This window comes from Yoonia ponticola (assembly GCF_014199395.1).
Classification (GTDB): Bacteria; Pseudomonadota; Alphaproteobacteria; order Rhodobacterales; family Rhodobacteraceae; genus Yoonia; species Yoonia ponticola.
Window position 1 is genome coordinate 1 of sequence record NZ_JACIJM010000012.1, and the last position, 90,797, is coordinate 90,797.

The 90,797-nt window shown below is 55.9% G+C and carries 74 protein-coding genes and 2 pseudogenes; 45 read left to right on the forward strand and 31 right to left on the reverse strand.

The window, feature by feature from the left end; genetic code table 11:
- Positions 1 to 173 precede the first annotated feature (173 nt).
- A pseudogene (locus tag FHS72_RS15930) lies at positions 174 to 1,144 on the forward strand (IS30 family transposase).
- A gap of 48 nt (positions 1,145 to 1,192) precedes the next feature.
- On the opposite strand, the gene FHS72_RS15935 reads toward FHS72_RS15930, so the two are convergent.
- Complete coding sequence (locus FHS72_RS15935) at positions 1,193 to 2,272, reverse strand: polysaccharide pyruvyl transferase family protein (protein WP_183530656.1); 1,080 nt, start codon at positions 2,270 to 2,272, stop codon at positions 1,193 to 1,195.
- 351 nt (positions 2,273 to 2,623) lie between these two features.
- Here FHS72_RS15935 and FHS72_RS15940 point away from each other — a divergent pair.
- A pseudogene (locus tag FHS72_RS15940) lies at positions 2,624 to 3,194 on the forward strand (IS3 family transposase); the annotation flags it as partial.
- Positions 3,195 to 3,296: 102 nt separating this feature from the next.
- On the opposite strand, the gene FHS72_RS15945 reads toward FHS72_RS15940, so the two are convergent.
- Complete coding sequence (locus tag FHS72_RS15945; RefSeq protein ID WP_183530658.1) at positions 3,297 to 5,459, reverse strand: bifunctional glycosyltransferase/CDP-glycerol:glycerophosphate glycerophosphotransferase; 2,163 nt, start codon at positions 5,457 to 5,459, stop codon at positions 3,297 to 3,299.
- A gap of 220 nt (positions 5,460 to 5,679) precedes the next feature.
- Here FHS72_RS15945 and tagD point away from each other — a divergent pair, with 220 nt between their 5' ends.
- Positions 5,680 to 6,084 carry a glycerol-3-phosphate cytidylyltransferase gene (gene tagD, locus FHS72_RS15950; protein ID WP_183530660.1) on the forward strand — a complete coding sequence of 135 codons (405 nt, stop codon included), beginning with the start codon at positions 5,680 to 5,682 and terminating at the stop codon, positions 6,082 to 6,084.
- On the opposite strand, the gene FHS72_RS15955 is transcribed toward tagD, so the two are convergent.
- The gene (locus tag FHS72_RS15955) at positions 6,081 to 6,239 is read right to left on the reverse strand and encodes a hypothetical protein (protein WP_183530661.1); all 159 of its coding nucleotides are present in this window, start codon (positions 6,237 to 6,239) and stop codon (positions 6,081 to 6,083) included. The two genes, tagD and FHS72_RS15955, sit on opposite strands and share 4 nt — an antisense overlap.
- A gap of 209 nt (positions 6,240 to 6,448) precedes the next feature.
- Here FHS72_RS15955 and FHS72_RS15960 point away from each other — a divergent pair, with 209 nt between their 5' ends.
- The 4 genes from FHS72_RS15960 (at position 6,449) to FHS72_RS15975 (ending at position 10,441) form a co-directional block, all read left to right on the forward strand.
- Entirely contained in the window at positions 6,449 to 7,684 is a 1,236-nt protein-coding gene (locus tag FHS72_RS15960) for a LicD family protein (protein WP_183530662.1), read from the forward strand.
- A 13-nt stretch (positions 7,685 to 7,697) separates the two neighbouring features.
- Positions 7,698 to 8,495 (forward strand): ABC transporter permease, encoded by a 798-nt coding sequence (locus tag FHS72_RS15965; RefSeq protein WP_246414820.1) that lies wholly within the window; start codon positions 7,698 to 7,700, stop codon positions 8,493 to 8,495.
- A 147-nt stretch (positions 8,496 to 8,642) separates the two neighbouring features.
- Positions 8,643 to 9,779: a KpsE/RkpR family capsule polysaccharide export protein gene (locus FHS72_RS15970; protein ID WP_343042708.1), complete on the forward strand. Its 1,137-nt coding sequence runs from the start codon at positions 8,643 to 8,645 to the stop codon at positions 9,777 to 9,779.
- Positions 9,779 to 10,441 carry an ABC transporter ATP-binding protein gene (locus tag FHS72_RS15975; RefSeq protein WP_183530664.1) on the forward strand — a complete coding sequence of 221 codons (663 nt, stop codon included), beginning with the start codon at positions 9,779 to 9,781 and terminating at the stop codon, positions 10,439 to 10,441. The genes FHS72_RS15970 and FHS72_RS15975 overlap by 1 nt, the downstream gene beginning before the upstream one ends.
- Here FHS72_RS15975 and FHS72_RS15980 read toward each other — a convergent pair.
- The 4 genes from FHS72_RS15980 to FHS72_RS15995 form a co-directional block, all read right to left on the reverse strand.
- The gene (locus FHS72_RS15980; RefSeq protein ID WP_183530666.1) at positions 10,438 to 12,369 is read right to left on the reverse strand and encodes a polysaccharide biosynthesis protein; all 1,932 of its coding nucleotides are present in this window, start codon (positions 12,367 to 12,369) and stop codon (positions 10,438 to 10,440) included. The genes FHS72_RS15975 and FHS72_RS15980 overlap by 4 nt on opposite strands.
- Positions 12,370 to 12,482: 113 nt before the next feature.
- The gene (locus FHS72_RS15985; protein ID WP_183530668.1) at positions 12,483 to 13,094 is read right to left on the reverse strand and encodes a sugar transferase; all 612 of its coding nucleotides are present in this window, start codon (positions 13,092 to 13,094) and stop codon (positions 12,483 to 12,485) included.
- Positions 13,091 to 13,900 (reverse strand): NAD-dependent epimerase/dehydratase family protein, encoded by an 810-nt coding sequence (locus FHS72_RS15990; protein ID WP_183530670.1) that lies wholly within the window; start codon positions 13,898 to 13,900, stop codon positions 13,091 to 13,093. The genes FHS72_RS15985 and FHS72_RS15990 overlap by 4 nt, the downstream gene beginning before the upstream one ends.
- Positions 13,897 to 15,006 (reverse strand): polysaccharide biosynthesis/export family protein, encoded by a 1,110-nt coding sequence (locus tag FHS72_RS15995; RefSeq protein WP_183530672.1) that lies wholly within the window; start codon positions 15,004 to 15,006, stop codon positions 13,897 to 13,899. Before FHS72_RS15995 ends, FHS72_RS15990 begins: the two co-directional genes overlap by 4 nt.
- 131 nt (positions 15,007 to 15,137) lie before the next feature.
- Here FHS72_RS15995 and FHS72_RS16000 point away from each other — a divergent pair, with 131 nt between their 5' ends.
- Both FHS72_RS16000 and galE read left to right on the forward strand, forming a co-directional pair.
- Positions 15,138 to 15,890 carry a metallophosphoesterase gene (locus FHS72_RS16000; protein WP_183530674.1) on the forward strand — a complete coding sequence of 251 codons (753 nt, stop codon included), beginning with the start codon at positions 15,138 to 15,140 and terminating at the stop codon, positions 15,888 to 15,890.
- Positions 15,891 to 15,923: 33 nt separating this feature from the next.
- Entirely contained in the window at positions 15,924 to 16,940 is a 1,017-nt protein-coding gene (galE, locus tag FHS72_RS16005) for a UDP-glucose 4-epimerase GalE (RefSeq protein ID WP_183530676.1), read from the forward strand.
- A gap of 152 nt (positions 16,941 to 17,092) precedes the next feature.
- Here galE and FHS72_RS16010 read toward each other — a convergent pair whose 3' ends face one another.
- Complete coding sequence (locus FHS72_RS16010; RefSeq protein ID WP_221235453.1) at positions 17,093 to 17,740, reverse strand: hypothetical protein; 648 nt, start codon at positions 17,738 to 17,740, stop codon at positions 17,093 to 17,095.
- A gap of 203 nt (positions 17,741 to 17,943) precedes the next feature.
- Positions 17,944 to 19,053 (reverse strand): glycosyltransferase family 61 protein, encoded by a 1,110-nt coding sequence (locus FHS72_RS16015; protein WP_183530680.1) that lies wholly within the window; start codon positions 19,051 to 19,053, stop codon positions 17,944 to 17,946.
- A 188-nt stretch (positions 19,054 to 19,241) separates the two neighbouring features.
- On the opposite strand from FHS72_RS16015, the gene FHS72_RS16020 reads away from it, so the two are divergent.
- The 10 genes from FHS72_RS16020 to kdsA are packed head-to-tail and all read left to right on the forward strand — an operon-like array spanning position 19,242 to position 30,083.
- Positions 19,242 to 21,209, forward strand: a complete 1,968-nt coding sequence (locus tag FHS72_RS16020) for a glycosyltransferase family 2 protein (RefSeq protein WP_183530681.1) — start codon at positions 19,242 to 19,244, stop codon at positions 21,207 to 21,209.
- A complete protein-coding gene (locus FHS72_RS16025) occupies positions 21,206 to 22,543 on the forward strand; it encodes a GSCFA domain-containing protein (RefSeq protein WP_183530683.1) in 1,338 nt (445 codons plus the stop codon). Before FHS72_RS16020 ends, FHS72_RS16025 begins: the two co-directional genes overlap by 4 nt.
- A gap of 37 nt (positions 22,544 to 22,580) precedes the next feature.
- Complete coding sequence (locus FHS72_RS16030) at positions 22,581 to 24,128, forward strand: class I SAM-dependent methyltransferase (protein ID WP_221235454.1); 1,548 nt, start codon at positions 22,581 to 22,583, stop codon at positions 24,126 to 24,128.
- A gap of 51 nt (positions 24,129 to 24,179) precedes the next feature.
- On the forward strand, positions 24,180 to 24,749 hold the full coding sequence (gene rfbC, locus FHS72_RS16035; RefSeq protein ID WP_183530687.1) for a dTDP-4-dehydrorhamnose 3,5-epimerase: 570 nt from the start codon (positions 24,180 to 24,182) through the stop codon (positions 24,747 to 24,749).
- Entirely contained in the window at positions 24,746 to 25,786 is a 1,041-nt protein-coding gene (gene rfbB / locus FHS72_RS16040) for a dTDP-glucose 4,6-dehydratase (RefSeq protein ID WP_183530689.1), read from the forward strand. The genes rfbC and rfbB overlap by 4 nt, the downstream gene beginning before the upstream one ends.
- Positions 25,783 to 26,634, forward strand: a complete 852-nt coding sequence (gene rfbD / locus FHS72_RS16045) for a dTDP-4-dehydrorhamnose reductase (RefSeq protein WP_183530691.1) — start codon at positions 25,783 to 25,785, stop codon at positions 26,632 to 26,634. The genes rfbB and rfbD overlap by 4 nt, the downstream gene beginning before the upstream one ends.
- Positions 26,631 to 27,500 (forward strand): glucose-1-phosphate thymidylyltransferase RfbA, encoded by an 870-nt coding sequence (rfbA, locus tag FHS72_RS16050; RefSeq protein WP_183530693.1) that lies wholly within the window; start codon positions 26,631 to 26,633, stop codon positions 27,498 to 27,500. The genes rfbD and rfbA overlap by 4 nt, the downstream gene beginning before the upstream one ends.
- Positions 27,501 to 27,504: 4 nt before the next feature.
- Complete coding sequence (locus FHS72_RS16055) at positions 27,505 to 28,464, forward strand: KpsF/GutQ family sugar-phosphate isomerase (RefSeq protein ID WP_183530695.1); 960 nt, start codon at positions 27,505 to 27,507, stop codon at positions 28,462 to 28,464.
- Entirely contained in the window at positions 28,465 to 29,253 is a 789-nt protein-coding gene (locus FHS72_RS16060; RefSeq protein ID WP_183530697.1) for a 3-deoxy-manno-octulosonate cytidylyltransferase, read from the forward strand.
- Entirely contained in the window at positions 29,250 to 30,083 is an 834-nt protein-coding gene (gene kdsA / locus FHS72_RS16065; RefSeq protein WP_183530699.1) for a 3-deoxy-8-phosphooctulonate synthase, read from the forward strand. Before FHS72_RS16060 ends, kdsA begins: the two co-directional genes overlap by 4 nt.
- Positions 30,084 to 30,086: 3 nt before the next feature.
- Here kdsA and FHS72_RS16070 read toward each other — a convergent pair whose 3' ends face one another.
- Positions 30,087 to 32,702, reverse strand: coding sequence for a sialate O-acetylesterase (locus FHS72_RS16070; RefSeq protein ID WP_183530701.1), 2,616 nt, complete (start codon positions 32,700 to 32,702; stop codon positions 30,087 to 30,089).
- 206 nt (positions 32,703 to 32,908) lie between these two features.
- On the opposite strand from FHS72_RS16070, the gene FHS72_RS16075 reads away from it, so the two are divergent.
- Positions 32,909 to 33,658 carry a DUF2793 domain-containing protein gene (locus tag FHS72_RS16075; RefSeq protein WP_183530702.1) on the forward strand — a complete coding sequence of 250 codons (750 nt, stop codon included), beginning with the start codon at positions 32,909 to 32,911 and terminating at the stop codon, positions 33,656 to 33,658.
- Between the two features lie 16 nt (positions 33,659 to 33,674).
- On the opposite strand, the gene FHS72_RS16080 is transcribed toward FHS72_RS16075, so the two are convergent.
- Positions 33,675 to 34,016 carry a hypothetical protein gene (locus tag FHS72_RS16080; RefSeq protein WP_183530704.1) on the reverse strand — a complete coding sequence of 114 codons (342 nt, stop codon included), beginning with the start codon at positions 34,014 to 34,016 and terminating at the stop codon, positions 33,675 to 33,677.
- 134 nt (positions 34,017 to 34,150) lie between these two features.
- Between FHS72_RS16080 and FHS72_RS16085 the strand changes: the two genes are divergently transcribed.
- Positions 34,151 to 35,110: an acyltransferase family protein gene (locus FHS72_RS16085; RefSeq protein ID WP_183530706.1), complete on the forward strand. Its 960-nt coding sequence runs from the start codon at positions 34,151 to 34,153 to the stop codon at positions 35,108 to 35,110.
- A gap of 45 nt (positions 35,111 to 35,155) precedes the next feature.
- Entirely contained in the window at positions 35,156 to 36,748 is a 1,593-nt protein-coding gene (gene xrtD / locus FHS72_RS16090) for a VPLPA-CTERM-specific exosortase XrtD (RefSeq protein ID WP_183530708.1), read from the forward strand.
- 127 nt (positions 36,749 to 36,875) lie between these two features.
- On the opposite strand, the gene FHS72_RS16095 is transcribed toward xrtD, so the two are convergent.
- Complete coding sequence (locus tag FHS72_RS16095) at positions 36,876 to 38,093, reverse strand: glycosyltransferase family 4 protein (RefSeq protein ID WP_183530710.1); 1,218 nt, start codon at positions 38,091 to 38,093, stop codon at positions 36,876 to 36,878.
- Between the two features lie 215 nt (positions 38,094 to 38,308).
- Between FHS72_RS16095 and FHS72_RS16100 the strand changes: the two genes are divergently transcribed.
- Positions 38,309 to 40,411 carry a YjbH domain-containing protein gene (locus FHS72_RS16100; protein WP_183530711.1) on the forward strand — a complete coding sequence of 701 codons (2,103 nt, stop codon included), beginning with the start codon at positions 38,309 to 38,311 and terminating at the stop codon, positions 40,409 to 40,411.
- Positions 40,408 to 41,064 carry a YjbF family lipoprotein gene (locus FHS72_RS16105; RefSeq protein WP_183530713.1) on the forward strand — a complete coding sequence of 219 codons (657 nt, stop codon included), beginning with the start codon at positions 40,408 to 40,410 and terminating at the stop codon, positions 41,062 to 41,064. The genes FHS72_RS16100 and FHS72_RS16105 overlap by 4 nt, the downstream gene beginning before the upstream one ends.
- Positions 41,065 to 41,378: 314 nt before the next feature.
- Here FHS72_RS16105 and FHS72_RS16110 read toward each other — a convergent pair whose 3' ends face one another.
- Both FHS72_RS16110 and FHS72_RS16115 read right to left on the reverse strand, forming a co-directional pair.
- The gene (locus FHS72_RS16110) at positions 41,379 to 42,323 is read right to left on the reverse strand and encodes a glycosyltransferase family 2 protein (protein WP_183530715.1); all 945 of its coding nucleotides are present in this window, start codon (positions 42,321 to 42,323) and stop codon (positions 41,379 to 41,381) included.
- Between the two features lie 114 nt (positions 42,324 to 42,437).
- Positions 42,438 to 43,793 carry a phosphomannomutase gene (locus tag FHS72_RS16115; RefSeq protein ID WP_183530717.1) on the reverse strand — a complete coding sequence of 452 codons (1,356 nt, stop codon included), beginning with the start codon at positions 43,791 to 43,793 and terminating at the stop codon, positions 42,438 to 42,440.
- A 225-nt stretch (positions 43,794 to 44,018) separates the two neighbouring features.
- On the opposite strand from FHS72_RS16115, the gene FHS72_RS18630 reads away from it, so the two are divergent.
- Both FHS72_RS18630 and FHS72_RS16125 read left to right on the forward strand, forming a co-directional pair.
- A complete protein-coding gene (locus FHS72_RS18630) occupies positions 44,019 to 46,097 on the forward strand; it encodes a M10 family metallopeptidase C-terminal domain-containing protein (RefSeq protein WP_183530719.1) in 2,079 nt (692 codons plus the stop codon).
- A gap of 223 nt (positions 46,098 to 46,320) precedes the next feature.
- Positions 46,321 to 46,887 carry a GNAT family N-acetyltransferase gene (locus FHS72_RS16125; protein WP_183530721.1) on the forward strand — a complete coding sequence of 189 codons (567 nt, stop codon included), beginning with the start codon at positions 46,321 to 46,323 and terminating at the stop codon, positions 46,885 to 46,887.
- A gap of 101 nt (positions 46,888 to 46,988) precedes the next feature.
- Here FHS72_RS16125 and FHS72_RS16130 read toward each other — a convergent pair whose 3' ends face one another.
- The 3 genes from FHS72_RS16130 to FHS72_RS16140 all read right to left on the reverse strand — a co-directional run bounded on the left by FHS72_RS16130 (position 46,989) and on the right by FHS72_RS16140 (position 51,098).
- A complete protein-coding gene (locus FHS72_RS16130) occupies positions 46,989 to 48,401 on the reverse strand; it encodes a CAP domain-containing protein (protein ID WP_183530723.1) in 1,413 nt (470 codons plus the stop codon).
- A gap of 198 nt (positions 48,402 to 48,599) precedes the next feature.
- Positions 48,600 to 49,613, reverse strand: a complete 1,014-nt coding sequence (locus tag FHS72_RS16135; protein WP_183530725.1) for a ParB/RepB/Spo0J family partition protein — start codon at positions 49,611 to 49,613, stop codon at positions 48,600 to 48,602.
- Between the two features lie 102 nt (positions 49,614 to 49,715).
- Positions 49,716 to 51,098: an AAA family ATPase gene (locus FHS72_RS16140; protein ID WP_183530726.1), complete on the reverse strand. Its 1,383-nt coding sequence runs from the start codon at positions 51,096 to 51,098 to the stop codon at positions 49,716 to 49,718.
- Between the two features lie 424 nt (positions 51,099 to 51,522).
- Between FHS72_RS16140 and FHS72_RS16145 the strand changes: the two genes are divergently transcribed.
- Complete coding sequence (locus tag FHS72_RS16145) at positions 51,523 to 52,509, forward strand: replication initiator protein A (RefSeq protein ID WP_183530727.1); 987 nt, start codon at positions 51,523 to 51,525, stop codon at positions 52,507 to 52,509.
- Between the two features lie 166 nt (positions 52,510 to 52,675).
- Here FHS72_RS16145 and FHS72_RS16150 read toward each other — a convergent pair whose 3' ends face one another.
- From FHS72_RS16150 to FHS72_RS16170, 5 genes are all read right to left on the reverse strand, one after another.
- Complete coding sequence (locus FHS72_RS16150) at positions 52,676 to 53,971, reverse strand: hypothetical protein (RefSeq protein WP_183530729.1); 1,296 nt, start codon at positions 53,969 to 53,971, stop codon at positions 52,676 to 52,678.
- A gap of 145 nt (positions 53,972 to 54,116) precedes the next feature.
- Positions 54,117 to 54,731, reverse strand: a complete 615-nt coding sequence (locus FHS72_RS16155) for a polysaccharide biosynthesis/export family protein (RefSeq protein ID WP_183530731.1) — start codon at positions 54,729 to 54,731, stop codon at positions 54,117 to 54,119.
- 243 nt (positions 54,732 to 54,974) lie between these two features.
- The gene (locus FHS72_RS16160) at positions 54,975 to 57,416 is read right to left on the reverse strand and encodes a tetratricopeptide repeat protein (RefSeq protein WP_183530733.1); all 2,442 of its coding nucleotides are present in this window, start codon (positions 57,414 to 57,416) and stop codon (positions 54,975 to 54,977) included.
- Positions 57,417 to 57,575: 159 nt separating this feature from the next.
- Positions 57,576 to 58,580: a sterol desaturase family protein gene (locus FHS72_RS16165; protein ID WP_183530735.1), complete on the reverse strand. Its 1,005-nt coding sequence runs from the start codon at positions 58,578 to 58,580 to the stop codon at positions 57,576 to 57,578.
- Between the two features lie 253 nt (positions 58,581 to 58,833).
- Complete coding sequence (locus FHS72_RS16170) at positions 58,834 to 59,550, reverse strand: sugar transferase (protein WP_246414824.1); 717 nt, start codon at positions 59,548 to 59,550, stop codon at positions 58,834 to 58,836.
- Between the two features lie 427 nt (positions 59,551 to 59,977).
- On the opposite strand from FHS72_RS16170, the gene FHS72_RS16175 reads away from it, so the two are divergent.
- Genes FHS72_RS16175 through FHS72_RS16190 form a run of 4 tightly spaced genes read left to right on the forward strand, consistent with a single transcriptional unit; the run spans position 59,978 to position 64,101 of the window.
- Entirely contained in the window at positions 59,978 to 60,862 is an 885-nt protein-coding gene (locus tag FHS72_RS16175) for an ExeA family protein (RefSeq protein ID WP_246414826.1), read from the forward strand.
- On the forward strand, positions 60,859 to 62,433 hold the full coding sequence (locus FHS72_RS16180) for a GumC family protein (RefSeq protein WP_183530737.1): 1,575 nt from the start codon (positions 60,859 to 60,861) through the stop codon (positions 62,431 to 62,433). The genes FHS72_RS16175 and FHS72_RS16180 overlap by 4 nt, the downstream gene beginning before the upstream one ends.
- Entirely contained in the window at positions 62,430 to 63,227 is a 798-nt protein-coding gene (locus FHS72_RS16185) for a CpsD/CapB family tyrosine-protein kinase (protein ID WP_183530739.1), read from the forward strand. Before FHS72_RS16180 ends, FHS72_RS16185 begins: the two co-directional genes overlap by 4 nt.
- A complete protein-coding gene (locus FHS72_RS16190; RefSeq protein ID WP_183530787.1) occupies positions 63,220 to 64,101 on the forward strand; it encodes a glycosyltransferase family 2 protein in 882 nt (293 codons plus the stop codon). Before FHS72_RS16185 ends, FHS72_RS16190 begins: the two co-directional genes overlap by 8 nt.
- A 71-nt stretch (positions 64,102 to 64,172) precedes the next feature.
- Here FHS72_RS16190 and FHS72_RS16195 read toward each other — a convergent pair whose 3' ends face one another.
- Together FHS72_RS16195 and FHS72_RS16200 are read right to left on the reverse strand one after the other, a co-directional pair.
- Positions 64,173 to 65,636 carry a hypothetical protein gene (locus FHS72_RS16195; protein ID WP_183530741.1) on the reverse strand — a complete coding sequence of 488 codons (1,464 nt, stop codon included), beginning with the start codon at positions 65,634 to 65,636 and terminating at the stop codon, positions 64,173 to 64,175.
- Entirely contained in the window at positions 65,636 to 65,902 is a 267-nt protein-coding gene (locus FHS72_RS16200; RefSeq protein ID WP_183530743.1) for a spike base protein, RCAP_Rcc01079 family, read from the reverse strand. The genes FHS72_RS16195 and FHS72_RS16200 overlap by 1 nt, the downstream gene beginning before the upstream one ends.
- A 238-nt stretch (positions 65,903 to 66,140) precedes the next feature.
- Between FHS72_RS16200 and FHS72_RS16205 the strand changes: the two genes are divergently transcribed.
- From FHS72_RS16205 to FHS72_RS16215, 3 genes are read left to right on the forward strand one after another with little or no spacing between them, the layout of a single operon-like run.
- Positions 66,141 to 66,578, forward strand: a complete 438-nt coding sequence (locus FHS72_RS16205) for an acyltransferase (protein WP_183530744.1) — start codon at positions 66,141 to 66,143, stop codon at positions 66,576 to 66,578.
- Positions 66,565 to 67,908 (forward strand): hypothetical protein, encoded by a 1,344-nt coding sequence (locus FHS72_RS16210; protein WP_183530746.1) that lies wholly within the window; start codon positions 66,565 to 66,567, stop codon positions 67,906 to 67,908. Before FHS72_RS16205 ends, FHS72_RS16210 begins: the two co-directional genes overlap by 14 nt.
- A gap of 10 nt (positions 67,909 to 67,918) precedes the next feature.
- Positions 67,919 to 69,235, forward strand: coding sequence for a polysaccharide pyruvyl transferase family protein (locus FHS72_RS16215; protein WP_183530748.1), 1,317 nt, complete (start codon positions 67,919 to 67,921; stop codon positions 69,233 to 69,235).
- Here the strand turns inward: FHS72_RS16215 and FHS72_RS16220 are convergent.
- From FHS72_RS16220 to FHS72_RS16235, 4 genes are all read right to left on the reverse strand, one after another.
- On the reverse strand, positions 69,232 to 70,719 hold the full coding sequence (locus FHS72_RS16220) for an oligosaccharide flippase family protein (protein WP_183530750.1): 1,488 nt from the start codon (positions 70,717 to 70,719) through the stop codon (positions 69,232 to 69,234). The genes FHS72_RS16215 and FHS72_RS16220 overlap by 4 nt on opposite strands.
- Before the next feature lie 39 nt (positions 70,720 to 70,758).
- Positions 70,759 to 72,171 carry a mannose-1-phosphate guanylyltransferase/mannose-6-phosphate isomerase gene (locus FHS72_RS16225; protein ID WP_183530751.1) on the reverse strand — a complete coding sequence of 471 codons (1,413 nt, stop codon included), beginning with the start codon at positions 72,169 to 72,171 and terminating at the stop codon, positions 70,759 to 70,761.
- 365 nt (positions 72,172 to 72,536) lie between these two features.
- Positions 72,537 to 72,914: a hypothetical protein gene (locus FHS72_RS16230; RefSeq protein WP_183530753.1), complete on the reverse strand. Its 378-nt coding sequence runs from the start codon at positions 72,912 to 72,914 to the stop codon at positions 72,537 to 72,539.
- A gap of 232 nt (positions 72,915 to 73,146) precedes the next feature.
- Positions 73,147 to 73,926 (reverse strand): hypothetical protein, encoded by a 780-nt coding sequence (locus FHS72_RS16235; RefSeq protein WP_183530755.1) that lies wholly within the window; start codon positions 73,924 to 73,926, stop codon positions 73,147 to 73,149.
- A 661-nt stretch (positions 73,927 to 74,587) separates the two neighbouring features.
- Between FHS72_RS16235 and FHS72_RS16240 the strand changes: the two genes are divergently transcribed.
- From FHS72_RS16240 to FHS72_RS16250, 3 genes are all read left to right on the forward strand, one after another.
- Positions 74,588 to 75,085: a hypothetical protein gene (locus FHS72_RS16240; RefSeq protein ID WP_183530757.1), complete on the forward strand. Its 498-nt coding sequence runs from the start codon at positions 74,588 to 74,590 to the stop codon at positions 75,083 to 75,085.
- Positions 75,082 to 75,525: a hypothetical protein gene (locus FHS72_RS16245; protein WP_183530759.1), complete on the forward strand. Its 444-nt coding sequence runs from the start codon at positions 75,082 to 75,084 to the stop codon at positions 75,523 to 75,525. Before FHS72_RS16240 ends, FHS72_RS16245 begins: the two co-directional genes overlap by 4 nt.
- Positions 75,526 to 75,658: 133 nt before the next feature.
- The gene (locus FHS72_RS16250; RefSeq protein ID WP_183530761.1) at positions 75,659 to 76,273 is read left to right on the forward strand and encodes a hypothetical protein; all 615 of its coding nucleotides are present in this window, start codon (positions 75,659 to 75,661) and stop codon (positions 76,271 to 76,273) included.
- A gap of 230 nt (positions 76,274 to 76,503) precedes the next feature.
- On the opposite strand, the gene FHS72_RS16255 is transcribed toward FHS72_RS16250, so the two are convergent.
- Positions 76,504 to 78,012, reverse strand: a complete 1,509-nt coding sequence (locus FHS72_RS16255) for a Fic family protein (protein ID WP_183530763.1) — start codon at positions 78,010 to 78,012, stop codon at positions 76,504 to 76,506.
- A 420-nt stretch (positions 78,013 to 78,432) separates the two neighbouring features.
- On the opposite strand from FHS72_RS16255, the gene FHS72_RS16260 reads away from it, so the two are divergent.
- The 3 genes from FHS72_RS16260 (at position 78,433) to FHS72_RS16270 (ending at position 82,375) form a co-directional block, all read left to right on the forward strand.
- Positions 78,433 to 78,807, forward strand: a complete 375-nt coding sequence (locus FHS72_RS16260) for a helix-turn-helix domain-containing protein (protein WP_183530764.1) — start codon at positions 78,433 to 78,435, stop codon at positions 78,805 to 78,807.
- Positions 78,808 to 79,070: 263 nt separating this feature from the next.
- Complete coding sequence (locus FHS72_RS16265; RefSeq protein WP_183530766.1) at positions 79,071 to 81,011, forward strand: site-specific integrase; 1,941 nt, start codon at positions 79,071 to 79,073, stop codon at positions 81,009 to 81,011.
- A complete protein-coding gene (locus tag FHS72_RS16270; protein ID WP_183530768.1) occupies positions 81,008 to 82,375 on the forward strand; it encodes a hypothetical protein in 1,368 nt (455 codons plus the stop codon). Before FHS72_RS16265 ends, FHS72_RS16270 begins: the two co-directional genes overlap by 4 nt.
- A 187-nt stretch (positions 82,376 to 82,562) precedes the next feature.
- Here FHS72_RS16270 and FHS72_RS16275 read toward each other — a convergent pair whose 3' ends face one another.
- Positions 82,563 to 83,327: an inositol monophosphatase family protein gene (locus FHS72_RS16275; RefSeq protein WP_183530770.1), complete on the reverse strand. Its 765-nt coding sequence runs from the start codon at positions 83,325 to 83,327 to the stop codon at positions 82,563 to 82,565.
- On the reverse strand, positions 83,324 to 83,929 hold the full coding sequence (locus tag FHS72_RS16280) for an AAA family ATPase (RefSeq protein WP_183530771.1): 606 nt from the start codon (positions 83,927 to 83,929) through the stop codon (positions 83,324 to 83,326). The genes FHS72_RS16275 and FHS72_RS16280 overlap by 4 nt, the downstream gene beginning before the upstream one ends.
- Before the next feature lie 190 nt (positions 83,930 to 84,119).
- Here FHS72_RS16280 and FHS72_RS16285 point away from each other — a divergent pair, with 190 nt between their 5' ends.
- The 5 genes from FHS72_RS16285 to FHS72_RS16305 all read left to right on the forward strand — a co-directional run bounded on the left by FHS72_RS16285 (position 84,120) and on the right by FHS72_RS16305 (position 90,615).
- Positions 84,120 to 85,721: an ABC transporter substrate-binding protein gene (locus FHS72_RS16285; RefSeq protein WP_183530773.1), complete on the forward strand. Its 1,602-nt coding sequence runs from the start codon at positions 84,120 to 84,122 to the stop codon at positions 85,719 to 85,721.
- 73 nt (positions 85,722 to 85,794) lie between these two features.
- Positions 85,795 to 86,760 (forward strand): ABC transporter permease, encoded by a 966-nt coding sequence (locus tag FHS72_RS16290; protein ID WP_183530775.1) that lies wholly within the window; start codon positions 85,795 to 85,797, stop codon positions 86,758 to 86,760.
- Positions 86,761 to 86,764: 4 nt separating this feature from the next.
- Positions 86,765 to 87,694 (forward strand): ABC transporter permease, encoded by a 930-nt coding sequence (locus tag FHS72_RS16295; RefSeq protein WP_183530776.1) that lies wholly within the window; start codon positions 86,765 to 86,767, stop codon positions 87,692 to 87,694.
- A gap of 4 nt (positions 87,695 to 87,698) precedes the next feature.
- Positions 87,699 to 89,519 (forward strand): ABC transporter ATP-binding protein, encoded by a 1,821-nt coding sequence (locus FHS72_RS16300; RefSeq protein WP_183530777.1) that lies wholly within the window; start codon positions 87,699 to 87,701, stop codon positions 89,517 to 89,519.
- 64 nt (positions 89,520 to 89,583) lie between these two features.
- The gene (locus FHS72_RS16305; RefSeq protein ID WP_183530779.1) at positions 89,584 to 90,615 is read left to right on the forward strand and encodes a LacI family DNA-binding transcriptional regulator; all 1,032 of its coding nucleotides are present in this window, start codon (positions 89,584 to 89,586) and stop codon (positions 90,613 to 90,615) included.
- Positions 90,616 to 90,797 lie beyond the last annotated feature (182 nt).

The window sequence follows — 90,797 nt, forward strand, 5'->3', positions numbered from 1 at the left end:
TATGACGTCTACGCCCTGCCCAGCCATGCTCACGTCACGCCAAGTGAGACATTTCTACTTTGCGCAACCACGGACATTTCAACTTGGTTGCAACAGTCGATGTCGCCGCGGGTACATTCTAAACTGGGAAGCGACTTTTCCTCTATCCTACTGGAAAGTCAGGAGAACAGTTTATGAAACGCACCGAGTTAAATCTAGCTGAACGACGTACGATTGAGGACCTTTTGCACCGCAAGGTAAATGTGACTGAGATTGCGCGAAGGATCAATCGGCACCGCGCAACTATCTATCGCGAGATCAAACGCAACTTCTTTAAGGACGACGAGCTACCTCAACTGAGTGGTTATTATGGAATGACGGCACAGCGATGCACCGCTGAGCGTCGCGCAAGACGTAGAAAGCTGGTGCGCATTCCGACACTCCGTGAAGCTGTCATCGACCGGCTTCAGGAAGGTTGCTCACCCGAACAGATTGCTGGTCGCCTGAAGTTCGAAGGTCATACGACAACCGTCAGCCATGAGACGATCTATTCTTATGTCTACAGTTCAGATGGTCAGTCTCAGGAGCTCGCACGATATCTGCCAGATCGCCGTAAGAAGCGGAAACCGCGCCATGCGGCATAATGTTTCCGCTTGAACGCTCAATCCACAACAGGCCCGAGCACGTCAAGGACCGAGAGCATTTTGGCGCATGGGAAGGCGATCTGATGATCTTCCGGCGCGAACACGGCAAGACTAATGTCGCGTCATTGGTCGAACGGAAGACGCGGTACGCCGTGTTATTCCGCAACAACGATCGCAGTTCAAACCACTTCATGACGCGGCTGATGAATGTGATGGAGCCCCTGCCCCAAACCGCTCGCCAGTCGATAACCTTTGACCGCGGGATTGAGTTCTCGGGCTGGCGAAAGCTCAAACCCGGGATCGGAACTGAGGCCTGGTTCTGCGATCCGCAAGCGCCGTGGCAAAAAGGATCCGTCGAAAACCTAAACAAGCGTGCGCGGCGGTATCTGCCACGCGACACGCCGATCTCGGATCGCGATATGAAGGCAATTTGCGAGCGCATGAACGGAACCCCAAGGAAGTGCATGGGATGGCTTACGCCGGCAGAGGCATTTGCCGCAGAACTACGAAAACTTGGATAGAGAAATGTCGCAACCTAACTTGAGTTCACACCCCCTAATTATCTCAAATTAAAGATAATTTCCAACTTTCTCCCACCAGAACTCTTGTTTTTTTATAGTCCGGCCATGGTCCTCAAGATACATACGATATGACCCATCTGCATGACTTTCGGGTAGTGGAGAAAATCTAGACCCTAACGCGAGCACAGAAAAATGCTTCGTAGTAGAATAGCCAAACGGAGCAATGTATTGCCCGCGCAAGCCAGATCGAGCGGCTTGCATGTGAGGGTGGAAGCGTGAAGTAATCATAAAGTCCTCGGGCCCCATAGGAAGTGGTTCATGTGTCAACTCACTCACGTCAAGGCGCTGAAGGTTTGGTATTTTCTTTTCGAGCTCGTTATAGCGATCTACATCCTTATAATGACACTGCCAAAAAATCTTCCGTTCAAAAGAGTTTATATAGTCAAAATCAAGATTACTCACAGCAGCATCAGCCCAACTCTGTGAGTGAATAATAATATGAATTGTTTTCGGTCCTGCCTGCAAAGACGGCTGCATTAAAAATATATCATCAAGACCTAAAATAACGTTGGCTTGACCATTAGAAGCTTTTTGTATGTACTCAAAGGATGGATAATCTCGTACCTCAATGGCATCGAAAGCCATTAGAGCCTCCTTATATACAGCAGGAACACTTTCATCTAATTTTGGTGATGGCATTAGCCCCAGGCCAGTACCAACAACACGGCATCCAGTTTTTTCTTTAAGAGCGGCCCCTAAACCTATGTAAAAAGCATTATTTGGCCAAAGCTTATTAATGTATCCACCTCCGTGAAGATGGAAAACCTTTGATGAAAGAAGGCGATCTTTTTCTCCTTCTTCTAATTCTATACCATCATTGAAAAAATTTAGACCTGCTTTGAGAGAGGTCCAGAATCCAGAGGGAAGCTTACTTTGGTATGAATAGAGCGCTGACGAATAATGAACGTATGGGTATTTCTCTTGAAAGATATTGATGAGTGCTTTTTTCCGCATTCCTGACACAACAATTTTTTCATCTATTTTTCCAGCTAGAAAGTCGAGCCACTGCCGAACTATCAGTTCATCCCCAAAGTTTGGAACGCCTGCCCCCCCAATTAAATAATACATTTTTTACATACTTTCAAAGTGAAGCTCGTTTCGGAAAAGTTGAAATGACCCCAAATATATGGACAAATCTACGACCTGCCTTCAGAAGGTGTCCCACCTATAACGAGAATTTGCGGTTCTGGACTTCATAATCGGAGGCTTCGTGTTGGGCAAGTATATCATGCTCAAAGCGCCAAAATTTATCAAACGCTTTGAATATTGAGGATCTGGTGACAGTGTCGGATGTAATTTTGCCACCGAGAGGCTTTGTTGCAAAGATCTTCGATCTAATATTCTCCTTATGAAACCTGGACCAGTCGCCGTTTGATGCCGCTCCTTTGATAGTATTTACTGCAACAAAGAAGATTAACTATGGGACTGAAACGGACGGACGAATTTAGGCAAGATGCGGTGCGCATCGCACTGACCAGTGGGCTGACACGCTAGCAGGTCACTGGTGTTCTTCGCGAGCCAAAAGCCGTGAAGTTTAAGTTCATCGAAGAGCACCGATTTGCATTCTCTATTGGTCAGATGTGCCACGTGATGGACGTCGGTCTTTGTGGTTTGCGCGCGTTTCGCAACTGCCCTGCCAGCCGCTGGCAGCGATCTGATTTGTCGCCCTGGCGCATATCAATGAGCAGTCACATCTCAGCCTGGGCAGTTACGGTCGCCCACGAATGACTGAAGAGCTGAAAGAGATTTGCCTTAATATCGGCCACCGCCGTGTCGGGCGTTTGATGCGCCAGAACGGCATACACGCAAGCATAAGGTGACGACAGACAGCGATCATAAGTTCAATATCGTGCCAAACCCGCTGGATCGTAACTTCTCAGCAGATGCGCCCAATCAGAAGTGGGCAGGTGACATCACCTATATCTGGACGAAAAAAGAGGGTTGGGTTTATCTCGCTGTAATCCTGGATCTACATTCACCGCGCGTCCTCGCTTGTAACAGTTGCCGACGCTTGGCTACTTATAAGGCAGATGCTAGGAAATACTCTTGTGCGCCATCTCTCGCATCGGCCGTCATATTCTTGTTATGGGTCCTACACCTGACTTTGAGCGAAGACTATCTCGCAAACCCGCGCGGTGGCATAACCATCGTCCCATGCGCAAAATTTGGTATGAAAGGCATCCATGCTGGCTTTGGCCTCTGGGGATAGGGCATGATCGTCGCGCAAGGCAGTTTCAAGCTCTGAGAGAGTTTCGCAGTAAACACCTGGGTGTTCTTCACTGATGTCAAAGTAGGTACCGCGTGTGGCCTCATAATGTATTTTGTCATAGGCAAAAATGACAATTGGGCGTTTTTGAACGGCAAAGTCGAACATAATCGACGAATAATCCGTGATTAGCATATCTGTGGCTAACAAGACATCTGTGGAGCTGGCGTGTGCGCTGACGTCCATCACGCGCGAATTATTCAACCAACTGCTGTCAGGAGCCAAAAAGTAATGATCGCGAACTGCCAAAACACTGTCCTCGTCTAGCCCCGCCATGATGGTAGAGATGATTGTCTCTTTGTCTGGGTAATCTGTAGGGTTTTTCTGGTTTGAAGCTGAGCGAAATGTTGGCGCATAAAGCACAACTCGTTTGTCCGCAGGTAAGCCTAACGTTTCGCGCATTGCGGCGCGTTCGCTTGGGGTGGCTGTGACGAGGCGATCGTTGCGGGGATAACCTGTTTCTAAAATCTTAAAATTATAGGGAAAACCTTGCCGCCAGATACGAGAGGAATATTCATTGCTTGAAATGACATAGTCCCACCGCTTGCAGCGCTGAGCAAAAGCATTGGTATTACCGAGCCCTGACGGATTTTTCCGCAAGATATTCAGACCCATAAACTTGAGTGGCGTCCCATGTTTTGTCTGAACGTGGATCGTGCCCTTCCTTTTTATTACTTCAGTCGGAAAATTTGCGTTGGTGATCAGGATACGCGCTCGAGCTATATAGTAGAAATAGCGCAGGGTCTTTTCGCGCACATGCACAGCGTTGCCCGCAGTGCGACGCATCTCCACTCCGTCGCGAGCAACCCAGACATGTAGATATTTGCCCGGTGCAGTGTCTAAAAGGTGAGTAAAAATGTCATAGGGGTTACAATCAATTTTTTTGCCCCAATAAGATTCATAAATTACCATATCTTGTGCAACGGGCAAGCGGACTAATACATTGTTGTATATTGAAAGATTTAGACGCGCTCGTAGATTGCGGGCAGTCTTGCGAACATATTTAACGGCTTTACTCTCACGAACCGAGAGATACATTTCGCTCTTAAGCGCATTACGTAAGGTAAAACCTGGGCGTGATCCTAGCAGCATGCTAGAGCGCCCAACTACTGAAGCCCTGAAGTTTTTGCGAGGCTCACAAAGCGCCTCGATCTGTTGCGCAAAGTCATACCGTCTCTTAGGCGGCAGTCTATCCTTATTATCTAGCACTGTCAAAAGGCTATTAAAGCGACGCAATGCCAATGCCTGACCATATTGCTCATACCACTGTGGATTTCTTTCAAGTAACTTCCAAAGCTCAGCCCATCGGTCAAAAATATCAAAATGGGCATCGTCACGGCTACGCAGGATAGATCCCTGACGTTGCCGGTAAAGAATTGCGACATCGGGTATGGTGACAATGGTTTTTGCCATCATCAGCACAGCATAGTTCCATGCGATATCCTCGTATTTACCTGCCGGAAACGTCAGTTTAGACGACAATAGGAAATTGCGCCTGTAAACCTTATTCCACGCTACATTCAAGTTATTAAAAAGCTTAACTCTCTCATCGACTGTTTCATGAACGCGACTCGTAAGCAGTCGGCTGAGTACATTATCTACTACCTTGCCGTCCTCATAGAGTCGCGCATGATTGACGATAGCAACGTCGGGCGTTGTGATGATCGCCTCTTGCATTTTAGTATGCGCGTTTGGGGTGAACACATCATCGCCATCAAGATAGGCAATATAATCACCAGTAGCTTGTGCCGTCCCCAAATTACGGACAGGGCCAAGGCCGATGTTCCTGACATTAGTGACGACGCGAACGTTGGTGTGGTTTCCGACAGCTCGGTTAATAACCTCTAACGTCCGGTCGGTCGAAGCATCGTTAACTACGATCACCTCATAAAAAGCAGGGGTTTGTTGTAACGCGGAACTGACAGCCTCCTCTATAAAATTTTCGACGTTGTAAGCAGCAATAATAACTGAAATTCTTTGCTCGTTCATTTGCGCGCTGCTTTCTCTACATGGCTTTCAACCCAGACCACATACATCTGGGAGCTAAGCAATAGCAACGTCTGGCGTTATCAAGGCGACCACATTGGGTGTGTTAATGACAGAACGCAAACGTATATTAATCATGCAATAAGGCTTGTATGCTTATAAGGTGTACACAAAAAGACTATGTGGACGAGCGCTGACGGTGGAGCAGTAGAGGGATAATACGTTGAAAAAAGTCATTACCTACGGGACCTTTGATACCCTGCACTTCGGGCATATACGTCTTTTGGAGCGTGCCAAAAGCCTTGGTGATTATCTGATCGTGGGCCTGTCCACCGACAAATTTAATGCAGGCAAAGGCAAGACGTCACACTTTAACTACGCTGAGCGCAAAGCCTTTCTTGAAGCGATCCGCTATGTCGACGAGGTCATCCCAGAAGAGGATTGGGAGCAGAAATCACGTGATGTTGTCGCACATGAGATTGATACCTTCACCATGGGTGACGATTGGGCTGGTGAGTTCGATTTTCTAGCCGAGTTTTGCGACGTCCATTATCTAAGCCGCACGCCAGCGATCTCGAGCACGTTGATCAAGGCAAATATGACAAAGCCGGGCGTTAAAACGGGCTAAGCTGGATTTGGCTTTTCGTCGGGAACGGCAAGTGTCGCGGCGATATTCTGCGCGATCTCGCTCACTGGCTTGCAGGCAGCCAGACCTTCGAGAATTTGAAGTTCAATCAACTTCACCGGTGTCGCAGTTGTCGTATCAAAGCGGTGCTGGAACATGTGATGTCTCCTGTCGCGGCAATCATAGGCTCAGATTGGGTGACGTTTGTATCAAAGCAATGACAATTTTTTAACATTGCTATGAAACCTCAACGCAGTGCTGTGACGTGCATTGTCATGCGGGCCTTTTTCATGTTGAAACGCACTACCAAAGCAAAAGGACGTCCGGTGCCCTATCTTCGATTGATCAACCTGTCAGAGACGGCACAATGAAACTCTACCTTCCTAAAAGCTTTAAGATGATGATGTTGCTGAACCATAACCATGGTGCCTTGGTGCGTGGGATTGCAGCAAGCCTTGCTTATATCATGACACTGATTGTCACGCGCCGCCATGTGCTAGCAGCCGAGCTTGCAGGATGTTTTTGGACAAAAAATGATTTTAAGTTGGGTGCACGCCGCAGCGCTTGGTATGCACGTCGGTCCTGGCTAAAGCTTGATGTGTCCCAAGATGACTTTTTTGATCCTACCGAGGGTATGAATGACACCCAACTCGATGGGTTGGAGCGGTTTATCATTGCGCGTAAGCGTCATTTAGAACCTATTGTTTATGCCGCTGACCGTGCTTTTGTGGCCGCCCGAAGGCTCGACAACAATAGCGACCCTGCCCAACGCATACCCAATATGACTGCGTTTAAGGCGGCTTGTGATGCGCTGCTCGTACACCGGGGCGAAACGCTTCCGAGCACTTTGAAACCAAAGAAGCCACGCAAAGGTGACTTTCCGATTGAGGACGCCAAACAAGCACTGGATGATTTCGTCACCCTGTTTCCACTTGATCAGTTGCCTTGGTTTTTTGTGTCAGGCACGTTTCTTGGGCTTGTACGGGAAAAGGGTTTTCTCGCCCACGACTATGATATCGACCTTGGCGTCTTTGAGGACGAAATCGATATCCGTGCAACCTGTGCCGCGATTTTGGCAAGCGACCGCTTTGTGTTGAAAAAATACGACTACCACAAGTCGAGCCTGTTCAACACGGATACCACCTCGACCAATCCTGATGTGCCGTACATCCTCAAGATTATTCACACATCAGGCATTCATATCGACCTGTTCATTCACTACCGCGACACCCGCGTCACACCCGCGATCCACTGGCATGGGTCATCCCTGCATCGCTGGGAAAACAGTGCCTTCGAGGTCGTGCCTTATGCGTTCTACGATCACACTGTGCTGGGACCTGCCGATGCGGATCGGTATTTGACCGAAAATTACGGCGATTGGCGCACGCCAGTCACAGAGTTCAACTGCACGACTGACACGCCTAATCTTGTGCTGGTCCCACACCCCATTGCGGTTGTGATCTTTCTGAAACGCTACGTGTTCAACAAGGCCTTTGATCCTGCCGCCGCCAACCAGCTTGAGGCAGAGCTGCGCACAAATGGATTCTTGGTCGACGGGCCTGACGGGGCGCTCCAGTTCTCTGGCGACTTATTTGCAAACTGATCTATAAAGACACATGTCCAACTCCACGCCAACTCGCGGTGATATGCCTGCCCTGACGCCCTTGCGGTCGATCTTGGCGTTGATGTTACGCGAGATGGGGTCGACCTATGGCGACAGCCCGGGCGGATATGTCTGGGCCATCTTACAACCCATTGGAATGATAGCCATTCTGACGGTCGGCTTTTCACTAATAATAAAATCGCCCGCGTTAGGCACTAGTTTCATCCTGTTTTACGCAACGGGCTTTCTAACCTACAGCATGTTCAATCAGCTAATGCGGGCGGTATTGGCCGCGCTGAAATACTCAAAAGCGATGCTCGCTTATCCACGTGTCATCTGGCTAGATGCCATTCTGGCGCGTTTTTTGCTGAACGCCCTGACATTCTTGACGGTCTTTTGCATCGTCATCACGGGCGTGCTTGTGTTTGATGATACACGAACAGTTATTACGATTCAGCCGATCATAGTTGGCCTTATGATTTGCATGTTCTCAGGGCTGGGTGTGGGCATGATCAACTGCCTGCTGATTGGGCTGTTTCCCGTTTGGGAGGTTATCTGGAAAATTTTGACGAGACCGTTGTTCATCGCATCCGGTGTCATCTTTATCTATGAAGATATGCCACGCATGGTCCAAGACATCTTGTGGTGGAACCCCGTTCTACATGCAACTGGCCTTGTCCGCACAGGGTTTTACCCCAACTACCATGCAAGTTATGTGTCGCTAACCTATTGCTTCGCTTTCTCTATGATCTTGATTGCATTCGCCCTTTTGATGCTTTGGAACAAGCACGCAAAAATTCTGAACCGTTAGGGAAGCACTGGCCTGATGACGTGCAACCCGCTAAGTTCGACTTAACAATAAGTAGGCTAGACATAACTCATGGCAGACGCCCCACATCCAAAGCCTACGCCGGCTCCCGCCAAAAAACCAACCGCGAAACCAAAGAAATCGCCGGTAGTGATCCGGCCCTTCGCAGGCAAAGCCACTCGTAAGGCACGCCATTGGGGTCTGATATCTGCGTTTGCAATCATGGTCTTGCTGCCTGTGCTTGCAACATGGGCGTATCTGTCCGTGCGCGCCGTGGAACAATATGCATCTACCGTAGCCTTCACTGTGCGCAGCGAAGACGTGTCCAGTGCGACAGATCTGCTAGGCGGACTTAGCACTAGCTTTGGCGGCGGCGGCGGTAGCGACAGTGACATTCTGTATGAATTTATTCGCTCCCAAGCGCTTGTCGCCCAAATTGATACAGAACTTGATCTGCGCAGCTACTATTCCCGCCACGTCGACGCAGACCCTATTTTTGGCTTTGATCCCGACGGTACCATCGAAGACCTGACCGCCTATTGGCAACGCATGGTTCGGATATCTTACGACTCGGGGTCTGGCCTGATGGAGTTACGGGTGCTGGCGTTTGAACCAGACGAAGCGCGCGCGATCGCAAACGCAATCTTCAGCAATTCCTCTGAAATGATCAATAATCTATCCGCCATCGCGCGCGAGGATGCGACACGCTACGCCCGCGAAGATTTGGAACTTGCGGTGGAGCGATTGAAAGTCGCCCGTGAAAGCCTGACAGCGTTTCGTATTTCCAGCGAAATTGTTGATCCTACAGCTGATATCGAAGGCCAGATGGGCCTGCTAAACCTACTGCAATCGCAACAAGTTGAAGCATTAATCGAATTCGACCTGCTCAATAATGCCACTCGTGATGGCGATCCACGTCTTGAACAAGCCCGCCGCAGGATCATCGTAATCGAAGACCGCATCCGCGATGAACGTCGCAAATTCGGGGTTGGTGGCGGTGCCGAGGACGACACAAGTTACGCAGAAACCATTGCCGAATTCGAACGCCTTGCGGTGGATCGCGAATTTGCCGAACAAGCCTACGCCATTACACTCGCGGCCTTTGACAGTGCCCGCGCGGAAGCCAATCGTCAAAGCCGGTATTTGGCGGCCTACATCCAGCCCACCTTGGCCGAACGCTCGGAATTCCCAAGTCGGCCTTTGCTGGTTGGTATCGTGGCCCTCTTTAGCTTTTTGGCTTGGGCGATCACGGCGCTTGTCTATTACGCACTGCGCGATCGGCGCTAATGATCCAGTTTGACCACATCAAGAAAAGTTTCTGGACCCGTGACGGGCCGAAATATGTGGCCCGCGATATCAGCATCGTGTTCCCATCCGGCAAATCTGTTGGCCTCTTGGGGCGTAACGGGGCGGGTAAATCGACCTTGATGCAAATGATCGGCGGCACCGTCAAACCAGATAAAGGCACGATCCATATCAAAGGATCAATGTCGTGGCCTGTCGGTTTTGCAGGCTCGTTTCATGGTGATTTAACTGGTGAGCAGAACAGCCGGTTTATTGCGCGTGTCTACGGTGTTGATACCGACGAACTGCTAGATTTCGTCGAAGACTTTGCCGAACTTGGTGCCCATTTTTATCTGCCTGTGCGCAGCTATTCTTCTGGTATGAAATCCCGGTTGGCCTTTGGCATTTCGATTGGCATCCCCTTTGACACGTACCTCGTGGATGAAGTCACATCCGTGGGCGACGCCGCATTCCGCAAGAAAAGCCGACTGGTTTTTGAAGAACGGATGCGCGGTGCGGGTGCTGTTGTGGTGTCACATGCAATGACCGATATGCGCCAGCTGTGCGATGCGGGGGCAGTTCTGGAAGACGGCATATTGACCTACTACGATGACATCGAAGAGGCGATTGCGCAGCATCAGGAAAACATGGGCGCGACAGATTAAAACGGACGCTTCGGCACGTCCTCTTTAGCGTGCACCCGCAATGCCGTAGGTGCTGCAGCCGACCCAATCTGCTCGATCCAGCGTGACAGTGCCACGCGTAATGCTGCCTCGTCCAACTCGCTCGCGGCTGTCCGTACTGCTTTTAACACCGCTGCCACTTCGATTTCGCTGAGTTGCGGCTCGTGCGCTCGTACGATTTTGGGGTGCACGGTAGGCCTGCTATCGTTGCCGATCAGTAGTTCTTCGTATAATTTTTCGCCCGGACGCAGCCCGGTCATGACGATTTCGATCTGACCTCTGGGGTTGTTTGTGTCGCGCAGCGTGTGGCCTGAGGCTTCGATCATGCGGCGTGCCAGATCGTAGATCAGCACCGGATCACCCATATCCAGCACAAAGACGTCGCCGCCCACAGCCAGCGCACCAGCGGCCAGCACCAGCCGCGATGCTTCGGGGATCGTCATGAAATAGCGTGTCACGTCGCGGTGCGTCAGCGTCAGCGGTCCACCCTTGCGGATCTGGTCTTGGAATAGCGGCACCACAGAGCCAGACGACCCCATAACATTGCCAAAACGCACCATAGAAAATATCGTTTTGCCGCGGCCAATTTGTGCCGTCCGGTTTGCCAAATCCTGGATCAGGATTTCAGCAAGCCGCTTGGACGCGCCCATCGCATTGGTCGGGCGCACAGCCTTGTCGCTGGAAATCAGGATAAACTGGGCGACACCCGCATCAGCCGCGGCCAATGCCAGCGTTTGCGTGCCAAAGACGTTGTTCGTGACGCCGACGATGGCATTGCGTTCCACCAATGGCACATGTTTATAAGCGGCGGCATGCAGCACAATTTCAACGCTATGCCGATCCATGATCTGCCGCATCAGCGGACCATCCATGACGGTGCCCAGGAACGGCACGATCTCGACGGCGGGAATATCGCCCTGCAATTCGCGCAGTTCTTTGTCGATGTTGTAAAGCGCCAGTTCGCTCATCTCGAGCAGCACCAGACAGCGCGGTTTATGATCCAATACCTGACGGCACAGTTCTGACCCGATAGAGCCACCCGCGCCCGTGATAAACACACAACGGTCGCGGTATGTGGCGGCACCATCCAGCAGGTCGTCTTCGAAGGCAGGACGCCCCAAAAACTGACCCGGTGCCACAGGTTCCAACTGCCCGACCAGCGTATTGCCGCGTGCAAGTTGCGCGAATGACGGCAAAGCTTGTACGTCCAAATCCCATTCGGTCAACTGGCGCGTGAGCTTGAGCATCCGTGGCCGTCCGATCGACGGCATCGCCAGCAGCACGCGGTCCACACGGCGCGAGCGTTGCAATTTGCGGATCGTGGAGGGCGCATAGACCCGCAGACCTTGCACGATACTGCCCTGCAACGTGGTATTGTCATCGATAAACGCGACCGGAAAGATACTGTCATCCATCCGCAAAGCCGCCGCCAATTGCCGTCCCGTAGGCCCTGCCCCGTAAATAAGCACCCGCGATTGTTCCATGTTTTTGTCGCGATAGACGCTTTGCAGCACCTGCAAAAGCGCCAAACGACTGACCACAGCCATCAGGAAAAACACAATCGCAAAGACGATAAATCCCGACACCGGACTGTTGTGTCCAACCAAACCATCCAGCACAATCGCCGACAGACCCAGCGCCATCGCATGGATCGCCGACAGGCCAATCGCGCGGTTTTCATAGGCTTTGAGCTGGATGCGGTAGATGTCCATCACCACGGCCAACAAACCCGAAATCAACATCATCAAGGCAATCGCACGATAGGAAAATAGCGGCGTCTGATCCCATGACAACGTGTTGTTGACCAAGGCAAAGCCTACGTACAACGCCACAGGGGCCAGCATAATGTCGAGCGCAAGCATGATCGCCCACTTTGCCGAGCGTGGTAGTTGGCTGACCAGTTGATACATAGATATCCTCGAACCGCAGGTAATCGCGATTATATTTAGCTGGAATTACAGCAAATTATGACCCTATGACAAGCTAAGTCACGGGTTTATCGCGTTTCATGGGCAAAATGCGCTTATTTGCGACGAAAAGGTCGCCCTGCGGTTTCCCAAATCAACGCCAGATCAAAGCAAAGCGATTGTTGGCGCTGGTAAATCAGATCAAGCGTGGCTTTGCGCGGCACACAGCGGGTGCGGTAGGCGTGATCGGTCTGGGCGGGCGTGCTGCAGGCCGCCAAAATCTGCTCTTCGTGTTGATGAAACCGCAATGATGCAAGGCCAGTAATCCCCGGACGATTGCGCAGCACCTCCGCATAGAGATCGGGAAAATCATCAACATAGGTGCGCAGCGGCGGACGCGGCCCGACAAAGGACATATCACCGCGCAGCACATTCCACAGCTGCGGCAGCTCATCGAGCCGGCTTTTGCGCAAGGCCCGATAGACCGGCGGGATCGCATTACTTTTGTTACCGCCTGTAACACCGCCATCCGATGCGCCGACCCGCATCGTGCGCAGCTTAATCAGTGAAAAGCCCTGTGTTGGGGTCTTCATCCGTTCCGAGACGTAGAACAGGGGTCGCCCCTCAGTGATCAGCAACAGCACCATCAAGATCACTAAAATCGGGATCGCAGGCACAATCAGCAGCAAAGCCAGTACAATATCCAAGGCGCGCTTTTGTGGCGTCATGCGCCCCACCCCGCCAATCGCGCCTCGGCCACCAATTGCATAGGATCAGCGGGCGGCAATGTGATCAGGCGCTGCACCTTCGTTATATCCAACTCTAACGACGGGATCGCGGTGGCGGGCGCGTCTTGCCATGTCCACCGATGATCTGCGGCGACCAGCATATCCGCCATCGCCACCAATCCCGGTTGCGCAAGGTTCAGCACGGGTGCCGCAAAATCACCAAGCGCCAACAGATCAGCAAAAGCCTGCCCCAAGGCGCGCGGCCCAATCATCATCCGTTTTGGACTTTGCCCATCCGCGAACCGGTCCAGTGTCACAGGGCCCCGCGCCGCTGCCATTAGCAGCGCATCCGCCCCAATCGCATTGGCAACCCGCAGGCTCGTGGCATTAGGCAAATCGCGCAGCACCGCCTCAGCGTCCAACTTTGCCGCACCATATGCAGCAGGCTGGCAGGGACTACTTTCAGACAACACACCCGATTGCGGCCCGTAAACGGCTTGGGTCGAGGCGAAAAGCAGCGGCGCGCCATCCGCGACATCAGCCGCCGCCAAAGCCAAATCACGGTTCAGATCCAGATCAGGCCCTGACGTTGGCCCCGCCAAACAGATCACGCCAGAGACAGCAATGTCAGGTGCCGCATCAGCCAGCATATCCCAGATTATCTTCTGATCCGCTTGGTCAGGGGCATCCTTGCGGTACTGCCACACAGGTACACCTCCAAAATCCAGCGCGCCCTGCACCCAAAGCCGGTGCAGCATCCGCCCCACGCGGCTGCTGGCACCCAAAATCAACGGGCCGGTGGTCATAGTGCTGCAGCCACACCCAAAGCAGAGCCAAACAAGGCGAAAATCGTCCGGACAGAGCTGACAGGGCTTTCGGTGCCGTAGATCAAATCGCCGGGCATGATCTCAAACGATTTCGCACTGAACAGACCATCCGCCGTCGTCAGATCTAGCGTGAACACGACCCAAGGTTTCGACGGACCATTCGCGCCAACCGCACTGTTAGGGTAGGTCCGCAAAATCAGAATGCCCTGGGCATTGGCGCGGTCTTCGGCCAAACCACCGATAATCGCCAGCGCATCCAACGCAGTCACCCGATCATCTGGAAACAGATGTTGGGCTTGCGTGCCAGTGGCACCCAGCGACAGGAACATCCGCTCTTCTTCGGCCACAATCACACGGTCGCGCCCTTGCAAAGTCGTGTCTAACGTGGGGTTTTTGAATATTTTCTCAACAGAGGTGCTGTAAATCCGGTTGCCACGAAACAGCTTGATCTGCGGGTTAACAAGGCTCGGATCAACACCGCCACCTTCAGACAGCAGCGACAGCACACCATAAGCACGATCCGGCAGCGGATACCGCCCCGGTGCGCGTACACCAGAGACAAGGTTCACGGTTTTAGCTTGTCCCGGCGTCATGCTCAACTGCACTTGGGCGGACGGGCTAGAGCCTAACATGACGGATTCGATCCGTGACCGTGCTGCCGCCGCCGTCATTCCCGCCACATTCACATCGCCCACGAAGGGCAGGAAAATCTCGCCGTTTGGCGCGACCTCGATGGCCTCAAGTTGGGTGACACGTTGCCCTGCCCCCACCAGCAGCGAATTTTCAGCCGCATCCCAGATCGTGATCGACAGCAAATCACCCGCCGCAATCACCGGTGCCCCCGCCGATGCTGTGCTATTGAGCCAGCCATGCGAGGCAGCCCCCACACGCGGCCAATCTTGCAATGCGGCCAGTCGGTTACGGGTCACGGTCTCGACTGCAAAATCATATTGGGCGTCCGCATCGCCAGTGGCAGATTGGCTTGCGGCCAGCACTTCGGTCTGGAAACCGGCACCGCGCGGGGTGTTACAGGCGGTTAGCACAGCGCAAAGGCACAGCACACCAAACCCGCGAAAACATAGCATCAAAGACATCCCCCTGCTGGATCGCCAGCTTGGGCAAAATACCCTGCATCCATGGGGTGTCAATCATAGCTTGGGGTCGGGTGCAAAACCGCTTAAGTTCCCCACAACAGCAAACCAAACCGCAGGCCCTTATGTCCTTTCTCAAACGTCTTTTTGGTGGTGCCTCTGCCCCTCGTTTTGATGCCCCTCTTGCCCCTGATGCCCCGTTTTTTGTGATCGGTGATGTGCATGGCTGCATGAGGCCGCTGACCACGCTGTTGCACCAGATGCAGGACCGCGATCCAGACGCGCCGCGTGTGTTTGTCGGCGATTACGTGGACCGTGGCGACGATAGCGCAGGTGTTTTGCGCTGCTTGTTTGCGATGAAAGACGACCCGCGCGTCACCTGCCTGTCGGGCAACCACGAAGACATGATGCTGGGGTTTCTAGATCAACCCGAAGCCAAAGGTGCGCGCTGGCTACGCTACGGCGGTCTGCAAACATTGGCGAGCTTTGGCATCGGCGGTGTGACCAATAGCAGCGAAGGCGAGGCATTGACCACGGCCCGCGATGCACTGGTGAATGCGATGGGCGCGGATATGCTGGATTGGTTGCGCGGCCTGCCCACCACATGGGCCAGTGGTAATGTGACGGTTGTCCATGCAGGCGCGGACCCTGCGACGCCGCTAACGCTGCAATCGGACAAGACCTTTAAATGGGGTCACAAGGATTTCGCGACGGTGCTGCGCACCGATGGCGCATGGATCGCACACGGCCACACGATCGTGGATCATGCCAATGCACAGGGCGGCAAAATCGCTGTGGACACAGGCGCTTATGCCACTGGGCAGCTGACCGCCGCTTATATCACAACAGGGGATGCCACTTTTGTGCAAACCCGCTAAAGACCGCCTTAATTTGTTACGAAAGTAGATAGTATGCGTGTATTAGTCACCGGCGGCGCCGGATATATCGGGTCCCACACATTGGTCGAACTGCTGGGCCAAGCGCACGCGGTCTGCGTTCTCGACAATTACGACAACGCCTCACCCGAAGTCCTGACCCGTGTGCGCGCCCTGACCAACGGCCAGATCACAGCCTATGAAGGCGACGTGCGCGACGGCGCGATGCTCGACCAAGTCATGTCTGACTTTGCGCCCGACGTGGTGATCCACTTTGCAGGTCTCAAGGCGGTGGGCGATTCCATGACAAACCCGCTGGGCTACTACGACGTGAACGTGCGCGGCACGCTGCAATTGCTGGCCGCGATGGACCGTCATCAGGTCCGGCGCGTGATCTTTTCCAGTTCTGCCACAGTCTACGGCGAGCCGGTCTACCTGCCCTACGACGAGGCACACCCGACCAATCCGACATCCGTCTACGGTCGCACCAAACTAATCGCCGAGCAGATCATCACCGATTGGGCCGCAACCCATGCGGATGCCTCTGCCGTGCTGCTGCGCTACTTCAATCCGGTCGGCGCACATGCGTCAACGCAGATCGGCGAACATCCTGACGGTGTGCCAAACAACCTGATGCCATTCATTGCCCAAGTCGCGGTCGGCACACGCCAAGAGTTGCAAGTCTTTGGCGACGACTACGACACGCCCGACGGCACCGGCCTGCGCGACTATATCCATGTGGTTGATCTGGCCCGCGCCCATGTGGCGGCTGTCGATTATACCCAAAACGCCACAGGGGCGCGGGTGTTCAACGTCGGCACCGGGACCAGCTATTCGGTGCACGACATGGTCGGCGCATTTGCCAAAGCCTGCGGGCGCGACATTCCTTGCGTGATCAAACCGCGCCGTGCAGGCGATATCGCGGCAATGCAAGCCAACGCACAACGGGCCAATAGCGAGTTGGGCTGGACCGCAACCCACACGCTAGACGACATGGCCCGCAGCACATGGGATTGGCAATCCGCAAACCCGACAGGCTACGAGACCAGCTAACGCCGCTTTCGCTTCTTTGGCTTCTTTGACTTCTTCTAAATCCCGGGGGGTGAGCGGCGTCTTGGAAAAGGTCCAGTGGACCTTTTCAGCCGTGAACGCGCGAAGCGCCGTTGGGGGCCAGCCCCCAACGGCAATTTTTCGCGAAAAATCGTCTACCGTTCCGCGATAAAGCCGCCATCAAAGTCTTGATCGACACCGTCAACGCTGACGCCACCCAAAGCGTCGCCGCCGATGGCATCATAGCTGTCACCTAGGAAATCGCCTTCGAGTTGGACCGCAAAGACCAAATCATGGTCAGCATTATCCGTCAGTGTCCCCGCAACCTGCACCCCGCGCACAGTCGCGTCGCTGGCAGGGTTACCATTCCGGTCCAACGCACCGCCGCTAATCGCCAAGGTGCCCGTCATGTCATTGTCATCGCTATCGATGAAATCACTGGCCGTGCCGGTAAAGCTCGCGCCGCCTGCGTTGAAACTGGCCCGAATGCTCAATGACCCCACGACTTTGTCCGTGATGTCGTCGCTTTCGTTGGACAAATCGCCAAACAAATAGCCGTCGTAGTTTGCACCACCGCTGACCGGGATCGCCCCAAGGCTTGTGTAAGTTGGCGGTGCCCATGTCGCGAGCAACGTTGTCGCAGACGCGCGTGGCCCGCTTAATGTGGTGTCCGTCGTCGTGCTGCCGCCCGACGGGACAACAACATCCGTCACCGGATCACTATCACCGCCGCCACCGCAGGCCGCAAGACCCGATAGCATCACACAGGCGACCGCTGGCCGCAGAAAAGCAAAATTCATCATAGCGTCATTGTTCCAAAGCACTCCGCCCATTTTGCGGTCAAACTCTGGCTTTTTGACGAAAAGCGCACCCGCGCGGATAAAAATACACCTGCGAGGTTGCGATAGGATTAAGATTGGTTTGTGGCTTTCGCCAGTGACAGCACAAATCGCGGCCACCCTCGCAGAGAGGCCGCGCAGTGTGAGACCTGTTCAATCAATAGGCGTTACGGTTTGACGTAACGCTTGAAGCCTACTTTTTGAGCCACAGCCAATTCTTCGACCAGTTCAGCAAGGTCCGCATCCGAGAACGGCGCCCAACGTTCGCCCCCCGAAATAAACCCGCCTTCTTTCAAGCGATCATACAGGATGCCGAAATCGACCTCGCCAAAGGACACGCGGCTTGGCCGGTTGTCCTGCTCTGGAATCCAGTCTTGGACCAAGGCAGAAATCGTGGTGGTTTCGATCTCTTGGAACGCTTTGAGCTGACGCGCGAAAATCTCGTCCAGATTACCAGCACGCCGCGCAATACAGGCAACCTTTTGATTTGCATCACAGACCAATGCGGCCATGTGTAACGGTGATCCGTCGATGGAAATGATATGTGTCGCGGCCTTATAAGCAGCGATTTGTTCTTCAAAGTTATGCTTTTGCGGGTGGAACGCCGTGTAGCCTTCAGCCTCGAGCAGTGCTTCGAGCCGTTTTTCACCCAGCATAGAGCCACGCGCAGGCGGCAGGGCCGAGCGTGATACGTAGATTTTCTTGTCGCCTTGTGGCGCTACACCTTTGCCACCTTTGGATTTGATCCAATCGCGGAATTCAGGTGCGCCCTCGATCATCTCGAACATGCCGAAACCCTGCTGTGGGACATATAATGTCTCAACACGTGTCGGATCTTCGATGTTGATGACGGGAATATCCACGCCCAGCATTTCAATCAGCGGACGGAACACGCCAACCACATGCTGCGGCCGGTTCTGGAATTTCGGCACAAAGGCAATCCCGTCGATCTTCCCTTTCAGGTGGTCAACCGCCCAAAACCTGCAAATGCTTTCCACCAGAAAATGACCAAAGTGACCAAAGAGCGGCCCCGCGTACATATAAGACCCTTCAAGGTCCACAATATCGCCCGCATCCGGCATCGCGGGCTCCAGATTGATCTGGTTGGTGTTGCGCCATGTGATCGAATTTTCGACAAAATTGCCGTCCGCATCCAGCACACCGGATTTCTGCACCGATCGGTTCGCATCACCCTTGGGCGGTGGAATCACCAAAGCGCCTTTGAGGCAAACTGTGTTATCAACGATTGGTTGGTCTAATGAAGGGGCAGTGAACATGAACAAGCCTGTTTTATCTGTAACTATACCCCCGATATCGTGGCCGGGGTGGCAAAGCAATGAACCCTCGACGTGGCATATCTGTGGCAACTGGCGAAAATTCCCCGCAGATGGGTTGGTTGTGCCATATACACGCCCTCTTTAGGGTTTAGCAGTATCCTTAAGCCGCACTCAGACGGATAGAGCAGATGACACAGACGACAACACTCATTGCAACCGCACGCAACGAAGGCCCATTTTTACTGGAATGGACTGCCTATCATCGTGCGATTGGCTTTGACCGGATCATCATCCTGTCCGACATGAGCGCAGATGGGTCCGAATATCTGCTTGATGCGCTGGATGCAGCCGAGGCGATCACCCATATCCCGATCTCTGGCCTGCCAGCCGCCCCCGGCAATGGACACCGCAACCGCGCTTATGCCCATGCGTTGACACTGCCCGCCGTCCAAAATGCGGATTGGGTCATGGTGCTGGATATCGACGAATACCTGAACATTCATGCAGGCGACGGCACCGTGGGCGATCTGTTGGGCGCGATCGACAATCTGGACGACACCCATGTGATCAGCCCGAACTGGCGGATCTTTGGCAATGCGGGCCATGCGGGCTACGCGGATCAATCCGTGCTCTCGACCCTGACCCGCGCCAATCCCGAAACACCTGTTTTGCATGACAAACACCTTGGCCTGAAATCCATGTTCCGCCCCGGTCCTGTGATCCGTATCGGGCCACACCGCCCACAATTGAACGCCGCGCATACCAGCGGCAAGGTGCCCACCATCTGGCGCAATGGCGCGGGCGACGATGTGACCGACCGGTTGTTGCTCAAGGGTTGGTCCGCAAACGCGCAGACACGCGGCAGCACGCTTGCGCAGATCAACCACTATATGATCCGCTCAAATGCGATCTTTGCGCTGCATAACCTGATCGACGACCCGCTGGGCGGCGAACAAAGCCCGCTGTCGATTGCCGATCATACGGTGTTCAACACCAACCATGTGGCGGAAACCTCGATCAGCCGTTGGGCCAAAGCCACCGCCGCAGAGGTTAAACGCCTGCGCCAAGATGACGATATAGACCAAGCTCACCTCGACACTGTTGCAGAGTTCCAGACCCTGATTGGTGAAATGCAGCTTGAGGCCGCAGCCGACACAACCAGTTCTATTACTGCACTTTTGTCGCCAGAAAAGACCAAAGCCATCATGCAATCCCAAGCCGCGATGCCAGACACCGATGCCGTCCAAGAAGACGACAACCCGCTGCAACTGGTGGACCCCAATGACATTGCACCCCGTTGGCTGGCCGATCTGCGCCGCTCGGATCACCGCAAAGGCTGGTATTATTCCGACGAAAAATTCGCAGCCCAGATGTCCTTTCGCACCACCGACACGTTGATCGTCTCCTTCGACAACCTGTCTTCGGTCAAAGAACCGTCCTTGGCCCGCGAAACATGGGGCTATCCATTCTACCGCTCTGAAGGCTGGTCGCACCTCGGCGTCATGTCCTTCGAGAAAAACTGGTTCCGCGACGAGGCCCTGTTCAACTTCCTTGAAGGCCAAGCCAAAGCGGGCCTGTTCAAGCGGTTCAAGCGCGTCGTCATGACCGGCACTTCGATGGGGGCTTATGCCGCGACCGCCTTTGCCCACCTAGCACCGGGCTGCACCGTGATGGCGTTCTCGCCGCAATCGACGCTGGATAAGAAACTGGTGCCGTGGGAAAAACGCTTTGGCTCTGGCCGCAAACAAGATTGGTCAGGCCGCTACCGCGACGCCCCTGATTATTGCAGCAAAGCCAAAGATGTCTTCATCATCTACGACCCGTATTTTGAACCGGACCGGCTACATGCGGACCGCTATCAAGGCGACAATGTCCACCATCTAAAAAGCTGGTATTCCTCGCATAAATCCGCGCTGTTCATGCGCCGCGCCGATATGTTGAAAGGTGTGATGCAAGCCGCCGTCGCAGGCGAAATGACCCCGCATCTCTATTACCAGATGTTCCGGTCGCGCCGCGATCTGCCGTGGTATTATCACGGGCTCGCCGATCACGCGATCCAAGCGGGGCACACAGGCTTGGCACGCCTCATGGCCGGATATCTGGCCAAAAAAGGACGCCCCGCGATTGCCCGCTCAATTGAGGACCGGATCAAATGACCGATAAACCGCTTTCCAGCATCAGCGCAGCCGCGGCTTACGACAACGCAAAGTCCAACAAACTGCGCAGCTACCCATCGCCCAAACGGGACGGCGACAGATTATACCCGCTCGCAGCCCCATCCGCGAAACCATCGTTTGCGATGAAGCCCACGGACAGCGTTTTCACTATCGGCTCGTGCTTTGCCCGTAACGTGGAATCCGCGCTACTGGATATCGGCATGACCGTCACCAGCAACGAAGATCAGTTGGGCGTGGTCGGTGATAGCCTTGGGTTCACGCCGAACTTCTTTAACAAATACTCGATCCATTCGATTTATAATGATCTGAAATGGGCCTTGGAACGCGACACCTACCCCGGTGATGCGATCATCTATCCGATGCATAAAGACGGGCTTTATGCGGATATGCAGTTGGGCATGTCCAAACTCGAATTTGGCATGGACGACATTCGTGATTTCCGGACCCGTTACTTAGACGTGATGGCACGCGCCCGCGATGCGGATGTGGTGATCATCACGCTGGGCTATGTAGAGACGTGGTACGACACCAAACTGGAGATTTACCTCAACACATCCCCGCCGCAGCCTTTAATCAAAGCAGAGCCAAACCGCTTTGAATTTCGCGTGCTGTCTTACAATGATATTTTGACCGCACTGCATGATGTACACGCTTTGCTGCTCAAACACCGCACCAAACCGCTTAAAATGTTGGTGACGGTCAGCCCCGTTCCGCTACTGTCCACATTCCGCGATGTTGATGTGTTGGTGGCCAATACCTACTCCAAATCCGTTCAACGCGCCGCCATCGACGAATTCATCCGCGACGCGGACGGCGTGGATTATTTCCCATCTTATGAATTTGTGATCCTGTCGAACCCGGAACTCGCTTGGGCGCGCGGCGACTACCGCCATGTCTCGCCTGATCTCGTGGCGCGGATCATGTCTAACGTGGTCACGCAATACGTCGAAGGGGCCGAAGACACGGCTATGACCACCCAAGCGTTACAAGCCTCGACGCGGATGCTGTACAAAGTCGAGGACTACGCTGGCGTCAAAGCGTTACACAGCAAACACCCTGACATCTTTGCCTCTGACGCGGACCTGCTGGTGATGCTCGGCAATGCCCACACCAAAACTCGCGAAATCGAGACCGCTTTTGGATTGTTTGCACAGGCACATACGCTCGCCCCGAAAAAACCAGCCCCGCTGGAACGGCTGATTACGCTCTGCCGTCCGATGCGCGAGTTGGATCAAGCCAAAGAATTAATGCGAAAACATGCACAATTATTCCCAAATCGCGATACTTTCCGCAAAAATGCTACATTCTGGTAACAACCTGCACCTAGGCTGAACCAAAAATACGAGGCTAATGATGTACGACGATCTAACGACAGCAGCAATTCACGCAGGCACTGACAAGTTCGGACTGCACGATTACACCCCCAACTATAACAAATTGTTCCAGCACCTGCGCGATCAACCGATCCGGGTTCTTGAAATTGGGGTAGGCGGTTATGCGGACGATGATCGCGGTGGACAGTCATTAGAAGTGTGGCGCGACTATTTTCCCAATGCGCAGATCACCGGCATCGATATCCAAAAGAAAACGATGGACCTCGGCCCGCGCGTCGAAATCCTGCAAGGCAGTCAGGTCGACGCCGATTTTTTAAAAGAACTCGTCGCCAAACGTGGCCCGTTTGATATCATCGTGGACGACGGCAGCCACCGCAATGAGCATATCGTGGAAAGCTTTCAACTGCTGTTCCCGACCTTGGTGCCGGGCGGGATTTACGTGGCCGAAGACGTGCAAACCTCGTTTCACCCCCGCTTTGGTGGCAGCCTTGAGATGACAGCGCCCAATGCGGTTGGTCATTTCGGCCAGATCGCCCAAGACCTGTCTGCGCATGACGACATCGCCGCGATGGAACGCTTTCACAACATGATCGCGATGCACAAAACCAAAGACGGTGCTGTGCGGGATGTGTTCACCTCGCCGTTGTTTGCACCTTTTACGACCAACGCACCCGCGCTGACCGTAGTCGGCCCGCAGCCTGATCTGCCCTTTACGACCAAACCCGCGACCGACAGCAGCGACCTGCTGATCCTGACCGCAGATGCCAGCACCACGCCCGCCGATATCGAGACGCATTTTGACACGCTCGCGGACAACGGCGTCATGGTGATCCAATGTGATGCACCGACCGCCGATCTGTCGCGCTACATCCAACACCGCTTTACCATGGTCGATCACGTTGAAATCGTCGTGCATCACCCCGATGCGCCGATTGATGATTATGCGGGCCAAATCTACGCGGTTGAACGCTACAAAACCGCGTTTATCCTACACAAATCGCCCAATCGCTACCCGTCCAACTTTGCCTATGACGCAACCAATCCGCAGGCCGCCGCGGCCATCGCGCATATGGGCGATGTCCTGAAAACCAGCGATCAGCCCGGTGGTTTGGTGCAATACGCCAGCATCCTGTCGCGCTATATCGACGTCGCGGCCTCTGCAGAGACGATCAACAAACTGACCGCGCTCAATGCCAATTCCCGTGAATATTACCAGATGGCCGGCGCGCTTGCCCGATCAGAAAAGCGGATGGATGACGCTTGCGCCTTGTTCATCGCCGCCTTGGAAAAATTCCCGCATGACCCGCAGTTCAGCGTCATGCTGGCCGCGATCTATGCCAACCAGAAAAAAACCGAACTCGCGGAAACGACACTGCGCGAGGCTCATGCAGCATACCCCCGCGCCCGCAACATCGTCGCAGCCCTCACACGGGCCTTGGAAAACAAGGGCGACATCAGCGAGGCCAAGGCGCTTGTGGAAAGCACAATCAATCTATTTCCACAGAATATGCGCCCCGGCCGCCTTGAAATTTTGCTGCGTCTGGAACAGACACTAGAGAGTTAATTCAGACCGGTGACACCAGCGGTCACCCCTTAATCAAAGGCCGCGTTACCCATGCAAATCACGCCAACAGACCTGCCTGACGTTTTAGAGATCACCCCCGCCCGTTTCGGCGATCACCGTGGGTTCTTTTCAGAGACATGGAACCGCAAAGCTCTCGCCGAGGCCGGTCTTGATATTGATTTCTGCCAAGACAATCATTCGCTCTCGGCAGAGCGGCACACCCTGCGCGGTCTGCACTTTCAGGCCCCGCCATCCGCGCAGGACAAACTGATCCGTGTGGTTGCAGGCACAATTCTGGACGTGGCCGTGGACATTCGCCGCGGTTCGCCCACTTACGCGCAATGGGTCGCGGTGCCGTTGTCAGCCGACACTGGCAACCAGTTGTTTGTGCCCAAAGGGTTCTTGCACGGCTTTCTCACGCTCACGCCTGATGTCCAAGTCGTCTACAAATGCTCTGATTATTACGCGCCAGACACAGACGGCAGCATTCGCTGGAACGACCCGACCATCGCAATCGACTGGGGCGTGAATGAGGGCGACGTGACCCTGTCCGGCAAAGATGCCGACGCGCCGTTCCTTGCCGATTTCGACACCCCCTTCACCTTTGAGGCCCAATCATGAAGTTGTTAGTTACCGGCGGTGCCGGGTTTATTGGTTCCGCCGTTGTGCGTCAGGCGATCCGCGATGGTCACGCGGTCGTTAATCTCGACAAGCTGACCTACGCCGCTTGTCTCGAAAATGTGGCCGATGTTTCCGACCACGCAAACTACACATTTGTGCAGGCCGATATCTGTGATCGCGCCGCATTAGACAGCATTCTCGCCGATCATCAGCCCGATGCCATCATGCATCTGGCCGCTGAATCCCATGTGGATCGGTCCATCGACGGGCCGGGTGAGTTCATCATCACCAACATCAACGGCACCTACACGATGCTAGAGGCCGCCCGTGCCTATTGGGAAGGCCGCGGAAAACCCGATGATTTCCGGTTCCACCATATCTCAACGGACGAAGTGTTCGGATCGCTCGGCAAGACCGGCATGTTCACCGAGGACACGTCCTATGATCCACGCAGCCCCTACTCTGCGTCCAAGGCATCCAGCGATCATCTGGTCCGCGCGTGGCACGAAACCTATGGGCTGCCTGTGGTCCTGTCGAACTGTTCAAACAACTACGGCCCCTATCATTTCCCCGAAAAACTGATCCCCGTCGTGATCCTAAATGCGCTGGCGGGCAAGCCAATCCCGATCTACGGCGCGGGCGACAACATCCGCGACTGGCTTTATGTCGAGGACCACGCCGACGCGCTGCTGACCGTTGTGCAAAAAGGCGCGCTGGGTCGTAGCTACAACATCGGCGGCGAGAACGAGGCGACAAACCTTGATCTGGTCCGCATGATTTGCGCCGTATTAGACACTAAAAAACCGGGTACAGCGCCTTATGCCGACCTGATCACCTTTGTCACAGACCGCCCCGGCCATGATGCCCGCTATGCGATTGACCCGCAGCGGATCAGCACTGAATTGGGCTGGCGGCCATCGGTCACGCTGGAACAAGGTTTGGAAAAAACCGTGCAATGGTATCTCGACAACGAGGCGTGGTGGAAACCGCTGCAAGCCCGCGACGGCGTTGGCGTGCGTTTGGGGACCAAAGCATGAGGGTTCTGGTTTTCGGTGAAAACGGACAAGTCGCCACATCCCTGCGCAAACGTGCGGGCGATATCGACGTCATCTGCCTTGGCCGCGATCAAGCCGATCTCGGCGCGCCCGACATGCTGCGCGCCGCGATTGAGGCGACAGATGCCGACGTCATCATCAACGCCGCAGCCTACACAGCCGTTGATAAGGCGGAAACAGACAGCGATCAGGCCGAACAGGTGAACCATTTGGCGGTTGGCACCATGGCCCGCGCTGCTGCGAAACGCGGCATCCCGTTCCTACATATCTCCACCGATTACGTATTTCCGGGCGACGGCGACCAGCCTTGGCAACCCGATGACGAGACTGGCGCACTTGGCGTGTACGGCGCCACCAAACGGCGTGGCGAAGAAGCGATTGAAATGGCGGGCGGTGTCTATGCTGTCCTGCGCACCTCTTGGGTTGTCTCGTCCACCGGCAATAACTTCGTCAAAACCATGCTGCGGCTCGGTGCGGACCGCGATGTGCTGACCATCATCGACGACCAAACAGGTGGGCCAACAGCCGCTGACGATATCGCTGATGCACTACTGACCATGGCCCGTGCCTATGCGGATGGACGCAAAGACAGCGGCATCTACCACTTCTCAGGCGCACCAGATTGCACATGGGCAGGCTTTGCCGCCGAGATATTCGATCAAGCAGGCATCACCTGCGAAATCACCCCGATCCCCACAACAGACTACCCGACACCAGCGGCCCGTCCGCTGAACTCGCGACTTGATTGTTCCACGTTAGAGACTGATTTTGGCATCAAACGCCCCGATTGGCGCAAAAGCCTCGTTACCATTGTAAAGGACCTCACATGACACGCAAAGGCATTATCCTCGCGGGCGGCTCTGGCACGCGGCTGTATCCGATCACCATGGCGGTCTCGAAACAACTGCTGCCGATCTACGATAAACCGATGATTTACTACCCGATCAGCACGTTGATGCTGTCCGGTATCCGCGAGATCGCGATCATCACCACGCCGCAGGACCAAGACCAGTTCAAGCGCGTGCTTGGCGATGGATCACAATGGGGCGTCAGCTTTACATGGATCATCCAAGATAGCCCTGACGGTCTGGCACAGGCGTATCTGCTGGCCGAAAATTTCCTCGACGGCGCACCCTCTGCAATGGTCTTGGGCGACAACTTGTTCTTTGGCCACGGCCTGACCGAAATGCTACAAAAGGCCAATGGTAGAGACGAAAATGCAGTCTTTGGCTACCAAGTCCGCGATCCGGAACGCTACGGCGTCGTTGGGTTTGGCGAAGACGGGTCTGTGACTAGCATCGTTGAAAAGCCGGAAAACCCTGCGTCGAACTTCGCGGTGACTGGGCTCTATTTCCTTGATGGTGACGCACCTAAAAAGGCCCGCGAAATCAAACCATCCCCGCGCGGCGAGCTGGAAATCACCACATTGTTGGAGCTCTACCTCGCCGAAGGCAAGCTGCAAGTCCACAAAATGGGTCGCGGCTACGCTTGGCTTGATACTGGCACCCACGCCTCGCTGCTTGATGCAGGCAACTTTGCGCGGACGCTGGAAAACCGCCAAGGGCTGCAAACAGGCTGCCTTGAGGAAATCGCATTCGAGAACGGTTGGATCACACCAGAGCAGTTGCGCGAACGCGCCGCGATGTTTGCTAAAAACGCATATGGTGACTATCTACTGCGTCTCATAGACGGATAGCCCCATGACCAACGACGTCACGACCCTTGCCTTTACTCAAGCCGCCATGCGGCTTGAGGCGGACGCGATTTACAAACTCGCCGACGATATGCCCGCCGACTTCATGCCGTTAATCGCGCGTATTCTTGGCACGTCGGGGCGTCTGATCGTGTCTGGCATCGGCAAATCCGGCCATATCGCCCGCAAAATTGCCGCGACCTGCATGTCCACCGGCACGCCTTGCATGTATCTGCACCCCGCAGAGGCAAGCCATGGCGATCTGGGTATGATCCAGCGTGATGATATCTGCCTATTAGTCTCTAATTCAGGCGAAACCCGCGAACTCAGCGATATTATCGCCTATACCCGACGGTTCAACATCCCGATGGCCGCGATATCCGCGAAGCCTGACAGCACCTTGATGAAATCAGCCGATTACAAACTGGTCCTGCCGCCCTTTGAAGAAGCCTGCCCGATGGGCCTCGCGCCCACCACATCCACCACCGTCACACTGGCGCTAGGGGATGCGATTGCGATTGCGCTGATGGTCGAACGTGGGTTTCAGGCCGAAGATTTCCAAGTTTTCCACCCCGGTGGTAAACTGGGCGCGCAGCTGGCCCGTGTTGGTGAAATTATGCACGGTGCAGACACTATTCCTGTCGTCACCGCCGACATGCCGATGCCCGAGGTGCTGATCGCGATGACGTCCGGCGGCTTTGGTGTGGCCTGTGTCACTCAAAACGATACGCTTCTTGGCATCGTCACCGACGGCGATTTGCGCCGTAATATGGATGATCTGATGGCGCGGAATGCGGGCGAAATCGCCACGTTAGACCCTGTGACCGTGCAAGAAGACACGCTGGCCGTGTCCGCGCTCGCCATTATGAACGACAGTAAAATCACCGCGTTGGTCGTCGTGGACGCTGAAAACCATCCCGTCGGGATGATCCACCTGCACGATCTGCTAAGGGCCGGAGTTGCCTAAATGAAAACCGCTATCTTGATCCCTGCCCGCTATGCATCGACCCGTTATCCGGGCAAACCGCTGGTGGAACTCACCCAACCTGACGGCACCAAGAAATCCCTGATCCAGATGTCATGGGACTGTGCACAAAAGGTCAAAACCGACTGCACCGTGCATGTCCTGACCGACGACGACCGGATCGCGGATCATGCGCGCAGCTTTGGCGCGGATGTGATCATGACCAGCTCTGACTGCGAAAACGGGACCGAACGCTGTGCAGAGGCCGCGCCGCAGATTGACGCCGACCTGATCGTGAACTTGCAAGGTGACGCGCCGCTGACGCCGCCGTGGTTCATCGACGATCTGATCGACGCGATGGCAAAAGACGCGGACGCCATGGTCGCGACGCCTGTCTTGCGCTGCGACGCGCAGACCTACGCGCATTTCATCCAAGATCGCAGCGAAGGCCGCGTTGGTGGCACCACCGCTGTGTTCAACAATCGCGGTCATGGGCTGTATTTCTCGAAAGAGGTCATTCCGTTCATTGACCCAGGCAAAGTCCCCGATCCGATCCCCGTGTTCCACCATGTGGGCGTCTACGCCTACCGCCCTGCCGCGTTGAAACAATATACGACATGGCCCACGGGTACGCTTGAGGCCCGCGAAGGGTTGGAACAACTGCGGTTCTTGGAAAACGGTCACACGGTTGCTTGCGTCGAAGTCGACGGGCGCGGCCATGTGTTTTGGGAACTCAACAACCCCGCAGACGTGGACCGCATTGAAACCGCACTGAAGGAAAACCCCCAATGACAGATCCCAAAATCGTCACCGTCGGCGACATCAACATTGGTGGATCAAACCCCTTTGCGCTGATCACCGGACCTTGCCAGCTTGAATCCCTCGATCACGCCCGCATGATGGCCGAGAAAATCGCAGAGGCCTGCGCACCCACAGGCACCCAGTTCATTTTCAAGGCCAGCTACGACAAAGCAAACCGGTCGTCGGTCACGACGCAGCGCGGTTTGGGCATGGACGCAGGGCTAGAGGTTCTTGCCAAAATCAAAGCCGAATTTGGCGTGCCGATCCTGACAGACGTGCATGACGCATCACACTGCGCCCCCGCCGCTGAGGTCTGCGATATCCTGCAAATCCCCGCTTTCCTGTGCCGCCAAACCGATCTGTTGATTGCGGCTGGCGAAACGGGTGCCGCGATCAATGTCAAAAAGGGGCAGTTTCTGGCGCCTTGGGACATGGGCAATGTCGCCGAGAAAATCGCCTCTACTGGCAACGAGCGGATCATGCTGTGTGATCGCGGCACGTCCTTTGGCTACAACACGCTTGTCTCTGATTTCCGTGGCCTGCCGATCATGGCGCAGACCGGCTATCCGGTTGTGTTTGACGCGACCCATTCGGTGCAACAACCGGGTGGGCAAGGGACCACCAGCGGCGGCCAGCGTGAATTTGCACCCGTGCTTGCCCGTGCGGCCTGTGCCGTGGGTGTATCCGCGTTGTTCATTGAAACCCACGAAGACCCCGACCGCGCGCCATCAGACGGGCCAAACATGATCCCAGTGGATCAAATGGCCAGTCTGATTAAGACGCTACGGGGTTTTGACGCCCTCGCAAAACAGCCGCTTTAGGCTCTATGCAAAGATAAAGTGATCCTCGGACAGCGTATCGGGGGTCACATCCGTCAGCTGGATACGGTCATCGCCAATGTCGATGATCACGCGTCCGTTGCCGTCGCGGATCAAGGCATTCTCGCGCAGATCATCAAGGTCATCAAAGCCGAAACCGACCATCTGCACCACATCATCCGCATCAAAATCACGCACGTACAGGTCTTCGTCGCCCAGCGTAAAGACAAACGTATCCCCACCAGCACCGCCATAGGCCTGATCATTGCCACGTCCGACGATGATCAAATCATCCCCGTCGCCGCCTTCAAGCCGATCATTGCCCGCGCCGCCATAAAGCGTATCATCGCCGCCGTTGCCGTAGAGACGATCCGCACCGTCGTTGCCGTACATGATATTCGCGCCGTCAGAGCCCCAGATATAGTTATCAGCGGCGTTGCCAGCCACGTTAAACCGACCTTCGCCGTAGAAATACGCCTGCGAGACAGCCTCTCCGTCGATCATGTCGCCCAGAACAAATTCACCCTCAATAGAGGCATCGCCGCGAATGTGCTGAACATCTACCACAAGCGTGATCGGATCATTCGGGTCAAGCGCTGCCTGATCCAGAATGTCGATACCGCGATTGCGCTCAAGCGCCGCGAGACCTGTTTCCAGATCACGGTAGCTGAGCGCAGCCGTATCAAAGTAACGGTTGTTGTAGATCGTGACCAATGGCGTGGCCTCGGTGATTGTCAGATTGATCTCGATCGCCTCGCCGTCGAGGTTGAAATCATTGGCGTAGACATACAGACGGTAGGTGCCTGCGTGATCATAGCTTGGCGTCAGGATCACTTCGTCTGTGTCTTGATCCGAGTTCTGAAGATAGGTGTTCCGTTTGTTCAGGTAAGCGTAGTAATACAGCTCGTCGCCTTGCGCGTCGGTGAAATAGTCGCTGACATCCAGACGCAGCTCTTCGCCCTCGGCCATCGTGATGTGATCCGGGATCGGCGCATCAATCGCAACCGTCGGGGCCGTATTTGGTGCCGCTGTCAGGCCAAACAAGATGTTTTTCAACATATCCACGTAGCGCCCGCCGAATGTATTCAAAGATTCGCCAGTGAAATGCACACCGCTGAGTTCTTCGGAAATCAGACCCGCAGAGCTGACAAAGCCGATGTTAGCGTCTGTGTTTTCCAATTCGAGCTCTTGCAGCGCGATATTTTGCGCCCAGTTCACACCTTGCTTGGACAATTCGCCAAACAGGAACGGCAGATCATCGGTGCCCCACGCGCTGTCGCGCACTTGGTCCACCAGTTGCAGCGCCAGCGCTTTGTACTCTGCAGTCGGGACCGGATAATCGCTTTCGCCTTGGTGCCACAGGAACGCATCAGCGCTGTCTTGGCCAACCAAAGCCAAGGCACGAGACACTTCAGGATCAAGCGCCGCCCAGTTTTCACCAGTGCCAGTTTCCAGCCATGTATCAATCCGCGAACCGGATACAGGGTGGGCGACAACCAGAACAGGTTGGCCCAAAGTATCTGCCAGTTCGGTCGCGGCTGGGAAGTAGAAATTGTTGCGCAATGACGCGCCCGTGCGGGCATCGCCGCCAGCCGGAGCCTCGTCATAATCTGCCAGCACCAGCGTATCGTTGACCCAATCATAGGCCACAACATCATCACTGCGGACAAAATCAGCGCCGGTGCCACTGCCCACCGCGTTAGATTGTCCACCAACAACCATCACGAAATAATCCGGCGACCAGTAGGTGCCTTTGCCATCGGTCAGCTTGTAATTCGCGTGCATAGGCTCTGCATCGCGGCGTTTATAGATCACGCCACCAATGTTGATTTCCGTCACATCATCCGCAGGCGTATAGCCCAATTCGCCAGGGACCGTGGTAAACGCAAATTGGTCCGCGCTGAGGTCCGCGAGATTGTAATCACGTAGCTGGATCTGGATGTCCTCGTAGCTGACAATCACGTTTGCGCCTGATTGATAAGCACGGCCACCAGCCGCGAGCAGTTCATCAAGGCTACGCGCCCCGCCAAGTCCGCCCAGATCAATCACATCGCCCGCTTCGAGGTCATAAATCAGGACTTGGTTCTCGCCCGATGTATCCACCACATAGGTGTCATCACCCGCACCGCCATAAAGCTTGTCCTGACCTGTGCCCACGTAGAAAACATCATCGCCGTCGCCGCCGTAAACGCGGTCGCGTCCGTTGCCCGTGACCAGAATATCGTCGCCCGCGCCGCCATACAAAACGTCGTCATTATCGCCGCCGTACATCGTATCCGCACCGTCGCCGCCATAAAGCACGTCGCGTGCAGTGTTCCCGATAAAGGTGTTATCCGCGTCGTTGCCATAGACCCGCGTATCAACCGCAGCCGTCTGCACCGTGAAATCGCCCGGTCCTGCCAGTCGCACCAAATTGGCCGCAGTCGTCAACGTCACATCAGCGCCGTCCACATCCGCACGCACCGTCACGCTGCGTTCATTGAGAAGCACCTGTTCACGGACACCGTCATCAGGGCCCAGATCAAGGGTATTGTTACGGCCAACAAAACTCAGCGCGTCTTTCAAAGCTTCAAACACACCAAGCAACCGACCCCCAAAGAAGTCGCGGAAAATAGAAAACATATGAAATCTCTTATTTAAATAAAGCGCCTGCACCTTGATCAAGCGTTTACATATTTGAGTCAACGATACCGTTAAATTTCGAAAGATTTAATACGAAACAAAGTGTTGCGAAATGTGGGACAATACCGTGCGCTGCGGTCGCAAAGCCTTCATTGGTCGTGGGCCAGCTAGGGGCATCTGTTAGCTTTTGCAAAGGCGCGCGCCCCATGTCCCAGACTTCACCCCACTTGAACCTGCCCTATATCCAGCCCGCACAGGCCCAAAAACACGTGACCCATAACGAGGCGATCGAGCTGTTAGACATGATCGTACAGCTAAGCGTGCAAGGTTTCGACGCCAGCACACCGCCCGCCGCCCCATCCGACGGCGAGACATGGGCAATCGGCACGGCCCCCACCGGTGCATGGACAGATCAGGCAGGTAAAATCGCCAGTTTTCGCGGTGGTGGGTGGCTGTTCATCACACCGCAAACGGGCTGGCAGGCGTATGATGCCACCGCAGGCGAAATGCGGGTCTATAGCGGGGTAAATTGGCAGCTGCCGTCTTTCGATAACATGGCAGGCATCGGGATAAACGCCGTCGCAGACGCCACCAACAAGCTCTCTGTCGCCTCTGAGGCCGTGCTGTTCAATCACGCGGGCGCCGGTCATCAGCTGAAGCTGAACAAAGCCAGCACCACAGACACCGCCAGCCTGTTGTTCCAATCCAACTGGTCAGGGCGCGCCGAAATGGGGCTGGCGGGCAGCGACGATTTCGCGGTCAAGGTCAGCGACGGGGCCACATGGTTCACAGGTCTGACCGTGACCGGGGCCACAGGTGCGGTGCAAATCAACGAGGTCTTGTCGTTGCCACCCCGCACAGAACCCGCCAGCGGCACGGCAGGCGATGTGTATTTCGACAGCGCATCAGCAAAGCTGCGTTGTTTTGATGGCACAATCTGGCAGGATTTATTCTAACTCGGGGCGGGCGCAGTCACCCGGCAGGCACCACACATAACCCCGTCGTCAACGCGCCATCCATCACCCAAAGCGCCCCGTTGGCGTATAGTTTCTTGGCGAAATCCGGATCAGGGCTGAGCCCCACAACCACGCCTTTGAAGCGGCCAAAATCAACCAGCGCACCGCCCGCGCTGGTGATCCGCAGATCAATTTCGCCCAGCGATAGGTTGGGCGAAAACACCACAACAACAGGCAGGCCCCGCCGTGGCCAGCTAGCCAAGACAGCCACCACAATCACAAACGCCGCCAGCACCGCAATACGTCGCAGCACCCCCGCTTTTTCAGCGGGGGCGGCGGTCACACGAGAGGGCGGCACAAAGGTCATCCCCCATCAGTACAGGTGAAACCTAAAGGCTTCGTTTCGACGGCTCATCTTCGTCAAAACCGGTCTTAACCCTTTAGTAACCACAAACAGCCACACTCAGCGCAGCCCGCCACAAGGATGCTGCCATGACCTCTGATCCAATCCGCAACGCCAGTTTCGACTATGTCCGCCTGATCGCCGTGATCGGGATCATCTGGTTTCACACCGGCGCACCACAAGGCCATATCGGCTATAGCGGCCTGTCGTATTTCTTGATGCTGCTGGTCTTTCTGGCGGTCCCGCAGATCAGCCATCTGCGCTGCACCAAACACCGTGCCCCCGCATTCCTACGCTATGCCGCCGCACGCGGACGCCGCTTGATCCTGCCATGGCTCGCGGCATCGCTGCTGTTTGGCGGGCTTAAAATGGCAGATGTCTCGCGCGGGGCGACATGGGCCTCTGAATTCAATACAACTATGTGGCTCACAGGTACGGCGATCCACCTGTGGTTTTTGCCCTTCGCCTTTGTGATCTGCCTCGCCGTCTGGCCTTTGGGCCGCTGGATGACGCATATGTCACGCGCCGTGCAATTACACCTGTGTATGACGCTGATGTGCCTGTCGCTGATGGCGTTGGCATTCTGGCAAATCGCAAACCTCGCAAGCCCCATCGCTGAATGGGCCTATGCGCTGCCCTCCGTGTTTCTCGGCGCGGCACTTGCGCTGACAGGCGGGCGGGTCGGGCGGATGATCGCGGTCACAGCCCTGTTCTTTTGCATGGCGCTGTCGGCCAATTGGACGGTTGGCCTGCTGCAATTGGGCATCGCTACAACCGCGCTTATCATCTGCCATGTGATCCAGACCAAACCGAACGCAGTCTCGGCCTTTGCCGCCCGCGCATCTTTGGGGATCTACCTGATACACCCCGCCGTGGCCGCCGTCGCAATGCGCAGCCATATGATCCCTGACAACAGCACCAGCTTGGCGGTTGTGGTCACGCTGGGGTCACTGGGCATTGTCATGCTGTGGGAAACAATCAAAGCAACAGCACCCGCCGGAAAACCCTTGCCGGCACAAAGCCCACAGCGCCCCGCAAAGTCACCCTGATCACGCCACCATTTCGCCCCGATTGTTGCCTAGCTGGGAACAATCATGACCGAGATTTCACATATCCCCGCGCGCGCGCAATTCCCCCAGATCAATCTGGGCGGTGTGGGCCTGTTGCTGGCCCTGATCGTCGTGGCATTGCCTGTCTATTGGTCCGGTTTTGCGATGCTGGGTGCTGCGTGGATCACCCCCGAATATAGCCATGGACCGCTGATCCCTGCGATCTCGCTCTACCTGTTTTTGCGCGAACGCCGCCTCATCACCCCGATTGATGCGACCAAACGCACGGCCCCCGGCATTGCCCTGACGGTGTTTGCGCTGGCTTTGGGCATCTTTGGCAATCTCGTGGCGATCCCTGATATCGTGGCCTACGCGCTGATCCTCTGGGTCGGCGGCGTGATGCTGACCTGCATGGGTTGGGACCAAGGCCGCCGCCACTGGGCACCTGTACTGCACCTGATCTTCATGCTGCCCTTGCCGCAGATCATCTACTGGCAGTTGACCATCGCCTTGCAGTTGGTTTCGTCAGAACTTGGGGTCTGGTTCATCCGCCTTGCCGATATTCCGGTGTTCCTCGAAGGCAATATCATCGACCTCGGCGTGTATAAACTGCAAGTCGCGGATGCCTGTTCCGGCTTGCGCTACCTGTTCCCGATCCTGTCGTTCTCCTACCTGATGGCAATCTTGTACCGCGGCCCCTACTGGCACAAAGTTGTGCTGTTCGCGCTGGCAGTGCCGCTGACCGTTGTGATGAACTCTGTGCGGATCGGCATCATCGGGATGCTGGTGAACGCCTACGGGATCGGCCAGGCCGAAGGGTTCCTGCACTTTTTTGAAGGCTGGGTGATCTTTGGCACCTGCATCGCGCTGCTGTTTGTCACGGCCCTCGGGCTGCAACGGCTCACGCGCAACCCCAAATCCCTGCGGGACGTGGTCGATCTGGACACCGACGGTTTGGGTGGCGAAGCTGCGACCGTCCTGCAAATTGCCCCGTCACGCGGCATGATGATCGGGTTGGCGCTGTCGACACTGATCACCGCCACCTTTGTCTTCACCCCTGCCCCCGCACGGATCATGCCTGAACGTGATGTCTTTGCGCTGTTCCCGCTGGATGTGGCGGGCTGGCGCGGACACGCGATGCCACTCGAACCGGACGTCGAAACTTCGCTCGGGGCCACCGATTATATCAACACAACCTACCTCGCACCGGACGGGGCCACGACCGTCAGCTTCTTTGCGGCATGGTACGCTTCTCAAACCGAAGGGTCCGGCATCCATTCACCCGAAGTTTGCTTGCCCGTGGGCGGTTGGGAAGTCTTTTCACTTGATCCCTACGCCGTCTCACAACCCACCACGATCTACGGTGACTTCAACGTCAATCGGGCGGTGATCCAAAAAGGCCTGTCCAAACAACTGGTCTACTATTGGTTCGACCAACGGGGGCGGCGCATGACCAACGACTACGCGGCCAAAGCAACAGTGGTCTACGACAGCTTTACACGCGGACGAACAGACGGGGCGATGGTGCGGTTCACTACCCCCATCCACGACGGTGAAACAGAGGCAGATGCCGACGCACGCCTGCAAGGGTTTATGGCCGATGCGTTGCAACGCCTTCCCAGCTTTATTCCAGAATAAAGGGCAGATGGGGGCCAGCCCCCGCCCGTTGGGCTCCCCCGGGATTTAGAAAAAGTCAAAGAAGCACAAAGTGCACCCGCGCCTTCATTTCGCCAAAACAACTCGCCCCGCTGGCAAGCGTCCCGCCCTATCCGCGTTTCGCAAACACACGATTGTAAGCCGCCAACAGATGCGGCACTGAATGCGCCCATGACAATGCGCCAAGCACACGTGCGCGGCCCTCGCGGCCCATCCGTATGCGGGCTTCGGGATCATCCATAAGCGTGACGATTTTTCGTGAAAAATCGATTGGGTCGTTGGCGCGTGCATAAAGCGATGCACCTTGCGCCGACACGCGCCCCTCGGTCAGGTCAAACTGCACCGTGGGTTTTTCCAACGTCATATATTCCATGACTTTGTTCATCGTGGAAATGTCATTCATCGCGTTTTTGGGATCAGGTGACACGCCGATATCGATGCAGTTCAGCACCGCCAGCATGTCTTCACCATAAAGCGGTCCTGTGAAGGTGAAATAAGACTCTAACCCATGCGCTTTCACGTCATCCTGCACGATGTCCAGATGCGGCCCAAAGCCCACGATCACAAAATGCACGTCGGTTTTGCCAAGCGTATTGATCAGGTGATCCGCCGCGTCCACCAACAGGTCCATGCCTTCTTGCTGCCCGATCACGCCAACGTAGCCCATCACCGTGCCCGCACCACGCCGATACGACACATCCCCCGGACCGGGCACAAAGTTGTCGAGTTTCGGCGCAGAGCGGACCACAAACACGTCCTCATCCGCCATCTTGCCACGCCGCATCGCAATCGCTTTAAAGCTTTCGTTTGTGGCAATCGACACAGAGGCCGTCGCAAATGTGATCCGTTCCCAGATCAGCATGACCTTATACAACAGGCCCTTTTTCTCGAATTTTGCTTCGAATAACTCGGGGCAGACATCGTGATGGTCAAACAGATAGCTCACGCCCCACAGCCTGTACCACCACGCCAGAATAAAGATCAGATCGGGCGGATTGCAGCCGTGGATCACGTCGAAACCGCGCTCATGCCAGACCACACGCGCCAGCCGGAACCATGCGCGCATCGCGTGCCAATATTCCCTTCCATAGGCCGCAGCCCCCGCATGTGCCTCTGGCGGTTCGGTGTGGCGGTAGATATGCACGCCCTCGATTTCCTCGTAGGCTTTGTCCCAGCCCTTGCCCATCGGGCAGATCACGCTGACCGTGTAGCCCGCGTTCACCAGCGTCGTGGCCTCGAGCCAGACGCGACGATCCAGCGGCACAGGCAGGTTTTCCACGACGATCAGGATGCGACGCGGGCTGGAGAATGATGGAGATATGGTCATGTTAGGCACTGCTTTTTATTGTTACCCCGATCCTAAAACAATTCACACATCACCGAAACAGCCCCCAACACACGACCCCGGACCTGTTGTCGGAATGCACAGCCCCCCACATCATTCAGATTTTTCGGCAAGTTTTCCCACATTTTGCCTCTGCGCCGTTTCCCATCCACCAGATATGCGCTAGTTTAGGGCAAACGAGACGACCGGAGCAGCACATGCAGATCAGGCAAATATTGGCCAGCGGGACCGCGCTGATGGCGCTTTTGGCGGGCAATACCGCAATGGGCCAAGACCTGAGCTATAATCTTTACGGTGTTCCGGGTCTGATCGACACGCCCAATGCCCGTATGGCCCCTGATGCCGAAATCGCGGCGACCATCGGTGGATTCGTTCTGCAACAACGTGGCAGTTTCACGTTCCAACTGTTGCCGAACCTGTCCGGCACGTTCCGCTATGCTGGCATCGATCAAGAAGACGGACCCGGCACCGACGGCACCTTTGACCGCAGTTTTGATCTGCGCTACCGCCTCATTCAAGAAACCGATCTGCTGCCCGATGTGGCGATTGGCTTGCAGGATTTCCTTGGCACCGGCGATCTGTCTGCCGAATACATCGTGGCGACCAAAACCATCACCGACAGGATCGACGTGACCGCAGGTCTGGGTTGGGGGCGCTTGGGTAGCCGCGACGGCATCAGCAATCCCCTTGGCGCGTTAGACTCTTATTTTGACACGCGCCCTGTGCGTGACAAATCCGAATATGAGGAAGGTGGCACCGTCACTGGCGATTTCTTTCGCGGCGATATGGGCGTGTTTGGCGGGATCACCTACCGCTATTCCGACAAGCTGACGCTCAAGGCGGAATATTCGTCCGACGGTTATGTCTCTGAAACCGACAACGGCACGCTGGATAACCGCAGCCCGATCAACGTCGGCCTGAACTACACTTATAAACCGGGGCTGGACCTGCAGCTAGCCTATCTCTACGGGTCCGAACTGGCAGCGGGGGCCACGCTCACGCTGAACCCACGTGTGCGCCAATCACCCGGCGGGCGCGAAACAGCACCGCCCCCCGTGCGGGTCCGTCCGGCAGATTTAGCGGCAGCCGCATCATGGGGCACCGACGAGAAAACCCTTATACAGACCCTAAAAGACGCAGGAATCACGCTCAACGGCTACGACGTGACCGCCGATACCGTGGCCCGTGTGCGCTACACCAACACCACATTCCGCTCGGAGGCGCAGGCGATGGGCCGCGTCGCCCGCATCCTATCGGCGCAATTACCAGCCGCCGTGGAAACCTTTGTGTTAGAGCCGCAGCAACGCGGCATTCCCCTGCAAGCCACCACCATCCAGCGCCGTGATCTTGAAACACAGGAAAATCGGGCACGCGGGGCCGAGGCGCTTGCGCAGTCCAGCATCACCCGCGACGCAGGGCCCAGCACCGGCCTGTCCTATACGCCTGATCTGGAACCCGCCTTCACATGGGGTATTGGCCCTTATGCGAAACTGATCGTGTTCAACGGCGATGCCCCTGTGCAAATCGACGGCGGGATCGAGTTGAAAGCGCGGTACACATTCGCCCCCAACATCATCGCCAAAGGCGTCGTGCGACAAAGCCTGCGTGACCTGCCACTGGCAGACGAGACCGAAACCGAGAACGATCTGCAAAACGTCCGCACCGACGGACGCTACTACGGTCAAGACGGTAATCCCGTGATACAGACACTGACTTTGGCCCATTACGGACGCCCCGGCGCGGACCTCTATAGCCGTGTGACCGCAGGCTACATCGAAGACATGCACGGCGGTATTTCCAGCGAACTGCTCTGGAAACCCGTCGATAGCCGCCTCGCTGTTGGTGCCGAAGTCAACTACACCGCACAGCGCGACTACGACCAGTTGTTCACATTCCAAGACTACGACGTCGTGACCGGACACGTCTCGGGCTACTACAGCTTTGACAACGGGTTCCACGCCCAAGTCGATGTGGGCCGCTATCTGGCAGGCGACTGGGGCGCGACCTTCGGGTTGGACCGCGAATTCGACAATGGCTGGCGTGTGGGGGCATATTTCACGCTAACAGACGTGCCATTTGATGAATTTGGCGAAGGGTCATTCGACAAGGGTATCCGCATCACCGTGCCAAACGACTTCTTCATCGGCAACGCCACGCAGGACAAAGTCAACACCAACCTCCAGTCGCTGCAACGCGACGGCGGGGCGCGACTAAACGTCGATGGCAGGCTCTATGACATCGTGCGCGACGGACACACTGCCGGTCGATTTGGCGATACATTTGGACGGTTCTGGCGATGAATATTTCGATGAAAACCCTGTGTTCGAGCCTCATTCTGGCAGGTCTCACCGCCTGCGGCCCACTCTACGAGGACAGCCTCGGCAGCACGCTACTGGGGGCTGCACAATCAGCAACCGGCCTTGGCGACACCGCCGCACCAGCAGCACCCGCGATCCCGCCTGCGGTCGCAACAGCGGCACCGGGCGAAGTGCTTTTGGTCAAAATCATCGCGCGTGACGCAGTCGCACCAATGACCAAAGTCGCGCAAAACGGCCGCAACATCACATGGATCAGCCCCGGCAAAGTCACGATGGCGTTTGAGGACGGCATTCTCGTCGGCACACGCGGGCTCACCGATGACCTGATGGGTGTAGACCCTATTGGCGTGCGCGCAGCACTTAACGCAGGCGGCGGCACAGCACGACGGCTGCAAAGTTTCCTGACCTCCGAAGACCAGATCGCAACACGCGAGTTGACCTGCACAATCACACGGGTCGGATCCGAAGACATCCAAATCATCGGCGGCAGCCGCACAACAACAAAATTCGAAGAAGACTGCAAAGGACCAGCGCTAGAGTTCAAGAACTCGTACTGGCTGGCTGGTGGGGACATCATCCGATCACGCCAAGCCGTGTCTGCAGGTGTGGGATTCATCCAAGCGGATCAACTCTAGTTGAGCACCAGTTAGGGGGCCAGCCCCCGCCCTTCGTTCACGGCTGAAAAGGTCCACAGGACCTTTTCCAAGACGCCGCTCACCCCCCGGGATTTAGAAAAAGTCAAAGAAACACAAAGTGCGCCACTCAGTCGTCCACGTAAACGTCGGCAACTGAATGGCGGCTTCTTCGACTACGGTCATCCGCATCCCTGCCTGGACCGCCTGACAATGAAACACCAAGGAGGTTAATAAATCCCGAACCTCTGGCTTCTTTGACTTATTGAAATCCTGGGGGGTTTGGGGGGCCAGCCCCCCAACACTGGCGACGGATGTTAATCCGGCGCAAAACCGTTCTGCCACTCGGCCCGCCGCGTCCAGACCTGATACCACTCGGCCGCCTTTTTACGCCGCGCAGCACCGCCAACGACAGCCAAAGCAATCGCCCGCGACAATGGCCAGAACCGCAGCAACTGCCGCCCCAGACCGCGACTGATCATCGGAAAATGCCGCTCTATCAGCGACATCTTGGCCGAGAGCAATCTTACCATTTTATCCGCCCGAACAGTGTCTGATGCGGCCCCATAATGCACGATCTCGGCCTCTGGCGTGATCATCGGCTGCAACCCGTCAGCCACCGCGCGCAGACACAGATCGGCCTCTTCGCCGTACATATGATAGATCGGATCAAACCCGCCAAGCCTGTCCCACGTGCTGCGTTTCAGCAAAAAGAAACACCCCGACACAATATCCACCTGTCGGATTTCATCACGCGGCCAATGCCCGATGTTTTCCGCATTCAACACTTCGGATCGCGGGAAGATCGCCGTCAGTCCAACCGTCCGGCAAAACAGCGACCACAGCGTCATCCGCCCCCAGCAAGACGTTGGGTTCAGGCTGCCCTCCGCGTTAAGTGTCCGTCCGCCCCAGATCCCCGCGTCGGGGTGGTCCTCTGCAAAGGCGAGCAACTTATCCACCGCCCCGTTCAGCACCACCGTATCGGGGTTCAGCAGCAACACCATCGGCGCCACCGCATACGGCATCGCCACATGATGCGCCCGCCCAAAGCCGTGGTTTACCGTTTCCTTCAGCAACGTGACCTGCGGGAAGGCCGCAGCAATCGCCTCTGCCGACCCGTCGCTGGATGCATTGTCGACCACGATCACCTCAAACGGTGTCGTCGTTTCCGCATAGACCGACGCGAGACAAGCCAGCGTGATGTCGCGGGTGTTGTAGCTGATCACGATGATCGACAGCAAAGGTGTTTGGGTATCAGGCATGTATCCGGCGGGCGTTGGGACTGTATCCCCCTTAGATACCGCAAAAACCACGCAGCGGCTGTGCCAAACGACACAGCCTTCCAAAACCAAAACCACGCTTGCCCAAATGTGACACTAGCCGCGTAAAGCAGTCTCTAACGCGGTCAAACCTGTGGTTAATGCCTGTTGCGCCGCCTCCGCGCTGCCCGCCTCTGCGTAGAACCTGCATTCTGGCGCATTGCCCGATGGACGCAGATGCACCACCCGTCCGTCGGTCAGTGTCATGCGCAAGCCGTCGGTGCGGTCAACACTGGCCTCTGTCCCGTCGATCCCCGCAAGGAACCCCGCGCGCGCGTCCAGATCAGTGTCTAACAAGGCCACAAACGCCAATGATACCTCTGTCGGCACATTTTCGACCCGTCCTGTTGCGGTGAACCGTGCGGGCTGTCCGGCGATCATGCTGGCGACCCCCTGCCCTTTTGCCACCATCAGCGGCGCGATCAGCGGCAAAACCGCGTCGCGTGTCATCAGCGGCGATAGCCCGTTCGCAGCGAAACCCAGCAAGAAGCCCCCGTTTGCCTCGTAGCCCACAACCTTGCCGCCGCATTCCATGCCTGCAATCACATGCGGTGATCCGATCTTGGTGCGGATAACTTTATCAAAAACGCTCTCTGCGCCGGTGTTCGAGGACACGGGCGTCACGGCAATCTCGGCCCCCAGAAACGCGCCGGTGATCTGCCCCAGCACATCGCCCGGCACGACCTGACCCGCAGCATCGGTCAGCAGTGGTCTGTCCCCGTCCCCATCCAGCGACACAATCGCGTCCAGCGGATGTTCCGCCGCCCATGCGATCAGTTGCGCCCGGGTCGCGGGATCAACTGCTTCGGTATCAACGGGGATGAATTTGTCGGACCGCCCGAGCTCGACAACCTCAGCCCCCAACCGTTCCAAAATTTGCATCAACAGATCACGGCCCACGGTCGAATGCGTGTAGACGCCAATCGTCATCCCCGCCAAAGCATCGCTACCAAAGGCGTCTACATACCGCGCCGCATAGGCAATCGGCACGGCGATATCGCGGCCACGTTTGCCCGATCCAGCGGCCATTTTAGACCCTAATGCAGCCAAAATGCCTGTCTCGTGGTCCTTTGTGATCTCGCCTGCCGGCGTATAAAACTTTAGCCCGTTGCGATCCGCCGGAATATGGCTGCCCGTGATCATCACCGCCGCCGCATCCGCATTCATCGCTGCCAGCGCCAAGGCGGGCGTCGGCACATCGCCGCAATCAACCACGTTCACGCCCACGTCCATCGCCGCTTGCATCACCATTTGCGCGATCCGCTCGGATGATGGTCGCAAGTCACGCCCGACCCAAATCCCCGTCCCCACCGGACAGGCCGCGATAAACGCCTGCACATGATCCGCGACCAAGGCGGGCGTCAATTCCACAACAAGGCCGCGCAGGCCGCTGGTTCCAAACTTCGGAGGCATGGTGATCCTTTCCATATATCCCTCACACTTAGCCCAAACCGCCCCCCAATGGGAAACCGCAAATTCGAACCAAAACCGCAGCGCAATTTAACATTTCACGCTTTGAGCTAAAACACCGATAAGGTCCGCAGCCTTGCCACATTTGTGCCGCCGCAACTGCACAGACTGCGTCAACTGATAGGCAACCTGCTCGGGGGTGTCCGGGCGTTGTACACGGTTGCCTTTGTGCCTGAGTTTGCCCTGATCCAGATGATCCTGCGCCCTGCGGATATCGGTACATCGCGGATCACTGATCTTGCGATAGGGACAGGTGCGCTTGGTGATGTGCTGTATAGCACGACGCGCTTTGACGGGCAGATCGACAGTTGGGATATTGCAGGCAACACGCTTGCGCCGCGCGACAGTGACGGGTTCGCGATTGGACCGATTGCGGGCAATCAGCCGACGCTTGCGTTCTGGGACGGGCAATTACTATCGGGTGGCGGTGTGTCAGGGGGGCTGACCCTGCGCGACCTACACGCCAACGGCACGCTTGGCACGGCGAGCACACTCGGCGGCACCAACAGCTTTGCAGGGCCGCTTGTGCAGCCTGTGGTCACGACGCTGCTGGGGGGAAATACCAGTCTCCACGCAGGTATTTCCAACGATTCCGGCATTGTCCAAGTCATCATGGACCCCGCTGGCACCGTCATTAGCACCACCACGATCAGCGACAAGGGCCGCACCGCCGCCGACCAGATCACCGCCATGGCCACCAGCATCATTGACGGTGTGACTTTCATCTTCACAGCCAGCGCCGCCGATCTCGGGATCAGCGCATGGCAGGTGCGCGACGCAGGCAACCTGACCGCGCGCGAAACATTGCGGCCTGAAACGGGGCTTTGGGTATCCAGCCCCACCGCGATTGAAGCGATCAACGTCGATGGTCAGGATTACGTGGTCATGGCCTCTGCCGGATCGGGGTCACTGACTGTGATTTCCACCGGATCGGTTGGCGAATTAGCTGTGGTCGATCATGTCATTGACGATCGCAACACCCGCTTTGACGGTGTGACGGCGCTGGCGACCACGGTCCATCAGGGTCAAACATGGGTGTTTGCGGGCGGATCTGACGACGGCATCACCGCATTCCAAGTCCTGAACGGCGGCCGCCTGCTTGCCCGCGCTCATATCGCAGACACCACCACCATGACGCTCGCCAATATCAGCGCGCTCGCCGCCCGGTCCAACGGGACCAGCATCGACATCTTTGCAGCCTCGGCCACCGATCCTGGTCTCACGCGCCTGTCCTTGAGCATCCACGCCAATGACGACGTCATCATCGACCCGCACGGGGCAAACACGCTCTCCGGTGGCGCGGGCGCGGACGTCTTTGTGATGGCCGCAGACGGGCAGACGGATACGATCAGCGACTTCACCCAAGGCGAAGACACGCTCGACCTGTCCGATTGGAACGGCTTGCGCAGCATCAACCAGTTGTATTTCACCGCACTCACGGGTGGCATCCAGATCACCTACGGCGACGAGATCCTGATCCTGCGCAGCGCCAATGGCACAGATATCGCGGCTTCCGGCTTTGTAGAGACTGATTTGATCGCCCCTGCCCGCATCCCGCAGATCATCACGGCAGGCACATCCGGCCCCATAACCGATGTCCCTGATTTGCCAGATCGCCCCGAACTGGGCGAACCGACACCCGACCCGATTGAACCCACGCCCACCAATGAAATCTACGGCACCCGCGATCCCGATACATTGACCGGCAGCGACGACAACGACCTGATCTATGGCATGGGCGGCAATGATCGTCTTTATGGCGGGGCGGGCGCGGATTTACTGTTCGGCGGACAAGGCAACGACCTGCTGCGTGGCGGTTCCGGCCATGATTTCCTGTTCGGCGGCGCGGGCCGCGACGATGGCTGGCAAAGCCTGACCACAGCTTTCACATCCACCAACGCCGACACGCTTGAAGGCGACGCAGGCAATGACGAACTTTACGGGCAAGCAGGCGATGACCGTCTCGATGGTGGCAGCGGTAACGATTTACTAACCGGAGGTGGGGGCCGCGACACCTTCGTGTTTCGCAGCGGACAAGATCGCGCGACCGACTTTAACCCGATCACCGACCGGATCGCACTGGACGACGCGCTGTGGACCGGATCGCTCACCGCATCCCAGATCGTGGACCGCTTTGCTACCGACACAGGTGCGGACACCCTGCTCGACTTTGGCAGCGGCAATAGTCTGCGTTTGGATGATTTCGACGATCTTGACCTGCTCGCGGGCCAAATCGACATTTTTTGACGCCCTTACCGTATAGCATGCGCAAAACGACCCTAACTCGCCCTAAAGGCAGTGTTTTCCAGTTATTTTCCACCATCGTTTGACGTATTTTACACGTCTGAACACTTTTACTTTACGGCAGTTTAGCCCCCTAACACTGGACGACGCTGCGGTGCAGCATTACATTACTGGCAAGAGGGGAAATTACCGTCGGCGCGTCCGGCAGCACAAAAGGTTCAGTCCCGTGTCCCATGTTACACAACGCTTTCATCCTCTGATCAGGCGGCTTTGGCCGACGGATCAAAGCAAACTGATTGACCACTTTCACAGACTTGATGCTGAAACCCGCCGCTTGCGCTTTGGCGGGATTGTGACCGACGATTTTGTGGATGATTACGCCGACCAGCTTTTGTCTGCTGACGCGATTGTCTTTGGTGCTTTCCTCGAAGGCGAACTACGCGGCGTCGCCGAGTTGCGTGGCGTTTGGGACAGCTGGCCGCGCAATCGCAGCGCCGAAGTTGCCCTGCTCGTCGAACCCGATTGGCAAGAAGGCGGGATCGGCGAAGCCCTGTTCAGCCGATTGATCGCCGCCGCCCAGAACCGTCGATTGAAGTCTCTGCACATGCTGTGTTTGCGTGAAAACGGACCGATGCGGGCCTTGGCGAAAAAGCACCACGCCAGCCTTGAGATGGACGTCAGCAATATCGAAGCAACGCTCGCCCCGGCATGGCCAACACCGCTATCGCTGTTCGAAGAGGCCTTTGGTCATCCGCTGAACTATCTGCCTGAAATGTTCTATTCCACCAGATAGCTGCGGGGATGTTTCGCCGCCAACAAAAACAGGCTCTATCATAGCAAAAAGCCCGCAACCTGATTGATCACGGGCTTTGCCAAGTCGGTCGTTTTCAGTCTCTAAAATACAGTCAGATCATTGAACAAGATCGACAGATCATCCACGTCATTGATCCGCAGCGTGTCATCCACACCAAAGTCAAAGACGGCGTTTCCATCGACAATCTGCGCCATTGCCATCGCTTCATCGACAGTCGCAATGCCAAGTGCAGCACCGTCTAGTTGGATGTTATCCACGCGATCCGTGAAATCCAGAATGACATCGTTGCCCGCGTTAAAGATGAACGTATCGCGGCCACCGCCGCCCGTTAACCGATCATCACCAGCGCCACCGTCCAGCACATCGTTGCCGGATTGACCTTGCAGCCGATCATCACCCGTGCCGCCTGTCAGAATGTCCGCATTCGCCGCAGCTGCCGCACTGTCGAATTCCAACTGGTCCCAACTGACATCGCGACCAGTGCCGCCTTTCAGCAGATCGTCGCCCGCGCCACCATATAACCGGTCAGCACCTTCGGCACCCGACAAAGTATCGTCGCCATTTCCGCCATACAGGATGTTGTCGCCGCTATTGCCCGTCAGAACGTTATCGTCGTCGTTGCCCGTGAGGTTCAGGTCACCCGCCCCCAACAGGATCGCATCTGCGATCCCCGTCAGCAGCGTCGCATTGGCAGACAGCGCCAGTGATTGCGTCCCGCCATTATCCGTCACCAGATCAAGCTTGGCATTGCCGTCCGTTAGATCAACGTCGAGCGTGGCAAGGATCGCTGATCCAAGGCTGATCGTCACACCAACATCTGATGCGGCCGCCACAGCAACCCCGTAGCCGCCCGCAGCAGCGCTGACATCGCTGTTGCCATCTGCGCTAAAGGTCAGCCCTGACACACCTTCGCCAATGCTGTAGAAATCGTCGTTGTCGCTATCGGTATACACAACGCCTGTGATGAAATAATCCGCACCAGAGCTTGCAAAATTCAGCGTCAGCATTGAGGCGTTAAAGGTGCTGCCATCGTGGGTAAACCGGCCAGAGACCTGCGCCACACCAATTTCGCGGGTATCAGTCGCAAAGGTATTCGCACGGTGTCCGGCGCTAAGGTACAGCCCTTCGTGGTGGTCTTCGATTGCAGCGGCCAGATCCAGTGTTCCGGTTGATCCGGTCCAGGCCAGATTTTCGCGCCATGTCCATGCGCCGATCAACTCGTAGCCCGCAGCCTTGATGCGATCACCGGGGTCCGATCCAGCATCGCCTTCATGCGAAAAAATATCTTCGTCGAGCATCCATTTCGAATGGTCCAGCGCCGAGGATTCTAATTCGGTATTATGTGCCAGCACCTGTTTGGGTGTCGCCGAAATCGACCCGTCGTCCAGTCCCGCGTTCAGGTCCAGACCGTAGCGCGCGGCTTCGGCCAGTGGATCAAGCCGTGCGCGGTTGATCAATTCAAGTAGGTACTGTTCAGCAGCAGAAACAGACATTCAGGTTCCTTCCATTAGACCCGCCCCCAGCGGTCCTAATATGAAGCTCCTAACATCGCGTAAAACCTGACCCTGCTTTGATGCCCATGTGTTCAAATTTGGGCAATTCGGGCTGCGCCTGAAACAGATTGTTTCGCACGCGAAACGTATTATGTTCACTAAATTTGCAATTCCCCCCTGAAAACAAGGGGGATCGCATCACAACGCGGTTAAAAAGTCCTGAAGTTTTTGCCTAAAATCTGCATCATCTAATCGGGGACCACTGAGAACAATTTCCCCTTTTGCGGTCCTTTTGTATCTCAGACCCTGCCCCAGTTCGCGCGGTGCTTCGGTCAGCGAGTCGCCGCCCAGAGCAGGGGCGGGGGCTTTGGCCGCTGGTGGCGTGGTTGCTGGCTGCAAAAATGCTGCGATAATGGCCGCCTCTGCGTCGGCTGTTTTGGGCGAATTTGCATTGATCTCGGACGCGATTTTATCGGCCAATGTCACATCCGCCTCTAATGCTGCGGCCAGCGCCAGCCCGCTGCGTTCTGTGATCGCCGTGGGAAACCGCAGGTGATCATCCAAGGCCCGCACGATCCCGACAAAGGACCCGATCTTGGACCGTTTGGGCCGCGACGCGGCATGGAACAACGTCACAAGCCCCACGCGGTCCGTCCGGTAGATCCCCTGATCCACAGCTTTCGCCACGATCCGCGCCCGTTCATAATAAGTCAGCCCGACGCGGATTTCGTTTTCTTCGACCATCGCCAGATAGCTCTCGGCGGAATCCGCAGGGGTGCGCACAATCGCCAGGACGTCGGGGACTTCGAGATGGCGCAGCGCTTGCATCCGCCGCCAGCCAGAGATCAGACCGTAGCGGCCATGATCAATCGCTGTGACCTCAATCGCGGTTTGCTGGCCACGATCACGCAGACTGTCGAGCAAGGTGATCATCTCGTCGTCGTCAACGTCGATCCGGTCGCGCACGAGGTATTCGTCAGAGACCAGTTCAAGCGGGATACGCTGGATCAACCGGCCCTCATTGCGGGCATCGGTCAGGGTCTGGGCAATTTCCGTGAGTGCCGCAGAAGCCGATGCATCTTGGGCCACATCCGCAATCGGCGCACGGGTCTTAGGGGCGACGCCCAGCGGGTAGCGCGGGATCGCAGATTTGGTTTCCAGCGCCGGGGCGTCAGTGATGACAGCGGGGGTCAGGCGTTTGCGTTTGGCCATGTGTTAGGTCCTTTCCAAAGAGGGCCATCTTGCCCCCGAATGCGTGAACGAAGTCTCAGACCACCGCACGCCCAAATGTTTCGCACGCGAAACGTATTATGTTCACTCTTTTTCCGCGTCACGCGCCAGCTCATCGCGCCGCCATGTGCCCAGCAATAGAGTCTTGAAAGCAGCATAGGTGTTGTCAAAGGTCTCACGGCCCCGCGCATAGGTCTCGCGGTTGAAGTCGCGGTAGTCGGCCTCGTAGATGCCCTGCACCTGTTCACCAGCCTGCCCGATCAACGCGGTGTAGTCCTGTCGGTGCGGCGATAGTGTGGTCCCGAGGTAGGCTTGCATCAGCGCGGCAAGCTCTGCCTGCTGTGACCCATCATAGCGCGTGACCACCGCACGAACCGCATCCCACTGGAACGCCATCTCAGGGCGGCCCAAGGCACGGGCCGCGAGGTTCTCGCCCTCTTCAATGGAACTGAACGTCGTGTGCAGCATGTCAAAGAACCGTCCGGTGCTGTCGAACTCAAGGAATGACGCGCCAACAGGCACCAGTAGAATATCGGCGGCGGCCAATCCGTTGATCGTCAGATAGCCAAGGGCTGGGGGGGTATCGACGAAGATGATATCGTATTCATCCAGCACACCGTCATCATCGAGGATATCCGTCAGCGCATCCCACAGCTTCCACCCACGGCCTTGCATCCGCCAGACAGGGACTTGGAACTCGGCCCAATAGAGGTTCAGCTGCGCGCCGATCAGATCAATGTTGGGCCAATGGGTCGGCTGGATCAGTGATTGCGCTTTGACGTCCAGCGCATCTGTCAGGGTTTCATCCAGTGGGATCGGGTTCTCGCCGCGATCCATCCGCCGTTGATTGTCGGTGCGCAGGTGGGTGGCGTAGTGACGGGCGAGTAGGGGAAAGACGGTTTTCCATTCATCCTCAACCTTGCCGCCAAAAACAGAGGTCATCGAGGCCTGAGAATCCAGATCAATCACCAGCACCTTGTAGCCATCCAAGGCAGCGGACATCGCGAGATGCGCAGCTGTCGAGGTTTTGCCAACACCACCCTTAAAGTTCGCAACGGCGACCATTTTGGCAGGTAGCCCTTCGGGGCGGTAAGGTTGGTATTCTTTCGCCTTTGATCCTTGGCTGCCAAAATGCGCCCGCAGCCGCAGCACCTCGTCCAGCGTAAACCACTTGGCGCCGCCATTGGTCTCGGACTGGCCTTGGGGCAGATCGGGATGCTGTTTGAGCACGCGGCGGAAATGGGCGGTAGCGACGGGGATCAGATAACGGGTGATTTCCCATGTGGAAAACTTGCGCAGCTGACGGCTGCCATCAGCGTTCAATCCACGACTGGCCAGATCATCACGACCTGCTTCACAGGCACGGGCGATGTCCGCAAAACCGGTTGAAGAGGTTGGTTCATCTAGCGCTTTCAGCGCCTCATCGGGGTTAATCCGGAAGTACGGTGGAATATCTGTGCTGCTCATGATCGCCTGCTATGTGCGTTGTTTTCGCATAGATACCACAAAACGCAGCACATGGAAGAAAAGGTTGCACACACCTTCATCTTTCTCAGCAAAACAACGGCTCTAGGGGGGACGACTGGGGCCAGACTGCGTGCAAAATAAAAAAAAGGAAAGTTAGAATCTGTTAGTTATATGTTACGGGCTGCCTGCTTTTCCGCAGAGATAGAGAAAAAAGGCACATGGGGCGACTCTGAAACACCGTTGCGACTCTGAAACCCCGATAAGGCGACTCTGATCCGACGAGGCGCTGACTCTGAAACGACGATGGCAGGACTCGACACGCACCTGTGGATAACTTTAGGGTGTCACTGAAACCCCGAAACGAGGGTTGGGCGATTCCATGGCGGATAATGACCAAGGAGGGCCCGAGGCAAAGGCAGGTAAGATGACAGCTATTCCCAGCACGGGAATGCGGGACTTCTTCGTATGTGACTTATTCGATGCCAGTCCAAAGGCGGACTTGGGGTCGATGGAACATCCGATGTTCTCGCTTTCCACACGGCCCGACAGGACCATCCGGTCCTACGTGCATAATGACGTTGAAGTCACAGTGACGCCGTCAGTGCGGGGCAGGGCCACGATCCACGACAAAGATATCCTGATCTATTGCATCAGCCAGTTGATGGCCGCCGTCAACGCGGGCCGTGCGATTTCGCGCAAGCTGACGCTGACCGCCCACGACCTGCTGATCGCCACGCGCCGCGACACAGGCGGCGATAGTTACAGCCGCCTGCGCGAAGCCTTCGAGCGGCTGGCAGGCACACGGATCACCACCAACATCGTCACCGGCGACGAGGAAACAACATCCGGTTTCGGCCTGATCGAGGCATGGGAGATCGTGCGCAAAACCCGCGGCGGCCGCATGGTGTCGGTGACAGTGACACTGTCGGAATGGCTGTTCCGCGCGGTCACCGCGAAATCGGTGCTGACCCTGTCGCGCGATTACTTTGGCTTGCGCAAACCATTGGAACGCCGCGTCTACGAGATCGCCCGCAAGCATTGTGGCAACCAGCGCGAATGGCGGGTGACGGTGGCGACGCTACACGCGAAAGCCGGATCAGACGCCCCTGTCCGCGTGTTCCGTGCGGCTGTGCGCAAAATGATCGCCGCCGACAACCTGCCCGACTACACGCTGATCGAGGACGACGGCGACGTGATCCGGTTTTCCCGCAAACGTCTGATCGAAGATGTGCCGGGCTTGCCAGCCTTTGCCGCCGCCACATTGGATCAAGCGCGCAGCATGGCGCCGGGCATGGATGTCTACGCGCTCGAGGCTGAATGGCGGGCGTTCTGGGTCACGGCGGGCCGGCAAAAGCTCACCAACCCTGATAAAGCGTTCTTGGGCTGGATGCGTGGCCGCGCAAAACGGTAACACGCAGATACCCAAAGCGCGGGTGTGCTCTTCATTTTGCCAGAACAACTCCGGGGGCATGGGGGCTGGCCCCCATTGTGTGATGTATGGGGGCTGGCCCCAATGGTGTAATGTTGGGGGCTGGCCCCAATGGTGTAATGTTGGGGGCTGGCCCCCATATTTCCCGCTAACGCCGCAGATCAAATGCCCGACTGATCCCAAGCGAGAGCGTCGTGGTATCTGTGGCCGCGTCATCGCTGGGATCGCGCGATTGCATGGCGACGCCCGCGTTGGCGGTCCAATCGGGGTTCAGCGCGTAGGTCACTGCGAGGGCTGCTTGGCTGAAATCGACCGTATCGCCGGTGATTACATCTTCGGATTGCACGTATCCTGCCGATAGTCTCAGGCTGGCCACGGGTGTCAGCGCGTAGCTGGTCCCGACCGAGAGCGATGTCACCACGTCTTCGTCGGTGCGCCCTTCGCGGGTCAGGCGGCGGTCGGCGCTGGCGGTCAGCGTCCCAAAGGGGCTTTCGTCGCCGAAGGTGTGTTTCAGCGCGGCTTCACCAGTCATAAAGATGTCGTCGGTGGTGGCTTGGCTGACACCCAGACCAAAGCTGGCCGTGGTGTTTTCCAGTTGATAGCTGCGCCCCGCTGACAGGTGGATTTGCCCGTCGCCGTCTGCTTTGGTGGTGGCCAAGTCTAGCGTGATCTGCCCGTTGGGCTGTGTCAGGACCAGTCCCGCATCAATGCCAAAGCTGCCGATCGTGTCGCTGCCGCTGTTGTCGGTTTCGGCATAGGACAGGCCGAGGTTGGCTTGCATCACTGGATTGATGTCGAACCGCGCCCCTGTGCTGAGTTGCACATAGGTGAAATCTGTCAGCGTCGAGATGTCGGGCAAGTCGTTGTAGCGGTAGTCGTCGACTTTGACCGCAAAGTTCAATCCAAAGGGCGCGTCGTCGCGCAGTGTAAGTTTCGCATCAAAGCGGAATCTATCGCGGGTGCCGCCGTCTTGGGTCAGTTCTGCGAAATCCGCCTCGAGCGATTGCGACACGTCAAGCGTGGTGGCCGCATCCAGATCGGTGCGGCTGGCAAAGGCGGACACTGTGATCGCACTCGCCGCTGCAATCTGGCGGTAGGACAGGCGCACATTGGGATCAGTGAATGCGCCCTCAACGCCGTCGGTGTCCGGTCCATCCGCAAAGCTGTAGCCCGCGTTCAGATCAAAGGTCAGCATCTGGGTGCGCGTCTCGGAGCTGATCGCGAGCCCCAGATCGGTTGTGGCTTTGGTGGTGGTGCCGTTGGTGGGTGTGGTCTCTGGCCCGTCCACATCGCGGCTGATCAGCCGTTCGGCCAATCGCAGGGTCATCAAAAACCCGCCGTCGTCGTTTTGCGCAAATGCCGTGAAAGGTAGCGCCACGCTAGAGACGAGCCCCCCGCACAGGGCGACATGGCGCATGGTGCGTTTTGATATGTGTTTGCTCACCCCGAGACCCTTTTTCGTGTGGCCTGATTATCCGCTGGTCTGCCCGCGTTGATGGTGGGGCAGATTCACTGCGGTAGGCGCTTTATAGGGTCTAACTGAGCAAAAAACCGGCGCGCAAACAAGCGTGCGCACCAGTCAGGAGGGATTATTCGAACAGGCGTCGCTGTGGAACCACAATAATGTCGCCCTCGGTCAGCACGGTCATGCCTGCGTTGCTCAGACCTGCTTCGATCGCTTTGTAATCGAGTGTCACAAGGTTCTCGGACCCGTCAGCGGAGGGGCGACGCAACTGTACCCGCGAGGAGGCCGCAAAGCGCGTGAAACCACCCATTTCGGCAAAGGCTTGCAGCACGTTTGCACCCGGATCAAGTGTCACTTTGCCCGGTTTGCCGACTTCACCCATCACGAAAATCTCGATTGTCGGATCAGGTGTCGGGACTTGGGGGGTGACGGCGCGGCGTTCCGCCAGACGTTCGACGGCGACAAATACGTTCGGGCGGGCGGCAAAACTGGCGGCGAGGCCGGACGCCAGTTCGCGCTGGATGTCTTCGATGGATTTGCCGGATGCTTTGATCGCACCGGTCAGCGGCATAGAGATACGCCCGTCCGGCGACACAAGCACAGAGCGGTTCAAAGAGGGGTCTTCGATCACCTCGACCCGCAGGATGTCACCGTTGCGGATCTGATAGTTGCTTTGTGCGACGGCTGCTTGGGCCATCAACATCAGGGTTGTGGCGATGATCGCTGAAATGACCTTCATTCTCGTGTCTCCTTGATGAAAGGGACCTGCACCCCGTTCAACCTGATGTGTTTCTGCGCGTAACGATTGACGCCAAATTGGTTTTGTTGTGCGCCCGTTGGAAACAATATCGCGGAAAATATCGTCTAAACTGGGTCAACAATGCGGCGATAATGGTAAATATTGTATTAATTTACCCGCAGAAACGCGGCTCATTTGCAGCAAAACAAGGGGTCATATCCTGCGTTTTGACAGCCGCCCGTATTAAGGCTGCGACTGTAGCAACTCTGTCAACAATGTCCGCGCGTCGGCAAATTGGGTCAGATCGCTATCGCCTGCGATGTCGAGCGCACGGGTCAGGGTTTCAATCGCCTCGGCGGGTTTATTCACCGCATGTAGCGTTTTGCCGAGGTGATATTGCACCAACGGATCACCGGGCAGGCCAGTGGCGGCAGGGCGCAGGTAATCCAGTGCTTCGGCGTAATCACCGCGTCGGTAGACGATCCAGCCGTAGGTGTCTTGGAACGCAGGCACGTCCACGCCGCGCAGACGCCGCGCGATCCGGAATGCCCGATCAAGGCTGGCGCTATCATCGCGGTGGGCGGCCAGCAGGCTGGCAAGGTTATTGGCAACCACGACATTGGCACTATCCGCAGTATAAAGCGTATCGTAGATCGCAATCGCCCCGTCGATATCGCCCGCTTGTTCCAATGCGCCCGCTTTGATCCAAAGCAGGGTCTCGGAGGCGGGTAAGGTCGCTAAACCAGTCTCTAACACTTGGGTTTTCTCGGCATCGCGGCCTTGCAGATGCAACAGCGAATAGAGCAGACGCACGGCGGATTCCGTATCTGGTGCCTCGTCGAGCACAGCGCGGAACACGGTTTCTGCCTCGTCGGCGTCGCCTTCCATCATCGCGACTGATCCGGCCAGCATCCGCAGTGTCATATTGTCGGGCTGCTCTGCGATGGCAGAGGCCAGATAACTGCGTGCCTCGGTGGTTTTGCCAGCACGGACTTGCGCCATGGCGATGGTCAGCGCGGCGCGTCCGTCTTCGTCGAGATCAGACAGTTGGTCTTGCAGCACCGCGAGGCTTTCGTCGGTGCGGTTTTGCCCCGATAGAATGCCAGCTTGGACGGCGGTGGCCAGTTGGGCTGCACGTGGATTGGTCTCGCCCATGCTGCGTAACTCGCCCAGAAGGGCGGTGGCTTGCGGCCAGTCTTGGGCTTTGAGGTGCAGATCGGCCAGCACGCTGATCAGTTCCAGATTGGTGGGCGCGGCACGGCGGGCGTCTTGCAGCACGTTAGAGGCGGCTTGGGTCCGGTCATCACGCATCAAGAAACGCGCATAGCGCAAAGACGGCTCTGGATCAGCGTTCGAGACTTCAACCGCCAAGGCCAGCCGTTCGCCAGCCAATTCCGGAAACCCAGTGCGTTCATGGGCGGTGGCCATCAGCATCATGATGTCGGGGTCGCGGGGGGATTGGCTAAGAGCTGTGCGCAAATGGGTGATGGCAGCGTCGGGGGTGTCGGCCTCGATCGCCCATGTTGCTTGCATCTTGAGGGCCGCCACATTGGTGGTGTCCTCGGCCAAGATCGCATCCACGACGCCCCGCGCAGCGGTATCGTCACCGATACTGATCAACATCTGTGCATACATCGCTTTGATCCGGCGGCTTTGGTCGCTGTCGGGCAGGTCGCTGGTGATGGACTGCATCGTGGCAAGGGCAGGGCCGTCGGGGTCGGCTTCGAACATGATGACGGCGGCGGTGGCGCGGTAAAGCGGCTGCACATCCGTGTCTGCGGTGGCATCCGCGAGGGCGGTCAATTCGTCCAAGGCCGCCTGATCGCCCTGCGCCTGACGCAGGAATTGCACGATGGTCATATGTTCGGAGGCAGCCGTGGCCGGATCACCCGCCATCTGGCGCAGGATTGCTTCGGCAGCAGGGTAGTCTTGTTGTTGCAGATGCCAGTTCACAAGGGCGCTGCGCACCTCTGCGTTCTCGGGAAACTGGTCAAACATAGTCTCTAATTGGGCGATTGCGGCGGTATCGTCTTTCAAATCCGACAGCAGTCGCAGCTTTGCGCCATGAAACTCTAGCGAGGTGGGGTCTTGGGCAATCGCGCGGTCCAGCAAGGGCAGGGCGGTGTCGGGCAGGGGACCACGGGCCGCGGCGTCAATGGCCACACGCAGGGCCACAAGGTTATCGGGGCTGGTGTCCAGCACGGTTTTGGCACGGGTCGCGGCATCAGCCTGCGCGCCCGCATCATCCGCACGCAGGGCAGTGGTATAAGCGATGGCGGCGGCAACGGCTTGCGCGCGTGGATCATCAGGGGTCAGTGCAATCGCTGCGGTCCCGTGACGGCGAACCTCGTCCCAATCATTGCGCACAAGGGCGATTTCGGCGAGCGTCAGACGCACCGATGGCGTGTCGGGGTATTGTTCGATCAAGCGCAGGTACTGGCTGTAAGCATCGGTAGTGCGGCCCAGATCAAGCAGGGTGTCGGCATAGATTTCGCGGGCTTCTTTGTGGAAACCGTCGTGTTCAAACACATTGCGGAATTCGATCAAAGCGCGGTCGGTGTCGCCTTCGGCCAGCAAGGCAAGGCCGGACTGATAATAAGCGTCGGCGCGGTCTGCGGCGTCTTCACAAGCGCTTAGGGCGAGAACAGCACATAAAGCTGCCCCTTTGATCCATGGAAATGTCATCGTCTGCTCAATCACTAGCGGCCGGTTATCCGGCTCTGTCTGGCAAAGGTTAACAGGGGGAAATCGCTTTGTCGCGCCTTTGGTGTGCGTTGCAAGGCAGGTGTGGTGTGGGTGCTTCAGTTGGGGGAGGTGCGGTTGTTAGCGGCAGCAGCCGTACAGCTAGGAAGATGGTTCGCAGTCCTGATCTTTCGTTGCCTTTTTGTTTGGGTCAAGTGAAGTTCCCTTGGAAATCTCTTCCCAAACCTCAATGAAAGGTCCAACAAGTGCATCTTTCAGCGTCGGATGAGGTTGTGCGATCGGTACGCCGTTACGGTCCGCGAGGCCAAACGTCAGTTCTTCTGGCCCATCGGGGATGTAAAGTGTCCCAAACATCCAATCCCAGAATGCGAACACTTCGCCAAAGTTTTTGTCATGATGGATCACATCGCTTGAATGGTGGACCTGATGTTGGGCTGGTGAAATCAAGATATGCTCTAAGACCGGCCCATAGCTTAGCCAAATATGACTGTGACGCAGGTGCCCTGCAAAAAAGATGTATGCATTAAATGTGATGGTACCAGCATACAGCACCCAAGGTTCGATCTGCCCGACGACGGCAAACAGGATCACGGCTTGTACGAAACCGATCATCACTGACATGAGCAACATTTGTAGTGCTGAATAGGCAGGGTGCGCACGCAGAAATGTTACCGGAGTGAGGACTTCGGCAGAGTGATGAACCGCGTGAAACGGCCAAAGCACCCGTACCATATGATGTAAATAATGGTTCCAGTAGCGGCAAAGATCCTGCGTGAGAAATAGAAGAACTGCGGCGAGAATACCCTGCCATATCCCAGTTTCAGGGATCGCCATCGGACCACCCGTTATAGATGCAAAACGGTCAAGGAGCCAAAGGGTGACTGTTGGTGCGATCCACAAAATCGATAGTGCGCCTGTTGCAGTAAAGATGGTATTGAATAGGGCAATTTTGATATCCACCATCGTGGACGGATGCATGTACAGCTCTTTAGGAGCGACAAAACGCAGAAAGCCGGTGGGTCTTCCCCGTATGATCCAGATGATCCAAACGATCAGGAGCGTCGAGCCTAAGTAGAGAGGCGACAAAAAAAACTGTGCTGCGAACGATTTGTTGAAACCGTCTACGAGATTAGCAAGAAATTCCATACTCAGTCCTTATACCGACGCCTCCTCAATCGTTGTGGACTGCGGCATATCGGAGGCTGATCTAAGGTCATTTTCCGACGCCATAGATCTCGCGGTAACCATGAGAACGTTGCTAATTGAGACGAAACAGCAAGCTACAATACTGAAAGCCATAGCCTACGCCCGTCGTTCTCGGCGTTTAAGGTGCAAATATGAATTGCGACTTAAAGAAACCCTAGATTTCCGCTTTTGGCCCGCAATATCTGCCTCGCCTTTAATGCCCTGTGGCGCGGGTGATGACGGTGATGGTTGCCAGCAGCGTTTTGAGGTCGACGAGGAACGAGCAGTTTTTGTGGTAGCCGGTGTCGTAGGCTGCGCGGTCTGCGAAGGCTGTTTCGTTGCGTGCTGAGATTTGCCACGGTCCTGTGATGCCGGGCAGCATTTTGTAGTAGGCCGTGCCCGGGTACATGATCTGTTGTTCTGGCAGCATCGGGCGGGGGCCCACGAGGCTCATTTCGCCGCGCAGCACGTTCAGCAATTGTGGCAATTCGTCCAGTGACGTCTTGCGCATGATGCGGCCAACGCGGGTGATGCGGGGGTCGTTTTTGAGTTTCTGTGTCCGGTCCCATTCGGCGCGTGCTGCCGGATTGGATTGCAGATGACGCGCAAGAGCGCTGTCCGCATTTGCCACCATCGAGCGGAATTTCCACATCGTATAGACGCGGCCGTGCAGACCGATCCGCTGTTGTTTGTAGAACGGGCGGCCACCGCTCAGGGCGACGATCAGCGTCAGCAGGGCAAGGGCGGGGATCACAATCGGGGCGGCTACCAGAATGGCGCAGACATCAAACACACGTTTCAAACCGGCGCGGTAGGCGCTGATCGGTTGCGGTGTCGCCAGTGCTGCAAACCCCAGATCCATACCCGCAAAAGCGGCTGGCAGGGCAAGTGGTACGGCATTGCGGTGCATGTCTTTTGTGAAGTGCATCATGTGGTCCCAAATAGCGGACCAAGAGGGGTATCTTGGTGTCGGTCCTTTCTGAGTACCGCCACACAGAGGGTTTTTAAGGGAATATTAACGACAATTTTAAGGTTAATATTCTGTTTATTAACACAATTCCGCCGCAGCTGCCTTGGTTTCAATTACAGGTTGCGAGCGAGATGTGGTTTACGCCTGTATCTGTTGAAAATAAGGCAAAAACCGTTGTTTATGGCGAATTTACGATGGTTAACGGGGGTCTCTGTTGCCCGCACAACAATAATCCGCGCCAAGTTGGGCTGCATTTTGTAGGGTGCTTGCAATCGCTAGGCAAATTGTCCCATGACTTTGGTAGATAAGCGATTTTGACCCTGACGTTTTTGCTGCGCAGAGGATCAAGACAAGAGGCAATAAGCGTCCCCAAAAGACGCTCGGGAGTATGATGGGACAACCCCTCGATCTATATACGGCTCACTTTGGGCTGCGCGAGAGACCGTTTTCGCTGGTCCCTGATCCGGGGTTTCTGTTTTGGTCCGACACCCATGCCCGTGCGTTCTCGATGTTGGAATACGGAATTCTGACCCGCGCGCCGATCACGCTGATCACGGGTGAAGTGGGCACAGGCAAGACCACGTTGATCCACCAGCTGCTGGACAGTAACCGCGAAGATGTGACGATCGGCCTGATTGCGAATGCCCAAGGCGACCGCGCTGAATTGCTGCGCTGGGTGTTGATGTCGCTGGGGCAGACTGCGGATCACAATGCCCATTATGTTGATCTGTTTGGTCAGTTTCAGACGTATCTGGTGTCGGAATATGCAGCGGGTCGCCGCGTTGTGCTGATCTTTGACGAGGCGCAGAACCTGACCCGTGACGTGTTGGAAGAGTTGCGGATGTTCACCAACATCAACGCGGGCAAAGATGAATTGCTGCAACTGATTATTGTTGGCCAGCCGGAACTGCGCGACATCGTGCTGCGGCCCGATTTGAAACAACTCGCGCAACGTGTCGCCGCCAGTTTCCATCTGCCCGAGATGGATCAAGAGGGGGTCGGCGCTTATATCCGTCACCGTCTGCATGTGGCGGGGGCCACGACTAATATATTCGAGAGCAGTGCGATTGCGGGGATCTACGAGATCACCCGTGGCATTCCGCGCCTGATTAATCAGCTGTGCGATCTGGCGTTGGTCTATGCCTTTACGATGGACGTCCAGACCGTACCGCGCAGTGTGATTGACCAGATCATGAAGGATGGTGTGTTCTTTGGCGGAGGTCAGGAACATCAGGTCACGGCCAGTTTTGTGCGCAACCGAGGTGCGCGATGACTATCGACCTGCGGTTCTATCTCTCTTTGTTTATCCGGCGCATTCATTACTTCCTGATCTGTCTGGCTGTGGGATCGGCTGTGGGGATCACGCTGGCCACGGTGCTGCCGCCTGTGTTCAAGGCCAATGCGAAACTGATCGTGGAAAGCGAACAAATCCCCGGTGATTTGGCTGCAACCACGGTGCAGACCGAGACGACAGAGCAACTACAGATCATTCAGCAACGGATTTTGACGCGAGATTCCCTGCTAGAGATGGCCAATCGGCTGCGGATTTACGACGCGCCTGCGGGTGAAATTGCCACCCGTTTGCCTGCTGACGAGATTGTTGAAGACCTGCGCGACCGGATTGTGATTTCGACCACAGGCGGGTCCAGCACGCGCGGTCCTGTGCAGGCAACCATCGTTGAAGTCAGCTTTGAAGCGCCAACGGCCTTGATGTCGGCCACCGTTACCAATGAAGTTGTGACGCTGATTTTGCAGGAAAACGTGGAAATTCGCACGTCCGTGGCAGGGCAGACGCTGGAATATTTCAACGAAGAGGTGTCGCGGCTGGATCAGGAACTGGCCACGCGCGGCGCTGATATTCTGGCGTTTCAGGAACGTAACCTTGAAGCGCTGCCTGATAGTCTGGATTTCAGACGCCAGCAGCAATCGGCCGCCCAAGAGCGTTTGGCGCAGGTGGAACGCGATGAGGCGGTCTTGCGGGATCGTCGCGACCGCTTGACGGTTTTGTTTGAAAGCACGGGTGATATTGGCGGATTAAACACGCCACTATCGAGCCAGACGCCTGAGCAACGCCAGTTGCAGGGTCTAAAAGACGAGATGAACACGCTGTTGGCGGTGCTGTCGCCGGAAAACCCGCGTGTGAAGGTGATGAAAGCCCAGATCGCCGCGTTAGAAGTGACCGTTGCTGCACAAACCTCGGCTGGTTTCGAGACATCGCTGGCGGGTGTGCCCTTGTCGCCGTTTGAAATTCAGATTGCGGATTTTGACGGGCAGCTCGCATTTCTGGCCGCGCAGAAAAGCACGATTAATGCCACGATGGAGGCGCTGCGTCTGTCGATTGAAGCCACCCCCGGCAATGCGATTACGCTGGATACGTTACAGCGCGACTACGCAAACCTGCGTGCGCAATACGACCAAGCGGTTGCAAACCGTGCCCGCGCCGAAACGGGTGACACGATTGAAGCTTTGGCCAAAGGGCAGCGGATTTCGGTGATTGAACAAGCGGTGCCGCCGCGTGCGCCGGACCGTCCGAACCGCACGGTTGTCGCGGCTGCAGGTGTCGGCATGGGGACATTGGCAGGGTTTGCGTTGATTGTGGTGTTAGAGTTGATGAACACAGCGATCCGCAGGCCAATTGATTTGACCAGCAAACTGGGGATCACGCCTTTTGGGACGGTGCCGCTGATCCGCACCCGTTGGGAAATTGTGCGCCGCCAGACGATTATCTTTGCAGGGTTTGCTGTGGCGATTGTGATGATCCCCGCCTTGTTGTGGTTGATCCATGCTCAAGTGATGCCGTTGGATGTGATCCTGGACCGGGTCAAAGAAAAGGTGGGATTATGAACACGATCCAAGACGCAATTGCGAAAGCCCGTGTCACGCGCGACAATCTGGCGGCCTCTGTGCCGACACAACCGCAGACGGATACTGGCCCATGGCAGGCCTTGACCCAGTTCAAACCGTCGATCAGGCGGTTGCGGCGCAACAGGATTGTCGCCGCTGATGGTGGGCGTCCGGCGATGGATTTTGACGTGATCCGCACGCGGATGATGCAAGTGATGCAGGCGAATGGCTGGAAGCGGGTGGCGATCACGTCGCCGACTGCGGGCTGCGGTAAATCGACGATGGTGATGAACCTTGCCTATTCGCTGTCGCGGCACCGCGATCACAAGACGATGGTGCTAGAGATGGATATGCGCAAACCGTCCCTGTCACGCGCAATGCAAATTCCGGGCGAGCGGCAGTTCAGTCGTGTGCTTGAGGAACGTGCGCCGTTTGAAGATCATGCGGTGCGGGTTGGCTACAACATGATTTTTGCCACCAACACCAATGCTGTAACCGGATCGGCGGAATTGCTGCAAAATCCGGGGACTGCGCGGGCTTTGGATGATGTGTCTGCCCGCTATGCCCCCGACACGATGATTTTTGACATGCCGCCGATGCTGACGGGCGATGATACAATGGCGTTTCTGGCGCGTGTGGATTGCGTGTTGCTGTTGGCGGCCGCCGAAGAAAGCAACATTAAACAGATCGACAGATGCGAGCGTGATATCGCGAGCCAGACCAATGTGATGGGCGTGATCCTGAACAAATGCCGGTATATGGACCGCGACAACGCCTATGATTACTATGAGTGATCCTCGGATTTCCGTCATCATCCCGCATCTGAACCAGCCTGCGATGCTGGCGCGGTGCCTTGGATCGCTGCGCGATGGCACGCGCCAACCTGACGAGATTATCGTGGTGGATAACGGGTCGGATGTGCTGCCCGATGTTCCTGCGCATGTGACCCTATTGCAGCAGAAAACGCCGGGTCCGGGGCCTGCGCGTAATCTTGGTGTGGCCCATGCAACGGGGGATGTGATTGCGTTTACCGATGCGGATTGCCTGGCGCGATTTGACTGGCTAGAGATGGCGGTACGGGCGATTGCAAAGAATGATATCTTGGGCGGCGATGTGCGGATTGCTTGTGTGAACCCGCGTAAACTGTCGGTGTTGGAAGCTTATGAAAGCATCTATGCCTACCGGATGGAACGCTACATTGCCGAAGAAGGCTTCACCGGAACGGGCAATCTTGTGGTCAAAAGGGCTATATTAGAGAGCGTTGGTCCCTTTGCTGGTTTGGAAAAAGCCGAAGATCGCGATTGGGGACAACGTGCGACGGGTCTGGGGTTCGAGATCAAATTTGTGCCGCAAATGCGGGTTTATCATCCTGCGCGGCCATCATTTGCGGATTTATACCTGAAATGGGATCGGCAACTCGCCCATGACTATACTCTGATCAATGATAGCGTGGGTAAGCTGCGATGGGTGGTAAAAACTCTTGCGATGGGGATTTCGCCCTTGGCTGAAATTCCGCAGATTGCGGCCTCTGACCGTGTGCCGCGGGTGATTGATAAGGTGAAAGCTTTTGCCGGATTGTGCCGTATTCGGGTTTACCGTGCGGGGCGCATGATGGATTTGATGCTGCGTGGCCGTCCTGAACGGCTGGCTGCAAAATGGAACCGTTGACGCGATTTTTCTCGAAAAATCGGACAAATTTTCGAGAAAATTTGGGGCGCAGAGATCCGCGCCCCTGTTTGTTATAGCCCGTATGCGATGCCGTGCGCAGGATTGTCGCCGCCCGTGACCCGCACGGCAGATCCGATGATGCTGGGATGGGTGTTGTCGCCTGCATAATAGGTCAGGTCCGATGCATCGCTGGCGCTGGCAAAGACCGGATCGCCACCAACGGTGATCAGATCAGTCTCGACCAGTTGCAACTGTCCGGCATATGCCCCGCCCGCTTCCGTTTGCGTATCAATTGCAAAAGCCGGATCGCGCAGCAATGCGCGGTAGGCGTTGATATCCGCCTCAAGCGATGTGGCCGAGGCGATATTGACCAATGCGCGTATGTCCCAGCCGTGGGCCAAAACGCTTTGGCCGGTGCCGCTGACGTCATCTGTCAAATAATCCACAACATTGGCGTAGTGGATCGCGGGCGATTGCCCCCCTGCGGCCATATCGTTGCGCCCCAGTTCAAACGCCAGCACGTTGGTTCCTGACAGTGGCGTGGTGATCCAGCCGTCAGGTGCATCGCGCCGCTCGATCACTTTGGCGATGGCAGCCCCTGTGCTGGCCACATTCAGCACCCGCCAATCCGGCCCAAGCAGACCGGCGCCCGGATCAGTCAGCACCATGTTGGGACACAGACCAGAGGTCACAGGATCGGTGCCGCGCATAATGCTATCGCCTTCGAGCACCAGTTGATTGACCGCAGGCACGATGCCGTAAGTCGTCATCAGATCAGCCACCAGCGCATCGCCGTCCAGATCGGTGACAGCATTGTCGAGCACGATCATCTCGTAGAGATCAAACCGCCCCCATGTGCCACTGTCGTCGGGACGGTAAGCGTAGCGCCCGATTTCGGCCCCTGCCACATCGCTGACCAGATACGGCTGTTGCACCGTGATCCGGTCCGCGTTCAGCCAAAGCCTGCTGCCGCCCGCTGCATTGCCGCGCCCCACCATGCCTACAACTTGCATCTGCGATCCGGTGACCATCTTGGCCATATCGGTGTAGCTGCTGTTGCGCGGATAGGAATAGGTGCGCAGGGCAGGGACGCTGCTGCCTTCAACAGATGTCTCAAGGGCGGATTGGATCGTGTTGGGGGCCACGCCGTCCGCACGACCCAATGAAAACACAGGGCTGCGTGTGACGACTTGGTGGAAGCGGCCCACAAAGAACACCGACATATCGCGGCTGGTCAGGGTCAGAGCGTCGGCGATTTCCAAGTAGCTGTCGCCCTCAAACCGCCAGAACGGACGACCGAGTGCGTCGATCTTTGCTGTTGGACCCGCGCCTGTGGGGGCGCTGGCGTGGGCCAGCCCCGCCAGATCGCTGGCCGCTGTCACGCGATCCCCGTCAAGCGTGACGGTGGAATGGGCCGGATGCCAGCGCGTGGTGACTGCGATTGGTAGTGTGGGCGGTGGTGCGGGGGCCGCGTCGCCGCTGACCGACGCACCACCGCTGGACAAAAAGGGCAGCGCTACTGTGAGGCCGATCATTACCAGCACCCGACCATATGATCTGCGGTGGTGCCTGTGGCCCAGACCTTGGACACGCGGATCGGGTGCCAGCCTTGCACCATATTCACAAACGTTAGGGTCGATCCGTCCGCAATCGTCACTCGCACATCGCCGCCCGTCCCGATATACAGCGCACGGCTAAGGTGGCTGAGATCGGCACTGTCATCAGGTGTGACGGCAACGGCGTTGGTGACAGGGCTTTGCATGCTGGGGCTGTACCCTTTGAAGTCATCAAGAATAGGCATTTGGTCTCTCCGGTGGATAGGAATAACGCTGTGGTCCTATCATTGCGGCTGACGGCGTTGCGGGTGGGCCCCGTCCTGCGCACGGTCCGGTTGATGATGTGTGACCGCTGTTGTGTGCGGGCGACAGGCGCAGGGTTGATGCAGCACAAATGGACGAAAGGTTTTCGCAAGGCCCACAAATCAGACTACAAAACGGGTCTGTGCAGGGTGGTCTTGCACATGACTTGAAAGGCACCTCATGCGCAGTCTGAACCAGCTTCGTCGCCTGCGCAAAACCGTGGTGGGGATCAAAAAGGCTTGGCTCACCGGCTTTTGGAAAATGGACATTGATCCCAGCGTGGATATGTCCTTGTCTGCCAAGTTCGATAAAACCTATCCGGCGGGGATCCATGTGGGGGCGCAAACCTATGTGGCTTTTGAGGCGCGTATCCTGACCCATGACATGACCCGCAACCTGCGCAGCGATACCCGTATCGGGGCGCGGTGTTTTATTGGCGGGCGGTCGTTGATTTTGCCCGGCGTCGAGATCGGGGATGATTGTATCGTTGGGGCAGGGGCTGTTGTGACCAAATCGGTGCCTGCGGGATCGATTGTGGTGGGCAATCCGGCAAAAGTGATCCGCAGCGGTATGACATTGCTGAGTTATGGGCGGGTGCCACCTGATGACAGTGTCTAACATGGGCCAATCACGCGCAGCGCTTGACTCGAATGCGCCCAATACGGTCGCGTTACCAGTGGTTGTCGGGTTGTATCTGTTTGTCTTTTTGGTCCCGATTGAATTCTCGTTTTACATCGGCCCGCTACTGGTCACGCCCACACGGTTCTTTTTGATTTTGGCTGCGGGTCCAGTGATCTTTGCGTCGCTTTCGCGGCATAAGCTGCAAAGCGAAGACGGATTTTTCATCGGGTTCATCCTCTGGGTCGCGATGGCGTATTTCTACAAACGCGGGGCTGCGGGCGTCGAGATCGTCGGCCAAGCCTTCCTTGAGATCGCGATTTCCTATTGTGTGGCGCGGACCTATTTGGTGGGCGTTGACCAGTTCCGCAAACTGGCTGTGGTTTTGTCGGTCACGGTGGCAGTCCTTGGCATTCTCGCGATCCCTGAAGGGATTTCGCACTACCGGTTCCTGCACGAAGTCCCTGAAATGCTGACGGGGTTCTATTATTACATCTCGGACGACACGCGGATGGGGCTGTTGCGGTCGTCATCGACATTCGAGCATCCGATCCTGTTTGGACTGTTCTGCGCGTCGCTGTTCACCTTTGCATGGTACACCTTCACCAGCACGGGCGCGCGCATCGCGCATCTGGTCATGACCGTGATGGCGACGGCATTGTCGCTGTCGTCTGCGGCATTGTTGATCCTGATGATGCAGTTCAGCTTGATCATCTTCGAGCGGCTCACGCGGTCTTTCAAGCAGCGTACAATGGTGTTTGGCACGTTGCTTGTGACTGCGATTGTCTTGATCGAGAGCCTGTCGAACCGTGGTGTCGTCAAACTGATTGCGGGCAACCTGACCTTTAACCCGCACACCGCCTATTACCGTGTTTTACAGTGGGAACACGGGATCGACGATGTGGAACGGCATCCGTTTGTCGGCATCAATCTTGAGCACTGGACCAAGCCCTTTTGGATGACGGATTCCATTGATAACCACTGGCTCTTCACGGCGATGAACAGCGGTGTGCCTGCGGTGCTGGCACTGTGGATCGTGATGGGGATCATCGCAGTAAAGCTGTATAAAAAGAAACGGCGCACAGCGGATGAGGTGCGGCAACGGCTCTATATGGCCTGGCTGATCGGGGCTGCGAGTTTGTTTCTAGGCGCGTGGACCGTGACGTTGTTCGGGAAAATGCTGCCGATTTTCATGTTTTTCATCGGGATCGGGGCTGCGATGACACGTCTGCCTGAGGATGAAGACGTCGCAGATACCATCGTGTTAGAGCCTGAAGCGGGGACCACATCGCCCTACACCCGCTTTGCTATCACCCAAAAACGTGCCTGAAAGAGCTGTGATGAAAATTGGTCTTGTTGGCACCTTCGATGTCGAAAACTTTGGCGATTGCCTGTTTCCAGAGTTGTATCAGCACCTGTTGTATCAGCACCGCCCTGACGCGGTGATCAGTCTGTATAGTCCGGCGGCGCGGTGTGCGGATATTTTGTCGTTCGATCACGTAAACGCCTTGCCCGCGCAACTGCACGACACGGGTGTTTTTGACGAAGATGCGTTGATTTTGATTGGCGGCGAAACCGTAGGCGTTGGCCATTCGTCGGGTACGTTTAATTTCCCCCGCGACAGCCTAAGCGTTTATCTGCGTCTGTGGATGATGCCTGTGATGGCGACGTTAGACCCTGATACGCGCCCGACATTCTGTGGGCTGCATTGTGTGGGCGCGATCAAAATGCCTGCGACGATCAATGCGCAGGTCGCTGATGTGTTGGCGGCGGCCAATCATTGTGCGTTCCGCGATGCGTTCTCGGTGTCGTGGATCACGTCAGGCGATACTGCTTTTGCGCGGGAAATAGACCCTATGTTCTTGATCGACCAGTTGACGGATGCGGTGGGGTGGCAGGCCTTGGCTGCGGATCATTTGCCTGATGGTTTTGCGGATGGTGCCTATATCGCCGCGCAAATATCGATGGGCTACGGTGGCAACGATCTGGATGCGTGGTGCGATGCGGTGGCGCAGATTGCGCAGCAAACCGGGTATCCGGTGGCATTGCTGCCGATCTGTCATTTCTTGGAGGACGAAGCGTTCTTGGCCCAAGCACAGACCCGTTTGACCCAGCGCGGTGTACGCGCGGCACTGATCGCGGGGCGCATCAACGTGAAACATACGGCGGCGATTATCGGGCGCTCTGCGGGTTATATCGGATCGAGCTTGCACGGCGCTGTCACGGCTGTGGCTTTTGCGAAACCGCTTGCGGTGCTCGGCCATAGCATGGACGGCAAACACGAAGGATCGCTGCGTGCGGTTGGGGTTTCGGGGGCTGTGACGACCACATCTGCGGGCTTGGTGGCCTGTTTCGAGACGACTGCGGGCAGTGATCTGCCAGCCGCAAGGATACGGGCACAAAATGCGGCGCGTGCAAGTTTCGATAGGCTTTTGACGGCGATGGATGCACCGCGTGATATAGGCCCTATACAGGCGAAAAAGGCACAGAACACGGCCCAAGCGCTGCATGATCGAGAGCAAGACATGATGCCTGTGGCGTCGTTCCAAGAGATCAAACGCCGCTTGCTGCGGGCCTTGCACCGTGTGCCGGCTTTATCAAAGCCCTATCGTGCGCTGCGGATGCGTCAAAAACTGCGTCGCGCAACCGGTTCTTAGGGGCGCAAGGTTGTTTTGACGTCGCGCAGTAGCTGTCTGTCGGCCCCCAATCGCAGGGCGACAACTGCGGTGATGGCAGCAATGGCGGCGATGCCTTCGATGATAACAGTACTATCGAGCATCGTGCGTATACCAAATCCCGCGCCCAGCAGGGCAGCGGCGAACAGTGTCGTTTGACGCAGATTTTGCAGCACGTCGGCGGTGGTGATGACCGTGGCGCGGACCACAAAGAGGCACAGCAACGGCAGGCTGAGGATCGCAAAGGTCAGCACGTAGGCGCGGATCATCGGGATCAATCCATGCGGATAAGTCAGCGTGATCGCGGCAAGGATCATCACCGTGCTACAGACCCGAAACAGGAACAAATCGCGGCTACGACCTGCGGCGACCAAGGCCCATGCATAACAGCTAAGCGATAATCCGGTCAGCGCCAGCACGCCAAGCCACGCTAAAATCGGCACGGCGGCGGTCCAGTCAGGGCCAAGCAGGACCGCGACGACCAGATCAGGACTGGTGCAAAACACAGCGCCTACAGGCATTAGGATCACGTTACCCCTTGTGATTTGTTGCGACAGCATGGTTCGAAAGGCGGCGGCATTGTCTTGCAAACGACTGAGCGACGGGATGAAGGCGGCAGACAGCGGCGACACAAGGCGGCGTTGCGGCATCAGGGCAAAGGTTTCGGTTCTATAGAACAGCCCTGCGCCCACATCGCCGAACACCCGACTGATCACGGCGATCTGAATAGCGCGGGTGCTATCGTTGAGGATACGTTCCGCGGCAAGGAAGCCACCGAACGATAACGCAGCTTTGGCGCGGCGCAGATCAAGTCCCCAAGGCCGCGACGGTGTCCAGCCTGTAACAGTGACTAACATGGCGAAAGTCAGGGCCTGCTGCGCGAGTAGCTGCGTGATGAGCGCCGCTATACCGTAGCCCATGAATGCGATGAAAACAGCCAAACAGGACGCGATCAGGGTTGCGTAGAAAATACAGCTTTCCAGCAGCCTGACCTGCATTCTGCGGCGCAAAAGCGCGATATACTGCGTGTTGAGGACCGATAAGAAGATGTAAGGCGACAGCACCCAAAAGATCACTGTGACCTGCGGTTGATCAAAAAACTGTCCCGCAAACGGGCCAGCGGCGGCGATGAGTATGGTCAGGATCGCGCCCAAAGCCACATTCACCCAGAACAACGTGCTGGCTAAGTGATGGGTGACGCGCTGCATCTGGGTTATCGCTTGGGCCAGTCCAAATTCGGACAGGCCAACGGCGATCAACACAAAAGGGATCGCCATCGCGACCAGACCTTGCTGCGCGGGTGGCACAAGGCGGGCCATAATCGCGGTGGCGCCTACGGCGATAAACAGTTTGAGCACCGCAAAGATCACAACACTGGCCGCAGACCGCCCCGTGCGCCGCCCAAGATCAGCACTCAGATCGCTGACATCGAAAAACGCATCGCGGGGGTCGTGGGGTGTGTGCATCAGGCCAATCTACTCAATTGGCCCTATCATGGATGATATTTACGACCTGTCATAGATGTCTTCATAACGCACGATGTCGTCTTCGCCCAGATAGCTACCGGTTTGGACTTCGATCAGATACATCGGCAGGCGTCCGGGGTTGGCCATGCGGTGAACGGCACCCAGCGGGATGTACACACCTTCGTTTTCAGTCACTAACTTGACCTTTTCGTCGATTGTGACCTCGGCAGTGCCGGACACAACGATCCAATGCTCGGAACGGTGGTAGTGGCTTTGCAGGCTAAGCACGCCACCCGGTTTCACCATGATCCGTTTGACCTGAAAGCGCGAGTCGAGGCACAGCGTCTCGTACCAGCCCCACGGGCGGTAGAAGCGGGGATAGTCATCCGCTTGGGCTACTTTTTGGGCACGTAACGCGCCGACGATGGCTTTGACGTCCTGCGAGCGTGATTTATCCGCGACCAGCACCGCGTCACGCATTGCAACGGCCACGATGTTATCAAGGCCAAGACCAACCAGTTGCAGCGTGTCTTCTTCAGAGCGCAAATAGCTGTTGGTACACTCAAGCGCAGTCACAGCGCCGATCGCGACCAAGCCGTTCTCGTCAGGGTTTTGTGTCTGCCACAGCGCGTCCCATGATCCCAAATCGGACCACGCACAGGACAGCGGCACAGCCATGACAGAGGTCGCTTTTTCCATGATCGCATAGTCGAACGAGATTGCGGCGGCGCGGGCGTAGTCATCTGCGCCGAGCCGGAAAAAGTTCAAATCCTCGGCCCCCGCATCAATCGCCCCCTGACAAGGACCAACCAAGTCAGGCGCATGGGTTTCAAAGGCCGCGATAATATCCGCCACACGGAACAAGAAAATCCCCGCGTTCCACAGGTAATTGCCCGCATCCAACATCTGCTGCGCAGTCTCTGCATCCGGTTTCTCGCGGAAGCTGTTCAGGTTCACGGCTTGGGGGCCATCGGGGATTTGCGGCAGCTCCAGATACCCGTAACCGGTTTCAGCGCGGTCAGGCGTGATGCCAAAGGTGACAAGCGCGCCGGTTTCGCTGGCAGTTTTAGCGGCCTCGATAGCTTTGAGGAAAGCAGGCACATCGCCGATCACATGGTCCGATGGGGCGATCAACATCATCGCGTCAGGCGTATCTTTGAGCAGCAAAGCGGCCGTCAAAATCGCAGGAGCAGTGTCGCGTGCGGCGGGCTCGATCACGATGCGGGCATCCGAAAGACCCATTTCAGCGGCCTGTTCGCTGGCCATAAAGCGAAAGTCGTCGCCAGTCATCACCAAGGGCGCGGCAAAACCTTCGCCGGTCAAACGCTGAAGCGCCATCTGATACAGACTTTGTTCGCTGATCAGAGGGGCAAATTGCTTTGGATAAGCCTTGCGAGACGCAGGCCAAAGACGGGTGCCTGAGCCGCCGCAGAGAATGACAGGATGGATCATGAAGCGCAGTTTCCGAGAAATTGTTGAGTGGACAGTCATGAGTGTGAAGCGGGGTCGGGTGTTTTGCAAGGGTGGTGGGGTATCGCGATGGTTGTATTTACCGGACTGAGATTGTTAGGTTTCGTTATACAAGTGATCTTTAATTTTTGCATTAGGGTGCCAGTCGCCAGCTATCTAAGGCGCATGGGACGAAGTTTGGTTTATCTGTCAGACAATGCGACCAAACGACGATCTATGTGATGTCGTTGGACGCAATCTGGTTGGACTGAAGTCGCCGACGTCATCGGCAATAAATCACGGAGAACATGCGTGAGCAGGCTACTTTGATGCCAACAAAAGTAGCAGCTCATGTTTTTGCATATGATCTAACAAGAATAGCCGCATACGAGCGGGCCATTTTCGCGAACTGCGTTCTGAAGTAAGCGTATAATCGCCGGATAATAGCAAAGCAGTTCTTTCCAAGATGTTTCGCCTTTATCGAGCGCAAAGTCGCTCGCATCCAGCTCCCAGAAGTTGTCGGGAACTTCGGTCAAGATGTCTTTGTCTGACATGTTGTTGAGTTTTATTTCTTGCAGAATCCGTTGGTGAACATGGTCCAATGTCTCTGAATTCACATAAAAATCGTCATAGTCCTCGTAGGCGGCGTCCTCAGACTTGATGATAAAGTGATAGAAAAAATCGTAGTGACCCTGAAAGCCAAAAACCTCTTCGCCACCGTGGAAAAAACCTACATCTAAACCCATTTTGTATCCTTTCTGATCAATGGTGCGTCCCTATTATCAGGGGCGCTAAGCCGTATATGTTTTCGAATTTTTCCGGCCAAAAAAGAAAACTGCATTTTCTTATATTTTTTTTTGGGTAGGCAACGTGAGGGGGTCTCTGTGCCTGATGTCGCTACAGTATTATGCGTTGGCGTACCGGTTACCGAGATGAGTGATTAATGCTGGGATTGGCTGCGAGTTGGGGTTTGCTGCGCTAACCAGCGACGTCTTGCGCCATTTTATCTGCGCGGTTCTGCATTATCGTTCTGGGATCGCTCCGTTTCGATGTTGTGCTATCAACGCGCCAGATTTTTGTTTTTGGGCTGAACTTGAGATATGCATGCTTATACCAGCGTGTTTTCGCATGCGTCATCTTGATAAGAAAATGATGCGGGATCGGCGCATGGGATGCGTAATTGAGACTGACGTAGCAGGTCACGTCGAGAATGCCGGCGACGCGCTGTGTTGCGCCAAGAAGACGCTTGGTTTGTGCGGCTATGCTCGCATCTTGATCGATCCCAACTCTAAATTGAGGGGCTGCGCATCCGCGGATCTTGCGCATTTGTACGTAGATCATGAGCGTAAACCACGACTGGCATTTTGCGAGTTCATCTAAGTCGATGAGCACATAAAAATCCGAAGGTCGGTTTTGCATGTGAGCCCAGACCGCGGACGAAAACTGCCATTGAAAAATAGTGTTGCGATCAAGCAGTGCGCCTGCCTCGAGATAACCAATATTCAAGAGCTCACGCAGTGCCGTGCGCATGTCGCGCGCGCCGTTGGGGCGCTTGGGACCGACGCGGGCACGCAACGCGGCACAGGAGGCCCAGATTGTTGGTGGTTCAAGTGATGCATCTTGATAGTCGAGGTCTGCAAGATCCAACTGATGCAGCATAGAGAACAGCAGTCGTAGTGTTGTGATCGACATCTCTGTGTGGATGATTTGCTCGGCGAGCTGCCAAGGGATCTGAACTTTACCGTTGTCGGGGGACATTTATTAACTCCGTATCGGGGGTGAGGAGTTGATGAAATGCGTACAGGTCCGCATTGGTAAAAACGTAAATCTGCTCCGCAGCCCAGATTTGTGATCCCGCAATACAGAATTTCATCCAACACAAACGGCACGCGGGCTCACAAAACCGCACCAAAACCCCGCAACTTTGGAAAATATGCACGGCATTTTGTACGGCTGCCCCGCATGATTGGGTCATTCTCAGGGCTAAGTGATTGAACCCGCTAAACGATGTGCCTGTGGAAGTTATAGAACTGTGAGAAGTGTAAGTAATCAGAGTAATCATCAGAAATGAGCCGATTGGCTCGTTGCTGGTAAAATTATTATTCTACACGATGATCAGCGTCGCGGGCTTCCTGATCAGGCATGTGCTGAGAGGCCGAAGGCCGTTAACTGAGGTCGGTAAATTGCCTCATCGTTAAATTAGAACTGCTATCGAGAACAACCGCAGCACAGTCTGCGGTGAAGATTCCACCGTGCGCGTTGGGGTGGCGCACGCGCAGATCACACGCGGTGAAACGGAGAAGAAAGTGAGGAAAGAGCGACCGGATCGGTTTGCGGGCAGCGCCGTAGCGCCCGCAAGCCTTCCCGGTCGGGGAGGGGAGAGGGGGCTGAAGCAAACCACAACTTCAGAGAGGTCAATATGACACTTTTAACACCCCTGACGGACAAGCAGGCGACGCTGGCATCCGGTGACATCGTTAGCTTTTTATTTCCGAGCACAGAAGGCGACGTCACATTTGAGAAGAAACGGCCGTGTTTGATCCTTGAGATCGACGCAGACAATGCCGAAGCTGTTGTCGCTTATGGCACTGCTTCTGATACGCGCGCGAACACAGGTCTCGAGATCCGTATTTCCCGAGAAAATGATATCGCCGCCGCGTCTTTGAGTAAGCCTACCCGGTTTGTCGGTACACGATGTGTGCGTGTGTCACTGTCCAGCACTCGTTTTGTCAAAAGCGCAGAAGGCGAAGTGCGGATCGGGCAGTTGCCAGCCTCGCTTCACGCGCGGTTTGAGCAAGTAAAAAACATGCGGGAAAATCCAGACCTAATGATCCGTAAAAAACGTGTTCGCAAACCGTGCCGCCGCTACGTCGCGGCACCATCAAACACGTCTAAAGTGGCATTGGAGACAACATGAAACACGCGAATTTTGCATTAGACGTGGCGGCGTTTGCCGCCGATTTGGAAGTGTCTTTTACGTCGCTATGCGAGGTTGCAACGCCAGTTCCGGAGACGTGGGTTGGACTGCTTACGGATTGGTTCACGCAGTGTCGCGCAGCGCCGGATGAGGCTTTTTCTGAGGATGTGCTGTGTGACGTGCTTGAGACCCTCGTCAGTCTTATGCACGCACGATCGACTTTTGCTCTATGCGCGATGCCGCGGCCCGGCAGGCGCCCCGAGGCCTTGGTGTCGGGTGATCTCGGAGGCGTGGTCATGATAGAGCTCGCGTGCAAGCGGATCATCATGCTGGCGCGGCAACGGGATCGAGACATGGCGTACAGGTTGGCGTCTGTTGTTCTACGTCAGGTTAGATCTCAACGCAGTGCGGTCGCCGAGATGATTTACAAAGCGATTTAGCATAAACGGCGGGGTGTCTTTGAGGTACCCCGCTATCGGCTGTGCGGGGCCCATCTAACGCAATTTATCTTTATTTGCTGAGGTTGCGCCGCGCCCACTTTACGTCACTTGGACAGCGGAAATACAAAAAGAGATGACTGACAGAACATACAATATTCCACCATTCGTTGAAAAATTGACCGATCTCACAGACGAATTGTTCTGCGCTGGCGCAGATCGCGGCATCGTAGATGTCGGTGTTCAAGGTCAGATCACGATCAGTATCGATGATGCAGCACCAGCTGAGATCGATGCGATATGGGTGGCGGCCATCAAATCCATGCAGTTAAAAGCAAAGCGCAATCTGTTTGATGCTGCTATGTCGAAGCCAAGTGCTGATCGAGGCGATCTTCTTAACTCATTCTATGACACACTTGAGCAAGATCTGAACGGAGTGGCTGCATATGCTGCAGTTAAGTATGCTTTGCCCGACCTGTTTTTGAAGATCGAAATACACCTCACGCGCGATCATCACTGTGACTTGTCCATTATCAATGCACCGTGGGTTCAGCCGCGCCCACTCCGCGTCGCATTGCGCGAAGAGGCTCAGCATCTGCTGGAACTGATGGGGTATCACTTCGATCTCATCAATGGGTATGATATCTGGCTGTATGAGCCGTCATCACGGCTGAGCGCGATGTCAGGGCATGACAAGCTGCGTGCGCTTCAACGTGTCGAAGCGATATTGGAATATCAATCTGTAGCTTAATCCGACGACTGCAATAGAGCCATTGGAACAAAAAAGTATGGTGGTTAGGGCGCCAGCCTGCGACGTGATGTTGAAAGCTGTAATCCCGTCGAAAGATCAACGGTATTTTATTTCAGAAAAAACAGCGACTTAAGCTTACTTCGAAACCTTCGTTCGGAATTCAACCTTCGAAGATTTCTTCGAGAAAAGCGATTGTCCTATCTTGGTCGCCAATTTTAAGGGCTGTTTTCTTAGTCAAGATCCCACGCCTCCGCATATGTTTCCTCAATCAGAGTGACCTCTTCCTCTGTCAGTGCCGAGAATTCCTTGTGCAAGGCGCGCTTGGACAGTTTGCCGTTCCCTTGCTCCAAAAATCCTCGCAATAGATCGACCGTGCGTGCTGGCATTTCCAGCATCTCATCAATGGCGGATTTGAATCGATCATAGCGCGCGATGTAGTCAATCTCAGCCGGTAGGTCTTGCTCGACTGTTTCTCTGACGCAATCGGCCACAAACTCGGCATGCTCGGTGCAGTCAAAGAAGCGGTAAAGCACCGCAGTTTCCGACAGAACGTCTACATTTCCCTGAGCTGTGGGCTTCCACTCAATGAACTCCATCATCGGCCCCGACACGGACTTCAGGATGTCGCTATATTCCTCGATGCGTCGGTAAACAACGACGCTGATCGGAAAGACCAAACCCGCTGGATTAAAACCACCGCGTGCCAACACATGGTGCAGTAGATATCGGTGGATACGACCGTTCCCATCCTCAAAAGGGTGGATATAGACAAAGCCGAACGACAGTGCAGCCGCGACCACCATCGGATCAACACCGCCCTTAAGAGCGCGCGTTTCATAGAGCGCAATACCCTCCAGAAGGTCAGATAAATCCTCATGCCGGGCGCTGATGTGCACCGGTTCCGGCACCTTTCCGTCCCGGCTATGACCGCCGACAAAGCCGCCTTCCTTGCGAATACCCATCTTCACAAAGCGTGCATCCTGCAAAACAATTTGCTGTAGGCGCTCGAACTCGCTTTGCGACAGCTGGCAGCGTCCAGCCTCGCCAATTGCGCGCGCCCAACGGGCGGCACGCTGAGGTCCAGGCTTTTCCTGCTCGATTGCAAATGAGGCTCTGGAGTCATCCAACAACAAAAAAGCCGCAGCGCGGGACACGATATGTTGCGGCGCCTTTTCGGTGACCTCTATCGCCTGAGCAGGCAATTCCCGCTCAATCAGCTGGCGAATCTTTAATGATCTCTGCACGAGCGGACAAAATGCCGGGGTGCCAGGCAGATTGTTGATGACTTTGTGACGCGCAGACCGCTCTCCGGGATCAATCACAAAATATGCGCTCGGATCAAGCGCAGGTTCATACTTCACCTTGCCCAGATCCGGCACATCCAATTGCTCATCCGTCAGCCATTCCCAGAAGAACCAGACCCGACGCGCAAAGACACCGGTTGCTCCTGCCAAGGCCTGAGAGATTTCAGAAGGGTCCGCAACTCTGGTCACCTCATGCAAGATCCGCAAATCGATGCCTTCGTTCTTGATGGCAAACACGAGATGATCGAACACCGACTCGCCCGGCCATTGCGGCGCTCGGAAAATTTCCCATTCTGGTTCGGATTGACGCTTGTGGTGGTCTGATACAAAAGCCAGCCGGCGTGGCATGGGCACACGCATGCCAAGCTCGCTGACCAGCCAGCCATATCCTGCAATCCGCCCCGGGCCGGGAAGCTTACGTCCGTAGAAATTCATCACCGCACCTCGAAAATCATCACCATTTGATGGTTTGTGTAGATTTTCCTCACCCGCTTGGCAAGCAAACTTGCTTCAAAAATCCTCACATTTCGTCAGTTTGTCTCACCTTTGGGGCTTTTTGTCACTTTTCCTCACCTGTCCATCGATCTGCTTTGGTTCTACCCACAGTCGAAAGCAGCTTAAAAGTATCAACTTCTATGGCACAGGTTGGAGCTAGGGCAAGCGTCGTCTGTTATGCATTAAAGACGTGCGATAAATGTTAGTCATGTTCATAAGCCCATATTTTGAGTGAGAAGATCCCGCGTAGGGTCGTGCCTACGCGCTGCGGAAGCTGCGTGTACGACTGCTACGCAGGGGCCGTTTTTGTGCGCACCGTCTGGGAATTATGTCTTCCGTAGAGCAATCACGGAGGGACAGATGCTTACACTTAAAGAAGTCGCGACCCATTTTGCGCTCAAGCCGGACACGGTCGCGCGCAAGGTTAGGGGCGGTGATTTAGAAGCATTTCGGATAAATCGGCACTATCGGTGTGAATGGCATCAGGTGTGGGCTTGCGAGCAGGGGAGAGCGCCAAAACCTGCACAGCGAGAACGTTATCGCACTGCTTTGCTGACCACGAAAATGATTACCGCCAAGCTCAAGGTGAGCAAAAAGACGGTAGCGGGCTGGGTGTCGCTTGGCATGCCAACGCGCAACGTGTTTGGCGCTGTCCGATATAATCCGCATGATGTCACGGATTGGCTGCGTCAAAAGATAAGCGCCGAGTTGCCCGACATGTGGTGGGTTGAATGACCCACCAGTTTTACACTGTTTTGACCGGGATAAGCGCGCAGCCAGCTGGATATCGTGTTTTTTTACAAAAGCGGGCGCAAACATTTATCGGCGTTATGTTCGGCACCCCTTGTGAAGATCTAAGAAAAATAGCGCAAAGGGGTGCGAATTTATCCCCCGGGCACGATCTTCTGAACGGTCACAGATGGTGGCTGAATGCCATCCGGATATCGCGTCTTTGCTTGTGAAGACGCGACATCCGGATCGCCAGAGAGGAAGATAAAATGACTTACCAGAACACCAAGACAACGACGTTCTCACATTCTTTAGCAGACGTAATCAACTGGGCCGAGGCAGAAGGAAGGGCAAAAGCCCCGATCTACGAAGCACTCAAGATTCCGGCTCGCATGGGAATGATCGACGAAGACATCGGACTGATCGCTGGCGATCTCGAATATTTTGAGAAGAAAATAGCGGATCTGCCCATCGCCTCAGTCTCCAAGTCCAAGGACCTGGATCGTACACGTCGGACGAGCAACTCCCGCATTCGTAGTCTGTTGCGCGCATATGAGCAGGCGCATGGTGCGGCGGCGGTCGACGCTGGCTCATCTCATCGCGCAAGCTACACAGCTCTGATCAACTGGGTGAAAGATCGTGAAGGCTTTATCGCGAAGGGCGACCTGTTTACGACGTCGACACATAAAAGCCTGTTCGCCCTCAGAGCACGTGCCGACATCTCTTTGGAGCAGCTTGAGCAGTCGCATATCGACCGGATCTTTGCCGTTGCAACTGTTGAGAAACGCAGGTCGATGGCCAAGGCCATTCGTTTGCTGACTCAGCTGAGAGGGTTGGAAAATCAACGGCCAGAGCTGTGCACAATGCTGCCGCGTACAAATTTGACAGTGCCCAAAACGTCAGACCGTGCCGAACGTATTAGGTGGGACGCATTTCCGGAAGGGTTTCGGAAAAATGTCGCATCTATCATTGCGGAAACCTTGGCCACGCCAGCTGATTTGGCCGCGTGGGCAAAACGCGAGATGGAGGCTGGCCGATCTTCGCAAGAGATTGATCAAGAGATATGCGCAAAAACAGCGCAGCGTGGCTCTGCGCCCAAAAACCCCGAGAGTGCGAAAGCGGGGTATCAGCAGGCGATCACTTGGTTAGCGCGCCCGCAAAGGAATGCCTGCGGGACATTTGCACATCTGACCACGCTCAAAGGCCTGATAACGCGCGACGCGATCGAACAGGCGATCATGGATCAAATTGATCGCGCGCAGCGGTCATTACTGCTTAAAGATCCAGCAAAATCGACGACACTGGGATCACGTCTGACAAACCTGACGACGCTTGCAAAACACGGATTGCGTGACCCTGAGGTTGTCTCTCACATTAACATCCTGAGGTTTGCGCATCACGAATTTGTCGTGACGCAAAAAGAAATGACGGATGATGCTGACCATACCTGCCGGATGTTGCGGGATCGTCCGCACCTCGCAGCAGCCTTTGTTCATGCACCGACAACGATATCTGTCAAAGCCTTGCAGACGTTGGAGCGTGCGGTAGGGCGTCACGACAACGCCGCTGAGGATCGGGCACTTCGGATGTTTGCATCAGCGGTCGCGCACGGCCTTCAGCTATCGCGGCCGTTGCGGACTTCAAATCTTATCGCGTTGCGACACAAGGGCACCCGCGAACGTGGCGGCAATATAACGTGGATAAAAAAAAGAACTCATGCCGAGCTTCGTTTTGAGAAAGGCGAGATCAAGAACGACCAGGTCATCACGGTGCATGTCATGGGGCACGACGCGGCTCTTCTGTGGGATTGGATAGAGATTTATCGCCCCCGGTTCCTCGCACTCCGAGATCTTCCAGACAGCGCTTATGTCTTTCCAGGCCTTGCACAGCCAAGGTTGCCTAAACGCGGTGTGACGCTTCCTGTAGGGGCGATGGCGGCATCAAGCTTTGCCGAACTTTGGGCTCTGGGGCACGCAGCCGTGAACCTTGGCATTCAGCCGCATAGCTGCCGGCACGCAGTTGCGACGCTTATTCTCGCGGTTGAGCCTGGCAACTTTGCGAAAGCAGCGGCTGTGCTTGGTGACAAGGAAAGCACGGTGCGACGGCACTACGGAAAAGACAGCGGTGAAGCGGCTGCCATGAATGTGCGTGCAGCTCTTCTTGCGCATCATCCTGAAGTCTTCAACATTATGAAAGGAAAACGACCATGACGCGGCGCAAGTCTGTTGCCGGATATCTGCAATCTGCGCCTGCGGCCGTGCGTCTGGGGATGACCGCGGAAGGGGTGACGTTGGCGCCCGGGGCCGCTGCTGTGACCGGCAGGTTCTTCCAGGTCGTAGCAGCTGCGCGCGAGCCGGCCAGCGCGCCGTCCGCAAAGAGCTTTCAGCTGGCGGCGCATTCTGAGCCCACGTTTCGGTTGCTTTTGCGCACACTCGCCGAATTTGCGCCGATGGTGTCTACGGCTGCGGCGCTTCCGGTCAAGCGTGAGTGGGTCGCGCGGCGACCAAAAGCCGCGCAACGATCCGCAGCACGTGTCACGCCAATAGCAGAAGACGTGGTGTCAGGCTGGCCCGTCTCTTGGCAAGTCTACTACCGTAGGCTGGCCGCCGCGAAGATCGCACCGTCGAGCCTGACGCGGTACCGCGCGTCGATTGATCGGTGCGCAAAGCTTGTGCAGGCTGGTGTCGCTGAAGAGCGTCTTGGTTTCCTGACTGCTTGCAATCTCGCAGACCATCTAAAAAACGACCGCAAACACGGTGGCGGAGAAATTCGACCGATCACGATCGCCAACTATCTGGAAGCGTTAATCGTATTGGGAACACGCGGCGGTGCGGACGCAGACGGATTGGCTGGTATGCGTTTGATGTGCGACGACCTCAGAGGACAGGCATCGCGCGGCGAGAAGCTGAAAATCGCACGCATCAGTCAGCTGATGGAGCGCGGTGGATTTGCGTATCTCGCAAAGAAGGTCAGTGAGGCACTGGAACGCGCGGACGCGTTGCCGGATCACAGTTTTGAGAAAGTGAGTGCGTTACAATCAGCCGTGCTTGCGGCGGTGTCTATGAATAAGCCCGGTCGTACCGGCGATGTGTCGAGGTGGGAGATCGGCAAAGATCTGATCCGGGACCCGGAAGGGTATTGGCAACTTGCGTGGCGCCAGGGCAAGACACATCATGTCACCGAGGCTGGTCAGCTTTGGGAAGAGGTTGCGGACATTCTCGACCGCCATATTCTCGGCGGACGACCAGATCGTTTTGTTCACATGCGCTACAATCAGCTGTGTGGCGCAAACTGGCTGACGTTGGACGCAACATCTCGATCGTCAAAATGGCCGAGCGAGCAGATCTTAAAAATGATCGGTGTACCCCTTCACGATCTGCGCACTTTGTCTGCAGATTATCTACGTCGGCACGATCCTTACACCGCCGCGCAGGCGATCACCGCCCACCTTGGCCACCGGTCAGGAGAAAGCGCTAAAGATTACAAAGCAGTGGCAGACGGTGATGTCGCGACAACAGATTGGCTGCGCATGCGCGAACAGATTGGTCGTCAGACGACAACAAAATCTGGATAAATCCAGACTGGGGCGTGCGGATCGGAGTCTTGTTTTAGTTATGCGGATGGTGAGGGCAGGGGACCGACTGCTGTCGCAGTCGGAAAATAGACCAGGTTCTGGCAATCGCCGGTGACGGGCCACTCAATCAGCCCCCGCCTTTTTCTGGGTCGATTTTGTTAATTGCATTTCGTGAGCAAACAAAAATTTAACCGGGCATCCATTCTGCGTGGCTTGCCGCAGCAATGGGGTAGCCTGTTTTGATGCTTTCCTCGGTGAGGACAAAGGTTGCACATCCGCCTGCTTCTCGGACGAGCAATGCAGCCGCGGCACCGTCCCATGGGTGTACGCGCTGTTCCACATAGCTATCGCAGGACCCGTTAGCGACGCACATCATATTGAACACGCAGCACCCGAAGGCATAGAGCAATGCATCTTGCTGCATGGTTTTGGTTGCAAATGCGAGCGGACCGTCAGGCGGCAGGTCGGTCGAGCGTCCAAAGATGACCAAAGCCCGTTTGATGTCGCGGTTCTTTGAAACGTGGATCGCTTTGCCGTTGCAGGTTGATCCTTGGCCTTCGATCGCGATGTATTCTTTGCCCAAGGCGGGCAGAATGATGATCCCGATTTTGGGCGCACCATTAATCACCAATCCGATGGACACGCCCCACATTGGCAGGCCCTTGAGAAAGTTGGTGGTGCCGTCGATCGGATCAACAATCCAAAGCGATTTGCTAATATCACCGCCGCTTTCCTCGCCTAAGAAACCGTCCTCAGGAAAGCTTTCGGCCAATGCGCTGCGGATGTAGTCCTCGACGTTACGATCTGCCTCTGAGACCAAATCAAGCGGGGATTTCTTTGATTCAATCAGCAGTTCATCGCGGTTGTTAAAGTAATCCAGCGCCAATGCGGCTGCTTTTCTGGCGATGACAAGTGCCGTTTGAGACTCGTTTGTGAAATTGCGTGCGCTCATGGTTGTTTGGCTCTCGTTTCTGCAACAAAGGCGTCGATCTTGGCTTTCAGGTCAGCCAGTTCGCCGGTGTTTTCAATTTCATAGTCGGCGACATCCATTAGGTAGCCGTTTTGCTGGAACCCTTCGGTGCCTTTGCCCATCGCTTTTTCGTCCGCGTCATCAAACACATCGCGGCTGATTGGATCGCCATCACGTTTGCGCCCGACCACACGGTCAAAGCGGGTCACAGAGGGCACGCGCAGCGCGATTAAGCCAAAGCTATATCCAGCCTTTGCGGCGAAGTCTTTTGTGTAGGCCAATTCTTCAGAGTTGCGCAGTCCGTCAATAACAACGTCACCGTCGTCGCCGGCTTCAATCTCAGACAAGGCTTTGACCGCGTAGATGCTGTTTCCATGCTCTGCCTGAACTTCGCGAGCGTGTATTTGAACCTGTTCGCGACTGGGGACGCCAAAGCGGTCTTGTGCTTCTTTGCGTAGGTTTGCGGCAATCGTAATGAGTTGAAAATCCTGCGACGCAAGGTGGGCGGAAGACGTCGATTTTCCGGCACCGGATTCGCCAACCAGCGCGATCATGATTTTCTGGGGTGTTTGTTTATTGGGCATTTGCAAACTCCATTATGTGAGCGCTTTCATAAAAAGCAGATTCGGTTAAATGACGCAATACCTTAAAAAATTCTACTGTTATAATAAGGTTGTAGTGCTTGAAATCTGTATATGAACGCAAGATTTTTGGAAAACAATTGACAAGATGGAAGCGCTTGCATCAGAGTGAGTGAAATAGGGAGGACGAACAATGATCCATGGATTGAAGGGGCGGCTGCTGTCTGGCGCCGTGATGTTTGCCACAGTTGGTATGGCGTCGACCGCCGTCGCACAAACGCCTGAAGGAAAGTTGGTCATCGCGATCAACCAAGAGCCGCAAGACCTCGGTGCGCAGGGCATTTATAAAGAAGTGAATGCAACAGGGCTGCGCAATGTTCTGGAAGGTCTGATCGCAATTGATCCCGCAACGGGCGAAATGATTCCGGTTCTCGCCACCGCGTGGGAACGCGTTGATGGCAGCACCCTGCGCATGACAATCCGCGAAGGTGTCACGTTTCATGATGGATCACCGCTGGATGCAGCGGCAGTTGCGACCTCAATCAATTGGGTCTGGAGCCCGGAAAACGCCTTTACGATCCAGGAATATGCTGGTCCGGGCGTGATTACGGCTGAAGCTATCGATGCGATGACCATCGAGGTCACATCAAGCGAACCTGACCCCCTTTTAGAATTCCGCATGACGTTGGGCGGTGTGTCGTCCGCCGTACAATTGGCCGAAGCACCCGAGCGTCATTTTGATACGCCAATCGGCACCGGACCTTATGTCTTTGATGAATGGCAGCGCGGCCAATATTGGAGCGCGGATGTGAACCCTGATTGGTGGGGCCTGACGGCTGATGACGCTTATGGCACCACGACGCCAGATTTCGCTGAATTGCAGTTGGTGTTTCGCACTGAAAATGCAGCTCGCGTCGCCATGGTGCAAAGTGGCGAAGCGCAGATGGCGATGTTCCCGTCATCGTCCGAATGTGACAGAGCCGCAGACGAGAATGCATATGATTGTGTCACAGGACCTTCGACGACATACCTTTATGGGCGGTTGGATCATTCGCTTCATGCTGATCCGATCCTTCAAGATCCACGCATCCGCGAGGCGGTGTTCCTTGGGCTTGATATCAAAGGACTTGTTGGGCTGATCGGCCTTGCATCGGTCCCGCAAGGACAGCTTGGCACCAAAGAAGCTATTGGCTTCAACGAAGACCTGAGCCCTTATCCATATGATCCCGAACGCGCGATGGCGCTGCTTGCCGAGGCTAAGGCGGATGGCGTGGATATTTCATCGCTGAACATTGAGATCGTTGGCCGCGATTCCACTCCGCGGATCAGTACAATCGTGCAGGCCATGGGTGCGATGCTGCAAGGTGTTGGCATCGGCAACGAAGTGCGCGTGCAGACCCCGCAGGAATTCAATCCACGGGTCCGCATTGGTGGCTACGCTAACGAGCCTAATCGCCAGATGATGCAGATTCACGTCAAACAGAACCCGTCGGGTGATTATGGGCTGCTGCTTTTGTCAAACTTTGCCTGCCCTGAAATTGATGATCCGACCGGTCCGGCGCGGTCATCGGTTTATTGCGACGCGGACTTTGATGCGGCGCTTGAAGCGGCAATGGGTCTCTATGGCGACGAACGGGATGCGGCAATGCAGGCTTTGGTGAAAGCCATCCATGACCGGCACCTGACCGTGCCGCTCGCGTTGCTTGATCGTGGCTACCTAGTTGAATCCGGGATTGAATTCACCTTTGGGACCGATCATCGCATTCAGGCTGTCTACATCAACAAAGTAGACTAAAAGTTACTCCCCCTGGGGCAGGCTGTTTCACACTTGGAAATGGCCTGCTCCTTGTACCTGACCGGAGATATAAATGGCCTATGTCATCAAGCGGATATGCAATTCGCTGCTCATCCTGTTTATCACAATCAGCTTTGTTTTTATTGCAGGTCGCCTGATCGGTGATCCAGCGCTGAACATGCTGGGATCGGGTGCCAGTGATCTGGCGATCAATAATTTGCGCGAAGCGGCAGGGCTAAACGACCCGCTCTTTGTGCAGTATGTCCGGTATATCGGTGGCATTTTGACCGGAGATTTCGGAGTCAGCTACCGCTACGGATATTCGGTACTGCCCTCTGAGAACCTGTCAGAGATTGCACAACCCGTCCTTGATATCGTGCTTGAACGGATTCCTGCGACGTTTGCGCTGGCGGGCGCTGCATTGTCGGTAGCGGTGCCGTTGGGTATTTTCATGGGTGTCACAGCCGCCGCGAACCCGCGCTCTGCGGCTGACCGGATTGTCACGGTGTTATCGCTGGCTGGCGTGTCAGTGGTGCAGTTCTGGCTCGGCCTGATGTTGATCGTTCTGTTCGCTGTTCAACTGGGCTGGCTGCCAACTGGTGGTTATGGTGGATTTTCTTACGTGATTTTGCCCGCGCTCACACTGGCCGCGCGTCCAATTGGACGGATCGCACAAGTCACCCGTAGCGCTGTGATCCAAGAGCTCTCAAAGCCCTATATCGTCACAGCCCGCGCCAAAGGCGTGCCGGAATTCAAAGTCGTCTATGTCCATGCGCTCAAGAATGCGTCGATCCCGATTGTGACAATGATTGGTGACGAGTTGTCCGCACTTTTGACAGGAGCGATCCTCGTAGAAAAAGTCTTTGCTTGGCCCGGTGTTGGTCTGCTGATCATCGACAGTCTGTCGCGCAGTGATTTGCCCCTTATTCAAGCGTCCATCGCAGTTGTCGCAGCTCTTGTTGTGACCGTGAATCTGTTGGTCGATTTCTCATACCGGTTGCTCAACCCAAGCATCCGCCTTGGTCATACTGGAGCTTGATCCCATGTCCGATGCTACCACACCCGAATTAGATGACATCAAAGACGCGCGTGATGTGAACATCACAAAACTGGACTACGCGCGGGCCATATTGAAAGACAAGGTGACGTTGGTTGCCGTCTTGTTTCTGGCGGCTTTGGTTATCTTTACCGCTGGGGCGAATTTTCTGGCGCCACATCCACCCACAGGTTTGAATTTTCTCGATAGCCTGCTGCCGCCGCTTAGTCGCGGTGCGAACGGCGAATTCTATCTGTTGGGTACTGACGAGTTGGGCAGGGATATGTTCAGCCGTCTGATCTACGGCGCGCGGGTATCTGTATCGGTCGGCGTGATTGGCGCATTGGTGTCTGGGATCGTTGGTGTTTTCACAGGTCTGACCGCTGGATACAAAGGCGGTCTGTATGAAGACATCGTGATGCGGCTGGTCGACGGGATGTTGTCGCTGCCGTCGCTACTGGTTGCGCTATTTGTACTGTTCGTCTTGGGCGGCGGGTTCGTGAACCTGATCTTGGTCTTCTCGATCTTGCATTGGATGGTTTTCGCCCGCTTGTCGCGTGGTTTGGCGCTAGAGGCGCGTTCAAGCACCTACGTGAAGGCCGCAAAAGCGCTGGGTGCGACGGATATGCGGATTATTTTCTACCATATTCTGCCCAATGTGATCCCGCCGATCTTGGTCTTGCTGACGCTTGAGATCGCGACATTGATCTTGTCCGAAGCATCGCTGTCGTTCCTTGGCTTTGGGGTGCAACCGCCCGACCCGTCGTGGGGTCTGATGATTGCTGACGGCCGCGAACATATTCGGTCGGCGTGGTGGCTGGTGGCCTTCCCTGGCATCGCGATTTTTCTGACAGCGCTGAGCCTTAATCTGGTTGCGAATTGGTTGCGTGCCGTGACTGACCCCGTCCAGCGCTGGCGCTGGTTTGCGAAAGGATAATATCATGTCATCTGAGCCACTCATCCAGATCGACCGTTTGAACGTTGAATTCCCGTCAAAGCTGGGTCCGGTTGCCGCCGTCAAGAATGTATCCTTCGACATCGCGCCGGGCGAAATCCTGTGTATCGTTGGTGAGAGCGGATCAGGAAAGTCGGTGTCTTCGTCGGCGATCATGCAGTTGACAAAGTTTAGCGGCGGCCGCGTGGCCAGCGGCACGATCCGGTTTCGCAGTCGGAATGACGGCGTCATCGACCTAAAAAACGCCGATGAAAAGACGATGCGCAGCATTCGTGGCAACGAGATCGGGATGATCTTTCAAGAACCGATGTCCGCACTGAACCCGAACTTTACTATCGGCTGGCAAATGGCCGAAACGCTACAGATACATCGCGGCCAGACGCGCGCGCAGGCAGATGCGCGGTCTCTTGAGCTTTTGAAGCTGGTGCGGATCACGGAACCGGAAAAACGCCTGACGCAATATCCCTTCGAGTTGTCGGGTGGGATGCTACAGCGCGTCGTGATTGCGATGGCCTTGGCCTGCGAGCCTGATCTGCTCATCGCGGACGAGCCGACAACGGCCCTTGATGTCACCGTACAGGCCGAGATTTTAGGTCTGATCGACACGCTGCGACGTGAAACGGGGGCCGCGGTTTTGTTCATCACACATGACATGGCCGTTGTGGCGCAAATGGCTGATCGGGTTGTGGTGATGTACCAAGGTGAAAAGGTCGAAGAAGGCCCTGTGCGCCAGATATTAGAAGCACCGCAACATGCCTACACCAAGGTACTGTTGGACGCTGTGCCGCGTCTAGGCGAAATGCGCGGCAAGGCAGCCCCAGAAGCGATGCGGGTTATGGGCGACGATACTGACGCAAAAGCTGAATCAATCCACCCCAGTACAAAACCTATCCTGACCGTTGAAAACCTCGTGAAACGCTTTCCGATCTTTGGCGGGTTCGCACGAAAGGTTGTGGCCAATGTCCACGCCATCGAAGACATTTCCTTTACCATCCACGAAAAAGAAACGCTGTCGTTGGTGGGGGAAAGCGGATCAGGCAAATCGGTGACGGGCCGCAATATCTTGCGGCTGGAACAACCCACCTCTGGCAAAGTTATTTTTGACGGGACCGACGTTCTGGCGCAATCGCCGAAAGACATGCGCGACCTCAGACGGCATATGCAGATGATCTTTCAAGACCCCTACGGGTCATTGAACCCGCAAAAACGACTACTGGATCAGGTGGCAGAGCCTATTCATAACTTTAAGTTGGAAAAGGGAAGCGCCATTGAAGACCGTGTCGCGGGCCTATTCGACCGCGTCCGGCTGCCGCGAGATTTTATGCGCCGCTACCCATCAGAGCTATCTGGTGGGCAACGCCAACGGGTGGCGATTGCGCGCGCCTTAGCGGTTAACCCAAAGTTCATTGTCGCAGACGAAGCGGTGTCCGCTCTGGATGTCTCTGTACAGGCGCAGGTGCTGAACCTGATGATGGAACTTCAGGCCGATCTGGGGATTTCCTACCTGTTCATCAGCCACGACATGGCTGTGGTCGAACGGGTGTCGCATCGGGTGGCTGTGATGTTCATGGGGCGGATTGTCGAGATTGGAACCCGCCAACAGATTTTCGAGAACCCGCAGCACAATTATACCAAAACGCTGCTGGCGGCGGTGCCAACGTTAAACCCAGACATCGACATCCGTGACCGCACCACGCTTGCCACCAAGATACCGTCGCCGATCCATCTTGCGGGCTACGCGCCGCCAAAACTTGTTTATCAAGAGGTTTCCGAGGGCCACAGCGTGCTCATAAACGATTTGCAATAAAGGGTCGAATTGCGCAGAACAGTTAAACTTAAGCGGATTCACAAGGTTGACGAGTAGGATGATCATGTCGCAAACGCGCAATACGCGAAAATCGCACGGCATGGTCACGGCGCAAGATGTCGCGAAAGAGGCTGGCGTTTCTCTGACCACGGTATCGCGCAGCTTTAGCGAGGCCGGACTGGTGTCCAAGCAAACCCGTGATCGGGTGTTGTCCGTTGCGAACCAGCTTGGCTATAGCCCGAATATTGCAGCACGGGTTTTGGCCAGTCGCCGGTCACGTTTGATCGGCTTGATGGTGAACAACTTTGACGATCCCGAAAATCTGAACCTCTTTCGTTATGTCTCGGCTGAGGCGCAAAAACGCAATTTCCACGCGATTTTATTCAACACCTCGCCTGATCGACAAGAAGCGGGCCTTGATTCCATGGAATCCGCGATGCTGCATCAAGTAGACGGGTTGTTGGTCTCGGCCACACGCCTAGAGCCTGCAATCATCGCGCGCTGTGCCAGCCAAGATAAACGCATCGTTATTGTTGGTCGTAAATCGCGGCGTCCGGAATTCAGTTCCGTCTACTGCGATAACGAAGACGGGGCAGCCCAAGTCGCGGACGACTTCTTTGCCAAAGGGGTTCAAAGGCCCGCATTCGTCGGCGGTAGCCCAACAGCATCGGTGTCACTGGAACGGCGCGACGGCTTCGTCAAACGGATCGAAGAGTTGTACGGTTTCCAGCCAATCGTGCGCGAAGCGGGCTCTAATGATTACGCCAAAGGGTTCGCGACAGCAAAAGCGCTGCTCGATCTTCCCAAACCGCCAGACGCCTATTTCTGTTCGAGCGACCTTTTGGCGATTGGCGTGACGGATGCAATCAGCGAAGCTGATTCAGTTAAAACAGGCGAACGACCACTGGTTGTTGGCTTCGGGCGGACAATGCTGTCGCGGCTAAAAGCCTATGACTTGGCTTCTGTAGCGCTTCCCATGGAAGAAATGGTCCGCACAGCAACATCGCACCTGATCGATACACTCGGAGACGCGCGAACAGGACCAACGAAAATCGTGTTCCCTTGTGAGTTGATGTCTCCTGAGGCAAGGAAGTAGGTCGGGTTATGGGGCTGGTGGGGACGCAGTGTATTAGAGGTTACTATTTGAGATTTATTACATAATTCATATTATCGGTGAAGTCGATGTCGCCGCAAAGTTAGAATGTCCCACATCTGCAAAGTAGAAGTGTCACACTTCCCTGTTGAACAAGCAGGATTGGAGTGTGACCGTGGGATTGG

Coding starts and splice junctions, on each gene's coding strand:
- FHS72_RS15935 (WP_183530656.1), bottom strand. CDS start 2,272: ATGTATTATTTAATTGGGGGGGCAGGCGTTCCAAACTTTGGGGATGAA.
- FHS72_RS15945 (WP_183530658.1), bottom strand. CDS start 5,459: ATGAACGAGCAAAGAATTTCAGTTATTATTGCTGCTTACAACGTCGAA.
- FHS72_RS15955 (WP_183530661.1), bottom strand. CDS start 6,239: ATGTTCCAGCACCGCTTTGATACGACAACTGCGACACCGGTGAAGTTG.
- FHS72_RS15960 (WP_183530662.1), top strand. CDS start 6,449: ATGAAACTCTACCTTCCTAAAAGCTTTAAGATGATGATGTTGCTGAAC.
- FHS72_RS15965 (WP_246414820.1), top strand. CDS start 7,698: ATGTCCAACTCCACGCCAACTCGCGGTGATATGCCTGCCCTGACGCCC.
- FHS72_RS15975 (WP_183530664.1), top strand. CDS start 9,779: ATGATCCAGTTTGACCACATCAAGAAAAGTTTCTGGACCCGTGACGGG.
- FHS72_RS15980 (WP_183530666.1), bottom strand. CDS start 12,369: ATGTATCAACTGGTCAGCCAACTACCACGCTCGGCAAAGTGGGCGATC.
- FHS72_RS15985 (WP_183530668.1), bottom strand. CDS start 13,094: ATGACGCCACAAAAGCGCGCCTTGGATATTGTACTGGCTTTGCTGCTG.
- FHS72_RS15990 (WP_183530670.1), bottom strand. CDS start 13,900: ATGACCACCGGCCCGTTGATTTTGGGTGCCAGCAGCCGCGTGGGGCGG.
- FHS72_RS15995 (WP_183530672.1), bottom strand. CDS start 15,006: ATGCTATGTTTTCGCGGGTTTGGTGTGCTGTGCCTTTGCGCTGTGCTA.
- FHS72_RS16000 (WP_183530674.1), top strand. CDS start 15,138: ATGTCCTTTCTCAAACGTCTTTTTGGTGGTGCCTCTGCCCCTCGTTTT.
- galE (WP_183530676.1), top strand. CDS start 15,924: ATGCGTGTATTAGTCACCGGCGGCGCCGGATATATCGGGTCCCACACA.
- FHS72_RS16010 (WP_221235453.1), bottom strand. CDS start 17,740: ATGATGAATTTTGCTTTTCTGCGGCCAGCGGTCGCCTGTGTGATGCTA.
- FHS72_RS16015 (WP_183530680.1), bottom strand. CDS start 19,053: ATGTTCACTGCCCCTTCATTAGACCAACCAATCGTTGATAACACAGTT.
- FHS72_RS16020 (WP_183530681.1), top strand. CDS start 19,242: ATGACACAGACGACAACACTCATTGCAACCGCACGCAACGAAGGCCCA.
- FHS72_RS16025 (WP_183530683.1), top strand. CDS start 21,206: ATGACCGATAAACCGCTTTCCAGCATCAGCGCAGCCGCGGCTTACGAC.
- FHS72_RS16030 (WP_221235454.1), top strand. CDS start 22,581: ATGATGTACGACGATCTAACGACAGCAGCAATTCACGCAGGCACTGAC.
- rfbC (WP_183530687.1), top strand. CDS start 24,180: ATGCAAATCACGCCAACAGACCTGCCTGACGTTTTAGAGATCACCCCC.
- rfbB (WP_183530689.1), top strand. CDS start 24,746: ATGAAGTTGTTAGTTACCGGCGGTGCCGGGTTTATTGGTTCCGCCGTT.
- rfbD (WP_183530691.1), top strand. CDS start 25,783: ATGAGGGTTCTGGTTTTCGGTGAAAACGGACAAGTCGCCACATCCCTG.
- rfbA (WP_183530693.1), top strand. CDS start 26,631: ATGACACGCAAAGGCATTATCCTCGCGGGCGGCTCTGGCACGCGGCTG.
- FHS72_RS16055 (WP_183530695.1), top strand. CDS start 27,505: ATGACCAACGACGTCACGACCCTTGCCTTTACTCAAGCCGCCATGCGG.
- FHS72_RS16060 (WP_183530697.1), top strand. CDS start 28,465: ATGAAAACCGCTATCTTGATCCCTGCCCGCTATGCATCGACCCGTTAT.
- kdsA (WP_183530699.1), top strand. CDS start 29,250: ATGACAGATCCCAAAATCGTCACCGTCGGCGACATCAACATTGGTGGA.
- FHS72_RS16070 (WP_183530701.1), bottom strand. CDS start 32,702: ATGTTTTCTATTTTCCGCGACTTCTTTGGGGGTCGGTTGCTTGGTGTG.
- FHS72_RS16075 (WP_183530702.1), top strand. CDS start 32,909: ATGTCCCAGACTTCACCCCACTTGAACCTGCCCTATATCCAGCCCGCA.
- FHS72_RS16085 (WP_183530706.1), top strand. CDS start 34,151: ATGACCTCTGATCCAATCCGCAACGCCAGTTTCGACTATGTCCGCCTG.
- xrtD (WP_183530708.1), top strand. CDS start 35,156: ATGACCGAGATTTCACATATCCCCGCGCGCGCGCAATTCCCCCAGATC.
- FHS72_RS16095 (WP_183530710.1), bottom strand. CDS start 38,093: ATGACCATATCTCCATCATTCTCCAGCCCGCGTCGCATCCTGATCGTC.
- FHS72_RS16100 (WP_183530711.1), top strand. CDS start 38,309: ATGCAGATCAGGCAAATATTGGCCAGCGGGACCGCGCTGATGGCGCTT.
- FHS72_RS16105 (WP_183530713.1), top strand. CDS start 40,408: ATGAATATTTCGATGAAAACCCTGTGTTCGAGCCTCATTCTGGCAGGT.
- FHS72_RS16110 (WP_183530715.1), bottom strand. CDS start 42,323: ATGCCTGATACCCAAACACCTTTGCTGTCGATCATCGTGATCAGCTAC.
- FHS72_RS16115 (WP_183530717.1), bottom strand. CDS start 43,793: ATGCCTCCGAAGTTTGGAACCAGCGGCCTGCGCGGCCTTGTTGTGGAA.
- FHS72_RS16130 (WP_183530723.1), bottom strand. CDS start 48,401: ATGTCTGTTTCTGCTGCTGAACAGTACCTACTTGAATTGATCAACCGC.
- FHS72_RS16135 (WP_183530725.1), bottom strand. CDS start 49,613: ATGGCCAAACGCAAACGCCTGACCCCCGCTGTCATCACTGACGCCCCG.
- FHS72_RS16140 (WP_183530726.1), bottom strand. CDS start 51,098: ATGAGCAGCACAGATATTCCACCGTACTTCCGGATTAACCCCGATGAG.
- FHS72_RS16145 (WP_183530727.1), top strand. CDS start 51,523: ATGACAGCTATTCCCAGCACGGGAATGCGGGACTTCTTCGTATGTGAC.
- FHS72_RS16155 (WP_183530731.1), bottom strand. CDS start 54,731: ATGAAGGTCATTTCAGCGATCATCGCCACAACCCTGATGTTGATGGCC.
- FHS72_RS16160 (WP_183530733.1), bottom strand. CDS start 57,416: ATGACATTTCCATGGATCAAAGGGGCAGCTTTATGTGCTGTTCTCGCC.
- FHS72_RS16165 (WP_183530735.1), bottom strand. CDS start 58,580: ATGGAATTTCTTGCTAATCTCGTAGACGGTTTCAACAAATCGTTCGCA.
- FHS72_RS16170 (WP_246414824.1), bottom strand. CDS start 59,550: ATGATGCACTTCACAAAAGACATGCACCGCAATGCCGTACCACTTGCC.
- FHS72_RS16175 (WP_246414826.1), top strand. CDS start 59,978: ATGATGGGACAACCCCTCGATCTATATACGGCTCACTTTGGGCTGCGC.
- FHS72_RS16180 (WP_183530737.1), top strand. CDS start 60,859: ATGACTATCGACCTGCGGTTCTATCTCTCTTTGTTTATCCGGCGCATT.
- FHS72_RS16185 (WP_183530739.1), top strand. CDS start 62,430: ATGAACACGATCCAAGACGCAATTGCGAAAGCCCGTGTCACGCGCGAC.
- FHS72_RS16190 (WP_183530787.1), top strand. CDS start 63,220: ATGAGTGATCCTCGGATTTCCGTCATCATCCCGCATCTGAACCAGCCT.
- FHS72_RS16195 (WP_183530741.1), bottom strand. CDS start 65,636: ATGATCGGCCTCACAGTAGCGCTGCCCTTTTTGTCCAGCGGTGGTGCG.
- FHS72_RS16200 (WP_183530743.1), bottom strand. CDS start 65,902: ATGCCTATTCTTGATGACTTCAAAGGGTACAGCCCCAGCATGCAAAGC.
- FHS72_RS16205 (WP_183530744.1), top strand. CDS start 66,141: ATGCGCAGTCTGAACCAGCTTCGTCGCCTGCGCAAAACCGTGGTGGGG.
- FHS72_RS16210 (WP_183530746.1), top strand. CDS start 66,565: ATGACAGTGTCTAACATGGGCCAATCACGCGCAGCGCTTGACTCGAAT.
- FHS72_RS16215 (WP_183530748.1), top strand. CDS start 67,919: ATGAAAATTGGTCTTGTTGGCACCTTCGATGTCGAAAACTTTGGCGAT.
- FHS72_RS16220 (WP_183530750.1), bottom strand. CDS start 70,719: ATGCACACACCCCACGACCCCCGCGATGCGTTTTTCGATGTCAGCGAT.
- FHS72_RS16225 (WP_183530751.1), bottom strand. CDS start 72,171: ATGATCCATCCTGTCATTCTCTGCGGCGGCTCAGGCACCCGTCTTTGG.
- FHS72_RS16230 (WP_183530753.1), bottom strand. CDS start 72,914: ATGGGTTTAGATGTAGGTTTTTTCCACGGTGGCGAAGAGGTTTTTGGC.
- FHS72_RS16235 (WP_183530755.1), bottom strand. CDS start 73,926: ATGTCCCCCGACAACGGTAAAGTTCAGATCCCTTGGCAGCTCGCCGAG.
- FHS72_RS16240 (WP_183530757.1), top strand. CDS start 74,588: ATGACACTTTTAACACCCCTGACGGACAAGCAGGCGACGCTGGCATCC.
- FHS72_RS16245 (WP_183530759.1), top strand. CDS start 75,082: ATGAAACACGCGAATTTTGCATTAGACGTGGCGGCGTTTGCCGCCGAT.
- FHS72_RS16250 (WP_183530761.1), top strand. CDS start 75,659: ATGACTGACAGAACATACAATATTCCACCATTCGTTGAAAAATTGACC.
- FHS72_RS16255 (WP_183530763.1), bottom strand. CDS start 78,012: ATGAATTTCTACGGACGTAAGCTTCCCGGCCCGGGGCGGATTGCAGGA.
- FHS72_RS16260 (WP_183530764.1), top strand. CDS start 78,433: ATGCTTACACTTAAAGAAGTCGCGACCCATTTTGCGCTCAAGCCGGAC.
- FHS72_RS16265 (WP_183530766.1), top strand. CDS start 79,071: ATGACTTACCAGAACACCAAGACAACGACGTTCTCACATTCTTTAGCA.
- FHS72_RS16270 (WP_183530768.1), top strand. CDS start 81,008: ATGACGCGGCGCAAGTCTGTTGCCGGATATCTGCAATCTGCGCCTGCG.
- FHS72_RS16275 (WP_183530770.1), bottom strand. CDS start 83,327: ATGAGCGCACGCAATTTCACAAACGAGTCTCAAACGGCACTTGTCATC.
- FHS72_RS16280 (WP_183530771.1), bottom strand. CDS start 83,929: ATGCCCAATAAACAAACACCCCAGAAAATCATGATCGCGCTGGTTGGC.
- FHS72_RS16285 (WP_183530773.1), top strand. CDS start 84,120: ATGATCCATGGATTGAAGGGGCGGCTGCTGTCTGGCGCCGTGATGTTT.
- FHS72_RS16290 (WP_183530775.1), top strand. CDS start 85,795: ATGGCCTATGTCATCAAGCGGATATGCAATTCGCTGCTCATCCTGTTT.
- FHS72_RS16295 (WP_183530776.1), top strand. CDS start 86,765: ATGTCCGATGCTACCACACCCGAATTAGATGACATCAAAGACGCGCGT.
- FHS72_RS16300 (WP_183530777.1), top strand. CDS start 87,699: ATGTCATCTGAGCCACTCATCCAGATCGACCGTTTGAACGTTGAATTC.
- FHS72_RS16305 (WP_183530779.1), top strand. CDS start 89,584: ATGTCGCAAACGCGCAATACGCGAAAATCGCACGGCATGGTCACGGCG.